The sequence below is a fragment of the Eubacterium aggregans genome, from assembly GCF_900107815.1.
GTDB lineage: Bacteria > Bacillota > Clostridia > Eubacteriales > Eubacteriaceae > Eubacterium_O > Eubacterium_O aggregans.
The window spans coordinates 1-114,300 of record NZ_FNRK01000003.1; the positions used below are offsets into that span (position 1 = coordinate 1).

Genomic DNA, 114,300 nt, shown 5'->3' on the forward strand with positions numbered 1-114,300 from the left:
AGAAAAAATAGTAATTTAAGCGGAAGTGGCTCAGTGGTAGAGCATCGCCTTGCCAAGGCGAGGGTCGCGAGTTCAAATCTCGTCTTCCGCTCCATATGGTGCTATAGCCAAGCGGTAAGGCAAAGGTCTGCAACACCTCTATCCCCAGTTCGATTCTGGGTAGCACCTCCATACATCCTGCGGGTGTAGCTCAATGGTAGAGCCCCAGCTTCCCAAGCTGGTTACGAGGGTTCGATTCCCTTCACCCGCTCCATCTTAATATGAAGCGGAAAACCGCATAAATAAAAGCTTTCAGTCGTTTGACTGGGAGCTTTTTTTATTAGTAAATCTTTATAATTATTGCTTATTAATCGCCTGTTTTGTCGTACTTTTGTCGTAAAATTGTCGTACAGATTAAGGGATTTTAGTAAAATCAATTCGGCATCTGGCATCTTCCACGGTGCTATGCACATAGATGGATTTGGTTAGCTGGATGTCGCCGTGTCCCATGACATCGGCAATGGTATCCAGGGGTGTACCAATCTGATATAAAATCGTCCCATAGGTGTGGCGTAACTCATGTAATGTGAGTCGGGGAATGTCTGGCAGGTCATCGCATAGATCCGATATAAATCTGGCGTAGGCCCTAGCGTTATAATTGTGCGGGTTTGCAGGCTTTTTATGGTCCTTACCTATAACATAACCTGTCTTTTTATTAAAAGTCGATAAAAAGGCACAAAATTCTGAATCTATAGGTATCTGACGCAGAGCATTAACGGTCTTACCCTTATTGATGATGGGATGCCCATCCTCAAAAGTGATAGAGCGATTAACGGTTAAGACCATGGTATTCATATCGATATCAGACCATTTGAGTCCACACAGCTCTCCCCGGCGCAAACCGGTTTTTAAAATGATATAAGGGCCAATGCCATCTGGGTGGGTTTTGGCATATTCCAGGACACGGCGATAATCCTCTTTGGTGTAGGCCTGTTTACCTTTTGGGGTGGCTGAAGTCTTGCGAATGTTGACCACCGGGCTTTTTTTAATGACATCATTCTGGATGGCGGCATCAAAGACTGCCTTTAAGATTTGATGCAGGCGGTTCACCTGCCATTTATTCCGCCATTTGTTGGTGTTAAAAAATTTCTGGATTTGAGCCTGGTTAATTGTGCGGATGGGCATCTGCCCAAATGTCTCATTTAATATCTTCAGGCTGGCGTAATAGCTATTTTTTAAAGTGAGGTCAGACACCACCCCAACTTTATAAGTTTCTACCCAGAAATCAGAATATTCTTCAAATGTGATATTGGACAGCTCTTCCTCTTCCAGGAGTATCTTCTTTTGGTACGCCCTAACTTTTTCGTCAATCTCCCGATTGGTAAAACCATAAAAACTTTTTCGGATGGGTTTACCAAATAGATCGGTGTCAACAACCACTTTCCGTTCAATTCGTTTTTTCTTTGCCATAAAATCGTACCTCCATTTAATTTTGGGCATAAAAATACCCGGGGTTATTGTAAAAACCCGGGCTGGATGGTACAATTATGCTTGTCTAAGGCGTATTGTGACCATCCTGGTCCCGGTATGTCAAGCCGTCTCAGTGTTGGTAGCACTGGGGCGGCGTTTTTTTTTTATTTTAGTTTAAAATATTATAACCAGATGCTATTAAGCTAGGAATTGTGATTGGACCACCCAATGCAGAATCATAGGTAATCAAACCATTATACGCTCCCCAGAATTGTACGGTGTCATTTTGTAGAACCCTGTTATTACTGGATACTCCTTTGCAACTTACGAAAAAAATCTCGTCATAGTTACCATCAACCGCTACTCTGTATTGGTAATCTGACCCACTTTCAATCACTTGTATAACCGTTCCACTGATGGTGATGCTTTGTGATTTATATTGATCGGGCGATCGTGCTAAATCTTCATAAGGTATATTTTGACAATCCTCCAGCTTAATGTTTTTTACAGTCGTCGTTCCTGTGCTAAAGCAACTGTACAACATAATTATCAAAAATATAACTCCGAAAAAAATTAAAACAATTTTTACACAACCTCCAAAATTAAAGCGATTTTTCGCTATGGTGCTACTTTGATATCTTTGTTGGGGAGTTTGTTTGACATTCCCCATATTCTGAATATCTTCGAAATCTCTGAGTCTATGGATATTACTATTTGTTTCTTTCACTGTGGGTGATGATTGTGGTTGTTGGGTGTGACTTCCTTTGAATAAAGCTGCAACGGTTTCTTTAAAATAAGGAATCATCTCTTCCCGTTCCGTATCAATCTCAATTTTTACTTTACCGTCTAGTTGTTGACTAATATTGATATTAAATCTGTCAAATTTATCATACGTGGATTCGATATATCCACGTAATCCGTAAGCGGTGATGTCCTCAAAACCGCATATTTTAAGGGCTTGTTCTGATTTGTCAATCCATTCGGTAACGCTCCCTGAGACAATAAACATCTTTTCCATTTGCTTAAAACCCCCTTCTCAATTCAACGACAACACCGAAAATTTTTATTTCCTCATCCCCGGGCCCGTAGGTTTTACTTTGCCATTCTGGATTTATCGCTTTAAGGGTAATCGTCCCATCGTCATTTTTAATGACTTTTTTTAGCGTTGCATCATATCCATTAACAAATACGACTGCGTCTTGTCTGTTATGGCAATCTGGTTGGATTCTAAGAATGACAGTATCACCTTCGATGTACATTGGGTACATCGAATCACCTTTGACTTTAAGAGCACGATATTGGTCACCACAATCTAACCAAGATGATGGTATGTCCACTTGTCCAACAACATCTTCCATGGCTTCTGTTGGAGTTCCAGCGGGGACGGATCCGAGAACATCTATTTCTGTATACTCACATTTTGTTCTTTTAAACGGAATAACGTTATCGTCCCATCCCATGATCACAGATGGATGTATATTTAAAATTTTACAAACCGATGCGATTTTATCACGTTTCATATTTTCTATATTGCCGGATTCCCACCTGGATATTGTGGCTTCACTAACTCCGACTTCTTCTGCTAATTCTTTCATCGTGAATCCGTGGGAAAGACGGGCGTCTTTTAAGATTTCTTTAACGTTCATGATGACCTCCGTTCATAAGTGCATTATACATCAATACTTGCATAAATGCAATATATAAAGCTAAAAAGTAAAAAAAATTGCATTGGCGTATTGACACTATAAAAAATGTGATGTATTATTTACTTACGGAAACGCAAGAAAGGAGGTGATAGAAAATGTTTGATGAAAAAGCTTTCAAAATTAGTGTAATCATGTCCGGGGTAACAATGAAACAAGTTGCCGAACATTTAGGAATCAACGAAGCCACTTTGTATCGTAAAATCAAGCGGGATGGGGATTTTTCAAGAAAGGAGATTAATGATTTAATTCCATTTTTAAAGATTGAGAACCCATTTCCAATTTTTTTTGCATGATACTTACGGAAACGCAAGAAAGGATACCTATCATGACCCAAATGGTAACCCTGGAACTCCCTGAATCCATCGCTGCCCAGCTTGCTGAGCTCAACGAGGCGATGGATCGGGATAAGTCCAGCAAGGATATCAGCCCCATGGAGGCGGCGTCAATCATGGGGGTTAATGTGGAGACGCTCAAGACTTCCGCTAGATACGGCGGATGCCCATTCGCTATTTACGGAAAGAAGGATTCAAAGTCCCAGCAGATTACTAAAATCCCAAAGTTACCCTTCTATTTGTTTATGGTTCAGGCTCGTCTGGGAGTTGAATTGATTGGAAGGTAATGATTCATGAAGAAGTATATCGTAGCCACGGCAGCTGCTCTGGTGGTGGCCCTGGCAGTCTATGTGAGCCGCAGCACCCCAGCAATTGGCGGGGAGTGGCTGATGGCAGTGATGGCACCCGGTGGGGTGTGGGTTTGGGAGGACATGCAAAATGAAAATATGTAACGTATTCGAGTGTCCCGATAATACCTGTGGATTAAATAATGCCTGTTGCTGTGAATGTGACCGTGCGGATGATTGTGCGAATCTGTGTGATTATCTCAATCTGAATGATGAATGTCAATGGGAGGAAGAAGACTAATGGAAAAACTGGTAATGCAGAAGCGGAAAAGATCGACGCCACCTTGTCGGCTGCTCAATGTGACCGACCAAACACATGCGATGGTGAAAGAGTTAGCCCATGATCTTAACACGCCGATCGTCGATGTCGTGGAAACACTGATTAATTTTGCTATCAGTCAAGTGGAAATCGTCGTTGAGTACGAAGATGATTGAGTTTTATCCCCACCAGGAGGATGTCCTGGAGCAAACAAAAGGACGCATGAAATGCGCCCATTATCTCAAGATGGGACTAGGCAAGACTTTTACAGGTGCCGAGCAGATGGTCAGGTTAGCCGCCGAATACAATCTGCTGGTGTGCCAAAAGTCGAAGGTGGGTGATTGGATCAATCACATCACGGCTTACTATCCACATCTTAATGTGACTGATTATACCAAAAAAGACGCCGAAATACAACCCGGGGTGATTGTCATCAATTATGAACTGGTGTGGCGGCGTCCTGAATTTAAAAAAATGAGCGGTTTTACTCTGATGCTGGATGAGTCATCCAAAATCATGCACGATACCGCCAAGGTAACCAAATTTATTAAAAAGCTGAAGTACGATGGATTGATTTTGTTATCGGGAACCCCCTGCGGTGGACGCTATGAGCTGTTTTTATCCCAAATCCATATGTTGGGGTGGCCCATATCCAAAAGCCTGTTTTACAAGCAATATTGCGTCACAGAGTCATTTAAAACAACGGATGGGATGTGGCACAAGCAAGTTGTTGGGTATAAAAACATTGATCGATTAAAGCGCAAGCTGGCCGATTATGGAGCCGTGTTTATGGAGACAGAAGATGCTCTTAAATTACCCGATGTCAATGACCAGGTGATTAAGATTAACCCTCCCGCTCAACACAAACAATTTATCAATGACCGCATCGTCATTGTGGATGGGGAGGAAATCGTAGGGGATACGCCCCTTAAAACAATGCTGGGGTGCCGCAAGATTTGTGCTTATCACAATGAGGATAAATTCGCTGCATTATCGGATTTGGTTGAGAGTGCCGATGACCGGGTGATTGTTTTTTACAATTTTACGGCTGAGTATATCAAAGCATACGATGCAGTTAAGCATTTAAATCGCCCAGTATCCGCAGTCAATGGCCAGGCAGTTAATCTAACGGCTTACGAAAACTGTGAGCGCAGTATCACCTTTGTGCAGTATCAAGCCGGGGCCATGGGATTAAATCTTCAAAAGGCCCGGAGGATTGTGTATTTAAGCCCACCTTTACAATGGGAGTTATTTGACCAATCTAAGGCCCGCATTCGCCGGATCGGGCAGAAAAAGACCTGTTTTTATTATTACCTCACCACCACAGATAGCGTGGAGGAAAAGATTTATAAAACTTTGAAGCAACGGAAAAATTTTGATGAAATATTATTTTTAAGGGAGTGTATTGTAAATGATTAAGATTTATTCAGATGACCCAGAAGGAAAATTGGAGATTGATTGTAAAGGAGACTTTGAAACGATCATCACTGAAATTATTCTTGCAGTAGATAAAATTGAGGACTTGCTTTCTGAATCCATCAATATGGATAAAAAAGCAATAACAACATGCCTTGTTTACGGCCTTGTATCGGCGAACGATGAAGAAAATGAGGTAGATGACGATGACTGTGAATAACGAATTACTTAACCCCAATGAGGTGGCCTTTAACGAGGCTGGAATTAAGGCTTTTGCGGATTTGGTCAAACTGACGGAATCCAAGAAGGTTATCGACAAGCAAATCGATGAAGTGAAGTCTAGCTTGGAAACACTCATGAAAGAGCATGGCATCAAATCCATTGATAATGAGTTTATCAAAATAACTAGCGTCCCATCTGTCACCAGTAAGACCGTGGATCTGAAGGCATTTAAAGCAGCTGAACCGGTGGACTACGAAGACCTCGTGATGGACTATCCAAAGGTGACCACCCGCAAGGGGTATGTGCGGTTTACAGTGAAATGAAAAGTTATATATCCACCTGTGAAATTACTACTTTAGTATCATTGGCGCATTTGCTGGAAAACATTGACGAGATACTAAAAAAGGATATCAGCAAGGAAGAAAAAACAGACCTGAAATACCTCAGAACATACACCAAACGCTATATACACCACGCTAAAGAGCGCATCGATAAGAAGAGCGATGACCGGCTAAAGGTGAAAGTCAAAAACTATGTGCCAAAGCTGGAACCCGTCAGAAAGTACGGTGACCCGGTCTTTAATCTAGCCCAGGATGATTTTTATGATCTGGTAGAGGAAGTAATGGCTATAAAATGCTGTGATTGCCCAGGGGTTCTGGGTTGCCGGACCAGAGAGGTGTTACATGATAATTTTATCCCGATTTTAACAGTGACGGATGAGTCAAACCCTTGTGAGTATATGTACAAATTTACAGATTTGAAGGAGATTGCAGATGACTGCAAGAAAATGTGAAAATATTGATTTAAAACTAGAATTAGCATCTGGCATCCTGAACTCAGTGATTGACAATCACGAAGTTTTGAAGGCTTATGATGCGGAATTGACCAGGGTTAAAAATGACCCGAACCCATCGAACACAAGAGTAAATGAGTTTGTGGCTATGAAAAACCTAAAGCTTGATAGGCTGCCCACCAAACAGCTCATGAAAAATAAAATCAGAATCCTGCGGCGGGAGCTGTTGGAACTGTCCTCACTGATTGATGGCGACTGAGAAGCAGTTTGAGCTCAAGGTGAGACGGTTTTTAGAGGGCCGTGGTTGCTGGGTACTGAAAACCTGGGGCGGTGGGATGCAGCGGTCCGGGATACCGGATTTACTGGTCTGTTGCGATGGATTGTTTTTAGGGATCGAGCTCAAAGCCGAAAGGGGGAAACCGACACCCCTCCAGCTTTGGAACATTGACAAAATTAAAGATGCCGGGGGCATTGGGATGGTGCTTTACCCTAATGGCTACGAGAGCTTTAAAAAATTAATTATGGAGATTTTGGATGATAACACGAAAAAAGAAAATTGAAATTGCAAGTCGTGATTTAAACAATCTGAAGAAGAAAGAACCGTTTTTATCAGAGTCGCTTGATTTGGCAATCGATGCCCTGGAGAAAGAAATTCCGGAATCTAAAGAGTTTGAAGGTTTTACCTATGTGTGTGGAAGGTGTGGAGAAGTCAACCTTCTATCTCTACCGAACGATAAGTGCTGCGTTTCCTGTGGCCAAAGGTTGGTGGAATAGATGCAGTTTAGTCATTCCAGGGTGGACCTGTTCACCCAATGTAAATATCGATATAAATTACGGTATATCGATAAGCTTAAAACGCTGCCGGATGATAACCCATCCAATGCGCTGTTTTTAGGGACGGCCCTCCACACAGGGCTGGAAAAAGGCGTTGATGCGGCGATTGCTGAGTATTATGGCAATTACCCCATCATCACCGATGCACACATTAATGAGGCCATTAAACTGGCTGAGATGATTCCACGGACCAAGGCATTATTGCCTCCAGGTGGAGTGTTTGAGCAATCTATTATGACCTCTGATTTTATCGGTTATATGGATTACCTGGTCCAGGTGGATGAGGTTAAGGTTCGGCGCCGGATGGTGCCGGTGTATGACCTGTACGACTTCAAATACTCCAACAGTGATGACCGGTACAAAGATTCCGGGCAGCTCACAGAGTACAAACACTTTTATGAGAGTCAAACGAGGCGAAAAATCCGAAATCTGTACTATGTCATGGTCCCCAAAGTCGGGATCAGGCAGGGAGATAAAGAGTCATTATACGCCTATCGCAGCCGCATCATTGCAAAATGTCACGATGTGGAGCCGCACTTACTCCCGGTGAATTATGAGCCGGAGAGAGTCGTTAAGTTTTACCAGGAGATTAAGCACATCCTGGAGTGCAAGGATTTTGATGTTAAGACCGGGGGCTATTTATGCAACTGGTGTGATTACAAACAATATTGTCAGGAGGACATAGATTACATGATTTTACCAAAGAATGAACGCAGAACACTGGACAAGGTATCTAAAAAAACCATTTGGATTTACGGGGCTCCCTTTAGCGGGAAGACCACCCTGGCCAATCAATTCCCGGACCCCTTAATGCTCAATACGGACGGCAACATCAAATTTGTGGATGCGCCTTACATCCCCATTAAAAACAGTGTTGAGGTTGACGGGAGAAGGACCATTACCACATTAGCATGGGAGGTGTTCCAGGATGCCATTACGGAGCTTGAGAAAAAGGACAATGACTTTAAAACCATCGTGGTTGACCTCTTAGAGGATACCTACGAGCATTGCCGGATTTGGTGTTACAACAAATTGGGCATTGAGCATGAGAGCGACAATAGCTTTAAAGCCTGGGACTACGTGCGGACTCAGTTTTTAAGTACCATGAAGCGCCTTATGAATCTGGATTACGAAAACATCGTGCTCATTAGCCATGAGGATACCAGCAAAGATATTACCAAAAAATCCGGGGACAAAATCACGGCAATCAAGCCAAACATCCAGGAAAAAACAGCCAATAAGGTCTCTGGGATGGTGGATATCGTTGCCCGGGTGGTCACAGATGGGAATGTACGGACACTTAATTTTAAATCCGATGAGGTTATCTTCGGTGGCGGACGCCTTAAGGCTGAGGACTGTGAGATCCCGCTGGACTATGAAGCTTTAATGGAGGTCTATGGGGAAGCCCTTAAAGGCGGTATTGCTAAAGAGCAGCCTAAAAAGCGTGGGAGACGGGCAAAGAAAGAAGAACCAATCAATGATGAACAAATCAATGAAGCACCAGAAGAACCAGTCACCCAAGAAGAAACAAAAGCGGAAGTAGTGGAAGAAGAAAAGCCTAAACGCAGACGGTCCAGAAAAACGAAAGATGAAATCCTGGTGGAAGAACCCCAACAAGAGGAACCGCAAGCAGAAGAAAAGGTAGAGGAAAAACCAAAGACCCGCCGGAGCCGGAAAACTAAACCGGTAGATGAGGTGAAGTATTGGCTTGATCCTGTATCAGGGTGTGTCACCAAAACTGTGGGTGATGAAGAGCCGGACGATGGATTTACCGATGAAATTTGTGAGGATGCATTTAATATCGCACTCGCTGAGGCTGAAAAAAACTGGACACCCGGTGGAGGTAACGATGAATTTATCCGTGAGAATAAGTATTGGATGGATCCCACCAGTGGATGCGTGTGTAAAACACCATTTGATAAAGCCCCGGATGACGAATACACCCAGGAAATTACAAAGGCTGTATTTGAGCGATTAATGACAGAACCCGTGGATGATGACGATGCCGAACCAATTGAAGAATCCCCTAAACGTACCAGAAGAACCCGTAAAGCAAGAGACTAATTGACGAGGAGATATAAAATGACTATTGATTTTAAAAAACTGAACCGTGAATATGACCTGAAAGGTCTGAATGAAGATGCCAAGGAAGCCCGCAAGAATGGGGGGAGTTTTGAAGAGCTCCCCCCGGGGGAATACGAGGTGGCCTTAAACTCCCTGGAACTCAAGCTCACCGGAGAAAAATCTAAAAACCCGGGGGCACCCATGGCAAGCTTTTGCTTTAAGGTAGTATCCGACACCAATAAAGGCCGCCTGATCTTCTGGAATCAGGTCCTCACCCAGGGCTTCCAGATTGACATTGTGCTGAAATTCCTGGAATCTCTTGAAACAGAAGCTCCCATCGATTGTGATGGCTCAGACTGGGAAGCCTTCAACGAAATGTTATTGGATGTGGCGGAATGTATGGACGGGGTGGAATTTTTACTGGAAATCAAGGAAAACAATAAAGGCTTCCGGAATTACGAAGTCATTGAAATTTATGAATAATGAAAGATTATGAGACATTTTTAAACCGTAAAAATGAAATCATGATGAGTGCCGGGATTGAGGGTGATTTAACTCTCAATCCCAAACTTTATGATTTTCAGCGGGATATCGTGCGGTGGGCATTGTTCAAGGGGCGGGCTGCCATCTTTGCGGATTGCGGACTGGGTAAAACCATCATGCAGTTGGAGTGGGCGCATCAAGTCCACCTGTACTGTGGCGGGGATGTGCTTATTTTAGCCCCTCTGAGCGTCACAGAGCAGACAAAACGAGAGGGTCAAGCGTTTGGTATAGCGGTCCAGGTTTGTGAGTCTCAGGCGGATGTGGTACCCGGTATCAATATCACCAATTATGAAAAATTGGCCAAATTTGACGCCACGCATTTTAAAGGCGTCGTCCTGGATGAATCGTCAATCCTTAAAAGCTTCACAGGCAAGGTCAGGACCGCTATCATCGATGCTTTTAGAGGCTGCCGGTATCGTTTGGCCTGTACGGCTACCCCGGCGCCTAATGATTACATGGAGCTAGGAAATCATGCCGAATTTTTGGATGTGATGAGCCGGAATGAGATGTTAGCCACATTCTTTGTCCACGATAGTGGAAATACCTCAAAATGGCGTTTGAAACGTCATGCGGAGGATATCTTTTGGCAGTGGATGGCGGGGTGGTCTGTGTTTATGGACAATCCAAAATCCCTGGGATACGAGGTTACTGGTTATGATTTGCCGCCACTAAATATCCATGAGATTATCGTGGATGGTGACATTGCCATTGATGAGGCATTAACCCTTACAGAGCGACGTAAGGCCCGCAAAGATACCCTGGATTTACGCTGTCAGGCGGCAGCCGATTTGATTAACGCAAGTGATGACCAATGGCTGGTTTGGTGTGACCTCAACGCTGAGAGTCAGGGGTTATATGACCGAATCGAGGACAGCTTCCAGGTTCGGGGGTCCGATAAGGCCCAGTACAAGATGGACATTATGAGTGAGTTTTCCGATGACCTGGTTAAATGCCTGATTACAAAGCCATCCATTGCAGGATTTGGGATGAATTGGCAGCAGTGCCACAAGATGGTATTTGTTGGATTGTCGGACAGCTACGAAAAATATTACCAGGCCATGCGGCGGTGTTGGCGGTTCGGACAGGATCAACCTGTGGATGTCTATATCATCATATCAGCCCGGGAAGGGGCGGTGAAATCCAATATCGAGCGCAAAGAGACCGATGCCAAGAAAATGCAAGAGGCCACGATCGAGTATACCAAAGAGATTACAAAAAATAATCTCAAGCAGACTGCCCGCATGGTCACGCCATATGAACCAGAAGTAATGATGAGTCTGCCAGATTGGGAGGAATTTTATGAGAGTGCTTAACCAAAAAGTCAATGAATGGTACAGCCTGTACAACGGGGACAGCATTAAAGTCCTGGAGGGAATCCCGGATGACAGCGTCCATTACAGTCTGTTTAGCCCACCCTTTGCCAGTTTATACACCTACAGCAACAGTAACCGGGATATGGGCAATAGTCGTGGAGACGATGAGTTTTACCATCATTTTGAGTATCTGATCCAAGAGCTTTATCGGGTGACGATGCCTGGGCGGTTATTATCATTCCACTGCATGGATTTGCCGGCGATGAAAAGCCGGGACGGCTATATCGGGGTGAAGGACTTCCCAGGGAAATTGATTCGCACCTTTGAGGATTTTGGATTTATTTATCACAGCCGGGTGACTGTGTGGAAGGATCCGCTGGTGGAAGCCACCCGGACCCATGCCCTGGGGCTGCTCCATAAGCAGATTGTCAAGGACAGCGCCATGTGCCGCCAAGGCCTACCGGATTATATTATCACGATGCGTAAACCCGGGGATAACCCGGAGATGATTAACCATCCCGATGGGTTTACCACATTTTATGGTGACCACGAGCCAGAGGGTGAAAAAACAGAACAGGAAAAACCAGACGACGAAGCCGTTGAGAAGCACGAAAAATATAACAATAATCCAGTGTATAGCCATCAAGTATGGCGGCGTTATGCCAGCCCGGTGTGGATGGATATCCGGCAGTCTAACACTCTTAACCGGACGGATGCCAGGGACGAGAAGGACGAGCGGCACATTTGCCCGTTGCAGTTGGATGTAATTGCCCGGTGTCTGGAATTGTGGACGAATCCGGGGGACATCGTGCTGGATCCATTTGCTGGCATTGGCAGCACTAATTATGTGGCGCTTAGGATGGACCGCCGAACGGTTGGTGTGGAACTCAAAGAGTCTTATTATGAGCAAGCGGTCATTAACTGTGAGCGGGCGTTGGGTGAGGATATTATTGAGGATGGGAGGAAATTATAATGGAATCGTATGAGTTTAGGCAAAAGCAATCTTTGCCATATCCGGCTAAGGTTCAGCACGCAGCACAAAGGGCCCAAGAGTTTTATGACACGGTTGAGAACTGCCACGTTTCAGTCGGCGGACTCGACAGCATCACTTTACTTCTTTTCCTCCGATCCATTGGGATTGATGTGCCGGCTATATCGGTGTCTCAGCTGGAGGACAAAAGCATTCAACAAATTCATGACGGGATTGGTGTCATTAAGCTAAAGCCTATCAAAAGCAAGGCAAAAGTAATCAGTGAGTTTGGATTTCCAGTCATCTCCAAACAGGTTGCTAGCAAAATCGCCCTACTCCAGAATCCGACAGAAAAAAATAAAACGGTTAGAAATGCCATCATTACCGGGGACTGTGGCAAGCAAGGTGGGTACCGTAAAGGTACCCGGATGCGGTTACCCCAAAAGTGGCTCAATCTCTTCGGTGGTCCAGAAAACGAGAAATATGATACAGATTATCAAACAGCTCCATTTTTAGTCAGTAATAAATGCTGCTATTACCTTAAAGAAAAACCTTGTAATGATTGGGCAAGAGAGCATAAGAGTAGCCCTTTTTTAGGCCTCATGGCATCTGAAGGAGGACAGCGTGAAATGGCGCTCGTCAAGCATGGGTGTAACTACTACGGTAAGACGGTCACCCGGTCGGCACCATTTGCTATTTTTAACCGACAAGATTTATTGCAGTTGGCGTTGGAGTTGGAGGTTCCGGTTCCAAGAATTTATGGTGAAATTGTCCGGGATTCTGACGGGACGCTGAGGACTACCAGAGCCCAGAGGACAGGGTGCTCAATGTGCGGGTTTGGCATCCACCTGGAAAAACGCCCCCATCGCTTTGATCGACTGCGGGAAGACAATCCAAAAGAGTGGCATTATTGGATGTATGACGTTGGATGGGGGGGGTCCTGGATTACATCGGTGTTGCGTGGGAAGATGAGGTTAAAGCATGATTTTTTATGACTTCGAAGTTTTTAAATATGACTGGATGGTAGTGCTCATTGATGTCATCAATGAGAAAACAACCTCCATCGTCAACGACAAAGATGCCCTGGAAGAGTTTTATAATGCGCACAAAGAGGATATCTTCATCGGATATAACAGCCGGAATTATGATCAATGGATTTTTAAAGGCATCCTCTGTGGATTCAATCCAAAGGAAATCAATGATTTTATCATCGTCAAAGGCCAGAAGGGAGGGCAATTCAGCCAGCTTTTTTACAAAATACCGCTCATTAATTTTGACATCATGCCGCCGTTTATGGGGCTTAAGCAGCTAGAGGGCTACATGGGCAGCGACATTCGGGAAACGTCCGTTCCCTTTGATATTGATCGCAAATTGACCCAAGGGGAAATTGAGGACACCATCAAATATTGCATCCATGACGTGGAGCAAACGGTGGAAGTGTTTTGTCGGATGCGGGAAGAGTTTGACAGCGTTATGGGGCTCATCAAAGCCTTTGAGCTCCCACTGACAGATGTTGGTAAAACCAAGGCCCAGTTATCGGCTAAAATCCTCAATTGCACCAAAAAAAAGCACGATGACGAGTGGGATTTGATTATCCCGGATACTCTCAGATTGGGGAAATATAAAAATGTCCTGGACTGGTATTTAAACCCAGTCAATCACAACTACTCCAAAGAGCTTAGTATTGACGTCGCCGGGGTCCCCCACAGTTTTAGATGGGGCGGACTCCATGGGGCGATACCTAAGTATAGTGGAGAGGGCGTCTATCTCAATGTGGACGTGGCCAGTTATTACCCGGCTCTTATGATTGAGTATGGATTCGGGAGCCGGAATATGGCCAATCCAGACAAATACCGGGAAATCCGGGATTTGAGAATCAAATATAAGCACGATAAGAATCCCATGCAGGCACCGCTTAAAATCGTCCTCAACAGCACATACGGGGCAATGAAGGACAAATATAACGCCCTGTATGACCCACGGCAAGCCAATAACGTCTGTGTCGGTGGGCAATTGTTACTTTTAGATCTAATCGAAAAATTAGAGGGGCATTGCGAGTTGATTCAGTCCAATACCGATGGTTTGATTATCAAAATCCCCGATACGGACGATGCCTTCAATACTATTGACGATATCTGTTTTGAGTGGGAGCAGCGGACCAGGATGCAATTGGAATTTGACACCTATGCGCGGATTTATCAAAAGGATGTCAATAATTACATCATCGTGGACGATGAGGGTAATTTTAAATCCAAAGGCGCCTACGTTAAAAAACCAAAGCCCCTGGACAATGATTTGCCAATCCTTAAAACAGCAGTGCTGGAGTATTTTATCCATGGTGTCCCGGTAGAGGATACCATCAATGGATGTAATGAGTTTATCCAATTCCAAAAAATCGTTAAGGTGTCCGGGAAGTATTCCCACGCTCTTTATAATCCAACGGTAACTACTAGAAAAATCCGGGATGAAAATGGGAAGTTGAAAACCATCAAGGTATTTGAGGGTGGCCACATCCAGACGAACCGAACCTTTAGGGTATTTGCATACAACCAAAAGACTGGGTCACTCTATAAGGTCAAGAACGCCAAGAAAAACCCGGAAAAATTTGCAGATACCCCAGAATGGGCCAGCATTTATAATCAGTCTGTGGAGGGTGTACCGGTGCCACTCTGGCTGGATAAACAGTGGTACATCGATAAGGCCATTGGGCGATTAAGAGATTTTGGAGTGAAATTATGATTGTACATTTGGAATATTGCAATCCGTTTAAAAGCAGGGGATCTATAACCATTGATTTAAAATCATTGTGCCTGAACGAAAAAACAAAAGTTGAATATGAGGATAATGATAAAAGGCACATTAAGAAGAAATACAGGGATTGCGATATTAAGAATATTTTTAAAATATTCAAGAAATTACTCACTGGTACAGAAATTGAAGATGTTCAAAAGTTTTTAAATGACAACAGCGAGCATTATGGCGAAATGTTTAAAAAAACTGTGGCTTGTAATAATGACGTTTGCCGGAATATCGAAAGGGTGAAAATTAATGAATGAATATTTATAGAGGGTATATCCAGACTAAAAATAAAGAAGCCATTGAGTCCATCAAAGGGCGGAAAAAATTTAATGCCCTGGAAGATGTGAAAGATGCCCCGGAATATGCTGGAATGCTGGCTCCGGGAATCGTATTGATTGACCTGGACGATGGAGAAGAATCAGACGTTTTAATGGACATCCTTAAGGATAAGGGTGTCCATACCCGTATTTATAAGACCACTCGAGGGAAGCATTTTATTTTTAAAAACGGCGGATTGAAAAAGAATGGAAATCATCTTAAGTCCGCCATCAATCTGACCATGGATGTTAAGCTGGGCGATAAAAACAGCTATGAGGTGATTAAGGTTGGCGGTAAGGACCGGGAAATCCTATTTGATTCCACCAATGATTCTGGGGAGTATGATGTGCTCCCCAGATGGTTGATACCTGTTAAGACTTCCATGGATTTTAACAATCTCAAAGACGGAGATGGCCGGAACGATGCTTTTTTTAAGTATATCCTGACGCTCCAAAGCGCTGGATTAGGCGTAGAGGAAATCCGGGAGACCATCCACATCATCAATGATTATGTGCTCTTTGATCCGCTGCCAGAGTCAGAGCTTAAGACCATCCTCCGGGATGAGGCCTTCAGCAAGCCGGATTTTGGCGCTGGAAGAAATCTCCACATTGAGGTGGTGGCAGAATACCTTAAAAATAATAACCACATTGTCCGCATCAATGGGCGGCTGCATATGTACGGGGACGGGATTTACACCTCCAATTATGCCGATATTGAGCATGAGATGATTGAGATCATCCCCGGGATCACCATGAGTAAGCGCCGGGAAATACTGGCCTATCTGGACGTGATGATCCGGGAGAATACACCATCGGCGGATGCCCGGTGGATTGCATTTAAAAACGGTCTATATAATATGGACACGGATCAATTTGTGGATTTTGAGCCGGGTATAATCATCACAAACCGTATTGAGTGCGATTATAATCCGGCTGCCAACAGTGACCTGGCTAATCACGTCCTGGATAAATTATCTTGTCAGGACCCCGACATCCGGGCACTGTTGGAAGAGTGCATCGGGTACTGTTTTTATCGCCGTAATGAGCTGCGCAAGGCTTTTATTTTGACAGGGGATAAGGCAAACGGTAAATCGACTTATCTGGATATGGTCAAAACATTACTGGGTGATGTTAACACCTCAGCCCTGGACCTCAAAGAGCTGGGAGACCGATTTAAAACGGCTGAGCTCTTTGGCAAGCTGGCCAACATCGGGGATGATATTGGAGATGAGTTCATCGCCAATGCAGCTATTTTTAAAAAGCTGGTATCTGGGGACCGGGTCAATGCTGAGCTCAAAGGTCAGAATCCATTTGAGTTTAATAATTATGCCAAGATGCTCTTTAGCGCCAACACTATTCCACGGATTAAGGACCAATCCGGGGCTGTCCTGGACCGGTTGATCATCGTGCCGTTTAATGCCACGTTTAGTAAGGATGATGCTGATTTTGACCCATACATCAAATATAAGCTGCGGGAACCGGCTGTACTGGAATACCTGGCTAAAATCGGTATTGAGGGACTAAAAAGAGTGATGGTCAATCAACGCTTTACGGTGTCGGATAAATCTAAGGCTGAGTTAAAAACCTATCACCTGGATAATAACCCCATCGAGTTGTGGTTCCAGGAGACGGATATCATGGACATTTTACATAACTCCAACAAGGCTGTGTATCGTGGATATAGTACGTTTTGCGCCGGTGCAAACCTTAAACCTTTGAGTGCGGTGGCGTTTTCAAGATTGGTTAATAAACATTTTGGTTTAAAAATCGTTGATAAAAAAATCGATGGGAAAAAGTGTCGGGTTTACATGATGGAGGGCGAGGAATGACCGTAAAAAAGAAAATAATCTGCATTATCATTGCCACATATATGGTGATTGTCGGGGCTTACGCCGTCTGCTTACATGAGATGATTAGTCGTTATGGGATTCCGGTGTTAGAGGGTCCAGCGGTGGAGACTCGGGATACTGTGTATGTCATCCCGTGGCCATGGCAACTGGATTGGGATGGCCACGGATTTGTTATGAGATTGGAGGTTAAGTAATGATAATTGTAGGTCGTCATATCGAAGGAATAGCGCTGAATGATTTAGAGTATTTGCTGGATGCAGATGGAAATGAATTAATGTTTGATTCAATTGAAGATGCAAAGGAGCATCTCGTTGAAATAGGAATGCCGGAGGAAGAAATGTATTATCTGAAATTTGTTGAGGTGGAGGCAGAAAATGAATAAGCCTAAATTTAGTATAAAAGATTACCCAGGAAAATATGCGATGCACTGCGACAAATGGGTCAAGTCGGATGTGTTTTGCAGATACATGGATTCAGTCGGGAGGGAGTGGCGCGACGGAACAAGATATATAGAGGATAATCCATATGATGATATTGGCAGTGAAATGGCTTATACACTTGATGTAGGGACGTATAGAGATTATGTGTCATTGGGAAATACATATGGTTATACAATCCTGGAATTCGATGATTTTGACTGGTCTAAATCTGTTCCTGAATCTACTCATGAGCCCAATCAACGTCAGTTTTCAACTGGAGCGGTTCGGGATGATGCCACGGGCAAGGGTCGATGTGATCTGCTACCACCCAATGCAATTTTAAAGCTGGCCAAGCATTTTGAAAAAGGCTCCACACACTACGGTGATCGGAACTGGGAGAAAGGCATCCCAACACATTCATTTTTAGATTCGGGTATGCGCCATTTGTTAAAATATTCTGCTGGATATACCGATGAGGACCATTTAACGGCTGCAATTTGGAATTTGATGTGTTTGCTTGAGACAGAGATTTTAAGGCCTGAGATGCAGGATTTGCCAGCAAGAATGGCCATCATGGGTGAGAATTATGATTAAGAAAATCGTCAATAAATTGCTTTTATTGTGGTTGGCCATCGTTTTGGCCATTATCGGCTTGGGTTCTGGTTTTGCTTTTGGAGTGTTTTTTCTGTTTGCATACCCATATAGCATCCCCGTTGCGGTAGCGGTGGTGATGTTGATTTTATATATTTTAAAACATTCGTCATTTAATTTAAATAAATAAAAAATCAATTTATTTAAATTATTTAAAAAGGTTCAACATGGGTTCAAGATGCGATTTTTATCTTGAACCGCCTCAAACGTCCTATTCATGCGGGTTTACGGGTTTAGTAGGTTCAAGATGATTTACTGTAAAAATCCATCTTGAACCGCCTCAAACCCGCATGGGAACGTCTTGTTGCTTGGGTTAACAATCAAAGGTTCAAGATGCTCTATATATTATTATATATTATTACTATATAGTGTTCTTCTTTTGAATCTAACTAGTATTAATTTTATATAAGAAAATCGTGTTTATCTTGAACCATGTTGAACTGATGCTATAAAACCGCATAAACAGGTACTTTGAAGAGGTTCAAGATGCAAAATTTATCTTGAACCATCTTGAACCATCTTGAACCCAAATGCTTTTTTATATAAAAAATTCATTTTATAGAATTTTAGGAGGTAATCTTGAATAAATCAAGAAAATTAAAAAAATCATGGCTCAATCAGTACCAGAAAATATTATACAAGATTAAAACTCTTGAAACCAATAAAAAAAATTGGGAGGACCAACGAGATCGCATTACCCCAATCCCGACGTATTTTAAATATTATACGGACGATGAGATAAAACGCATCCCGTGCTTCACCAAGGATGACCAGGTTAAAAATAATATGCCTCCCGTCATCGTTCATGGCAGTGCATCCAAATCCGCAGCAGATATTATTATCGAGATCTTGACCATTGAGGATGATATCCGGTCAGAAATCAGCCGATCGGTCAGAGCTCAACGATTAATCAATGATGCTATCGAGTCATTGACGGACACCGATGAGCGCAATGTCCTGTATGAGCATTATATTAACGGCGTCCCGTTAATCTTCATGGAAATGCCGTATTGCTACGCCAGTGTTAAGAGTCTGCATCAATCAGGGATTGACCACTTAAAAATCAAAAGGTCTTTTAAAATTAAAAACAATAGCCCCCATTAGCCCTGGGTCCGTGATATTATGGTAGCATGAAATAAAAAGATAAATGTGCTCAGTCATAAGGCACATTAACACACTGGTTTGGGCTCCAGTGTGAACGACGGTTTGGACTTTTTCCGTCACCTCCTAATTTATATGGTATCTCTTAAATCTTTTTAATTCATGTATTTCCTTTCTCCTTGAGGGCGCTCTTCATACCGGCGTCCTCTTTTTATTGCTGGATTTATTATTTGATTTACAAACCTGGAAGGAGGTCTTTGACCATGGGTGCAAAAGGTAAATATCATAAATGGATAACGGATGAAGGCCTCCTAACCATCGAAGGGTGGGCCAGGGATGGACTAACCGACGAACAGATTGCACATAATATTGGGATTACACCGGCAACGCTGTACAAGTGGAAAAACCAGTTCGTTGAGTTTTCAGAGGCCTTAAAAAACGGCAAAGAGGTAGTGGATAGGCAAGTGGAAAATGCCCTCTTAAAACGGGCATTAGGCTACGAATACGAAGAGATTAAAACTGAATTTAACCCAGATGGAAGTCGTAAAGTGATTAGGACCATCAAGCACGTGGTGGCAGATACAACGGCTCAGATATTTTGGCTTAAAAACCGTAAGCCCGCTGAATGGCGTGACGTTAAAAATGTCAATATGTCCGGGGAAGTCAATAATCCCTTTAAGGATTTGAGCACCGAAGAGCTTAAGAGGTTGGCCAATGGCAAATAAGATAACCAAAATGGATCAGATTGCCTTTTGGGCCAAATGTGAGCTTGCCCGGCGTGATTTATGGCAATATTGCCACCTGATGGATCCTAAGTTTTATGCCGATGACCGGCCACATCTCAAAGAGATATGCCGTGAGATCCAGGACTTCCCGCAATCGGATGTTAATGTGCTTGTGTTGGACGCACCCCCTAGGCACGGGAAAACCTACACCCTGGACTTCACCACGGAGTGGTTTTTTGGCTGTGATTCTCAAAACACACGGATCATGAAGGGATCTTATAACGAGATACTGTCTAAATCGTCCTCTAAAAAGGTGCGAGATGACATCATGGCCGTTAAGGCCCATCCTCTAATCCCTGTATTCAGCGATGTTTTCCCATACGTCACTATCAAGCGTGGTGACGGAGCAATGAATTTGTGGAGCTTGGAAGGAGCATATAACAGCTATCTGGCAACGTCCCCTGGGGGGACCGCTACTGGATTCGGCTGCACCCTCTTAATCATCGATGACCTCATCAAAAATAAAGAAGAGGCTTTTAATGAACTCAACAAAGACAAACAATGGGATTGGTTTAAAGGGACAATGTTATCCCGTATCGAGGGCGGCGTAATCAAAATAATCATCGTCATGACCCGGTGGGCGTCCGATGATCTGGTGGGCCGGGTGCTGGATGAATTTGGGCATTTGAAAATCAAGCACATTAATTACAAGGCCCTCCAGGATGACGGAACCATGCTGTGCCCAGGTATTTTAAGCCACGATGGATTTGAGCAGCTTAAAAACGCCATGGACGAGGATGTCTTATATGCCAACTATCAACAGGATCCACTAGACCTTAAAGGTCGCCTGTATCAGAGCTTTAAAACTTATGACCAGTTGCCAGTGGATGATGATGGAAATAGTTTGCTTGAGGGTATTTATAGCTACACGGATACCGCCGATGAAGGTGATGATTACCTATGTACCATCATTTATGGATTATATAATCATTGTGCGTATGTCCTGGATATTATTTATACCCAGGCTCCGATGACCGAAACTGAGCCCCTGGGGGCTGAAAAACTCAATGTCTATGATGTGAGTCTTGCCCGCATTGAGTCCAATAATGGTGGATCTGGATATGCAAGGTCCGTTAAGCGGCATTTGGAGGATGAGCACGACAATTATTATTGTGATGTGACCTGGTTCCATCAATCAAAAAATAAAAGAGCCCGGATACTGAGTAACAGTACCCGAGTAGAAAATAATGTCATTTATCCGGCGAACTGGGCGAACCTGTGGCCGGATTATTTTTTAGCCATGAATAAGTATAGCCGTGAGGGTGCCAATAAACACGATGATGCCCCGGACTGCACCACTGGGGTGGTGGAAACCATGGTCATGATGGGAGTACAGATATGAAATGGGTGGATAAATTGAAAAATAAAATACAAAGCTGGCTGCAAATTCAGCCGGCCTATGCCTCAACAATCATCATTAATGAGGATTTGGATTATAAGGGAAATGCCATTAAAAACCGCATCTGGTACCGTGGTGACAGTTATGAGCTGGATCAACTTTACAAACAGATTCCAGGGCGTAGAGATAGCTTTTGGGCAGCCGTACCATCCACAAACATGAACATCCGGAAAATCCATACCGGTCTTCCATCCATCATCGTGGACACGTTGGCTGATATCGTCCTGGATGATCTCAATGATTTTGGATTCATCAACGCTGCTGACGAGGATTTGTGGATGGACGTGGCGGACGAAAACAAATTCAACAAATTACTGGAGCGGGCACTTAAAGAAGTGCTCTACATCGGGGATGGGGCTTTCAAAATCAGTTTTGACCCTGAGATGTCGGAATTGCCAATCCTGGAGTTTTTCAGCGGGGAAAAAATCGACATCAAATACAAGCGTGGCCGCCTGGACAAAATCGTTTTTAAATCTGAGTGCGAAAGTGGCGGTAAAATGTACATCCTCCATGAGATTTATGGCCGGGGGTATGTGGATTACGTACTCAAAAACCAAAACGGTGATGAGATTCCACTGAACACCATTGATGACACGGGAGATTTAGCACGAGTCGAGTTTGCAGACCCCAATCAAATGTGGGCCGTACCTCTCATAATCTATGAATCCAGTAAATGGGAGGGCCGTGGTCAAAGTATCCTGGATAAAAAGACCGATGATTTTGACGCTCTTGATGAGGCATGGAGCCAATGGATGGATGCCCTTCGGGCTGGGAGGTCTAAAACCTACATCCCAGAGAATCTTATCCCTAGGGACAAAGAAAACGGGATGTTGATTCGCCCCAATGCCTTTGATAATCGGTTCATCGTGACGAAAGGATTATTTAATCCAGAGTCTGGGCAGTCTCCAAAGGCTGAGGTCATCCAGCCTGCCATCCCTCATGACAGTTATCTAAACACTTATATTACTGCTCTGGATCTGTGTATGCAGGGATTGATCAGCCCATCCACCCTGGGCATTGACGTAAAAAAGCTGGATAACGCTGAAGCCCAACGGGAAAAAGAAAAGGCCACTCTGTATAGCCGGGCCGCCATTGTTGGGTGTTTAGAGGATGCGTTACCCTCCCTCATTGAGACGGTCTTATCTGCATACCGTCAATGGTCAAATGTTGGGGGTGCGTCCGATGCAGTCCAGGTGGATGTGGATTTTGGAGAGTACGCAAATCCATCCTTTGAGGCCCAGGTTGAGACCGTGGCCAAGGCCCGAACCGGCGGAATTATGTCCATTGAGGCAGCCGTTGATGAGTTGTATGGAGATAGCAAGGATCCGCAGTGGAAAACTGAAGAGGTGGACCGTCTGAAGCAAGAGCAGGGCATCGCTGAAATGATGGAACCAGCCGTTGGAAATGAGATTGTGGAAGATGTACCGACCAATCCAGAACCAGTGGTGACCACAGATGCCGGATTATGATATCGCCAAGGCATTCCAGGAGATTGAAAAAGAGTTAATCTTATCAATGCGCCGGAATCTGTCAAAACATATTGATGATCAAGAGCTGGAAGGTTTTGATTGGACGATGTGGCAAGCCGAACAGCTGAATGAATTGACCCGGTTTAGGAAAAATAACAAAGCTCTATTTGGCAACTACTTTAGCACCATCAACACCAATATTGAGAGCACATTAAAAGCGGCCCAGCAAACGGGCAGACTTAAGCAGGAGCAAACTATCCTCAAAGCCTTACAAAAGGGTTATGTCGCACCAAAGCGGAACCCAAAAGGTATCCAGGGTAGTTTTTTTAAGCTCAATGACAATAAAATGAATGCTCTGGTGTCGGCTACCATGAAGGATATGACCCATGCTGAAACAGCGGTACTGAGAATGACCAATGATGTTTACCGTCGGACCATTTTTAAAGCCGCAACCTACGCCAATAGTGGAGCAGGGACCGTCAACCAGGCCATTGATATGGCCACTAAAGACTTCCTGGCCGCCGGTATCAATTGCATTGAGTATGCCAATGGCCGCCGTGTTAACATTGCATCCTACGCAGAAATGGCACTCAGGACATCCAACAAACGGGCTTATTTGGTTGGGGAGGGCGCCGCTCGGGATGCTTGGGGCGTCCATCTGGTCAGGGTATCACAATATGGAGCATGTTCCCCTACTTGCCTACCGTGGCAAGGGCGGATTTATATTGACGATGTTTATTCTGGTGGTAAGGCGGATGGCAATCACCCGTTATTATCTGAGGCCATCGCCGGTGGGCTATTCCATCCCAATTGCCGGCACACTATGAGCACCTGGTTTGATGGGATTAATATTGATGGCGCTGGTAAAGATACGGACACCGTCAATAAAAACTATGCCCTGGAGCAAAAACAACGCTATAACGAGCGTCAAATCCGCCGATATAAGCGATTGAGTGAGGGCAACCTTGATCCAGATAATGTGACATATTATAAAGGCAAGGTTGGGCAGTGGCAGATGAAACAGTCTGCTCTCATGGATGCTTACCCAGATATTTTACGCCGGGATTATGCCCGGGAAGGCACCCGTGGATTAACCTTGAAAACTAAAAATTATATCCCGAATCCAATCCTGGCACAAAAGCGGGCGTTGTCCTCAGCTCTCGCTGTGGCAAAACAAGCCTTGACTAATGCAGATACTAGGACGGTGTTATCTGGGGTTTGGAAAGATGACGTCATCGTCTCTGATTACCTGGTTAAAAAAGTGTCCATCCAGGCTAAAAAAGATTATTACATCAATCAAATCCAGTCTGGAACCTTGGATGCCGGAAAGAAACAAGAATTTACTGACAAATATAATAAATTGCTGGATTGGGAGCAAGAAGGCATTGATTATGAGGATGCAAAGCTCAAAGTCGATGACCTGGAGAGCCAATTATCTGCGTTATCCGGTCCGTCTAAATTTGTGGCAGGCAATCCGAACCCCGATGATCCCTACACCGATGAGCGTAAAAATAAGGCGCATTGGTTTAAGGATTGGGCTAAGGCGGACGCTGAGCTTAAGCCAGATGCCGATGCTGTTTATAAAGTTTCATCCCAGGGCGCCAAAGATGGACTTTATGATTATACCGCCGGATCTGGTGGTTTTAATCGCCCATTGGCTGGGTTTAGAAAGCCGTGGAATCAAAGCGGCAGCGGATGGGAACAAAAGTATTATGTTGGACCGGATAAGGTCTGGATTGACTTTGAGGGTAAAGGTCAAAAGATTCGAGACTTAACAGAGATGATTAATCAGTCTTCTTATGATTTTGATATCTGGCTGCAACGGGGGTGCGACAGCAACGCCTTTGATTTGTTTTTAGGTACTACTGACATGGCATCTATGACTGAGGTAGAGTTACAACAATTTGTTGGGCGGTCTAATACCTTTGATAACTTTTTAAGCTGTGCTACCAATAAAGGCTCTGGATTTAGCCATAAACCTGTCATCGTCAATGTGTATGCCCCAAAGGGAACAAAGATGATGTATGCCAGGCCGTGGAGCGCATTTACCAATGAGGATGAAATCATCATCCAACGTGGTGCAACCTACAAGATTAAAAAAATAGAAAAAAATGGCGGTAAAATCTACATGGATGTGGAAGTGAGGCCCGAAAAGGGATATAATACTTTCCAACAGGATCCCAACGAGTGGACGGGAAGTAAAAAGGATTACCACGACTGATAGGAGGTGGTTTGTTTGGCATACACAAAAGAGCCCCAGGTATTCGGGGGGAAGCATGTCAATGACAATATTGTCTGCATCGGGTGCCGGTACGCATATGGGGAGCCTCCATTTGAGGATACCCCGCAAAAGAGTAATTGTGAAATGTACCCTGATTACAGCGGGGAGACTAAGCCCAATGATGTTTACTTTGATGGGGCACCGTGCCCGTACCGGCTGGAAAAATGATTAAAAGACCCGTTAAGACACCGGAAAAGAAAAAAGATATTGGGACTTTTGAAAAAATTATAGATTATTTCATCGAAGTTTTAGAATTTGGATTTCCAGCGTATATTGCAGTAGTGGCCATTTACGCATCTGTTGTAACGTTGAGCCACATAGTGATCGAAAAGATGGACCTGGTATCATTTCAGGATTTTTTAACGCTAGTTGTAAATTTATTGGAAAGACCAATTTTGATTGCGGTTTCTGCATTCGTGGCGTACATGATTTTGAAATATATCAAAAAATTTATGATTGATTGAGCACTGCTTAGGCGGTGCTTTTTTAATGCCCAAACACGATACGGCGTTAAAAGGTGCGTGAACAGGGAGACACCCTTAAAACTGGACTAATCTATGGTGAGACACACCTAAAACTGGAGGACCAATATGGCAGATGGACAAGTTACCACACAGCAAACGACAGAGCCGGCCGCACAACCGGCACAGGCTCAACAAATCGACTATGGCAAATTGGAGGAAATCCTGAATAAAAAGGCAGAAGTGACCGAAAAAGGCGTGATGAAGTCATTTTTCAAGGAACAGGGGCTCAGTGAAGAAGAAGCGAAACAGGCGATGGCTGATTTTAAAAAGAATCAGGAGACTACCGCCCAGGAATCCGCAGCGCATCAAAGTCAGGTGGAAAATGAGCTCGAACAGCTAAAAGCACAAGTTACCCAGGCCAAAATCAATGAGTCTTGTTATACTCTGGCTTCTGAGCTCAATGTGGATATGAAGAACATCCCATATGTGGTCAAATTGGCCGATTTTAAGGACGTTGTCGATGAACAAGGTGCCGTTAAAGATGACGCACTTAAAGCGGCGATTAACAAAGTTTTAGAGGATATCCCTGCTCTTAAAAATAGCGCAGAAGGTGGAGCTGGGAGATTGAAGGTCGGGGGTGCTGGTGGCCAGAGCACAGCCGATCAAAACGATCAGTTGGCCGCAATTTTCGGAAATATTAAATAACGAGGTAAATGATAATGACTGTTTACAATTATGCAGACGCTTTTGAAAAAGAATTACAGCAGAAATATGCCAGGGAACTGGTATCCGTGGAATTGGCAAATTCCAATCCACAGATTAAATTTTTAAATGCCCAGACCATCAAGCTGCCGAAAATCACGGTGTCTGGGTACAAAGACCATAACCGCAATGTCATGGGCTTTAATGCCGGGACTGTTACCAATGATTGGGAGCCGAAAAAGCTTACCCATGATCGTGACATCGAAATCCCAATTGACCCAATGGACATTGATGAAACCAATCTGACATTGGAAATGGCAAATATCCAGAATGTGTTTGAAACTGAACAGGCCATCCCAGAAAAGGATTCTTACCGCTTTAGCAAGCTTTACGCAGAAGCCGGAACCTACGCTGCTAATGGTGCGGTCATTGATACTACCGCCGTCACCATTGCAAACTTTTTAGAATGGTTCGATACACAAATGGCCACCATGGATGATAAATCCGTCCCGACGGATGGGCGCATCCTGTACATGACATCCACCATGATGAAGATTGCCAAAGAATGCCAGGGAATCAGCCGGAACATCTCTGCTGGTGCAGCAGGTGTCATCAATCGTCAAGTGACTGGACTGGATAACGTATCCCTTAAAACCGTCCCCTCTGGGCGTTTTAAGACCGCCTATAACTTTACCGATGGATGTGTACCGGCAACGGCTGCTAAGCAGATTAACATGATTTTGGTACATCCCTCTTGCGTAATCTCCCGTGATAAATACGCCTATATGAAGCTGTTTACCCCGGGGTCTGATAGCCGTACTGCGGATAAGTATGTCTACCAGAACCGCTATTACACGGACACTTTCCTCATCCAGAATAAAGCTTGCGGGATTGCCATGAATGTGGAGGCGTCTGAATAATGATTGCCAGAAAAGATAACAAAGAGTATATCGTGGACGATGCCAGCAAGGGTTTTTATCAATCCTCTGGCTTTGACATCTACGACGATGCCGGCAATATTTTAGAGTATGGGGCGGGTAAAACTGTCCCATATGAAAAATATATGGCGGTTGTGAGTGAATTAGAGGCTCTTAAAAAGACGAAATCTAAATCTACGGCGGCAAAATAAAACACATGGAGGATGCCATGGAAAATTACTGTACTTATGAGCAATACCGAGCCATGGGTTATACCACCATCCCAGATGTCGATGCCCCAGGGCGGTTGATGCAGTCCAGCCGAAATATTGACAGCTTGACATTTAACCGCATCCCAGGGGGCGGGGGAATTGAAGCCCTAACCTCTTATCAGGAGGATGTGGTGCGACAATGCACCGCTCAGCTGGCCGATTATTACTATAACAATCAGTCCATCATTGAGAGTGCCCTATCTGCCTACTCCATTAACGGGGTGTCCGTCAATCTGACAGCATCCCCCATGATTGAGATTCGGGACGGTGTTGTCATCCCATCTTATATCATGTCATTTCTGGAGCAGTCTGGATTGTGCTGCTTAAACGTGGATCGGTGGTAATGCTATGGGATGGCCAAATTTAGTCCCTGATTGCCTCTGTAAAACGCCTATTACTGTGACGGTATACCAGGCAGACTTTGACGAGGACGGGGCACCAGTGCCGGACATCGTCATCGCTGGGATGTGTAATTACCAGGATACAGCCCACCGGGTTCTGACACCGGAAAAGCAGCTCATCACCATCACCGGGGTGGCCCTGTTTAACGGGGACCTTGCCCCTGGGCCCCCGGTGATCACCGATGGTGAGGCTGTCGTTTATGGTGTCGCCCATAAGATTTATAAGGGTATCAAGGCCAGGAACCCGGATGGTACCGTCAATTATACAAAATTGGAGTTGATGTGATATGGGCAAAATCGCCCATGTGTCGAGCAAGGTTAATATCAGCAAGGTCTTGATTGCCGGGCTTAAGCAGGCAGCCATCACCTGTTTGGAGCAGACCGGGGAGGCTTTGCATACCCAAATCATTGCCGATGAGGTGATGCCTTTTGACCAGGGAACCATGCAAAATGAGCAGACCTTTGTGGATACTTCGGCATCCAAATCCGGCACGGTAACATTGACCACCACCAGCCCCCAGGCCAGGAGGCTTTATTTTCACCCTGAGTACGATTATCAGCGGGTTAATAATGCCAATGCTGGGGGATTGTGGGCCGATGATTATATCGATGGCTCCAAAAAAGATTTTTGTAAGACGACATTTAAAAAGCTGTACAAGCTTAAAACGGGGGTCTAAATGCTGGGATTAGCAGATATCCGGGACTGGATTAAAACACTGGACACCGGAGCGGAAAACTATTATATCGGGCGTTTGGATGCCAAAAAAGATAAGTCAATTGGGGTATATTCGCTCAATAACACCAGTGCGGCGGCCATCGCCCTGGGCGGTGATGAGACAACAAAGACAGCTGTTAAAGGTGTCTCAATCCTAATCCACTGGAATAAAAATGCCAGGGAAACGGAAACGGCGGCCTTTGGGGTGTTTGAAAAGATGATGTTTAAAAGCAATTTTGATATTAAAGACACTCATGTTAATTATGTGCGGTTATTGAGCGCTGAACCCATTGACGTTGGAAACGGGGCTGATCTGGTCTATGAGCGGGTCATCCAGGCGGAATTTTATTACGAAAGGTAGGTAAAACCTATGATTACAAGCGGAGTTTATCCGGTTTTTGAGAACAAATTTAAAATTGGGACGGCGACAGACACCAAGGTCAGTATCGCAGATCTGGAAACCTTTAGCGTCTCCATGGACAACAACGTTGAGGAATGGACCCCTATGGATACCGAGGGATGGATTAGGCGATTGATGACCGGGAAGGCCTTTACTATTTCCCTGTCTGGCAAGCGCAATGTTGGGGATGCCGGCAATGACTTTGTGGCGGGGCTGAGCTGGAAAACGGGGCAGAACGTCACCGTACCCTTTGAGTGGGAATTTCCAAATGGTGATAAATTGGCATTCAGTGCCGTTATCAATGTGACCACACCGGGTGGCGGTGACTCCACCAATGTGGATGCCCTGGAATTTGACGCCATGAGCGATGGGAAGCCGACTTACACACCTAAGCCAACTGAATAATGGAGGTAAAATAAATGAGTAAACGAATCTATAACATCACAGATAAATTGATGACGGAACGTCCTGTTGTCATCATCGATAATGAAGAGTTTGAGATTGACGATAGCCTTGTGGCTACCAGTAAATCCCTGGAGGTTATGGCTGATTTTAAAATGCCGGATGGTATCTTCGAGGTGTTAAAGATCCATCTGGGGGAAGTGGTTGCTGATAAACTAAAATCTTATGGCAGAAGCTTAGAGTATTATCAGGTAGTGTTTTACGCTGTTGTCGCAGCGGCCCAGGGCGTGGAGTATGATGAAATCGCCAGCCGATTTCAAAAATCCGCAGAACAACACCCTGTATTATAGTCTGTTCGATGATTGGGGCCTCATTGAGGCCTCTTTTAATGCCCAGTATGGTATCCGGCTGAGAAAAGACGCTGAGGGGATGACCTGGAATGAGTTTGCCACTTTGCTGAGTGGCATTGCACCAGATACCCCACTGGGAAATATCGTATCAATTCGGGCCGAAAAGGACCCAAAGGTATTAAAACAATTTAATGCCCAGCAGCGGAAAATCCACCGGGACTGGGCGAAAAAACAGGCTGCTGATATCAACATGGATGATTATAAAAATATGATGAACCAGCTGCAAGACGCATTTAAAACCATGGCGGGAGGTGACCACGAATGGGGCAAAAATTAGGCTCAATCGATATTGACCTTATCCTAAACTCCAAACAATTTAATACGGCCCTCATGGGCGTTAATACCAAATGTAAAAGCGCCGCTAATGGTATCGTCAGTTCTTTAAGTGGTGTCGGTGGCAGTGCAACGGCCATGGGCTCAGAAGTGAGTGCCGGGGCAGGATTGGCGGGTACCGCCATGGCGGCTGGATGTGCGGCTATTGTGGCCGCCGCTGCCGCTGCTGTAACGGCTATTGTATCCATAAGTGCATCTGGCATCCAGCTTGCCAGTGACTTAAACGAGGTCCAAAACGTCGTAGAGGTCACTTACGGCGGTATGACCCAAAAGGTCAATGAGTTTGCCTATGCCGCCAAAGATGCCTATGGACTGTCAGAAACCATGGCGAAAAAGTACATGGGCACCTATGGGGCAATGTCAAAATCCTTTGGATACACGACTTCCCAGGCCGAGCAGATGAGTGAAGTCTTAACTGGACTCACCGGGGATGTGGCATCATTTTACAACATCTCCCAGGATGAGGCATACACGAAGCTAAAATCCGTCTTTACGGGTGAGACTGAAAGCCTTAAGGATTTAGGCGTGGTCATGACTCAAAATGCTCTGGACCAGTACGCTCTACAAAATGGATATGGTAAAACGACATCTAAAATGAGTGAGCAGGAAAAGGTGGCCTTGCGGCTGGCCTTTGTGACGGATAAGCTGTCTGCATCCCAGGGGGACTATGCCAGAACCTCCGATGGCTGGGCCAACCAGGTCCGCAAGCTATCTCTTGAATGGGATGAGTTTAAAGCCAATTTAGGCCAATTGCTCATTGTTGTGTTATTGCCATTATTAAAGACGCTGAACGCCATCCTCAGCACGATTAATGGCATGGTGCGCAAGGTCAAAGAATTGTGGGCAGCCATCACCGGGAAAGAGGTGTCTCAGGCGGTAGATGACGTATCGGACAGTGTCGGAAATATTGGTGACACCACCGAAGACGTTGGCGACACTGTGGACGATACGGTTAAGGATATAAAAAAGACCATCCTGGGCTTTGATGAGCTCAACGTCCTCCAGGACCAGTTGTCCGATTTGGACGATGATATTGGAGATACGGGTGGGGATATCACATTACCGTCCGTCACCCCCGGGGATGGAGATGGCAGTAGCTACGATGGTATTATTGCCGCGATTGGGAAGGCTGGGGATAAGGCTGACCAGTTTAAGGGTAAAATGGATGCCGCCCTCGACCCGCAACCAGTTTATGTTTATGAGGACTCTTTGGAGGCCATCGAAGCAAGATTAAAGGATTTGCTTGACCAAGTAGGCGTTGTTGGTGCCCGGCTTAAAGAGGCGTTTCAGATACCGCAATTATCACCTGTTCCGGTGCCGGGATTGGACCTGACCGAGTTTAACGAGAGTGTGGACCTTTACCAGGCACCCATTGCCGCTCCAGTGATTGAACAAGCTTTTGTCCCTGGGTTAGATTTAGTTACTGCCTTTGAGCCATCCTTAGCCCTTGCAAAATGGGATGTTGATAATTTTACCCTGGGAACCCAGACAGAATTTACTACCTGGGCAATTGTGGTGGCTGGTTTATCGGCTGTATTGGCAGGACAAATACAGGGGAATCTTGTTGGAGCATGGACCATTATCCAGGGCGCTCAGACGCTTGCAACAGCCACGATGATAGCTAATGCACAAAACTTTGGTCTCCAAACTCAAACTGCTTTTAACACCGCTATGGCTGTGGTGTCATCCAGCGTCCAAAATGGGATGGCATCGGCAAGAGATGCCTATAATTATGGGACAAGTTATATGATGACCCAGGCGGCCAGCTGGTCTGTTGCAATGATCACTAAAGCCCAGATGACCGGAAATGGGATCAAATCATATGTACAAAGCGGCGTGTCATCGGCCCAATCAGCTGTGAGTGGATTCGTATCATCGAGTGTGTCCTCTTTTGCATCATGGCAGAGTAGCATCACATCCAAAGCTCAAAGCGCCTGGATGGGTGTCGTATCGGCAATATCCGGAGCGATTAGCACAGTTCAAGGAATGATTAACAATGTGATCAGTGCAGCCCAGAACGCAATCGCAACGGTTAAAAATGCAGTGAGCACGTACTCAAGTTATTGGCAAAAAGGCGCTCAGACGATGGGAGGGACGGGACCAGCTATTGCAAAATCTGCGGCTATTGGTGCTGGGGTTGGCGGAATAGCTCTATCTGGGGCAGGATTAATATCCAGTATTGGTGGAGCATTAGGATCGTTGGGCTCTTTGATTCCGGCGTTTGCATCCGGCGGTTACGTCAAAGCCAACAGCCCGCAGCTGGCCATGATTGGGGACAACACCAGCCAGGGTGAAATCATCGCCCCGGAGGATAAGATGATGGCCGTCATGATGCAGGCCTTGAGTCAATTTGCAGGCCAAAATAACAATACCCAGGCATCTAATCAACCGGTACAGCTCATCGTCCAGCTTGGCGATTATACATTTATTAATACCATCGTGGACATGATTAACAATGAGTCCAGGCGGACCGGGCAGCCGCTTATCATCACAACTTAGGAGGGTGTAATGGCAAGAGATTTAATTTATAACGGAGTCACATTACCAGCCCCAACCGATTACACCTATGGTTATTATGATGAGTCAAGCCCGGATTCTGGGCGAACCCTGGACGGGACGATGTTTAAAAAAATAGTGGCGCAAAAAAATAAAATTGAATGTGCCTGGAAAATGGTGCCCGATAGTCAGGCGGCAATCATCCTATCGACGATTAAGCCAAACACCTACGGGACGCTCAGATATCCTAGTCCATTAACGGGTGGGGATGCGACATCCACGGTATACAGCGGCGATGTGAGTGCTAAAAAAATGGCAGTCATCAATAATGTTGTGTATTGGGAGGTTAAGCTTAACATGATTGAGCAGTAAGGGGGTCAAATGTACACTAAAGATTTAGTCGCCATCTTGACCACCACGGATGGAAAAACCTATACCTTGGATAAAACAAAGCTACTCTCCAGGACATTCACCGAAAACTCTAGCAGTGCCAGTGATATCGCCCTGGGGTATTGTGCGGCGAAAAGCTACACCTTCGCCCTCAACAATTTGAATGGCCAGTGGGATGATGTGATATTGACGGACGCCACCATGGTTTTAAGCGTGGTGGATGCTGCCGATGAAACAGGTGGCTATAAAATCGGGAAATTTTATGTTGAGACGGCCAAAAAAGAAAATGGCGCCATCAATATCACAAGCACCGATGCCATGACCAAATTTGATACCAAATTTATGGGTGCTACTTATCCCTGCACCATCGGCCATCTGGTCCAGGTCATTGCTGATCAGCTGGCCATTGACCTCATCACACCGACCTTCACGAATTCGGAATTTACTATCAAAAAAGGCGACCGCCTGAAAGGCGCATCCTGCCGAAATATTTTGGCCTTGTGCTGTGAATTGGCCGGCTGTTTTGCGCAGATTACCGCAGACGAAGAATTGCAACTCCGATGGTATGATTTTAGCACTATGGCCACAGAGTATGTATATAGTGATTTTAGTAAATTTGTGGCCGATGAGACACCTACCCAGATTACGGGGGTGCGGTATTACCTTGAGGATAAAAAGCTCACAGCGGGTAATGATGGGAATGCAATTACCATCACCGCCAATGATGCGCTCTTCGATGATGCGGACGAATCCGATATCCAGGGCGTGTTGGACAATATTTACAATGAGAAAATCAAGCAGCTTGGGTACCTGCCCTGCAATTTTACTACCTCAGATTTCCGTGGGCTAAAAATAGGGGATGCCGTCCGTGTGACCACAGAAAAGGGCCAGCGGTACGTGAGCATCGTCACCCAAAACAAAATTATTGGGATGATGCAAAATCAGGTTTTAAGTGTTGGAAAATCAATTATAGCCGATAAAGGCTACACCCAGGCGGTTAAAGGTGTTAATGACACTGACATCGGCGACAAAATCGGCTACGTCCTGGGCTACAACCTGGCCGCCTACACCTACACAGACAGTGCCCAAACCCTGTGCGCCGTGGCCGTAGAGGGTGACAACGACACCCGGGTGGACACGCAGCTCTTACTCACCTATGAGTTTACGCCGACCGAACCGGAGGCGCTCACCGTTACCGGAGACGTGGCCGGAGCGGTCAGCGGCACCTTCGAGGGTGTGATTGACACCACCGACACTACCGCCGTATCCGGCACCCAGACCGGCGATTTAACTGGGACCCTGACAGGCGCTGCCGTAGCCGCCCAGGATGCCCCGCTCATCACAATCGACTACCGCATGGATGCTACGGTCCAGTGTCGGATGTACCAGCGGCCTCACCCGGGGGCAAATACTTTTAGTGCCGCATTTATACCAATAACGCAAAAAGGTGGGACGGTCTCCCACGATGTACAGGTCACCGTCGCCGGTGGCCAGATCGCCGTGGACAAGCGGGGAGCATCAATCAGCCTGCTGGTCAAAAATGGCACGGTCATCGATACGCCGCCATGGCCGGAGATTAATATTACTCAGACGTTTAATCCGATTGTGGTTAATGCCTCTGACGATGCGGCTATTAAAATTGTGGATATGTTTGAGAGCATCACCGCAGGGCCGCAGGTGCCAACAGGTGGCATATTCACAGAGATTTACACGCCGATATCGGTGGTATCTCAAGACAGTTATATCTATGTTGGCAGTGATGATAATCTACTGTCACCCTACTGGCAGACCGAGAATCTTACAAGCTACAATGGGCTTGCCGTGACAAGTTTATTGGATTGTACATTGTTATTTAACGGCACCTATCAATCCAGTGCCATGGGCAATATTATGTTTGCACCACAATTTGAGGCCGTCGATGGTGGCCGCCCAGCGGCTTGGGACACCTTATCCATGATGGAGTCCGGCAAAATCTATCAGATGGATATTGAGGTCATATCTGGGACGCTGATGGTGCCAGAAGGTGCCAGTACGGATAGTTTTAACATTGCGTTGGGCTATGCCAGTGCCGGCAATCCGGCGTTTTTAACCGCAAAATTATTGCAGGGGGAAGTGACTGCGACCGGCACTGCCACAAGTCCGATATCCAATTTGAGGTTATGTCTCAGACAAAATGTAAGTATCACGGCGGACAATTACAAAATTAAAGTTAAAATTACGGAGGTGATTTAATGGCGCTAAAGGGAAAAACGACGATTCAATTATTCGATGCGACGACCGGGGAAGAAGTGCTGAATGTAGAAGATGAAAATATGGTGACGGATGCGGTGTCCAGTTTGTGCAATAACGCAAGTAAATATTTTGTGCAAAATGTATTCGGCGCAGAATATGAGTTTGATTTTGTTGCTCTAACTGGAAAATTAATTGACAGTATGTTTTCGGGTCTGATGCTATTTGACGAAAATATACCGGAGAACAAGAATACTTTTTTTGCCCCGCCCAATGCAACGCTGGTCGGAAAAGCAAAAAAGCTGACCAATACCGCTGACCGATTTACCGGGGTATTAAACGAAACAGAAACGGTGACGCTGGATAATGGTAAAAAATATGTATGGGATTTTGCCACAAATAAAGCAAACGAACAGATTAAAAGTGTCTGTTTAACCAGTGCTGCTGGTGGGTATTGTGGGACTTATTGTGAGCCGAAAACGGATTTTTCCGAAGCCATTGGTAGTATGTATCCGATTCAAGCGCCAAGAGTTACAAATAGTGGTAATAGTAAAGTTGGTGATTATTACTACCGTTACTATAAACTTATTGGATCGTTCAAAGATACGTCAAATTCATTTCCTGCATCAGACTATGCAACGCAATATAGTGAACTTTGTAATCTAAAAAATAAAAATGCTTATTTAATTGGAGTAAACTCTGACGGAAATTTCGTATACGCAATGACCACAGTAGGATCAAATTCAGTTGCAATAAGTGTTTATGATTATAAAAAAGAAAAATCAAGAACGTTTGGATTAAATGCGAATTCATATTCTGGGAAATATTCTGAGGATTTATTAAATTCTGTCACTTTGACATCTGATGTTGCTACTTTTTCGTCACCGTTGTATTGGAAAACTATTGAACAAAATACTTATTCTATCTATATTGATAGCAATAAAAAATTAAATGTGATTGTAGTAAATCTAGATACATTGACCATCACAAAGCAAGTCTGTGATACTGTGCAAGATGCGGTTTTAGGAGCTAATTTGCAAATAAATGGAACTGATGGTCAATATATTTACACGGTTAATACGGACTCGTCTAAGAACTCCGATGGGAAGTATAAAGGGATATCTTTATATAAAATTAATATTGATGATTTTAGTGACTATGAATTGATTCAGATTACAGAACCTTTTGAAAAAGCGGGAAGTGGCGCAACGTCTGGTGAGATGTATATTCCTTTTTATGCAAAATCAATAAACTATTTAAAAAGCGTACACCAAAATGCTTCTCAATTATTGATTGGTGTTAATGCTAATATGTATTATTATAGCGGAAGAAGTGCCACTACTAACGGTATTTTTTATATTGCATTAAATATAAAAGATGGAACTTGTGAATACTTTGGGGAGTATTCAAGGGTGTCAAATTATTCAGGAGGAATGATTTACAATATCTTAACTTTTGGTCCATTAAATCCAATCCAGGCCCCGGATTGTCCAATCTGCCTTGGGCATAAAAGTGATACAAACATTTACTACACCTTACCCATGATGTTTTTATCCACCATCAACAATCTGTCGCAACCCGTCGTCAAAAATGAAACACAAACCATGAAAGTCACATATGAAATCACGGAGGTATAAATAATATGGATGATCAGAAATTTTTAGATTTTGCAGAAGACACCGTCGTTAATTATTACAACACTGTCTTAGGAGAACCCATTACCAAAGACAAAGTTTTTATCGTGTGGAGTTGTAAAACGCTCCAAAATAATAAAGCCATTTTGGCAACCCACGCTGAGGATAAGCTGCTTTTTGAGCTGACCTTCAATGGCGATAAACAGGAAGCATATCTGGACACCTACGACAAAATTAATAATTGCGTTGTTGTACCGAGGGAGGTTTAAATCATGGAATACAAATTAATCTTAGGCATTATGGGCACCGTTGGCGGTGTCATCGCAACGTATATTGGAGGCTGGGACACGGCATTGCAAGCATTAATCATCTTTATGGCTATTGACTATATCACCGGCCTCATCGTGGCAGGCGTTTTTAAAACATCAACCAAGACCGATTCCGGGGCCCTTGAATCCAGAGCAGGATTTAAGGGTCTTTTGCGTAAAGGCGGCATCCTGTTGGTTGTCGTGGTGGCCTGTCAGGTGGATGTATTGATTGGCACTAATCTGGCCCGGGATGCCGTGGTGATTGCATTTTGTATCAATGAGGCCTTGAGTATCATCGAAAATATGGGGCTCATGGGAGTGCCCATCCCGGATGTGCTCACCAAGGCCATCGATGTGCTAAAAAATCAGAATGGCGATACCGTGGAAGCCATTGTCACCAAGCAGAAAGCAGTGGCCGAAGATGAAGAGGCGGTGAAAGCGTCCGCCGGGAAGGATAAAGAATAAATGAAAGCAATGTTAAGCCAGCCCATGGGCGGCAAGTCGGATGTAGAAATCGTTGAAACCCGAGAACGGGCCATCGCAGTGTTGGAATCCAAAGGCTATGAGGTCGTCAATACGCTCTTTACGGATGAATGGTATAGCTCTAAATCAATGGCTGAGCGTGGCGTTGTGCAGGTGCCGCTCTGCTTTTTAGCAAAGAGCCTGGAAAATATGAGCCTTTGCGATGCCGTGTACTATTGCAAGGGCTGGGAGTATGCCCGAGGGTGCAAAATTGAGCATGATGCGGCTGTGGCCTATGGCCTTAAAATTATTTATGAGGAGGAAAACTAAATGAGTTTGAATGGTATTGATATTAGTGCATGGCAACGTGGGATTGATTTGGATGCAGTCCCAGCGGATTTTGTGATTATCAAGGCGACTGAGGGACTAGACTATGTTAGTGGTGATTGTGACAGAGCTTATCAGCAAGCCAAATCCGGCGGAAAGAAAGTGGGCGTGTACCACTTTGCCGATGGCAACAGCTCAGGGACCGCTGAAGCGAATTATTTTGTGGATAATGTTGCCGGATATGTCGGGGAAGCTATCCTTATCCTTGACTGGGAAACCAACGCCGTAAATTGTGGCCCAGGATACGCCAAAGAATTTCTGGATCACGTACAGGCCCGAACGGGCATTAAGCCCATGATCTATATGAGTGGCAGCGTCGTCAACGAATGGGACTGGTCTGGAGTTGTCGCCGGGGATTATGGCCTCTGGGTGGCTTATTACAGTTTGGATAGCTGTAATGGCTATGTGCCGGATGCCGCAATGTACCCAATTAGCGATTGGGCGGGTGCAGCGATGCTCCAATATACTTCGGGCGGGTATTTGCCCGGCTGGGGTGATCGATTGGACTTAAACGTATTTTACGGCGATAGTAACGCCTGGGATGCCTACGCCGGCGGTGGCACAGGCGTAATAGTTCAACCCCAGCCGGAACCGGCACCAGAAGCAACGGAGAATGCTCAAAATACCAGCATCTATGTCGTACAAGAAGGAGATACCCTTTCCGGTATTGCGGATCAGTATGACACCACCTACCAGCATTTGGCTGCCATTAACGGCATTGTCAATCCAGATGTGATTTACCCAGGTCAGGTGATTGTGATTGATGGCGTAGCATCTGGCAGCGGCCAGACCTATACGATCCAGAGCGGTGATACTTTGGGTGGTATTGCAGGGATGTTCGGCACGAGCGTTGGCCATCTGGCTGAGCTCAATGGGATTGAGAACCCGGATGTCATTTATGCTGGGGATACGATTCGGATTAATTAATTAATAAACAGGTTCCACTTTTCCCCTAGCTTCGGCTGGGGGATTTTTTTATTTCGTTAATTGACAATACATCGATATCGTGGTATTGTGTAACTATAAAATAGTTGCAAAAGGAAAAGACTATTGAGTAAAATAGAACAATTGAAAAAGAGAATCCAAACTATACCGAAGGATTTTACATATCGCGAAGCAAAGAAACTTATGGAGAGTATGGGGTTTGAGGAATGCAGCAAAGGAAAAACATCTGGATCACGCGTTAAGTTTTACCGTAGTTCAGATGAATCAGTTGCTTTGCTTCACAAGCCGCACCCCGGGGATGAGATGAAACAGTATGCAGTAAAACAGTTGGTTAAGTATTTAGAAGAAATAGGTGAATTAAAATGAGTGATGTTATCAAATACAAAGGATATATGGCTCATGTTCAAGTTAGTATTGAAGATCGTGTGATGTATGGAAAAATTGAAGGAATTAATGATTTAATTACATTTGAAGCTGAGTCGTTGGATGAAATTAAAAATGAGTTTGAATCTGCCGTTGATGACTATCTAGAGTTTTGCCAAGATGTTGGGAAGAGCCCAGAAAAAACGTATAATGGTACTTTTAATGTTCGAATAAAGCCTGAACTACATAGGTCGCTAGCTAGGTTGGCTTGTGAAAAGAGAAGTTCTTTAAATAAAGTGGTAGAGGTAGCTATTGAAAATTATCTTTCGCCCGACCGAAAAGAAAGATGTTGTGAAAAAAATGGCATAGCTTGTGATGCATACGTTGTTAATAGACCATTTGAATTTGAATCTTTTAACATTGCTTCTATGAATGAGAGCGGAGTAAATCTAAGGAGAATAAAATGAGCTTTTTTAACGAGCACTTTAAGGAAAATTATCGATTTGCATTAAAAAATATAAATTATCAGAAGAATGATATTGATACTAAAGAAAAGATTGAACTCTTATGTAATGATGATGTTGATATTGAGATTAGTAATGATTACGTAAATATTACTCTTACTAGGACTCTTGTAGCAGATCCTGTCAAACTATTTGAAATTATGGTCGCTTTTGAAGTTATATTATTTTTCATTGATGGGGACCAGAATAATCTCGATCAAAGTGAGATTGAGGAAAGATTAATAAATGAAGAATCAGATTTATTAGATGATATCGCAGGAAGAATTTCTTTGCTAATTGCTCAAATTACTTCAAGCTACGGAAACCCTCCAATTGTTACACCACCAGTTATAATGATTAAAAAGGATGATGCACAAGAATAATCTGATAAGATCGAAGGATATAAAATTTAATTTTATGTCGTAAAGTTGTCGTAATAATTATAGCACCCTTTTAAATAGGAAGATTATTCAAGCTTCCCAAGCTGGTTACGAGGGTTCGATTCCCTTCACCCGCTCCATCTTGATATGAAGCGGAAAACAGCATAAATAAAAGCTTTCAGTCATTTGACTGGGAGCTTTTTTAGAGTGCGTAGCTTACAAGTCAAAGAAATTCAATTGTTCAGAAAGGTAGGGAGACTTATAGGTGCGGATAATATCTGACATATTGAAAAGAAGGTTTTGCTGCACGCACAGGCTTTTAAAATTGAACCACAGCCCCTTGGCTTCAGGACAATGACATTCATAGGCATTGCCAAAAGCTTTGGCGTAACGTTCAGGCAGGTGGGCATGGGGGAAGGCCTGTCGTAAAGCATTAAAATACCATTCCCGTTGATTTTCCCGGAGGGTGACACCAAAAGCGGGATAAATAAAATGGGCACCAGCCGACGCACAGCTTTCAATTAATTGCGCAATCGCCTGGGCATCATCCTCGATAAAGGGTAATACCGGCATCAGTAAAACTCCGCAAAAAACACCGGCCTTAGCCAGGGACTCAATGGCCTTTAACCGCTGGGTGGGTGAGGGAGCCCGAGGCTCAACCTTGGCAGCCAAGGTATCGGAAACTGTGGTAAGGGTAATTTTGCAAAGGACCGGGGAGTGGTGTGCTATGGACTGCAGCACAGGAATATCCCGGGTGATTAAATCGCTTTTGGTGGCAATGGCAACCCCAAAATGATAGCGATTGAGGAGCTCCAGGGCAGCCTGAGTCAACTTGAATTTCTGCTCTTGAGGATTATAGGGATCACTCATAGCACCTGTTGCTACGACGCCTTTTTTTTGTTTGGAGCGCAGCTCAGACTGGATAAGGCTGGTGCTATTTGCCTTGGCACAGACGGTATCGAAATCCGTAATTCCATAGCAGGAAGAACGGCTATCACAATAAATACACCCATGGGAGCAGCCGCGGTAAATATTCATAGTATAATCGGAACCAAACCAGGCATCGCTGCGGGTTCGTGTGATGATGTGTTTGACATTTAACATTTCCATAGAACTATTATAGTGTAAAAAATGACGGTTTTCATTAAAAAGTTGATGTATTTGAAATTGGGGGTTTCTTTTCACCAGAACATCTGTTACAATTAGCCCATAACTCAATAAGTAAAGATAGAGGCGCGTGCTTTAAAAGTAGCCATCGGGATCAGGGCAAGCTGATGTGATGGGTGGTGAAAGGGAAGGACGCCGAAGGGCATGGTATTTGTCGATCATGTTCCTGGGCTCATTGTTAAGAGCAATGGGACTGTCATCGGAAGATGGAGTGCTATCAATCTCAATAAAGGCGTTTTTGACGCTGTGACTTTGAATAGCTGGTATCTTTACTAGCTTTTTTTAATATATTGACGCAGGAGGTCGCTATGAAAAAGTATAATGTCGCTGTTGTTGGTGCAACAGGAATGGTTGGTCAGAAAATGTTGGAAGTGTTAGAGGAATTAAAATTCCCTGTGGAAAACCTCTATCCCATGGCTTCTGCACGTTCAGCCGGGAAAAAAATTACTTTTGCGGGGAAGGAATACGAAGTTGAGGAATTAACTCCGGAAGCCTTTGATAAGGATATTGATGTGGCATTATTCTCAGCCGGCGGCGGAACCAGTGAAAAATTTGCCCCGGAGGCGGCTAAGCGTGGTGTTATCGTCATTGATAACAGCTCTGCCTGGCGGATGGACCCAGAAGTTCCTTTAGTGGTGCCAGAAGTCAACCCTGAGGATTTAAAATGGCATAAAAATATCATTGCCAATCCCAATTGCTCCACCATTCAGGCCATGGTGCCCTTGAAGCCCCTCAATGAAAAATATGGGATTGCGCGGATTGTCTACTCCACCTACCAGGCTGTTTCAGGGGCTGGGGTCAAGGGGTATAAGGACTTAGAGAATGGCATCCAGGGGGCAGAACCCCAGAAATTCCCCCATCCCATTGCCTTTAACTGCCTTCCCCATATTGACGATTTCCTTCCCAATGGCTATACCAAGGAGGAAATGAAGATGGTTAATGAAACCCACAAAATTCTTCATGATGATTCCATTGCCATTACCGCAACGACCGTTCGGGTGCCGGTGTACAACAGCCACTCTGAAAGCATTAACTGTGAGCTTCGAAAACCCTTCGAGGTTGAAGATATCCAGAAAATGTGGGAAGAAACGCCAGGCTGTATCGTTCAGGATAATCCGGCAGAAAATATTTATCCCATGGCCGTTACCGCTACAGGGACCAATGAGGTCTATGTTGGGCGGATTCGCCGGGACTTCAGCATCGAAAATGGTTTGAATTTCTGGTGTGTGGCCGATAATATCCGTAAGGGCGCAGCTGCCAATGCGGTACAGATCGCTTTTGCTCTGATTGATCAGGGCTTGATTTAATAGTAGTATACAAAGGAGAATAATCATGTCACGTCTATTTACGGGTAGCTGTGTTGCCTTAGTCACCCCTTTTCGAGATGGAGCCGTGGATTGGGATCGCTTCCGGGAGCTCATCGATTGGCATATCGACCAGGGAACCGATGCCCTGCTCATTGCTGGCACCACGGGTGAAACCTCGACCTTAACGGATCAGGAGCATTTAGACCTGCTTAAGGTGGCTGGTGAGCAAATTGCCGGCCGGGTACCCTATATTGCTGGAACCGGCAGTAATGATACGGCCTATTCCATCATGCTCACCGAGCATGCTAAGAAGAACCATGCGGATGCTGCGTTGGTCATTAATCCTTATTATAATAAGTCCACCCAAAAAGGAATTTATGTCCACATCAAGGCTATTGCTGAAACCGTGGATTTACCCGTTATCGTCTACAATGTGCCCAGTCGGACCGGTGCCAATATCACCGTGGACACCTTTAAAAAACTCAGCCAGGTGGATAATGTGGTCGGGGTGAAAGAAGCCAGCGGGAATATCAGCCAAATATCGGAAATCATCGAAACCTGTGGGCCGGATTTTACGGTATACAGTGGCAACGATGATCAGGTTCTGCCGATTTTATCCTTGGGTGGAAAGGGTGTGATTTCAGTCACTGCGAATATCGTACCAAAGGCCATGCACGATTTAGTGATGGCATACCTCGATGGGGATGTTGAAAAAGCCCGTCAGCTGCAGTTCCACACCAATATTCTCAATCGAGCCATGTTCTATGAAACCAATCCCATTCCGGTAAAAACAGCCATGGGTATTTTAGGCAGAGATACGGGTGAAATGCGGTTACCCTTAGTGGAAATGGATGAAGACAATAAGGAACGGTTGATCCTGGCCCTGAAGGAATACGGAGGACTGCTCTGATGATCCGGATTATGTTATCAGGAGCCAGTGGCGCCATGGGCCATGTCCTAGCCCAGATTATTGAAAACGATCCGAAATGTACCGTTGTTTGTGGCTATGATCGGGATGCCGTCGATGCAGATTTTCCGGTTTTCACGGATTTAGAGGACTGTAACGTTGCAGCGGATGTCATCATAGATTTTTCCCACTTTTCGGCCTTCCCTAAAATTTTTGGCTATGCCCTAAAAACCAAGACTCCCATCGTCCTGGCAACGACGGGCCTTTCGGAAGAAGACATGACACACATTAAAGAAGGGGCAACCACGCTGCCCGTCTTTAAAACCGCCAATATGTCCCTGGGCATTAACGTCCTCGCCCGGGCATTAAAGGAACTAGCCGGCACCCTGGAGTCTGGCTTCGATATTGAAATCATTGAAAAGCATCATAATAAAAAGGTCGATGCCCCTAGTGGGACGGCCCTGCTGCTGGCCGATGCAGTGAATGCCGGGCTTCAGGAAAAAAAGGAATATACCTATGGCCGTCAGGGGCTTGACTGCAAACGACAGCCCGGTGAAATGGGAATCCATGCTATTCGTGGTGGGACCATCCCCGGGGAGCATACGGTGATCTTTGCCGGAAATGATGAAATCATTGAATTGAAGCACACGGCCTTATCCAAAAAAGTGTTTGCCAATGGTGCAGTGGAGGCCGCTAAATTTTTAGCGGGCCAAGGCCCAGGACTTTATTCCATGGATGATGTCCTGGCTTAGTTAAAGCAATGGAGGAAATATGACCAACGAAGCATTAAAAGAACAATTTGATTTAAAAAATCCTTACGAAATTGCGAAGTATATTAAAGCTGTGGAAAAAACCACACCGGTAAAGGCTTTTATCAAGGGCTATTTGCGCCGGAAGGATTTAGAAGGGATGAACTATTTTGGTGATCCCTCGGCGTGCATCATTTTAGGTGAAGCTGCAGAAATCGGCACATTGATTGAAGAAAAGGCAGCGTCGATTTCCTTCTGTAAAGTCGAGTATGATCGCCGGAATTCGGCCATCCCCCTGTTGGATTTAACAGCGGTCGATGCCCGAATTGAGCCCGGTGCTTTTATTCGGGAGGGTGTCCATATCGGAAAGAACGCCGTCGTCATGATGGGAGCGGTCATTAACATTGGAGCAGAAATTGGAGATGGCTCCATGATCGATATGAATGCAGTTCTGGGGGCTCGAGCTAAGGTTGGTAAGAACTGTCACATTGGAGCAGGTGCCGTGTTGGCAGGGGTTTTGGAGCCTCCCTCCAAGGAGCCGGTGTCGGTGGGTGACGGTGTCGTCATTGGTGCCAATGCCGTTATTTTAGAAGGCGTTCAGATTGGTGAAAACGCCGTGGTTGCAGCAGGGGCTGTGGTGACTCAGGATGTGCCGGCCGGAGTGGTTGTGGCAGGGAGCCCGGCTAAGGTCGTGAAAGAAAAAGATGAAAAAACAGAGGGCAAAACAGAGCTTCTGGATGATTTAAGGGGATAATAAAAGGTATGGGTACGATTGTTCAAAAATACGGCGGAACGTCTATGGGGTCCATTGAGCGGATTCAAAACGTCGCCCGTCGTGTCATTGCAAAAAAAGAAAAGGGCAACCGGATGGTCGTGGTTGTCTCCGCCATGGGAAAGAAAACCGATGAGCTGGTGAAGATGGCCTACGAAATCAATGAGCATCCACCAAAGCGTGAGTTGGATATGCTCTTGGCCACAGGGGAGCAGGTGTCCATTTCCATGCTGTCCATGGCCTTGGACGAAATGGGATACGATGCCATTTCCTTTACGGGCCCCCAGATTGGGGTGCGGACCATGGGTCATCATGGAAAATCCCGGATTATGGACATCGATCGGACGAAGATTGATGAGGCCTTAGATGAAGGAAAGATTGTCATTGTCGCAGGATTCCAGGGAGTGAATGAAAATGATGATATTACCACCCTGGGCCGGGGAGGCTCGGACACCAGCGCAGTGGCCCTATCCTGCGTATTAGAGTGCCCATGTGAAATTTACACCGATGTTGATGGTATATACGGTGTCGATCCTCGCATTGTCCCCAATGCGAAAAAGCTGGATTTTGTCAGCTTTGATGAAATGTTGGAAATGGCCAGTTTAGGTGCGGGGGTCATGCATACCCGAGCCATTGAGCTTGGCAGCAAGTACGATGCCAATATTTATGTGGCCTCCAGCATCAATGAAGTTCCAGGAACCCTGATCCATCGGGGCAAGGGTGAATTTACAAAAGAAATTACTGGGATGGCCATCGATCACGATGAGTTAATGGTTTCCCTCAAAAATGTTCCCTTTGATATGAATGTTACGGCCCAGTTCTTTTCAACCCTAGCCAAAGAGAGCATCAATATCGATATGATCAGCCAGGCCTCACCGGTTTCTGGGGCCATTAATATCTCCTTCTCCGCACCGGCGGAAGATCTGCCAGAGCTGACTCTCATTCTGGATGCTTTTAAAGAAACCTATCCCCAGGTGGAGATTGAGGTGGATCAGGATGTGACGAAGTTATCCGTCGTTGGCATTGGCATGCGCAGTGAGTGTGGTGTGGCTGCTAAGTTTTTTAAGGTTTTATCGGATTTGGATTTCCCCATTTTGATGATTACCACCTCAGAAATCCGTATATCTTGTATGATTCCCGTCTCTGCTGAAAAACGTGCGGTCCAGGCAACAGCGGAAGCGTTCGATTTATAGGAGGGCGATATGAATACAATAATGGAAAGCCACAGCGTGGACGGTTTGTCCATCGATTGCGAAAATCTGATGATTTCCCTTAAACGGGTTCCCTTTAATAATTTTATTATGACCCGTCTCCTTAAAGAATTGGCGGAGGCAGATGTCAATGTCGACGTTATTTCCAGGACTGCCCCAGTGAACAATGCTTTCGATGTATCCCTCATTGTTTTGGAAAAGGAGCTCCACAAGGTAAGGGATATCGCCAATACCTTGGGTGAGGAATACCCGGAGATTCAGATTAGTATTAATCAGGATATCACAAGACTGTCCCTTCACGGTATCGGTATGCGGACACAATCTGGTGTAGCGGCTAAATTCCTCCAGGTTTTTGCAGATAATGATGTCCGTGTTTTAATGATTACAACCTCAGAAATCAGCATTGCCTGTGTGGTAAAAAATGAGGACGCCCGGAAAGCAGCCAATGCCGTACGCACTGTTTTTGAACTTTAAACAATAAAAAAATACATCCCTTTTGCATACCAATGTAAAAGGGATGTATTTTTTATGGGGAACCGATATTTTATATTTACCTTTTCTTTCATTAATGATAGAATAGCAAAAGATATGACAAAAAGGAAAAAATGATGGAAGAAAAAAAAGATATACAGAATGAATTAAGTCACAAAGAGAATGAAGAACTGACGGCTATTGATGCTGTGATGTCAGAGGAAGAAGAAAAGGGACCAGAGTCTGAGGATTATGGTGCAACCCTCAATTTGGATTATGAAGATCACGAGGAGGATAAGGAACCTTCCGGGGAAGAAACCGTCCCACAAGAGTCACCGATTCCCCAGGCAGTGGCCAAGGGATCAAAGAAAAAACTGTGGATTATTCTGGGCGCCGTAGTCGCCGTTCTCCTTGTGGCTTATGGTGGTGGTGTTTATTTTTATAGCAGTCACTTTTTTGCCAATACCAATATGAATGGCTTGGACGCATCCAATAAAACGACCACAGAGGTAGAGGCGATGATTAAGGGGAATGTCTCTGATTATACCCTCACCCTCCAGGAACGGGGAGGGAAGACCGAAACCATTACGGCGACGGCAATCAGTTTGAAATATAGTGATGCTAGTCATATTGAGGAACAGCTGGCAGCCCAAAATGCCTGGGCCTGGCCAATGGCCTTTTTTAAAGGACCTGATGCCAATATGCAGGAAGCCTATACCTACGATAAAGCGAAGCTTAGTAGTGTTATTGATCAGCTCAAAGGGATTTCGAGCACGGATATTGTTGCGGCAGCCAACGCCCAACCTGTTTATGAAAATGGGACGATTACCATTAAACAGGAAGTAGCGGGCAATCAATTAGACCGGACTAAATTTACGGAAGCGGTGCAAAAGGCCATAGCCAGTGGTAGAACAACCTTGGATTTAGAGTCTGCTGGATGTTATACCGCCCCCAAATATACGACGGAATCTGCTGAGGTTCAAAAGGCGAAAACAACCATGGAAAAATACCTGAAATCTGTGGTGACCTATACCTTCGGGAATCAAAATGAAGTATTAGATAGTGCAACCATCGGGTCATGGCTATCGGTTGATGATAGCATGAATGTCGCCATTGACCAAGAAAAGGCAAAAGCTTATCTGGCGACTTTAGGCGAAAAATACGATACCATTGGTGGCTCCCATGGCTTTACCACAAGCGGTGGCTCCCGTATCACCGTCAGCGGTGGAAGCTATGGTTGGTGCATAGATGAAGCGGCAGAATTAGAAGCATTAATTCCGATTATCCAGGCCGGGCAGCCGGTAACACGGGAGCCCGTGTACTCCTCAACAGCCTTATCCCGGGATACGAACAATGATATTGGGAATACTTATGTGGAAATTAGCTTAGGCGGTCAGACGATGTGGCTCTATGTCGATGGTCAGCTTGTTGTGAGCACGCCGGTGGTTACCGGTTCGGTTGCGGCTGGGTATGGCACGCCTTCAGGGGTGTACGCCATCGTTTATAAAGCCACAGATACGGTGCTTAAGGGGGATGGATACGCTTCTCCCGTTAACTTCTGGATGCCCTTTGATACCAGCCGAGGTAATGGAATCCATGATGCAGATGGCTGGCGGAGCAGCTACGGTGGGGACATTTACTTGAGTGGGGGTTCCCATGGCTGTGTGAACACGCCCTATAGTGCAACGGCAACTATTTTTAATAATGTATCGGAAGGAACGCCCGTGGTTGTTTATTAAAATAGGATAAGAATAAAAGGCAATCGGATGAGGTATCACACTCAATCGGATTGCCTTTTTATATTTATCGATGCTTTTCCATTTGCTTGGAAATCTCTGGATCGATATCCGTATCCAGGGCATACTCCATTCGGCTCAGAACTCCATCCCAGGGAACCAGCTTGGCCTTCATAATAAAGCTTTTATCGAGATGGGGATTAAAATTACGCCAGGAAATGAATTTTTCAGGATTCAGTTGATGGTTATTACAATGTGGACAAGGGCTTTTACGTCCACGCATAATTTCATAGCATTTTTTTCCAGTATAATCGATATTCCCAATTCCCGTCAGTTTCCGTCCAGCCCGATTGAGGTAAATCAAATCGTAATTGGTGATATTGCTGATATAAACCAACTCGTCCAGCTCATCCATGAGCCATTCTTTATTCATCCAATTGGCTGATGAAGATGATTCAGAACTCATCTCCACGCCATAAATTGCGTATTTATTCTTCCCAGTGCGCTTTGCATTATATTGGGCCGTATCCGCATTTTGGTAAAGATCTGAAAACAAAGTGCCATGCTCAGGAAAGAAAGCAATTCCTAAAGAGCATGATGGCTGGTACTCCCGATAGTGAGGCGTAACGCCATACAGAGGCATCTGAAGAGTCTTGCACACTTCCAGGGCCCGTTTATGGGCAAAATCCTCGGATGGCAAATCAGGAAGGAAAATGGCAAATTCATCACCACCCATCCGGGCAATAAGGTCATTGTATCGGAAGCATGAACGAAGCCGCTGTGAAATAACCCGTAATACCTCATCACCAAAGGCATGGCCATAAGAGTCATTGGCTGATTTAAAATCGTCCAGATCGATCATTAAAAGGGCCGCTTGGCTATGCCTTTGTGTATTTGGATGGTCGCAGAGATAAGCCGTCACCCGTTCTTCAAAAAAAGCACGGTTGTAAAGCTGGGTTAAAGCATCCAGCTGAGCCTGGGATTTTGCACGCATTTCAGCTGAAATATTCTTGCTAATGCCAATCGCTTTAATGGGGTTTCCACTGTGGTCCAGAATAACCCGGTATTTAATACGTTCCCACTCATAGTTGCCATCCTGATGACGCAGACGTACGGTTGCCTCACTTTTTCGATTGCCAGAAATTATTTTTTGATGTAATTGTCGGTAGGTTTCAGCAGAATCGGGATGGACAAAGCCAGATTCAATTTGTCCTTCAGGAACATTGCGCATGATTTCGGGGCCCCCGAATTGGCGGATAGAAAAGCGCGACTGCTTAATGGTATGGGTATGAATATCATAATTCCAAATGGTATCATTAGTTTGTGCAAAGGCGATTTTTAGCTGTTTTTCACTTAGTCTTAATTTAGCTTCTAAATCCTTTTGGGCGGTAATATCGATTTCGAAGCCACTGATAATGGGGGAAGGATTAGAATAATCGATACCACAGCTATAATTAAACCAATGAACCAGGCCATCTGTGCATTGAATTCGGGCCTCAAAGGTAACGGTGAGATCTTTTCTTTGGATGGCCTTAGAAATTTCTGATCGCAGCTGCTTGAAATCCTGGGGATGTAAGTGGGTAGTCAGGTTTAAAAAATCAGAATCCTCAGGATTAAAGTGGTGGAGATGGGAAAAGGTACCATTGGCATAAAGGACTGTAAAGACATCATCGTAACAGATACGAAAAACACCCTCCGGGGCCCCATTGACGATGGACTTAAGGATGTGTTCGGCGGCATCAATTTCATTTGGATCTGTAATAATTTCACAATACCCCCATGGCTCATGATGACAATCGTACAAATAGGTCGATTGAACCTTCCGGGTTTTTCCCTTCAAATTGAATAAACAGGTGGTGTGGCCCTTTTGAAGCTGACGATAGGCGCAAAGCATGGTATCGCAGTTTTCACCATAGAGTTTTTTACAGGAATGACCAATGTAATCACCCGGTGGAATTTTAGAAAGAAGGGTTTGGTTAACAAATAAAACGCGCTGATCTAAGTCTGCAATGAAAAGAGAAAAGGGGAGTGTGTCTAAAATTTCACGGAGAAATGGTGATTGGAAATCGTTGTAACCTGCTTTCCTGATCAACTGTGACCATTTCTTTTCCATTTTAAACGCCTCCATCCTATTAATATAGTATCTCTATTCTAATAGTTTGTTGCCTTAAAATCAATGGGAAATTAATAAAACTATAAATTATCATCCAATACGCGGGTTACAGTTGACGCTTCTTTAGGATAAAGGTAAAATATGAGCAATGTCTTGTGAGAAGAAAGCGAGGAAAGTCTTGAGTAGAGCATTTAATCAAAGGATCACCCAACTAACCTCTGAGATGGTTCAGAGCTATCATGGGGATGAAGCCTATATTTCCTATTCATCGGCAGAATTACCCAGCCGAAAAGAAATCATCACGATCATCAATGAGCTGCGGGAATTATTTTACCCTCGACATTTTGGTGAACGACAATTGTATAATTGTACAATTCAGTACTATATCGGTGATTTAATGATGTGTATCGAGGAGCGCTTGAATCGCCAAATATATTTAGCGCTGATTCGTCAGGAAAATGGGCCTTACGATAAAAAGAAGATGGAGGAGCAGGCTTCGGACATTAGCTGCCGTTTTATGGAGCGTCTGCCCCAGGTCAGAGAGTATATTACCATGGATGTCCAGGCGGCTTACGATGGCGACCCTGCAGCCGCAGATTTAGATCAAATCGTTATCTCCTATCCCGGGGTTTTTGCGATGATGGTTTATCGGGTGGCCCACGAGCTTGTCCTTCTAGGGGTTCCACTGATGCCACGGGTGATGACCGAGTATGCCCATAGCCGGACTGGGATTGATATTAATCCTGGAGCCGACATTGGCAAGCACTTTTTTATGGACCATGGGACGGGAATTGTCATTGGAGAAACAACAAAAATTGGAGACAATGTCAAGCTTTATCAAGGGGTTACCCTGGGAGCCCTCTCTACCCGAGGGGGGCAGAGCCTCCGGGGGAATAAGCGTCACCCCACCATTGAGGATAATGTAACCATTTATTCCAATGCGTCCATCTTGGGTGGCGAAACCGTCATCGGCCATGATTCCATTATTGGCGGGAATGCCTTTATCACAAGAAGCATTCCACCCTGTTCAAAAATTAGTGTCAAGAATCCAGACTTACAGTGTGAAGGGGGACAAATGGTGGAGATTACAGAGGATTTTGAATGGGCCAAGGGATGATTGCTTAGAGGAAGATAAAAGGAGGAAGAATCGATGGCGCTAACACGACAAGAAGCCATAGAATTATTAGAGGAATATAATGAAAGTGATGCGCTCATTAAGCACGCCCTGGCAGTAGAGGGTGTTATGCGCCACTACGCGAGAAAATATGGAGAAGATGAGGAATTATGGGGAATTGTTGGGCTGCTCCACGATTTGGATTACGAAAAATATCCAGAAGAGCATTGCATTAAGGTCCAGGAGATTCTAAAGGCCCGTGGCGTTGATCCCCAAATCATTCGGGCCATTGCAAGCCATGGTTATGGCCTGTGCTGTGATATCGAACCCAAAAGCCAAATGGAGAAAATTCTCTATACTGTGGATGAATTGACGGGATTGGTCAATGCCACGGCCATTATGCGACCATCTAAGAGCGTCATGGATTTGGGGGTAAAATCTGTTAAAAAGAAATTTAAAAACAAAGGTTTTGCCGCCGGAGTGAACCGCGATGTGGTGCTAAAGGGCTGTGAAAATTTGGGGTTAGACCTGGAAGGTATTATTGAAGAGGTTATTCTAGGGATGCGGTCCGTGGCCAAAGAAATTGGATTAGAGGGGGAACCCATCGGGGAATAAGGTCGGTAAGACTGCAAAAAATTCCCTTGAGGACGGGGGATATCTGCATTACAATAGAATAAGAAAAGGATTGTAGGAGGAGAGTATTATGTGTTTATTAAAGGAAACCCTGGAAAAAATAACAGCGGTTAATGAAGAGGCCCGAAAGGCCTCCCGTGATCGTATCGATGTACTCCTGAAGCCCGTAGGGAGCTTAGGGGTACTTGAAGATATTGCCGAGCAAATTTCAGCCATTACTGGAGAAGTCATTCCAGATGTGTCTAAAAAATGTGTTCTGACCTATGCTGGGGACCATGGGATCTGTGATGAAGGGGTTTCGGCAGCGCCCCAGGTATTTACGGATATTATGACACCTATGATAGCCGAGTACCGAACCGGTGTGGGGGTATTGGCCAGAGCGGCTGGGGCCGATGTCTTTGTCTATGACGTGGGGATGAAGAATCCCCTGCCCCAAGGCTGTCAAGCCGTGGATAAAAATGTCAAGCGTTGTACGGATAATATGCGTAAGGGTCCGGCCATGAGCCGTGACGAAGCAGTGGCCGCTTTGGAGGTAGGCATTGAAACCGCAGGTGACGCCATTGAAAAGGGCTATAAAGTCATCGGAACCGGAGAAATGGGCATTGGCAATACGACCCCAAGCACTGCGATTTTTGCTGTTTTAGGCGGTGTGGATCCCCAGGAAATCACTGGTGTCGGCGCCAATCTGGCAGAGGACATGATGGACAATAAGGTCCAGGCCATTCGGGATGCCATCACCCTCAACCAGCCGGATAAAACCGACGCCCTGGATATTCTATCCAAGGTTGGCGGTTTGGAAATTGCCGCCATGGCCGGTGCCATGTTAGCCGGTGCTGCTGCCCATGTCCCAGTGGTGGTTGATGGATACATATCTACGGCGGCTGCGGCCATTGCCATTACCCTGAAACCCGAAGTCAAGGATTATCTGATCTGCTCCCATGCATCGGACGAAAAGGGTGCAAATTATGGATCAGAGCTGTTGGGATTCTCACCCTTTCTCCTGATGAATATGCGCCTTGGAGAAGGCAGTGGGGCAGCGTTAGCTTTTCCCCTCATTGATGCCGCCATCGCCATGAACCGGGAAATGGCCACCTATGATGACGTGGATATGGCGGTTGTTTAAATCAGCCGGACCATTTCCTTAAAAAATACTTGACAGCGATAAAGCATTCAGACTATAATGTATACAATATTAAAAAGCTGTGAATGAGGAAAGTATCTCTTGTGAAAGTTTAAAGAGAGCCGTGATGGTGAGATACGGTGGTGGAAGCAAGAAAGAAGTTCCCTCAGGAGCTGTCCCATGAACGCCAGCAGGTTAGTAGTTTGGACCGGAAACTTTCACCGTTAATGGAAAGAAAGCATGAACCAATGCGTTGGGAGTGCTTTGATTAAAGTGGATCTTTTACAGATCAATGAAGGTGGTACCGCGGCCAGCCCGTCCTTTAGGATAGGCTGGCTTTTCGTTTTTTTGACACAGGGAAATTCGGATGAGGATGCCCTAAAATCTGTTGAATAATCAGGAGGATCGTAATGTATTGGAACAAAACCTATGAGTGTATGCCAAGGGAGCAACTGGAAGAGCTACAACTGGACCGTCTGAAAAAGATGGTTAACCGGATCTTTCATCAGGTTCCCTTTTATCGGGAAAAATTCCAGGAAATGGGAATTGACCCTGGAGTCGTCCAGAGTCTGGATGATTTAAAACGGCTGCCTTTCACAAAAAAAACAGATCTGCGGGATAATTATCCCTATGGACTTTTTGCCGAACCCTTATCTAAAATCGTCCGTATTCACGCGTCTTCTGGGACGACTGGTAAGCCCACCGTTGTAGGCTATACCCGTAACGACCTCGCCATGTGGTCAGAGTGTGCAGCCCGTTCATTGGTGTGTGCCGGTGCGGACGCTAATTCTGTAGTACAGAATTCCTATGGATATGGTCTCTTTACTGGAGGACTTGGTATTCACGGTGGGGCAGAACGTTTAGGTGCTTCTATTATTCCAATGTCTGGGGGAAACACCCAAAAACAGCTGATGCTGATGCGGGATTTTGGAACGACCCATCTAACCTGTACCCCATCCTATGCCAGTTTCCTGGGAGAAGCCCTGGCCGATGCTGGTGTGGATACGGCTAAAATGCCCTTACGGGCTGGTATTTTCGGTGCAGAGCCCTGGTCTGAAAATATGCGCCGTGATATCGAAAAGAAATTAAATATCAAGGCCCATGACATTTACGGGCTGTCTGAAATTTGTGGTCCGGGGGTAGCCATCGAATGTCAGGAGCAGGAGGGCCTGCATATGTGGGAGGATAATTTCATCCCTGAAATCATCGATCCCCATACCTTAGAGGCGCTGCCCGATGGGGAAACCGGTGAGCTGGTTATCACGACCATCACTAAAGAGGGAATTCCTCTACTGCGGTATCGGACTCGGGATATCACCCATATCATCGCAGAACCCTGTGCCTGTGGCCGTACCCATCGCCGAATTGCAAGAATTACCGGACGAAGTGATGACATGCTCATTATCCGTGGGGTTAATGTTTTCCCAAGTCAGATCGAAAGTGCTATGCTGGATATTGGAGAAATTGAACCCCATTATCAGTTGATTGTCCGTCGGGAAGGAACCCTTGATACCCTGGAAATCAAGGTTGAACTGAGCGAGTCCCTCTCCCTGAATACCATCAGTGAGTTAGAGGGCATTGAACGCCGGCTAAAGGAACGTATCCATTCCATCATTGGTATCAGTGCAAAGATTATGCTGGTGGAACCCAAGAGCCTGCCTCGAAGTGAAGGTAAGGCCCAACGTGTGGTTGATTTAAGGAATATCTAGGAGGAGAACGATGATTAGACAAGTATCAGTATTTATTCAGAATCAGGAAGGAAAATTGGGAAAGGTTTTGGATATTTTAGCAGAAAATGATATTAATATCCGATCCCTGACCATTGCAGAAACGGCTGACTACGGAATTCTGCGCCTTATTTTACAGGATACAGATAAGGCTCTGGAAGGGCTTAAAGCAGCTGGGATTATGGCCAATGTCTCCATGGTAATGGCGGCAGAAGTACCGGATAAGCCCGGTGGACTCAGTCGTTTGGTGGATACTCTGACAAAGGAAAAGATTAATCTGGCTTATGCCTATTCCTTTTTACCCCAGAATACATCTAATGCCATTATTATCTTTAAAGTGGATGATGGGGATGTGGATCGGGCGAGGACAGTGCTCTCGGCTAGTGAGAACGTCGTGTTGCTGGATAAGGATGAGCTGCTGCAAAAATAAGAAGCAGTGGAAGATAAAAAAAGCCTTCGCGTGAGCGGGGGCTTTTTTAGAAGGTCCATCTTCATACTTCTGTTAGCTTACGCACAAAAAGAAGACCACGCAGATTGCGTGGTCTCTACCCTTGAGACACGGGTTTTCGTATGGGAAATAAACGAGAAGTTATACGGACATTTGGTTGAGCGCTTTTGCCAAAGAGCTTTTCTTACGGGATGCAGCATTTTTATGGATGACTTTTTTGGTAACAGCCATATCCAGTTTCTTTGCTGCCAGGCGATAGGATTCCTCTGCCTGAGCTTTGTCTCCACCTGCAACTGCTGCATCAAAATTTTTGACGGCGGTTTTTAGGTTGGTGCGTACTGCTTTGTTCCGTAAGCGAGCCTTTTCATTGGTTTTCGCTCTTTTCATCGCTGATTTAATATTAGCCATGATGACCTCCTCATTTATTTATAACATTAAAAGTATAACATAGGAAGGATACAGGTGCAAGTTGAATTTGAAAAGATTTCAATGAGGAATTTAAAAACCTTTCCTTGTGTTAATCTTAAGTTTATGTTAAAATTTATAGCGTTGCGTGTCAAAACGTAGCACCACTCTGGAGAGTCTCTTAAATGAGCGCCGAAGGTGTAATCCCCATTTTAGATGGGGCCTTATCTCTCAGGCAAACGGACAGAGCAATTTATTTTGCGTTTGTTGGGCTCTCTTCTATTTTAAGAAGGAGGAACAAAATGTTTCAAATTATCAACAATTTTCTATTGTGGTTCGACGACCTGGTCTGGGGCGTCCCACTCATTGTATTAATTCTTGCCGTCGGCATCTACCTAACCATCCGGTTAAAGGTATTACAGATTCGACATCTCCCCAAAGCATTAAAATTCATGGTAAAAAATGAGGATGAAGGCAGTGGTGAAGTCAGCAGCTTCGGCGCCCTGTGTACTGCCCTTTCCGCAACCATTGGGACGGGCAACATCGTCGGTGTGGCTACTGCCATCGTGGCGGGTGGACCTGGGGCCTTATTCTGGATGTGGTTGGCCGCCTTTTTCGGCATGGCCACCAAGTATGCAGAAGGGGTGTTAGCCATTAAATATCGTACCATCGATGACAACGGACATGTCTTGGGGGGGCCTTTCTACTACATTGAACGGGGTATGGGTCCAAAATGGCGTTGGATGGGAAAAATCTTTGCTTTCTTTGGTGCCGGCGTTGGGCTTTTGGGAATCGGAACCTTCACCCAGGTCAATGGGATTGCTTCGGCGGTGAATGGATTTTTTGATCCCAATAATGCATGGACTGTGAATCTTTTAGGCACCGATTATTCATGGACAGTTGTGATCACCGGGATTATCCTCACCTTGTGTGTGGGGTTGGTGGTCATTGGTGGAATTAAACGGATCGCCCGGGTCTCGGAAGTGATCGTTCCTTTTATGGCGGTGGCTTATATCCTCTGTTGTCTGGTTATCCTTATTGTTAATTTTTCACGGATTCCTGCCGCTTTCGCAGAAATCATTCAAAGCGCCTTTGGCTTGCGGGCAGTCACTGGTGGTGCCATGGGAGCCATTATTGTTGCCATGCAAAAAGGAATTGCCCGGGGGATTTTCTCCAATGAGGCTGGCTTGGGGAGCGCACCCATTGCCGCGGCCGCAGCACAGACAAAGACCACGGTACGTCAGGGTCTGGTCTCCATGACTGGGACCTTTATCGACACCATCATCATTTGTACCATGACCGGCTTGGCCATTGTACTCACAGAATCCTGGAATATTGGTTTAGAGGGCGTGGCCGTTACGACCAATGCCTTTCAGCAGGGCTTACCCTTTAATCCCTCCATCAGTGCGTTTTTACTGATGCTGTGTCTGGTGTTCTTTGCTTTTACGACGATTCTCGGGTGGAATTATTATGGCGAACGATGTCTAGAATACTTATCCAATGGGCGGAAAAGTGCCGTTCAGGTTTATCGGTGGCTGTATATTTTGGCCATTTTTATCGGGCCATTTATGACCGTACAGGCCGTTTGGACCATTGCTGATATTTTTAACGCCCTTATGGCCCTGCCAAACCTCATTGCCCTCATGGCCCTTAGTGGTGTGGTGGTTTCCGAGACAAAGAAATATTTTGAAGATCCGGCCAGTGCACTTATCCATTCCAAGGATATGGTATACGCTGAAGAAGAATTATAAATTGAGGTTAAAAAAACCGCTGCCCATTATTGGGCAGCGGTTTTTGCTTTTTATGCTTCAGTCTTAGCGACTTTTGATTTTTCCTGGATCTCCATCCCCAAAATCTTGGAAACGGATTTGTAGACGAAGAAGGTGATGACGGCATTGGCTCCAGCCTTAATGAGGTTGAAGGGAAGAATGACGGGTAGAATCATGGCCAGGACGGCCTCTCTGGGGGTTCCCATAAAGATGGGGGTCATCACGATGTTCCAGAGGACCATGGTGATGGTCATGGTAAGGGCACCCGCTACCAGGGCAATAACCGCACCTTTACGGGTACGATTCTTTTTATAAATATTCCCCGCAACCAGTACAAAGCTCCCAGTGGCGAAGAAGTGCATCAGGATACCGATGATACCGCTGGCAGAGCTAACGGTAACGCCCTGGAGCACACAGGCCACTGCGGTAATGATCAGTCCACCGACAGGACCGAACATAAAAGTCCCGATAAGAATGGGGATATCTGCCGGATCATATTCTAAAAATGGGGCGGCCGGGAAAATTGGAAAATGGATCAGATAGACTAAAAGCACCGACATTGCCGCTAATACGGCCATCTGAACCAAAAAACGTGTTTTATGACTACTTTTCATAAGGAACCTCCTTGTGTCTGTTTGATTTTTCAGGTATTCTTCAGATGAAGTATTATTCGTTCCGCTTCGCTTCACTCATTCACGGCTGCGCCGTGTAAACCTCCATCCACCAAGCACCTAATAAAAGCAAGCTTTTATTAGGCCCTTAGCGGCTGTAGCTTTATACTTCTGTTAGCTTACGCGTAAAAAAATCCCTAGGGCATGGGGGGCTCCAGGGATAATACCTCTTGATGATTCTGGTTTCTTTCATCCGGACTATACCGTTGGTTTCGGATTCACACCGAATCGACCCATGGGGTTCGTAGACTTATCGTAAATACGCATCACTACCAGTGGGGAATTACACCCCGCCCTGAAACAGACTTATTTATTTGTCTATATTGTAAGGCTGATTGAACCAATTGTCAATAGTTAAATTTAAATCAGCTTTTTGCGGAGATAGGCATTGTAGCTGTCGATGATATCAGAACGCCGGGCGTGGCCAATTTCGGCACGATAGCCACGGGTCAGCATGAAAGTACAGCCCTCATAACCGATGACCATGGCCAAATTGACCAGGTAACTTTTATGGGTTCGTACAAAAGAATAGGGCGACAGTTGCTCTTCAAGTTGTCCGATTTTCATATTGACAGGATAACTGCCTTCCGTTGTGTGAATAAAAACCTTGCGCAGCTTGGATTCCACATAGATAATTGTAGAAACCGACAGGAGAATATGTTTTCCCTTGCTGATGACTTCGATATCCTGATGATCGGCTTTATAAGTATCCAGGGCTCGCTTGGTAACCGCATCGATTTTTTCAATATCCAGGGGTTTTAACAGATAATGGAGAATGCTGTAGTCCAGTGCTGAGAAAACATAGCTTTCATAAGAGGATACGAAGATGACGATGCAGGAAGAACCCGCCTGCCGCAATTTTTTGACAACGGACAGCCCGGTATGGCCCGGCATCTCAATATCAATGTAGAGAATATCGATATCCTCTTGGTTTTGGGTATACCAAACCAAGAGGTCATTACCTGAGGAAAAATCTAATAAATGATGGTTGGGGTAAAGGGTATCAAGCAACGGAAGAATCCGGGATTTCAGCGTTGCGATAATGTGCGCATCATCATCACAAATAACAATATTCATAGCGCTCTCCTTTAATTTTGCTTTGGATATCTATTCTACCATAAAATCACACAATAGATGCGGTGCTTTATCAATCCAGACTAAAGTTTTAGGAGTATAATAGTAAAAAACAACAAAGAAGGCGGGGTGATCCTATGAAGTTGGTGCTGGTACGTCATGGGCAAAGTATTTGGAATAAGGAAAATCTCTTTACTGGATGGACAGATGTGGATTTGACCGAGGAGGGATGGCAGGAGGCAACCCAAGCGGGGGAGTTGCTGAGAAATGAAGGATTTGATTTTGATGGCTGTTATACCTCCTATCTAAAACGAGCGGTCCATACCCTAGATGCCATCCTGACAGAGCTTGATCGGGTATGGCTTCCGGTAGAAAAGGCCTGGGAGCTTAACGAACGTCATTACGGAGCACTTCAGGGTCTTAATAAAGCAGAAACAGCCCAAATTTATGGGGAAGATCAGGTTAAAATTTGGCGCCGTTCCTACGATGTAAAGCCGCCACTTTTAGACATTGACGATGTACGCTGCCCTCGGATACAGGAGCAATATCGGAATGTGCAAAGTATTGATCTACCCCTTGGGGAGAGCCTGGAGGACACTATTGCCCGGGTCGTGCCCTATTATTGTGATGTGATTCTTCCCCAAATGCAGGAAGGAAAGCGAATCATTATTGTAGCCCACGGCAATTCTTTGCGGGCGCTGGTTAAATACTTAGATAAAATGAGTCCGGAAGAAATTGTCGAGGTGAATATTCCCACAGGCATTCCCTTGATTTATGATCTGAGTGCGGATGGAGATGTTTTGAAGAAGGGCTATCTGGGAGATCCCAAGGCACTAAAAGCAAAGCTGGAGCAGATTGCTGCCCAGGGGAAGGTTGCACCCCCAAAATAAAGGTTGATTTCAAAAGATTCAGATAAATTTTCTAAAAGATTGACAAAGGGTGCTATCTATGAGAAAATAAGAAAACATGTGGAGCGCAAATTCGAGAGCCTTCGCTGGTTATGACGGTTTCGGTCCGAGGAAAGACAGTTAAATAGAAATGAAGAAGAACACTGTCGAGTGTTCTTTTTTAATGCGTCGGCAGTACCGATTCTCGCCTTGATAAAAGTCCCCTTCTGGGGTATAATGTTTTCAACACGGAGGACGTTAAATGGAAGCTAAGTATAAACGAGTAGTGATAAAATTAAGCGGAGAAGCTTTAGCGGGAGAAAAAGGATTTGGCATCGATCCCCCAACGGTCAAACGGATTTGCTCTTCCATCAAAGAGGTTTTTGAGCAGGATGTGGAAATCGCCATTGTTGTCGGCGGGGGCAACTTCTGGCGAGGACGTTTAGGCGAGGGAATGGATAAAGCATCAGCTGATTACATGGGGATGCTGTGTACCGTCATCAATGCCCTGGCACTCCAGGATTTCCTGGAACAAATGGGCGTTCCGGTCCGGGTGCAGACCGCTATTGAAATGAAGGAAGTGGCAGAACCGTATATTAAGCGGAAGGCTATGCGCCATTTAGAAAAGCGTCGAGTGGTTATTTTCGCCGCTGGGACAGGGAATCCCTTCTTTACCACTGACACTACAGCGAGCCTGCGGGCGGCAGAAATCGATGCGGATATCATCCTTTTGGCAAAGAATGTAGATGCCGTGTACGATTCGGACCCGGTGGTCAATCCGGATGCCAAGAAGTATGACCGATTGGACTATATTACGGTCATCAACGAGGGACTTAAGGTAATGGACACCACGGCCATTACGCTATGTATGGATAATTCAATTCCGATTTTGGTGTTTGGACTGGATGACCCGGACAATATTATGCGGGCCGTACGGGGTGAAACCATCGGAACGATCATAGAAGATAAATAGAGGAGGCGTAGTTATGTTAAACGAAATTCAAGCAAAATCCCAGGACAAGATGGATAAGGCCATCAACAACCTTAATGAGAGCCTTGCAGGGCTTCGGGCTGGTCGGGCTAATGCCCATATTTTGGATAAGGTGACCGTCGATTATTATGGAACCCCTACCGCTGTCAACCAAATGGCAAATATCAGTATTCCAGAACCTCGGATGATTGTCATCCAGCCCTATGATGCTTCCATCATGGCCGCCATTGAAAAAGCCATCATCGCATCGGACTTGGGATTCAATCCATCCAACGATGGAAAGGTCATTCGTCTGCTTGTGCCGCAGCTGACAGAAGAACGTCGAAAAGAACTGGTCAAACTCACTAAAAAATATGGTGAGGAATGCAAAGTAGCCATGCGTAATATCAGACGGAAGGCCGTACAGGAATTGAAGGATGCAGAAAAAGCCGGTGATATCAGTGAGGATGAACTGCATCAGGGCGAAAAGGAAATCCAAAAGCTGACAGATGATGAAATCAAGCATATTGATGCCATCTTAAAGGATAAGGAACAGGAAATCCTGGCTGTATAGCCGCATGAGTATATACCGGATCGCGTGAGAGTGGGGCAACCCACTCTCATATGCTTTTATTGGAAAGAAGGAGGATGGTCGTGGCAAAACAGTCAAAGAAAGACTATCTGTATGAATTGTTGGAGCCAGTGGTAGTCGGTCTTGATTACCGATGCGTCGATGTGGAATTCGAAAAGGTCGGAAAGGATTTTATCCTAACCGTATACATCGATACCCCAGGTGGCGTTGGACTGGATGATTGTGAAAAGGTCAGCCGGGTTGTCAGCGATTATTTAGATGAGGTGGACCCCATCGAGCAAAGCTATTTGCTGGAGGTTTCTTCACCGGGGCTGGACCGCCCCTTTAAACGGCTTGGTGATTATGAAGCCGCCATTGGAACAGCCGTCGATGTTCGACTTTTCGCCCCTGTGGAGGGAAGTCGGGAATGGACCGGGATTCTAAAATCGGTGAGCGAATCAGCGATTCAGATCGAAACATCAGAGGAGACGGTACTGGAAATTGGGTATAAGGCCATTTCTAAAGCTAGCCCTCATATCGAATTTTAGGAAGGCGAAGGTATGAACGCAGAATTTATCATGGCATTGGATGCCCTTCAGGAAGAGAAGAATATCGACAAACAGGAGCTCATTGAGGCCATTGAACAATCCATTGAATCGGCCTATAAAAAGAATTACGGGACAGCCCAGGATGTGGATGTCATCCTCAACCAGGACACCGGTGAGATCAAGGTCTTTGCCAATTGGAACGTTGTCGATAATATTGATAATGAAGATACAGAAATGCTGTTGGAGGATGCCCAGGAATACGATCCAGATGCCCAGATTGGGACAATCTGCCGGGTGGAGGTTGCGCCAAAGGATTTTGGCCGTATTGCCGCACAAAACGCCAAACAGCTCATCTTCCAGAAGATTAAAGAAGCAGAAAGAAACATCATTTATAATGAATTCTTAGAAAAGCAGGATGAGGTGGTCTCAGGTATCGTCACCCGGGTGGATCATAACCTGGCCTATGTGGATGTCGGAATCGGGGAAGCCGTTTTGATGCCATCAGAGCAGGTTCCTGGGGAGATTTATCGCCAGAACCAGCGCTTAAAAGTCTATATGCTTATGGTCAAAAAAACCACCAAGGGTCCCCAGGTCAACGTATCCCGGACCCATCCGGGGCTGGTCAAACGCCTCTTTGAAGATGAAGTGCCAGAAATTTACGATGGGGTTGTCGATATCGTTGGCATCGCCCGGGAAGCAGGCTCCAGAACAAAAATCGCCATGAAGGCCAATGATAGTGCCGTGGACCCAGTGGGTGCCTGCGTAGGCCATAAGGGCGTTCGGGTACAGAATATCATTACCGAACTGGGTGGCGAAAAAATCGATGTCATCAAATACAGTGATAATATTCAGGAATACATTGCCAATGCCCTCAGCCCGGCAAAGGTGGTTGAAATCCTGCCCAAGCAATCAGAAAAAATGGCTCTGGCCATTGTGGATGATTTTCAATTTTCTCTGGCCATCGGAAAAGAAGGTCAGAATGTTCGATTAGCAGCTAAACTAACAGGCTGGAAGATTGACATCAAAAGCGCCTCGGATTTTGAAAAGATGTTGGAGGTTGATCCGGATCTGCGCAGCAAGTATCTGATTGAAGAGGACAGGGATGCTTTTATGGAAGATCTAAAGGGCAGCCTTGACGATGTTTTGGAAATCACCATCGAAGATGATACTGCCGGCGATTTTGAAGTGACCGAAGAAACCTTAGCGCTGGGTGAAGATACCCTGGATATTTTTTAAACCATCCAGCAGGAGCAATTATGAAAAAAATACCAATGCGGATGTGTGTCATCTGCCGGGAGAAAAAAAACAAGTCTGAATTGATTCGAATCGTCAATAATGCGGAGGACGGCGTTTGTGTGGATGCTTCGGGGAAAATGAATGGTCGGGGTGCTTATGTTTGCACGGATGCGGCCTGTATTGAAAGTCCCAAAGCCAGGAAAGCACTGTGTGCCGCTCTAAAAACCGAGATTAGTGATGATGTCTTCGAATCAATCCGGCATAAAATACAAAAAGGCCCCGTGCGTTAGCAGCAGGAGGCCGTCGGTTATAGGTGCCGTGAAACCTAAATTATGCATATATAGGAGGGATTTTATGGCGAAATTAAGAGTATATCAGTTAGCGAATGAGTATGAAATTCCCAGCAAAGAATTTGTCGATATTTTAAATAAGCACAGTATCCCTGTGAAGAACCATATGAGCGCGTTGACCGACCAACAGGTTGAAGCGTTTAAAAAGAGTTATGACGCGGAACAAAAAGCCCCGAAGGAAATACCAAAAGTTCAGGCCGAGGCGAAAAAGCCAAAGACAGAACCTAAAAAAGAGGCGGCTAAGGATCAGGGGAAAGAAAGGCAGAATACACTGAAGAATAAAGAGCAACAGAAAAAGCCGGAAGGCCAGAAAAACAAACCCGTTCAGGATAAAGGCAGAAACGTTAGCGCTAAAGCCACTCCGGCATCAACGGAGAAGACGTCTGAAAAGCGGGGAAGCCAGAACAATCAGACAAAGCCGAATAATCAAAGCAAGACGGGTAAAAAGAACAACAGCCAGCCACAAAATAACGATGGCAAGAAGAAAAAGAACCAGAACCAAAACCAGGGCCGCAATGGTCATGGGGCAGCTGGTGGCAGCACCGCGCCAAAGGTAAGGGATCATAGCAAGCGTGGGAAAACCTCCCGCAGTATCTATAAAAAGATAAAGGCAGAAACCAAATCAGAACGGCAGAAAAACCAGGTCTATGAGATCCCGGAAATGCTGACCGTTGGAGAATTGGCGGAAATCCTGGATATCGGGGCCACAGAAATCATCAAGATCCTCATGATGGCCGGCACCATGGCCACGATTAATCAGCAGATTGATTTTGATACAGCCAATCTGGTTGCCGATGAGCTGGGCTTTAGTGTGGAAAAGGTTGCCATGGAAGATGTGGTCACCAAAATATTGGAAGAATACGACGAAATGGATACCGGGGATGAAATCAAGCGTCCGCCAGTCGTCACCGTCATGGGTCACGTCGACCATGGGAAAACCTCCTTGCTGGACCGTATCCGTAAGGCCAACGTTACAGCGGGAGAAGCCGGTGGGATTACCCAGCACATTGGGGCTTACACCGTTAATATCAAGGGCGAATCCATTACCTTTATCGATACCCCAGGGCATGAGGCCTTTACCGCCATGCGTTCCCGTGGGGCTCAGATGACCGACATCGCCATTTTGGTGGTTGCCGCCGATGATGGGGTGATGCCCCAGACCGTAGAGGCCATTAACCATGCCAAGGCAGCAGATGTCCCTATTATCGTCGCCATCAATAAAATTGATAAAGATGGCGCCAATCCAGAACGGGTCAAGCAGGAACTTACCGAACATGCCCTCGTGGTTGAGGAATGGGGGGGCGATGTCATCGCAGTCCCGGTTTCCGCCAAAAAGGGCCTGGGGATCGAAGAACTCCTGGAAAACGTTCTGTTAGTCGCAGAGGTGGGTGAGCTCACCGCTGACCCCAAACGTGCTGCCCGGGGCTGTGTCATCGAAGCCCGGGTGAAAAAGGGCAAGGGCTCCACAGCCAGTATGCTCGTCCAGCAGGGAACCCTCCATGTGGGAGATTCCATTATCTCCGGGATGACCTACGGGAAGGTCCGGACCATGATTGACGATAAAGGCAAGCGCATTAAAAAAGCCGGTCCCTCCCAGCCGGTTGAAATTTCAGGCTTATCCGATGTCCCGGTGGCCGGGGATGATTTCATCGTCCTGCCCAATGACAAGGAAGCCCGTCAGTTAGCTGAAAAACGTCAGCAGATGGAAAAGGATGCCCGCCAGGCCAAGGCGAAGATTTCCCTGAACGACTTGTTCACCCGGATTCAGGAAGGTCAGATCCAGGATGTTAACATCATCATCAAAGCCGATGTCCAGGGGTCCGTGGAAGCCATTTCCCAGTCCCTTGTCAAGCTGAACACCGATGAAGTGCGCATCAATGTCATCCACGGCGCTGTGGGTGCTGTGAATGAAACCGATGTTATGCTGGCTTCAACCTCCAACGCAATCATTATCGGCTTTAACGTCCGTCCGGACAAAAATGCCCTGGCAGCTGCCGAAAGTGAAGAAGTGGATATCCGCCTCTACCGCGTAATCTACGACGCCATTGAAGATGTGAAGAAGGCCATGGAAGGGATGCTGGCTCCAGATTTCGTTGAAAAGGTCACTGGAAACGCAGAAGTCCGGGAAGTCTTTAAAATCCCAGGCGGTACCATGGTTGCTGGATCCTATGTTACCGATGGAAAAATCGGTCGGAATGAGGAAGCTCGGGTTATCCGGGACGGTATCGTGGTATTTGAAGGTCAGCTGGCCTCCCTCCGTCGTTTTAAGGACGATGTCAAGGAAGTGGCCACTGGCTATGAATGCGGGATCGGTGTCGAGAAATACAATGATGTCAAAGTCGGCGATGTGATCGAAACCTTCGTGATGGAGGCCGTATCCCGGGAATTATAAAAAAGAAGGAGGAACCAAAATGGCTTCTCATCGTATTGAAAAAATCAATGGTCAGATTCAGCGGGAGCTGAGTCTGATCATTCAGCAAAAAATGAAGGATAAGCGTCTGAATCCAACGGGGCTGAGCATTACCCGGGTCAAGGCGACCCCAGATCTAAAGGTGGCGACGGTCTATGTCAGTATTCTGGGCTCGGATCAGGAAAAGGAAGATGCCCTGGCGTCACTGGAAAGCGCCAAGGGCTTCCTGCGGAGTAACTTGGGGAAGGTCTTGAAGACCCACTCCACCCCAGCATTGATTTTTAAATTGGACGATTCAGTGGAGTATAGCCTGCACATTGAGGCACTATTATCCGAGATTAAGAAAGATAAGGAAGATAAAGCGGATGAATAAGGTTCCCCAGAGCATTCTGGATACCATCACAGAAAAAGAAAACAAAAGCTTTTTGGTTCTGGCCCATCGGAAGCCCGATGGGGATGCCATCGGTAGCGTGATTACCCTTGGCCTGCTTTTAAAGGCCATGGGTAAGACCGTCGATTATTATATCGATACGCCCGTGGAGGATAAGCTGGATTTTTTTCCAGAAATTGCCTGCTTCAACCAGAAATTAAAGCCCTATTACGATGTCGTCTGCTTTTTAGACTGCTCCACCATGGATTATGCTTATCGCCCGGAGGGTGGGATTACGGCAAAAGTGGTGATGGTTATTGACCATCACCGTTCCAACGATCACTTTGGACAGGTAAATTTTGTAGAAGAGACAGCGGCAACTGGGGAGCTGGTGTTCCGTGTGGCTAAAGCCCTGGATATCCCCCTGGATTATCAGATGGTTGAAGCGGTTTATACCAGCATCTCAACGGATACCGGCAGCTTTCAGTTTTCCAATGTCACCACCGATACCCATCAGATTTTAAGTGAGCTCTATCGGCATCGGGACAATTTTGCCCCCCTGGCAAAACGGCTCCACAGCATGAAATCTTACAATCAGATGAAGCTCTTTGGCCGGGCCATCGACTCCCTTGAGCTGTTACACCAGGGTAAGATTGCCTGGGTGGCCCTTAACCAGAGGGATATCGATGGTTATGGCGGAGAAATCAATATTACCGATGATATTGCCAATATTGGGGTCAATGTTGCCGGGGTGATTTTATCGGTGACGGTTAAAGAGCGTGAAAATGGACTGTATCGGGTTTCCCTGCGGTCTAAAACACCCTACGCCATCGATGTTTCCACCTTTGCCAAGGCCCACGATGGTGGCGGTCATTTTCGGGCGGCGGGCTTAAGCTATACCGGCGATTTAGCTGTACTGCAGGAAGAAATCATCGCGTTTTTTAATGAGCAGGAGGTCGACTAATGTCGGTACCAGTGGGCTTTCTCAATATCTACAAAGAGAAGGGAATGACTTCCCACGATGTGGTGGCACGGGTTCGGCGGATTGTCGGGCTTAAGAAGGTTGGACATGCCGGAACCCTGGACCCTGAAGCCGAGGGGGTGCTCCTCGTTGGTCTTGGGCGGGCAACCAAGTATATCAGCTATTTGGAGCAAATGGATAAAACCTACCTGGCCCAGGTAATCTTTGGAAAATCCACGGATACCTATGATATCACAGGGGAAATCCAGGAGGAAAGGCTCTCTGGCTTGACTCAGGAGGCCGTGGAAGGGGTACTATCGGATTTCCGGGGAGATCTCATGCAAGCGCCCCCCATTTACTCAGCCCTCAAAAAGAATGGCCGAAAGCTTTATGACTATGCCAGACGCGGAGAGGCTGTTGAGATAGAGGCTAGACCCATTACCATTTCCCACCTGGAGGTTATGAGCTGGGGAGGCCTTCCTGGGGAAATCCAAATCAAGGTCATCTGCTCCAAGGGGACATATATCCGTTCACTGTGTCATGATATTGGTCGTGCTCTGGAAACCCCTGCCTGTATGGGCAGTTTATTGCGACAGGAAATTGGACGTTTTAAAGCGGTGGAGGCTATTCACCTTGATGAATTGGAATCCACTGTAGAAAAGGACAACTTGTCCCAGGCGCTCATCCCTCCGGATGCGGTTCTCAGCCATTTTCAAACCCTTCGGGCGACGCCCCGGGGAGAGCATTTCATCCGCAATGGCAATGCACTTTTCCAATGGAACGCCGAGGATGATTTCGGTCAACTAACCCAGGGAGAAATCCTGCGGATTTACGATCGTCAGGGATTTGTTGGACTCGGACAGTTTAAGGAAGATGAAGAAGGGCCGCGGGTCGTCCCTTTAAAGTTATTATAGAAGGAAGTCGTGGAATTGGAAAATAAAGGTATGGTATTGGCATTGGGCTTTTTCGATGGCGTTCATCGGGGGCATATGCGCCTGATTGAAAAAACCTTGGAAATCGCCCGGGATAAGAATTTGGATTCTGGTGTAATGACATTTAAAGAGCATCCCTTAGCTCGGATTTTTCCAACCTACGCGCCTTGGCTCATTACCACCAATGATGAAAAGGTCGCTCTGATTAAAGCAGCAGGAATTCAAAATGTCTACCTGGATGATTTTTCCGATGAATTGATGCAGCTTTCTCCCGAGGCATTCATCCGTGAGTATCTGCTGGTCAAGTATCCCGTAAAGCATATCGTGGTGGGATTTAATTATACCTTTGCCTTTCAGGGTGCCGGTACGACGGCGGACCTGATGGAGCTTGGAAAACGTTATGGATTTGGTGTTTCTGTGGTCCCTCCTTTTATCATTGAGGAAACGGCGGTCAGCAGCACCGTCATCCGGGAATTAATCAGTGTGGGAGAGGTGGCAGCTGTCCCTAAATTTCTGGGGCGGCATTACAGCATTTCCGGCATAGTGGTTGAGGGGAAAAAGCTGGGGCGGACCTTCAATATTCCAACCGCCAATCTAAAAATGGCGGAAAAACGTATTTTGCCCAGTAGTGGTGTTTATTTTACCCAGGTACAGGTACGGGGAAAGATTTACGATGGTCTCACCAATCTGGGCTTTAATCCCACCTTTGAAAAGCATCCCTACAGCATCGAAACCTATATTTATGATTTTGCAGGGGATATCTACGGAGAGCCACTGGCCCTGGAATTCATTGAAAAGCAGCGGGATGAAATAAAATTTGCAAAGATCGAGGATTTGATCGCCCAAATTAAAGGCGACATTATCCGCATTGACGAAAAGTACCGAAAGGGTAAGCGTTCTTAAGAAAATAGGGAGGGGCCGGCATGCGCTATAATGAAGAAATCATTCAGAATGTCATTGAAGCCAATGATATCGTGGATATCATTTCCCAATATGTTACCCTCAAGCGTTCAGGACGATCCCACATGGGGTGCTGTCCCTTCCATAATGAAAAGACACCCTCCTTTTCGGTGTCCCAGGAGAAGCAGCTTTACCATTGCTTTGGCTGTGGCGTCGGAGGCAATGTTATCGGATTTGTGATGGCCATTGAAAACATGGGCTTCCCAGAGGCCCTGGAGTACTTGGCGGATCGGGCGGGGATTACCTTACCCCGTATTGAAAATCCAGAAAAGGACCGGGAATATGAGAAAAAGGAACGGCTGTACGAGCTTCACCGGCAGCTGGCCAATCATTATTACCGGGTTTTGAAGAAGAATGGTGAAGCCCAGCGCTACCTGGCTGGCCGGGGAATGAGTGCTGCCACCATTAAGGGGTTTGGTATTGGTTTGTCTTTAGATGAGTGGCAGGATGCCTGTCAGTATTTACAGGGACAAGGCTTTACAGAGGACGAATTGCTGGAATCCGGACTGGTGCTTCGGGGAAAAAACGGCAGGCTATACGACCGTTTTAGAAACCGAATTATGATTCCTATTTTAAATATTCGGGGGAAGATCATTGGCTTTGGTGGCCGTCAGTTCGGCCAGAAAAGCGATGGCCCCAAATACCTCAATTCACCAGAGACCCTGGTTTTTTCCAAGGGATATGAGCTATACAATCTTAACCAGGCCAAAAAGAAGATCGTAAACGAGCAAATGATTATTGTTGAGGGGTATATGGATGTCATCGCCCTGTGCCAGTATGGCATAGAGAATGCGGTGGCAGCCCTGGGTACCGCCTTTACCCCCTATCATGCGAAAACCCTTTCCCGCTACGTGAAGGAAGTAGTTCTTTGCTTTGATGGTGACCGGGCCGGAGAGGGTGCCACGGAAAAAGCCATCGCGATTTTAAAGAAGAGCACCTTGAATATCCGTGTCCTCCGCCTTGGAGCGGAAGAGGATCCGGACTCCTTCATCCGGGAAAAGGGAGTAGAGGCGTTTAGAGGACGCATCCGGGAGGCTGATACTGTACTGGATTTTGAGCTGCGACAATGTGCCAGGAACCACGACACCACCAATTCCGATGGGAAGGTTAAGTATTTAAATGAAGCCATTACGCTTTTGAGAACCTTAAGCAATTCCGTGGAAATCGAGCTGTATGCCAAAAAAGTGGCCCGAACAGCAGGTGTTTCCGCAGGCTTAGTCATGCGAGAGGCTACCCGGGTACAGAAAAATGGACAGGCCCCGGCCATCCGGCTGCCCTCCCAGGCAGCGGCATCCCGAATACCCAAGGCCTACGGAGATGCTCAGGTTTATATCTTAAAATACTTATTTCAGCATCAGGATGGGTTGGTTTACAGCCGTCTGGCCCCAGAGGATTTTACACCGGGCTTTTATCAAAAGCTTTATGGTATACTAAAAGAGTTGGCAGAAGGCGGCGGAGGGCATCTCTCCCTGCCGGTCGTATTGGAACGATTCGAAACCGAAGAGGAACGACGGGCTTTTTCGGAACTATCCTTTGAAAACGGCACGGACGATGGTGAGCTGCTTATTGAAAGCATGAACACCATCCATTACTACCATTGCCGCTTAGATATACAAAGGCTGAAGGACGAAATCGCTATGTTAGATGAGCGAAGTCCCGAGGGCATCCAGCTGGTTACCCAGCTTATGGCGTTAAAGAAAGAATTATCGAAGATTCAGGAGGTAAGAAATGGCGGATGATAAAAAAAGCTTAACCGAAGAGGCCTTTTTAGACGAATTAGGGGATGAGTCTTTAAATGCAGAATTAATGGAAATGCCAGAAGTACAGGCATTACTGAAAAAGGGAAAGGAAAAGGGCTCCCTCAACAGCATCGATATCGACGATGCCCTAAGCAGCAAGGATCTGGACCCAGAAGAAATTGATGCAATCTATATCCTGTTACAAAAGAATGGCATCAACCTGACCTTTAAAGATGAACCCCTCGGAGATGGACTGGATATTGATATTAACGTCGAGGAGCTGGAAGAAATTGAAGTGGACGAAAAGCCCATTGTGGAAGTCGACATTTCAGATTCCGTCAGCGTAAACGACCCGGTCCGGCTGTATCTCAAGGAGATCGGAAAGGTTCCACTGCTGAGTGCAGAGGAGGAAATGGATCTGGCCCAAAGGATGGAGCAGGGGGATGATTTTGCGAAAAAGAAGCTGGCAGAAGCCAACCTCCGTCTGGTGGTCAGTATTGCCAAACGCTATGTTGGCCGGGGGATGTCCTTCCTTGATTTGATCCAGGAGGGAAATCTGGGGCTCATTAAGGCCGTGGAAAAATTTGACTACACCAAGGGTTTCAAGTTCAGTACCTATGCCACCTGGTGGATTCGTCAGGCCATTACCCGGGCCATTGCAGACCAGGCCCGGACCATCCGTATTCCGGTGCATATGGTAGAAACCATCAATAAACTCATCCGGGTCTCCCGTCAGCTCCTCCAGGAACTGGGTCGGGAACCCACCCCCGCAGAAATCGGCAAGGAAATGGGCTTTTCAGAAGAAAAGGTTCGGGAAATCCAAAAAATTGCCCAGGACCCCGTTTCCCTGGAAACCCCCATCGGGGAAGAAGAGGATAGCCATTTAGGGGACTTTATCCCCGATAATGAAGCCCCAGCCCCGGCAGAAGCCGCTTCCTTTGCCTTACTGAAGGAACAGCTGATTGAAGTCCTGAGCACCCTGACCGAACGGGAAGAGAAGGTCCTGCGTCTGCGTTTTGGCTTAGATGACGGACGGGCCCGGACCCTGGAGGAAGTGGGGAAGGAATTCAACGTCACCAGAGAACGGATTCGGCAGATTGAAGCCAAGGCCCTGAGAAAGCTTCGCCATCCCAGCCGCAGCAAAAAGCTAAAGGATTATTTAACCTAAGATGCTTTCACCACGATTACAAATGCTCTATCACTGCACCCCAAAAGGTACGGTGGTGGCAGATATAGGGACCGACCATGGCTATCTGGTGACGGCACTAGTTCAAAATGGCAAATGCCCCCGGGCCATCGCCTCAGATATCCATCCAAAGCCTTTATCCAAGGCCCAGCAGCGCATAGCGCTCCTGGGCCTTGATGGGCATGTGGACACCCGTTTAGGGCCGGGCCTTTCGGTACTGTCTCCAGGAGAATGTCAGACGGTCATTGTCGCAGGGATGGGGGGCTATATGATCCGAGATATGTTAGCCGCCGATGAAAAAATAGCCCGATCGGTGGACACCTTCATCCTCCAGCCCATGAATAATGTGCCGAAGCTGCGTCGGTATTTATGGGAAAACAATTATGCCATCCAGGATGAGGTCTTGGTTCTGGAGGAGGATCGGATTTATGAAATCATTGTCGCTTGTCAGGGTCAGATGGCCCCATTAAAGGGCATCGACGATGTGCTGGGCTACGCCCTGGCGCGCCACACCGAAACATTGGTTTTTAAACGCTTCCTGCAAGAGAAAATCACCGCCGTCAGACGGACCTTATCCGAGCTTTCGGGGAAGGAAACCCCTGGGGTAGTGGTACGGCAGCAGGAGTGTGAGGCATTGCTTCAGGCACTTTTGGAGGTAGAAAATGGGATTAAAGGCAAGTAAGGTTTTTGGCTGTATTGAGGCTTTAGCCCCAAAGCGGCTGGCAGAATCCTGGGATAACGTTGGGCTGCAAATTGGTTCCTACAGCCAGACGGTCGAGCGCATTCTATTAACCCTGGATGTCACCCCGGCAGTGGTTCAGGAGGCCGTGGATTGTGGAGTTGATTTAATTATTTCCCATCATCCCTTTATTTTTAACGGCCTTAAACATATCTGCTTTGATGAACATAGCGGTGCCCTGGTGGAAAAGCTCATTAAAAATGATATTGGGGTGTACACCGCCCATACCAATATTGATATTGCGGAATTTGGCTTAAATGACTATATTGCCAATACCTTGGGCATTGAAAACCGCCGCCCCCTGGACCCGGCCACCCAGGAAATGTACTATAAATTAGTGGTCTACGTTCCCGTGGAAAAGACGGCGGACATTCTGAATGTTCTCGGTGAGAATGGTGCGGGTTTTATTGGGAACTACAGCCATTGCACCTTCCGAGCCACGGGGAAGGGGACCTTTAAGCCCCTGGAAAATACCCACCCTTACATAGGGGAAGAAGGCCAGGTGGAAACCGTGGTGGAGGACCGCATTGAGACCATTATTGACGGACGAATGGTCAAAACAATGATCGGGAAGCTAAAGAAGGCCCATCCTTACGAGGAAATGGCCTACGATCTCTACCCCCTCGATGGGAATACCATGGTGGAAAAGGACGGACTGGGCAAAGTGGGGGAACTGGACGTTCCCATGACCGCAGATGCCTTTTTAAACCATGTGAAGACGGCCCTGAGCCTAGGGTCCCTGCGAACGGCAGGAACCCCACCGGATACCATCCGCCGGGTAGCCCTGTGTACCGGCAGTGGATCGGAATTCATCGGTCTGGCTAAGCTTAAAAAAGCGGATGTTTATATTACCGGGGACCTCAAATACCATGATGCCCAACGGGCAGCAGAGAATAATTTGTGGGTCATCGATGCCGGCCATTTTGGAACGGAGAAGCTTGTGGTGGGGCTGCTGAAGCACACCATTGAAGCCGCTTTTCCCGAGGGACAGGTCCAGTGCATCAAATCCCGGCAGAATCAGGATTTCTTTAAATACTATTAAGGAGATGAGAAAATGAATGTGTTAGTATGTGGCGGTGCCGGATATATTGGTTCCCATATGGTGCGGGCCCTTCTCAATAAAGGATACGGTGTGGTGGTCTATGATAATCTATCCACCGGGCATCGGGGAGCGGTGCATCCCGACGCCGTCTTTGAGGAGGGGGATGTACGGAATTACGCCAGCCTGGAGCGGGTGTTCCTGCGCCATCAGATTGACTGCGTCATGCATTTTTGTGCCAATTCCCTGGTGGGGGAAAGCATGGAAAAACCCCTGGAATATTATGACAATAACGTCGGCGGCACCCTGTGCCTTCTCCGGGCTATGATTAATAATGATGTCAAGCACTTTATCTTCTCCTCCACGGCAGCCACCTATGGGGAGCCGGAGGTATTACCCATTGAAGAAACAGCCACTACCTGCCCAACCAATACCTACGGAGCGACCAAGCTGGCTGTGGAAAAAATGCTGCCCTGGATGGCCAATGCCTATGGCCTTCAGTATAAGGTCTTTCGTTATTTTAATGCCTCCGGGGCCCACCCCGATGGCACCATTGGAGAGGACCACACGCCAGAGACCCATCTCATTCCCCTAATCCTTAAAACGGCCCAGGGCATCCGGGATAAAATTTTCGTCTTTGGAGATGATTATCCCACTCCGGATGGCAGCTGTGTCCGGGATTATATCCACGTCATGGATATTGCCTCTGCCCATATCCTGGGAATGGAACATCTCTTTGAAACAGGCATCAGCGAGACCTATAATCTAGGGGATGGAAAGGGATTTTCTGTTTTTGAGGTCATCGAAAAGGTGAAGGATATCATCGGGGAAGATTTTGCCGTTGAGGTGGCAGACCGACGGTCCGGAGACCCGGCCAGACTCATTGCCAGCTCAGAGAAGGTCCGGAAAGTCCTGGGCTGGACACCGGATCACTCGACCCTGGAAAATATCATTGCCACAGCCTGGTGCTGGCACAAAAACCACCCAGCGGGATATTAATCCTCTGGTGTCAAACAAGTATTTGCCCATAAAAAACATGGATATCCATGGGATTTTCGGGTATAATTAAAAAATATTAAGTAATAATAGCGTAATCGCATGAGTTGGAGGGAATCACATTGAAGAAGCTTTTAACAGGTAATGAAGCTGTGGCACGGGGTGCCTGGGAAGCCGGTGTTAAGTTTGCATCGGCCTATCCCGGAACACCGAGTACAGAAATTTTAGAAAATATTGGGCCCTATAAAGAAATAACAGCAGAGTGGGCACCCAATGAAAAAACAGCAGTAGAAGCGGTCGCCGGGGCATCCATCGCCGGTATTCGTACCCTCGCTGCCATGAAACACGTGGGGATGAATGTCGCGGCAGACCCCATGTTCACCTTTGCTTATTTAGGAGTGAATGGGGGATCGGTCATCATAACGGCAGACGAGCCCGGAATGCATTCCTCTCAGAATGAGCAGGATAACCGGCATTACGCCCGTCATGCCAAAATGCCCATGTACGAGCCATCCAATAGCCAGGAAGCCAAGGATATGCTTAAGGATGCCTACGACATCAGCGAAAAATATGACTGCCCTGTCATTTTTCGGATGACCACCCGGGTTTGTCACTCCAAGAGCATCGTCACCTGTGAGGATCGTCAGGAGGTGGCGGACAAGCCCTATGTGAAGGACGTTATGAAATATTGTCCCCTTCCGGCCCACGCCAAGGTCATGCAGGTTAAGCTGGCTAAAAACTTCGAGGGTCTGGCAGAATATTCAGACAATTGTCAATGGAATACCGTGGAGTATCACGATTCCAAAATCGGGGTTATTGGCTCCGGTGTGGCTTTTCGTTACGCCAAGGAAGTCTTTGGGGACACCGCTTCTTACCTGAAAATTGGCTTTTCTTATCCACTGCCGAAAAAAATGATTGCTGACTTTGCCAGCAAGGTGGATACCCTCTATATCTTTGAAGAGAATGATCCCATTATGGAAACGGAAATCAAGGCCATGGGCATTGACTGCATTGGGAAGGACGTTCTCCCCAACCTGGGTGAGCTGACCCCAGACCGTATCCGGGTGGCATTGTCCGGCCAAAAGCCCGAGATGATCGAACCCAACGGCGATGTGGTCGTCGGCCGTCCCCCGGCATTTTGTGCCGGCTGTCCCCACCGTGGACTCTTCTACGAGTTAGGGCGTAAGAAAAACACCATGATCTTCAGCGATATCGGATGTTACTCCCTGGGTCTGGGAGCACCCTATAACGCCACGGATGCTATGATCTGCATGGGTGCTGGTATCAGCGGTGGTCACGGTGTAGCCAAGGCCATGAAAATTAAGGGGGAAGATACCCAGGTCATCTCCGTCATGGGGGACTCCACCTTCTTCCACTCTGGCATCACCAGCTTAATGGATGCCACCTACAATAAGAGCGATTTAACGGTCGTTATTCTGGATAACCGGATCACAGGGATGACCGGGCATCAGGAAAACCCCGGCAGCGGTTTTGACTTAAAGGGTGAACCCGCACCGATTATCGATATTGAGGCTGTGGTCCGGGCGGTAGGGGTCACTCAGGTCCGTTCCATCGATCCCAATAATCTGGAAGAAACTGCAGAAGCCCTGGATTGGGGCATGAATCAGGACGGGGTATCGGTGATCATCACCCGTTGGCCCTGTGCATTGAAGAAATTCTCCCAGGCTGATCAGGACGAATTCACCGGGGCTTTTACCAAGACCTGTGTGGTGGATGAGGATACCTGTATTGGCTGTCGAGCCTGCTTAAAATCAGGCTGTCCGGCCCTGCTTTTCCATAAGGAAGAACGAAAGTGTGAAATCGACCAGTCCATGTGTCTGGGCTGTGAAGTCTGTATGCAGATTTGTCCAGTGGAAGCCATTTCGGTAAAGGGGGAATAATCATGGAAACAAAAAATATCTTATTGGTGGGTGTTGGTGGACAAGGTACCATCACTGCCGCAAAATTACTCACCCTTGGCCTGATGGAAGAGGGCTATGATGTGAAAATGAGCGAAATCCACGGCATGAGCCAGCGTGGGGGCTCCGTTAGTTCCCAGGTCCGTTATGGGGATGATGTCCAATCCCCGGTCATTGAAAAAGGTTCGGCGGATATTATCGTGGCCTTTGAAAAAATGGAAGCCATGCGCTATATTGACTATCTTAAAAAAGACGGGGTCCTTATCGTCAATGATACTGAAATTTGGCCCATGCCGGTGATCATCGGGAAGGCAGACTATCACGGACATATCTTAGAGGAGTTAAACAAGCTGGCCACCGTTAAAACCATGAACGCCTCGGCAATGGCCGCGGAAATGGGCAATGATCGGGTGACCAATGTCATTCTTCTCGGAGCCATCATTAAATCCATGGGTCTGGACAATATCAATTGGGACACGATTATTGAAAATAATGTGAAGCCCAAGTTTGTGGAATTGAATAAAAAAGCCATTGTAGAGGGGATGGCTTTCGTAAAATAGGTATGGCAAAGACAGAGCATTTCAAGTTCTTCCAGCACCGTGAATGTGAGTATTTTCCGTGCCACCGCGGGGTGCCGGAAGAGGCGTTTAACTGTTTATTCTGTTATTGTCCCCTTTATGCGCTGGGTGATCAATGCGGCGGTCATTTTACCTACACCAAAAGTGGGATAAAGAACTGTACGGATTGTACCGTACCCCATCAGGCAAAGAACTATGACGACATGGTTAAAAAGGTAAGAATCCTAATCGAACAGGTTAAGGAATCGAAAGAACCAGGAGGTAATGTGTTATGATCGTACTGTATGGTGTACTATTAGTGGTTGCATCGTATTTTATCGGGAATCTGGATTTTGCTTATATCGTCGTGAAAGCAGTGCGCCATGAGGATGTGCGGAATTATGGCAGCGGCAACGCAGGCACCACCAACGTCCTGCGGACCATGGGGCTGAAATACGCCATTCCCGTTTTTTTGCTGGATGCCCTGAAGGGCACGGTGTGTATCCTTGCCGCCCGGTTCCTGGTGGGGACCTTTGGGTTGAGCGACTACTTTATCGCCGCGGCCGGAATCGCCGTTATCGCTGGGCATAACTGGCCAGTGTGCTTAGGCTTTCGTGGTGGGAAGGGGACTGCTACCTCCATTGGCGTGTTCCTGGCCCTGGACCCCTTAGTGGCGGTCCTGGCCATCGTTGTAGGGCTGATCTTCTTGGCTATTTTTAAGATGGTATCCTTAACGTCTATCACGGGGATGGTGGCCCTGCCCATCGTAACCCTCATTATCCGGGGCTTTGCCTTTACGCCAGAGTTGCTGCTGGCTCTCTTCCTCTGTGTTTCCACCGTATTTCAGCACCGATCCAATATCAAGCGGATCATGGCAGGGACAGAGAGCAAAATCGGCCAGAAGGTGGATATGAATAAAAAGTAGTTTAAGTTTAGGAGGTCTTCACTTTGATGGAGACCTCTTTCTTTATTTTTTGAAGATTGTGGGAAGTGAGTAGGGTAATATATTATGATTTGGTGATATTTATGTAAACAATGAGAGTATCGGGTCAAATTGAGTCAGAATCGGGTCAATCGCGTTGACTCGATTGACCCGATTTGTTATAATATGACCAGAAAATTGAAATCAAAGGAGATGGTGTGATGCTTTTTCGGGAAAGTGAGACCATAGAACTTAAAGAGGTTGTTGTAGACGATATAAAAAAGGAAATCATTGCTTTCGCTAACTGTGATGGCGGTAAATTGTATGTTGGAGTTCAGAATAATGGCACGGTAGTTGGACTGAATGATCCTGATAACACCTCCTTGCAAATTAGCAATATGGTTAGAGACGCAATTAAACCGGATCTGACCATGTTCCTGCACTATAAAACAATAGAGGAAGATGAGAAAAGGATTGTTGTTGTAGATATTCAACGTGGAACAGATCGCCCTTACTATATTGCAAAGAAAGGAATGCGTCCAGAGGGCGTGTATGTTAGGCAGGGGTATTCCTCCGTTCCTGCCACTGACACAGCAATTCGGCGTATGATCAAGGAAACGGATGGAGACCGTTTTGAGGCTATGCGATGTTTAAATCAGGAACTTACATTTGGGGCCACCAAAAAAGAATTTGGACTTCGAAGAGTAGACTTTGGTTTACAGCAAATGCATACTTTGAAGTTGATTGATCACGATGGTCTTTATAGTAACTTGGCTCTGCTTTTATCCGATCAATGCATCCACACCATCAAGGTTGCTGTTTTTCAGGGAATGGATCAGACAATTTTTAAGGATCGCCGGGAGTTTACTGGATCGCTGATTCAGCAGATGAACGAAGTGTATGATTTTATCGACTTCCGCAATCAGACCCGTGCGACCATAGAAAAACTGCTACGAATCGATGTCAGGGACTACCCAGAAATTGCTGTCAGAGAAGCGTTGCTAAATCTTCTGGTCCATCGCGACTATTCCTTTAGTGCCAGTGCACTGATTAGTATCTATATTGACCGGATAGAGTTTGTGTCTATCGGTGGATTAATGCCGGGAATTGATTTGGAAGATGTTATGGTAGGCCTTTCTGTTTGTAGAAATCAAGATCTTGCAAATGTGTTCTACCGACTCCATTTGATTGAGGCTTACGGTACCGGAATGGGTAAGATTATGAGAGCATACGAAGGCATGGAAGAAAAACCTATCATTGAAACTACTAAGAATGCCTTTAAAATCATACTACCTAACATTAACGCAAAGTATGAAATAAAAAGTGTCTCGATACCCCCAAAAGAAGCAATAACAAATCCTGATTCAGGGAATAAACAAAAGTTAAGCGATGAAGAAGAAAGAATATTGGAATATACCCGAGCTCACGGTGCTATAACAAGAAATGATGTAATCAGACTAATGGAAGTGAGTACATCTACCGCTTCTAGACTAATCAGAAAACTGGTAAAAAGCAACCGACTAAAGCAGAATGGAAAAGCAAGAAATACCCACTACACGATTAAAAAATAGTTAAAAGACTATGTGAAACAGCCGATTGGAAAAACCAATTGAGGGGTGTTACCATCAGTGTTATACTTAGCTATATACATTGGACAGACGAAACAAAAATTCAGAACAATGAAAGGTGGTAGCCGGTGCAGACATTTTTAAATCGTTATTTTTTTCCACCCCATGTAACACCACAGAATCGGGTGTTTTCACCAGAGCATTTTATTTTATCCGGGCTGATCATCCTGGCCATTATCTTTATCATTCGGCTCCAGACAAAACGCAATGATTCGGCATTCAGCCAACGGCTTCTGTACGGCCTGGGGGCAACCATGCTGTGCCTTGAAATCTTCCGGGTGAGCTGGCTGACCACCTTCTACGGATGGGATTTACGCAACCTGCGCTTTGACTGGTGCAATCAAGTTTGTATGGTGCTGCCTTGGATCATCCTCTTTAAATGGAAGAAGGCCTATCCCTTTATCGATGTGCTCTCCATCATCGGCGGGTCCATGGTCCTTCTATATCCCCTCTGGGTATTTTACGACTATGCGGGGATCCATATCATGGCGGTACAGAGCATGCTTTCCCATGGGCTCATGGTCCTGATTCCACTCACCATCCCCTTCACCTTGGAGAATGATGTGGAGATTAGCAAGAGCTGGAAGCCCTTGGCTGGCCTCAGTGTGATGCTGACAGTGGCCTTTGCCATGTCCAGAAAGCTGGATGTCAATTATTTACTCATGAAAGGGGCTAATGGCATTCCCATCCTCCAGCGCATTCCGGCACCCTGGCATTGGATGGTTATTTTACCCATTTTTATCGGCGGCATTCTACTGGTCTGGCGTCTTCTTCAGTGGTATAATGGGGTTATTGCCAAGAAAGTGGGGGTACGAAATGAGAATATTGGCTATCTACAGCAGTAAAAATGGAACATCCCAATTTTGTGTGGAAAAAATCAAAGAAGAATTGGGAGAAGCATTAATCCTTTGTGATTTAAACAAGGACCCAGTGGATTTGTCAGGATATGACGGCTATCTTATTGGGGGAAGCATCCGAATGGGACAATATCCCCGGAAGCTTAAGAAGCTTTTGAAAAAGCAGAAGGACCAAATCCGAACAAAGCCGGTGATTTTCTTTGTGAATTGCGGTTTTCCAGAAAATATGCGGGATTATATCAAGGGTAATATTCCCGTTGAATTAGCTGAACATGCATCGGAGTGCTATTGCTTTGGGGGCCGGCTGGATTTAGCCAGCCTGACGGGCACGGACCGGATGGTAGCCACGGCGGTAACCCGCCAGTCAAATGGAAGTGGCCGGCCGGCGGTGGCCCTGAAAATGGACCAAATCGAAGCCTGTACCCAGAGGTTGAAGGCCTGGGCTGAGGGCGAATAATGGCAGAATCCCAGCGGCTTTTCCATACCCTGGCGCCCTTTTGCCCTGGGGACGCCAAAGTATTGATCCTGGGGACCTTTCCCTCGCCAAAATCCAGGGAAATGGGCTTTTATTATGGCCATCCCCAAAATCGTTTTTGGCGGGTGTTGGCGGCATTGTTCGACACACCCGTCCCCCAGGGCGTGCCAGAGCGGAAGGATTTCCTAACCCAGTACCACATTGCCCTATGGGATGTCCTGGATTCCTGTACAATCACAGGGGCCAGCGATGCGTCCATACGAGAGCCGGTGGCTAACGACTTGCCCAAGCTCCTTAAGCAGGCACCCATCAAGAGGATTTATACTACGGGGCGGAAGGCAGAAGCGCTGCTTAAGCGCCTCTGGGGGAATCGCTTACCCGTCCCGGTGGTGGCCTTACCCTCCACCAGTCCTGCCAATTGCAGGATGGACCTCGATACCTTGGTCCAGGCATACCGTCCCATTACAGAAGATATTTTGACATAAAAGGAGACAGAACCCAATGATTATCGACAGCCATGCCCACGTTTTTCCAGACCGAATGTGCCGCGCCACCATTGAAAAGTTGGCCGTTGCCAACCCAGAGCACACCTTGCCCTATTATAATGATGGCAGCGTGACAGGGGCTAAAGCCAAAATGGCAGAATGGGGCATTGATTTGGGAATCATCCTGCCCATTGCCACCAATGCCCGGCAGCAGGGGAATGTCAATGCCTTTGCCCTGTCAGTGCAGGAGGCAGAGGAAGCCTTTATCACCCTGGGCACCGTTTATCCCGATGCACCGGACTGTTTGTCGGTGCTGGATGCGGTGGTGGCTGGGGGCGCCCACGGCCTAAAGCTCCACCCCGATTATCAGGGGTTCTTTATCGACGAAGAGAAGATGCATCCCATTTATGCACGCTGTCAGGCTCTGGGGGTACCCATTCTTTTCCACACCGGTTACGACCCCATTTCTCCTGGCTGTATCCATGCCACACCAGAGGGAATCATCCGGGTGGCCAAGCAGTTTCCGGCGTTAACCATGGTGGCGGCCCATACCGGCGGCCTGGCCTTCGGTGAGGTCCCCCTGGATTGCTACAAGGGGATTGATAATCTTTATTTCGATACCGCCATTGCAAGCATCACTTTTACGCCAGAGGCCTATCGCAGGATCATTGACTGCTATGGCCCCCATCGTTTTCTTTTCGGTACGGATAATCCCTGGGGGGATGGGGCGAAGGATTTGGCGTTTTTTAACCAGGTCAGTCTTTCAGCGGAAGAGGAAGCATTGATCTTTGAAGGGAATGCCCGGAGTATTTTCCATATTTAAAAACTCAATGAAAAGGGGAAGATCTTATGAACAAATTGAAAAACTATACGCCAGTGGCTTGGATTGCCATTGCAATTTTGGTATTCATTGGCGGGCTGCTCCTGCTTTTTAATGTGTCACTGGCTTGGCAGATTATTGAAGTGGCGTCAGCCGCCCTGGTGTGTCTGGTGGGGGTTGTCTACTTTTTATCCGGTATGATCGGAACAGCCCAGGATCGCTTAAAGACGGTGTTGCTCGGTGGGGTTCTGGTGGTTGGGGGGATCATCATGTTCGTCGCCCCCTATTTAGTCAAGGATATTTTCAATTTGGTGGCTGGTATCCTGGGGATGATTATTGGGGTATTGGTACTGCTGAATGCCTTCAAGCTCAGATCTGACGGGGCCTGGTGGTTATCCACCCTTTTGGGGGGCCTAATCTACCTGTGTCTGGGCTTTGTCATGACCCAGGCGGATAATCAAGGCCGGCTTTTCGGGATCATCTTTGGGATCTATTTAATCTGCTTCTCCTTCAACATCTTTGCCGATGCTTTTGTGGCCTTAATGCGCAATAATGACGGTGCCAAGAAGGCGAAAAAGCGGATGCGCATCGCACTGCCGGCTATCTTTGCGGCATTTCTGCCCATGAAGATGTTAAAGCAGGTGAATGACCTGGTTCAGGAAGAGCCCGGGGAGCTGCTCATGCTGTCAGAAGAACGGCAGCATGAGAACATTGTCCCGGATATGGAAATTTACATCCACACCCGGGAAGGGCTGATTCCTGGAATGGGCCATGTGGACATCGCCCTGGGAGACACTGTTTATTCCTACGGGAATTACGATGATTCCACTTGGAAAATGGGGGGATTTTTTGCCGATGGGGTCTTAATGGAAATGAGCCGCCAGGACCACATCGACCAGGCCCTGGATGTGGAAAAGAAAATCCTTATGGTCTATGGTCTGAGCCTGGAACCAGAACAGCTAGCCGGGGTAAAGGGACAGATTGAAAAAATCTATGGGGATACCATTCCCTGGAAGCCCCTGGCCCAGCAGTGTGAAGAGGGTGAAATCCCCGGTCAGCCCGAAGACTTCAAGGATGTCTCCAGCGACCTGTACAACGCCACCAAGGCAAAGTTTTACAAATTTAAAAAAGGCAATGCCTTTAAGACCTACTACGCCGTGGGGACCAACTGTGTCGCCCTGGCGGATACCATCGTCGGAAAGAGCGGTATCGATATTTTGAGGATTAACGGGATTATTACCCCCGGGGCCTATTTGGATTATTTGGATGCTTTGTACGAACGGGGGGACACCATCGTGGTCACCAAGACCTTATATTGTATGGATGAAGACAAGCATGTCTCTGTCCAGGAAAATTGGAAGCGGAAGACAACAGAATGAAGCAATCTCAAAAAAACATGGGGATAGGGGTCGGTCTGACCCTTATCCTCCTTCTTGTTCTAGGCGGGTGTGCCTCTCAAAAGGTCACCACCCGAAGTGACTTTGCCCTGGACACCGTCATCACCATGACGCTCTATGGCAGTGAGGACAGCGGCCTGATGGACGGGCCCTTTCAAAGCATTCGGGAATGGGATAAAAAGCTCAATGCCTACAGCACCGACAGTGAAATTGGGGCCATCAACGGGGCCGCTGGTATTAAGCCCGTATCCGTCAGCCCGGAGACTTACGACCTGATTAAAACAGGCTTGACCTACTCCACCCTGACGGATGGTGCTTTCGATATCACCATCGGTCCCCTGGTGGATTTATGGGGCATTGGAGAGCCGGAAACCAAGGAGCCCCCCTCCGCCGAGGCCATTGCCCAGGCCTTAGCCCTGGTGGATTATAAAAAGGTGGTGTTAGACCCTGCCACCCACTCTGTCTACCTGACCGAGCCGGGCATGAAGCTGAACCTCGGAGCCATTGCCAAGGGCTTTATTGGGGAAGGGGCCAGGGCAGCCCTTCAATCCGAGGGCGTGGAGCATGCCATCCTGAATCTGGGGGGGAATGTGGTTCTCATTGGGGGGAAAACCAACGGCCAGGACTTTGTCGTCGGCGTGGAAGATCCAGAGGATAAAGGGAGCCCCCCCCTGGGGAGCATCCGCACCAGGGATATGGCCGTGGTCACCTCCGGGGATTACGAGCGGTATTTTACCGACGCCGCCGGTGTGCGGTACCATCATATCTTAAGTGCCAAAACCGGTCATCCCGCAGATAGCGGCCTCCATCAGGTCACCGTGGTGTGTGCGGATTCCACCCAGGCCGACGCCCTGACCACCTCTCTATTCCTCATGGGCGAGGATTTTGCCAAGGATTATATTGAAAAAACCGATGGGGTCGAGGGTATTTTAGTCACCACGGACAACACCATTTGGGTATCCAGCGGTCTTGTGGATTCCTTTGTTTTTGATGAGGGGAATAAGGGCGATCAATATCATCTGGAGAAAAAATAATAAATGCGTTTTAAAAGCAATGGAAATTTTGAAGGGGAAATGTGATATAATATTAAGAAAGAAAATTCGTCAAGTAGTCAACTTGATGAAACACCGATTACATATTTTATGAGTCATTGGAGGTAGATTATGAGTGACTTAGTACAAACCATCGGAAATCGCCTGCAGCGGCGTCGAAAGGCCTTGGGCTATAGTCAAGAGGTAGCGGCAAAAAAAGCGGGAGTACATCCAACCTATATCGGACAGGTTGAACGGGGAGAAAAAAACGCAACGATCACGAGTCTGAGCAAGATTTGTCAGGCTTTAGGATTCCCCATGGAACAGCTTTTTGAAAATTTGGATCCCTGGAATGAAGAAAAAAGTGTGGCGAACCAGTGCTACTCCCTGGTGGCGGAACAGCCTGAGGATGAGCAGGTGGCGTTACTTCAAATTTTAAAAACAACCGTGAATTATAAAAAAAATTAAGGGCCAGATTCTTTTGAACCTGACCCCTTTTTTGACCCCTTAACGAATAAAACCTTCCATCAAACGTTCCATTTGAAGACGCTTATAGTCCATGGAAGAATGAACATAACGGTTGAGAGTAAAACTCGTGCTGCTGTGGCCCAAAAGCTCACTGAGAGATTTAATATCCACACCACTTTCAATACAGCGGGTGGCAAAGGTATGCCGGAGGGAATGGAAATTGGCATGCGCGATTCCGCCATCAGACAAATATCGGGCAAAGCGCGCCTGCATGATTCGTGGCTCCATGGGCTTCACACTGCCTGACAAAAAGTAATGCTGGGGCAGGTCGGTACATTGGCGTAGCTCTTGAATGAGTATTTTGGGAATGGGGATATCCCGGAGGGAGTGATGGGTTTTCGGTGTGCTGATAATAACTCGTGTACCGCCACCATTCTGTTGGATGCGTTGAAGGGTTTCTCTAATTCTGATAATGCCATGGGTTAAATCAATGGCAGACCACTTGAGGGCGCACAACTCGCCGATACGAATGCCTGTGTACAGGCAAAGACGAATACCCAAGGCTGCATTATCTTGACAATCATTTTTCTTAAGGCATTTCTCTAAGGTTTTCTGCTCCAATTGGCTTAAGACCCGCATCTCCCGCTTCGGATTGTTCGAGAGGATATACGCATCGCAGGGTTCTTTGAGATACCCCTCCTTGTATCCATATCCCATAACACATCGAATCAGACTGGCAATATCCCGAATGGATTTGGGGGATAATCCCCCTTGCCATCCAAACGCCCATTAATACTTTTCTTAAGTAAAAATGCATTGATCCCCTGGGTGGTCATCATGGAAATCGGGCAATTCCCCCAATGGGGAAGGATATGGTTATCCATCAGCTCACAATAACGCATATAGGTTGACGGTTTAACCACCATCTGTTGGAAAGCCAGCCACTCCTGCTCAACCATTAAAAAAGAAGCCTTTCTTTCTCTCCGAATGGTTTCATGCCTGTCATTCGTTCGAGAATCAAGAGACTCCTGTTTTTTCCGTTTCACTTCCTTATAACTTTTTCCATAAACTGAATAGACCTGTGGTTTTCCTTTGTCATCATACCCAAAGGTATAACGGGCTTCCCAACGTCCATCCTTACGTTTTCGAATATTTTCACCATGTTTCATTAAAACCTCCAAGTTGACCCTCCAAATGACCCCTTAAACATTCAGTTGCTCCTTTATTTATCATGCTTTTACTTTTCGATATCAATATTCTTTCAATGAAAACCATTGAAGCTCTGAATAATTAGTGATTATCCATTGAAGAGTCGATTTTTATCTGATATAATTATAAACGAAATAAGAAAGAGTCCAAAATATGCAAAGAAAGCATAATAAAAAAATTTATCAAGTTGACTACTTGACGAAATCAGGAAAATGAAATGACAATTAAAAGTTTTACAGGAAAAGCACTTATACAACTTGAAAACATTCAGACCACTGAGCAAGTATTTTTATCTAAGATGTGGTCTTATTAATGTACATCAAATCAGGAAAATAAGAGCAGAAAGGCTTCAAACGAAAGACATATGGAAAACGAAAAAATTTCAACAATCTATGACAACCAAAAAGGCCTGCGCATCGGCCTCCTCATTATCGCGGATGCCATCGTCCTTTTTCTATCTTACTTCTTCGCCTACTATCTGGTATACAGCTTTCATATCCCCTTTGGTGAGATTCAGGCACTTGGGTGGACGTTGGCACTAGCCATTGTTCTTAAACTAGCTATCTTTTGGTTCACTCGAATGTACCAAACCCTTTGGCGCTACGCCAGTATTGAAGAGCTATGGCAAATTGTGGGCAGTGTGGCCAGTGCCAACTTTATCACCGTTGTCTTCTTTTATATTGTCAGTATGCGTATCCCCACTACCGTGCTGGTCCTCACCTTTATTTTTGACCTCATTTTAATTGGAGGGATTCGAATTCTCTACCGCAGCCTACGCCAAATGAAAAATGGGATCCGGGGGGAGAAACATCGGGTCCTCATCGTCGGTGCCGGAGAAGCCGGTATCAAGATGCTCAGAGAAATCAACAATAGTCGAAAGAACCTCTGCGTCACCGCCTTCATCGACGACGACCCCAACAAAAAGGGCCGCATGTTAAACGGCGTCAAAGTCATCGGCGGCCGGGATAAAATCCAAGAAGCCATTCAGGACCCCGCAGACTACGAAGAAATCATCATCGCCATGCCCACCGCCCCCAAAAGAGAACGCATCGAAATCGCAGAAATCTGCCACGCCACCGGCGTCCCCGTCAAAATCCTCCCCACCATTGAAGAAATCCTCGAATTCGACATCTCCCAGCAAAAGCTGCGGGACCTCCAAATCGAAGACCTCCTGGACCGGGACGAAGTCCACCTGGATAAAACCGCCATCAGTCAAACCATTAGCGGTAAGACCGTATTAATTACCGGAGGCGCGGGTTCCATTGGTTCCGAGCTTGCCAGACAGATTATTCGCTTCCACCCCAAAGAGCTGATTATTATCGATATCAACGAAAATGCCCTGTACTACCTGGAACTCGAGCTCACCCGCTACATCAATGAAACCCTCGTCCCCCAGGGCTACCCCGTCAAGCTCATCACCCGCATCGCCAGCATCAGAGAGCGGGAAATCATGGACGAACACTTTAGACTCCTGAAGCCCCAGATCGTCTTCCATGCCGCCGCCCACAAGCACGTCCCCTTAATGGAACGCACCCCACGGGAAGCCGTGCGCAATAACGTCTTCGGTACCCGCAACGTCCTGGAAGCCTGCGTCAATAACGGTGTCGACCGCTTCGTCCAAATCTCCACCGACAAAGCCGTCAACCCCACCAACGTCATGGGTGCCACCAAACGCATCTGTGAACAGCTCACTCAGATCTACAATGGCAAACACAAAACCGACTGCGTTGCCGTCCGCTTCGGCAACGTCTTAGGCTCCAACGGCTCCGTCATCCCCATCTTCAAAGAACAGATCGCAGCCGGCGGCCCCGTCACCGTTACCCATAAGGATATTACCCGGTTCTTTATGACCATTCCCGAGGCTACTCAGCTGGTCCTTCAAGCCGCATCTATGGCAAGGGGAGGAGAAATCTTTGTCCTCGATATGGGTGAACCCGTCAAAATCACCGACCTCGCCGAAAAAATGATCGCCCTGGCCGGCTACGAACCCTACACCGAAATCCCCATCCGCTTCGTCGGACTAAGACCCGGAGAGAAGCTCTACGAAGAGCTCAGCTGCGATATGGACGCCTTTGACCGGACGACTTTCGAGAGCATCTCGGTGGAGAAGCCGGTGGCGTATGATGTGCCGAAGGTCGAAGAAGCTCTGAAAAACCTAAAAGCACTCGCTGATGGGAATGACGATAAGGTAGTGGTTGAAGGAATACAAGTTTTAGTGCCGGAGTTTACACCAGACATAGAGAAAGAAGATTGAGACCTAATGGAAAAGAACATAAGAAACATCCCCTTTAGTCCTCCCGATATACGGGAGGAAGATATTAATGAAGTCATTGCTGCCCTTAAGTCAGGTTGGATTACGACCGGACCAAGAACAAAGGCCTTTGAAAAAGAATTATCAAAGTTTTATCATACTAAACGAACCGCCTGCTTAAGCTCCGCAACGACAGCATTAGAGTTAACACTAAGACTCTGCGGCATTGGACCTGGGGATGAAGTCATCGTCCCAGCCTATACATATACGGCATCTGCAAGTCCTGTACTTCATGTTGGGGCTAAGTTGATCCTTATTGATGCTGATCCTGACAGCTTCTTAATCAGCCCTAAGAAGGTTGCTGAAGCTATTACAGAAAAGACCAAAGCGATTATTCCGGTTGATCTAGGTGGAGTCATGTGTGACTATGACGCCCTCTTTGAAGTCGTGAAAGAACGGAAAAACCTTTTTTCCTCATCAGATAATCCCATCCAACAAGCATTTGGAAGAGTATTAGTCATTGCTGATGGTGCGCACTCCTTAGGTGCAACCTATAAAGGAAGAATGAGCGGCGAAGTAGCTGATTTTACAACCTTCTCCTTCCACGCAGTTAAAAACCTAACCACAGCAGAAGGTGGTGCAGTGACCTGGAAACCCATACCGGGGATGAAGGATGATGAACTCTACAATGACTTTATGCTGGGATCGCTTCACGGTCAATCGAAAGACGCTCTTGCTAAAACTCAGAAAGGCTCCTGGGAATACGACATCGTTTATCCGGCTTACAAATGTAATATGACGGATATCCAAGCTGCCCTCGGATTAATACAGCTTAAACGGTATGAACAAAGCATAGCCAGGCGGAAAGCAATTATAAAAAAATATAATGAAGCATTCAAGGATTTACCCGTTACAACACTATGCCATGAAACTGAGAATAGTTCATCCAGTGGACACCTCTATCTGATGCGAGTTCGCGGGCTTGATGAAGAGAAGCGGAACCAACTCATTATTAATCTGGCTGGAGAAGGTATTAGCACAAATGTGCATTATAAACCGTTGCCTATGCATACGGGGTATCAAAAGTTAGGGTTTGATATTAAAGATTATCCGAATGCTTATGCTCAGTATAAAAACGAAATTACGTTACCTTTGCATACTTGTTTAGCAGATGAAGAAATTGAATATGTCTGTCAAAGCTTTAGGTCGGCATTTAAAAGGTAATAATATGCTCTTAAAAAGATGGGAAGATTTACCGGGACAGATGCGTAATGACGCAGTAAAACCATATTATAAATACCTAGAGAAAAGAAAAGGGAGTTTAATCATTAAGCGTATCTTTGATGTTGGAATGTCATGTGTACTTCTGATTGTATTATCTCCGATTCTAGGTTTAGTGGCAATTTTAATCAAAAGAGACAGTAAAGGAAACGTGTTTTTTAAACAAAAACGGATTACTCAATATGGTAGGCCTTTTATGATTTTTAAGTTTAGAACTATGGTAGAAAATGCTGAAGCATTGGGAAGTCAGGTTACTATTCAAAATGATTCTCGAGTTACAAAAGTTGGACAGGTTTTAAGAAAATATCGTTTAGACGAACTACCTCAACTCATCAATATCTTAAAAGGAGAAATGAGTTTTGTTGGAACACGCCCGGAAGTGGAAAAATATGTTAATGCTTATACGGATGAAATGATGGCGACATTACTTTTGCCAGCCGGTGTGACTTCTGAAGCGAGTATAAATTTTAAAGATGAAGATCAATTGTTGAGTGATAGTGCAAATATAGACACCGATTATATTAGCGAGATATTGCCGATAAAAATGACATACAATTTAGCAAACATTAAAGATTATTCGCTTTTTAAGGATATGGTAGTGATGGTAAAAACGGGATTCAAGGTTTTGAGGTGAAATAGTATGGTGAATGGATTAGTTTCAATTATTATGCCATCTTGGAATACTGGAGCGTTTATTGCAGAATCCATACAATCCGTAATAAATCAGACATATAGGCAATGGGAACTCATTATAGTAGATGACTGTTCAACAGATAATACAGATGAGGTTGTGTCTACTTTTAATGACGATAGAATCAAGTATTTGAAAAACGAAAAGAATAGTGGTGCTGCATTAACGCGGAATAAAGCAATCCGTGAAGCAAAAGGTGAGTGGATTGCTTTTTTAGATAGTGATGATTTGTGGCAACCAGAAAAATTAGAGAAGCAACTTGGCTTTATGAATAAAAATGGATATGTGTTTTCATATCATGAATATGAAAAAATTGATGAAGACTCTAATCCGTTGAATGCTTATGTGTCCGGACCAGATGTTGTTGATAAACGAAAAATGTACAATTATGGATACCCAGGGTGTCTTACATTTATGTATAGTATGAAATATTTTGGACTAATTCAAATTAAAGACATCAAAAAAAATAACGATTATGCAATTCTTTTGAAGCTTTGCAAACATGCAGACTGTTATCTTTTAAAAGAGAATCTTGCGAAATATCGAATTCGTAAAAAATCAATTTCACACGATAAAATAATGAAAAAGCTTAAAAGTCACTATGATTTGTTCCATTTGTGTGATGAAAAGGAAGTACCTGTTGCATTCTGGTATGCCTCTTGGAATATGGTTTATGGTACTTTAAAAAAAAAGCGATATGAGAAGAATAAATAAGAAAGAACAGATGGGATAATATGAAAGTACTGGTAATGGGATCAAGTAAATTCCCAGTTCCCGCCGTTAAAGGCGGAGCTGTACCAAATTTAATTGAAGAATTAATTCAACAACAAGAGATTGAAAATAAAATTGATTTATATTGTTGTAGTTTATGGGATAAAGAGGCTGAAACTGAATCACAGAAATATATACATACAAAATTCTTTTGGGCAAGGATACCCCAGTATATTCATTGTATAGATCAGGCTGTCATAGCAATATTAAAAAAAATTTTTAGAATGGAAAGACTTCTTTCAATTGGTTTTCTGTTCCAAATCATATGGTTTTCGTTTTATACGGCTAAATTATTAAAGAAAGAGAATTTTGATAAAGTAGTTTTCGAAAACTCTGTACCTTTGCTCTTTGCGTTAAAGTTAAATGGGAATAAAAGAAAATATCAGGATAAGTATTATATACATATGCATAGTATTCCTAGAAGATACTATGGAAATGCAAGAGTATTTTCTGAATGTAAAAGACTTATTTCAATTAGCGAATATGTAGCGAATGAAATAGTAGCAGATAGAAGAGTCATCATTAGACCTGAGCAAGTTAAAGTGATGTACAATTGTATTGATATTGGATTAATGAAACCAGGGACAAAAGATGAAAATTATAAGCTAAGAGAAAAATATAGTCTTGCACAAGATGAGAAGGTAATTCTATTTGTAGGAAGATTATGCAAAGAAAAAGGGATAGAAGAAGTAATAAAATCTGTTATTGAAATAGAAAATCAACAAATAAAATTGATTATTGTTGGTACGAATTTTTATAATTCAGGGATAGTTAGTCCATATGAAGAATATTTACAGAAATTAGCACAGCCAATTAAAAAACAAATAATTTTTACCGGGTATGTAGATTATTCAAAAATGCCGTATTTGTATAATATTGCAGATGTCGTTGTATTACCTTCAATGTGGGAAGAGCCTGCTGGTATGACCATTATTGAGGCTATGGCTTGTTGTAAGCCTGTCATAACGACTTTATCGGGAGGGATTCCAGAATATACCGGGGAAAATAATTGTATTGTTTTGGAGAAAGACAATACTCTGATTTTAAAGATAAAAAGCAGTATTATAAATGTATTAAATGACCCATTCTATGCGAACGAACTTGCTAATAGAGGTCATGATAGGGCAAGAAGATATAACAAAGCTTTTTATTATGAACAATTTTTGAAAATTTTAGTAGAAAGTTAACGAATATGGCAAAATATAAAATTGGAATTGTCGGATATTTTGCAAAAGGGAAAAGCAGGGCTGGTGGACAGGAAGCTAAAACCTGTTCGATTGATAGAGCACTAAAGGAAAAATATGGCAAAAAAAATGTGTTGAATATTGATACTACCGATTGGAAAGACAAACCATTTCAATTGCTATGGGGATTGATTAGATTAGCAATTCAATGTGATAACATTATTATGTTACCGGCTCAGAATAGTATTAGAATTTTTATTCCCATTTTACAGGATCTAAATTTTTTACTTCAACACAAATTATTTTACTCGGTTGTCGGAGGTTGGCTTCCGGAATATCTTACTAAAGAAAAAAAACTTGCGAATCGTGCGAAAAAGTTGAATTGTATTTTTGTTGAAACAAAGTCTATGAAAAAATCACTAAATGAAATGGGGTTTTCAAATATTGATATAGTCCCAAATTTTAAGTATTTAACACCTGTTGATGAGAAAGATTTAAATCAAGCTGCATATCCACCCTACAATATTTGCACTTTTTCAAGAGTTATGAAAGAGAAAGGAATTGAAGATATAATTTGTGCGGTTACAAATATTAATTCTAGGTATAAAAAAGTAGTATTTCAACTGGATATTTACGGAAAAATAGATGATGGCTATTTACTTGACTTTAGAAAAATCCAAGAATCATTTCCTGAATTTATTTCCTATAAAGGGATGGTTGAGCCAGAAGAAAGTGTTACTGTATTAAAAAACTACTTTGCATTAGCTTTCCCAACTAGATACTATACAGAAGGAATTCCTGGTACGCTAGTTGATGCATATATGTCGGGAGTTCCTGTAATCTCTGCTTTATGGGGAAACTCTGAAGATGTTTTTATTGATAATATAACAGGATGGGGATATAAGTTTGAAGATATAGGGGATTTAGAGAGGGTGCTAGAAAAGATTATTGAAAATCCAGAAAATTTTGTAAAAATGAAAAAAAGTTCACTCGAATGTGCAAAAAAATACTTACCGGAAGATGCAATTAAAATTATATGTTCCTATTTTGAAAAATAATCAAAGGAGAATTATTGGAATGGGGATAAGTATATATAATATTAAAAAATGGTCCAAAATGCTAACTGGGAATAGTATTATGCATGTCAATCAAAATATGGGACAGAGCTTTATTCCAGGGAAAATTGAAGGCTATTTTAATAATTTGACTGAAAAAGTTTTAAAAGATCAAAATACTTTACGTAGACAAGAAGTACCAATTACAACAGATGAAGTGGCAGGAAAAGTACATTTTCCAATTGCAATTTTTCAATATGGACTTGGTGCATATGATTTGTTTTTACAAACAAAAGAAGAGTGCTATTTAGTTCAATTTTGGAATTGCGTTAATTGGGCAATTGCTAATCAGAAAAATAATGGAAGCTGGAATAATTTTGGTTTTGTTTGTCCAGATGCACCATACAGTTCGATGTGTCAAGGCGAAGGCGTTTCTCTTTTAGCGAGAGCCTACATTGTAGAAAAAAATGAATTTATTTTGAAAGCAGCAAAAAAAGCAATTGATTTCATGCTTTTGCCTGTTGAAAAAGGTGGTACTGCAAAATATATAGAAGATGATTTGATTCTATTAGAATATACAAATAAAGCATGTGTTTTGAATGGATGGATTTTCTCTATTTTTGGATTGTATGATTATGTATTAATGACAGGTGAAAAAAAATACAAAGAATTGTTGGATAAATCAATACAAACGCTTGAAAGCCATATTGAAGAATTTGATGGTGGATATTGGTCTATGTATGATTCAGAAGGGATTATTTCGAGTCCTTTTTATCATAATCTTCACATTGCACAATTAGAAGCGTTAGAATTGGTTTTTAAAAACAGTACTTTTGAGAGATACAAAAATAAATTTGTAGAGTATAAGAATAACAACTGGAATTATCGAAAAGCATTCATCAAAAAAGTAGTTCAAAAACTTATGGAGAAATAAGACTATGAAGAGGTTATTGTGCATTGTAGGATCAATGAATGCAGGTGGAGCAGAAACTTTTCTGATGAAAATATATAGACAATTAGATAAATCACAATATCAGATGGACTTTGCAGTAGCAGTAAAAGAAAAAGGATACTATGATGATGAAATCAGGTCTCTAGGAGGGAAAATTTTTCATATAACACCTAAAAGTGAAGGTGCATATAAAAATTTTGAGAGCATAAAAAAAATTGTCAAGAAGAATCAATATAGATTTGTTTTAAGAACATCACAACATTCGTTATCTGCACTAGAATTACTGGCAGCTAAACTAGGTGGTGCAACAGTAAGAGTTTTTAGGTCTAGTAATTCTAATACGACAAACGGGTCAAAAACGCAAATGATTTTGCATAAAGTTTGTATGTTTATGCCAAAAGTTTTTGCTAATGTAAGAATTGCACCATCATCTGAAGCTGCAGAGTTTATGTTTGGCAAAAAATCTATAATAAAACGAAAGGCTAAAATCCTTCAAAATGGAATAGATTTAAATTATTTCAAATACGATGTAGTTGGTCGAAAGACAATCCGCAATGAATTTCACATTGAAAACCAATTTGTTGTTGGTCATATTGGACGTTTTAATCAACAAAAGAATCATCAATTCTTACTAGATGTTTTCAAAGAGATTAAATCGCAGAGAAGTGATGCTATCTTGCTTCTGGTTGGTAAAGGTGAATTAGAAGAAGAAATCAAGCAAAAAATAGTGAAGCTCCAAATTGAGGATAGCGTCATATTTACTGGTGTGCGTTCAGATATACCACAAATATTGTCAGCTATGGATGTGTTTGTTTTTCCATCACTCTATGAAGGAATGCCGAATACAATAATCGAAGCTCAAGCAACAGGATTGCCATGTGTGATTTCAAATACAATTACTAAGGAAGCGGACATTACAGGATTGGTGGAATTTTTTCCATTAGATCAATCGCCAAGAGAATGGAGTAAAGTGGCAATTGCTGTTTCTGAGAATCCGCGAATGGATATGCATGAACAAATAAAAGCAAAAGGGTATGATATCGAACGTGTCGTCAGAATCTTTATAGAACTGATATTTCAGGTGGCTAATGGATAAAAGTGAAGTAATATTAATTAATGACAATGTATTTGATAACGAAAATAATTCTATATTTGATAAATTAATTTGGATATCTACAGTTATCTTAATTAGTTCATTTGTAATATTGGATACCAATCAATGGATTAGTATGATTCTATTGGGGACAACCGGATTAATCTTCGCTCTTATTTTGATCAAACAAAACGGAGTGTTCATTCTCAAAATCGAGTCATACCAAAAATATGTATTTGCTTTTGCACTTTTTTGTATATTGTCTTCAATATGGGCGTGGAATGGCAGTTTGGCACTTAGTAAAGGTATTACAATAATTGAAATACTCATTTGTATGAGTGTATTGTACATATATTATAGGCCGCTTAATAGTGTATGGCCACTAATTAATGCTGTTAAATGGGCGGGGTATATTACGACCACATATGCATTTGCTTTTTATGGATTGTCAACAATCATGTCTGTTCTCTCATCAGGGGTACGATTAGATAGTGATTTTGCTAATATTAACGGCATTGCGATGTTCTCAGTGATGGCAGTACTCATTACTATTTTTCAAGTGCTATATAATCGTTTTTCATTTTCATTAATATTAGTAATCCCAAGTATAATACTTGTTGCAGCATCCGGTTCAAGAAAAGCATTAGTAATGACAATTATCGGTATTTTATTAATCGCTTTACAAAGATATTCATCAAAATACTTTTGGAAACAAATATTAAAGTGGATTGTGATTTGTACATTAATAGTATTTGTGGTATTTCTTTTTTCAAAGTTATCAATATTTTCTGGTATTAATGAGCGTATGGAGGGACTTTTTGCGTTAATAACAGGCAGAGGAATTGTTGATAGTTCTGCAATGAAGCGAAATGAGTATATAAATATTGGGTTTCAACAGTTTTTAAAGACACCGTTACTAGGAATTGGGATAGGGAATAGCGGATTACTACTATTGAAAGAAGTTGGATATGCGACATATATTCATAATAATTATGCTGAACTATTAGCAACAGGCGGGATAATCGGTACCTTATTCTTTTATGTAATATATGGGTATAATCTTAAGTATTTATGGAAATATAGAATGCAAAATGATCCAATGAGAGTGATTTGTTTAGTATTGATTATTGTATTATTGGTACTAGAATGGGGAATGGTTAGTTACTACTCAAAATTAACATACTTGTATTTTATGATCTTCTTTATTGAAGTTGAAAAACTAAAGGAGCAAGGAAATGCAATGGAAAAAAATGCTTAAAGCCGGAGCAAAGTATATTAGTAATAGCGATTATCGGTTTTTAATAAATGCGGGTTTTGGAAAATGTGATTCGATGAATGATGAAGATTATCTCAAAAAGAAATATAGCATAATAATGGGAAAAGAATTGAATTTGGACAATCCTCAAACATTTAATGAAAAACTCCAGTGGCTTAAACTGTACGACCGAAAACCGGAATACACCATGATGGTAGACAAAATTGAAGTACGAAAGTACATTGCTGAAACCATTGGTGAGGAATACTTAATCCCTTGTCTTGAAACTTGGGATCGGGCAAAAGATATCAACTTTGACGATTTACCCAACCAATTTGTTCTAAAATGCAATCATAACTCAGGAACAGGAATGTGTATCTGTAAAGATAAAACAAAAATTGATTTTAAGAAGGTACAAAACGGGTTAGATAAGGGGTTAAGAGAAAATTTTTACTTACATGCCCGAGAGTGGCCATATAAAAATGTAAAGCGACGAATCATTGCAGAGCAATTTATGGGGAATAATCTTATAGACTATAAGTTTTATTGTTTTAACGGAGAGCCAAAGTTTTTGTATGTGGCATTAGCAAATATTACGGATGGCAAAAAGGATGATTTGTTGTCTTTTTATACTTTAGATTGGAAGCCGGCTCCTTTTTATCGTAAAGATCATAAACCATTTCCATATAAAATCAATAAGCCGGATAGTTTAGATGAAATGCTTAATATTGCAAGAATATTGTCAGAAGACATTCCGTTTGTTCGTGTTGATTTATATGAAGTTGAGGGTAAAATATTTTTTTCAGAATTAACTTTTTCTCCGGGTGGAGGATTTGGTCAATTTTATCCCCAAATATGGGAGGAAAAGATTGGCGGTTGGTTGGAATTGCCAGGAAGGAAAGAATAATGAATTTGCTAATCGCAGGAGATACCGTCCCTGTTGGTGACAATATATCTTTATTTAAAAAAGGTGATATAGAAACGCTATTAGGTGAAGCATTATATGAAAAATGGATTGAAGCTGATTATCGTGTTTTTAATTTAGAAACGCCACTATACGATGGGAATACGCCGATATCTAAATGCGGTCCAAATCTAAAGGCACCTACAGATACAATTCAGGGTTTAGCTAAGTTGAAACCAACGTTGGTTTCATTGTCTAATAATCATATTCTTGATCATGGTAGTGAAGGGGTGTACTCAACGCTAGATCAATTTAAAAAACATGAAATTCAAGTTATTGGTGTTGGAGATAATCTGAAAGAAGCTCATAAACCTGAGATTATCAATATTAATGGGCAGAAAATAGGTTTTTATTCTTGTGCGGAGCATGAATTTACCATTGCTACAGAAACAAGTCCAGGTGCAAATCCTTTTGACCCATTAGAGAGTTTAGATCATATTAGGGATTTGAGTCAACAGGTTAATTATACAATTATACTATTGCATGGAGGAAAAGAACATTACCGATATCCGAGTCCATATCTACAAAAAGTTTGCCGAAAAATGGTGGAAAAGGGCGCCGATTTGGTAGTGTGTCAGCATAGTCATTGTATCGGATGCGAAGAAAATTATAAAAATTCTAAAATTGTTTATGGTCAAGGAAACTTTATTTTTGATTATTCTGATAGTGATTTCTGGCAAACGTGTTTGTTGATTAATCTGGATTTAGATTCCTTTGAGATTTCCTATATTCCGATTGAAAAGCAGTATGAAGTAATTCCAGAAAGTACGGATATTGCGATAATGAACGATTTCTTGAAACGCAGTCAGGAAATATAAAAGGCTTTATAGAAAAAGAATATAGCGCATTTTCCCGAGAAAGCATTTGGTAATTATGCTTGTGTATTTAGTGAAATGGGAAATGGTTGGGACGCTTTGATCGACACTTTTTCATAATTTCTTTGTAAAAAGACGAATGAGGCAAATGAGGGTAAATGTGTTGAGAAATTATATTGAATGTGAAGCATATCAAGAGCTATTTCTTTATTCAATGCCAAATTATATAAAAAAGGAGAGTGAATGAATGAATCCTTTTTTTTCAGTTATTGTTCCTGTATATAATTCTAGTGAGTATTTATGCGAATGTCTAGACTCCACTCTGCGACAATCCTTCGGTGATTTTGAATTAATTGTTATTAATGATGGATCAACAGATAATTCATACCAGATTATCAAGGAATATGAGAATATTGACAGACGTATTCGGAGCTATGAACATTGCAACTCGGGCCAATTATTTACACGCATGAAGGGTGTTGAGAAATCAAATGGAAAGTATTGTATCTTTGTTGATTCAGATGACACAATAGATAAAGATATGCTTTATGAGCTTCACACCTATCTCAAAGAAGAGAAATATGATGTCCTATTCTATGATTGGAAAAAAACAAATATGAACAATTCTTCTGTTTTGTTCGAAACAGCTACAGTATTTACAATTTTATCAAAAGAAACAGTTGAAAAAAAAGTTATTACATCATCGGCCATTAATTCAATGTGTCTTAAAGTAGTCAGAACTACAATAGCAAAAAAGAATAATGAATATGATAAATACAAAGCAATTCGTTATGCAGAAGATTTTGTTCAAACATTAGACTTAATTGATAAATCAGATTCTTTTGCATATTTAAATAAGACACTATATTTTTATCGTATTCATTGTGATAGTATAACGCATCAAAAACTATACTCTGAATTTTCGTTATATCCGAGAGTTTTAGAATTTGGATATATGCAAAAATGGGGCATTAATACGAAAAGTGATATAGCTTGTGCAAATTCTTTTTTAATTAATTGTGCGTTTGATAATTTGATTTCTTTTTTACCAGAGTCAGAGGATGAGAAAAAGTTGTATCTTAAAGGCGTTAATGTAATACAAAAAGAATTAGATGAATATGGAATACTAACAAATTATAATCCTAAAAAAGTTAATTTCTTTAAAATATGTATTGTAAAATGGGTATATCAATATCATTGGCGAATCGAAAGGGTTTTACTGCTTTTATATAAAATCATTCGTAGGTTTAAAAGTATTACAGGTAGGTAGGAGTAGTATATTGAATCTATTAGAATGAGTTAGATATTTGCTGAATAAGCAGTGAGCGTGGACATATTCCAAGAATCGGGTTGGATGGGCTTTAAATGGGACGTAGTGGTCGAAACATACAATATAATTTGATGATGGAGTAAAAATGATTAGCATAATAATCCCAATATATAACGTGGAAGCATATCTTCCACGTTGCATTAAATCAGTTATTAACCAAACCTATAGAGATTTAGAGATCCTTTTAATTGATGATGGTTCACCAGACAAATGCCCACAAATCTGTGATATCTACGCCCAAAAAGACGACCGTATCAGAGTTATCCATAAAGTGAACGGCGGCTTATCTGATGCAAGAAATTGTGGAATTAATCATGCAACTGGTGAGTATCTTTTTTTCCTAGACAGTGATGATTGGTTGCACCCAAACACTATAGAAGATTTGTATCAGTTATTAATTAAACAAAACGCAGATATTTCGGTTGGTAACTTCTTAAGAACAGATTCTGAAGAAATTAAGATGCAACAAGAGAATGGTGACGTCTTTACATATAATAATGTTGAAGCGATAGGACAATTATTTAATGAGCATTATGTTGAAATGGTGGTTGCTTGGGGGAAAATTTACCGCAAGAATTTGTTCGATTCAATTCGATTTCCTGTAGGTAAGCTTCATGAGGATGAATTTACAACTTACAAATTATTATACGAAGCAAAGAAAGTTGTTTTAACGGAAAGAGCATATTTGTATTATTGGCAAAGAGCAGATAGTATCATGGGACAAAAGAATATACATAACCTTGTAATGGTTATAGAGGCCTATGAAGAACGTGCCCTTTTTTTCGAAAATAAAAAATTGTATGACTATCAATATAAAACTGAACGCACCTTGTTTTGGCAATATATGGAATTGCTTGAACGTGAGCATTTTAATTTGTTGGAACATCAAAATGATATTAGACAAAAATTTCTTCAATTAAAAAAGAGATTGGATAACTGTAAATTTTCATTAAAATTTACTCTTTTTTATAGAATGTATTATTTTAATCCTCGGATTACAAGTCTAATGCTGAAAATTCACAAAGTATTTTGATGAAAGAGTAGATATGACTAGATGTACTATATCATTAATCTTAGCATATACATTGTTAAAGCTGGTACAAGATAGTTTATTTGGGGTGAGTATAATTAAGCTTGATGCTATCGAAAGTGAGGATATTTTATGGTGCAGGAGAATAGAAAAAGACAATTGAGTTTGAATATGATAACGAATATTATTGCATTTATTTTAAATCTATTCCTGAATTTCTTTATTTCTCCGTATATTATTAATCAACTTGGAAGTGAAGCATATGGGTATGTTAAACTAGCTAATGATTTTGTTAATTATGCAACTTTAATTACAATTGCACTTAATTCCATGGCTAGCCGTTTTATAACAATTGCACTGTATGAAGGTAAAAAAGAGAGAGCAAATCAGTATTATTCGTCTATTGCAATTTCAAACATTGTTCTTTCGACAATATTAATCATTCCTTCTTTTCTATGTGTGTATTTCCTTGAAGATTTAATCGAAATACCAATTTCACTTCAATTTGATGTCAAAATCACTTTTGGCGTTGTTTTCTTGAATTTTCTTATTAATTTAGTATTTACAACTCCTGGTCTTTGCTTCTTTATGAAAAATCGATTGGATATTAGTTATAGAAAAAATATCGATTCAATTATACTTCGTTTTGTGACAATTATTATTTTGTTTTTATTCTTGAAGCCTCGAATTGTATATATGGCATTAGGAACAACTATTTCAACATTATATATTGTAGTAGTTAATATACACTATAAGAAGGTCTTGCTTCCAGAAATGGAGTTTAAGGTTCAATATTTTGATTTTTCAACTTTAAAAGAAGTTCTATCTTCTGGGGTTTGGAATAGTTTAACAAAACTAAGTCAAATTTTCTCATCTGGTCTAGATTTGTTGATTACAAATCTTTATATTGATGCAGCTGCGATGGGATTATTATCCGTAGCTAAGACAATACCAAATGTTATTGTAAGTTTCTTAGGTTCTTTGGCAGGGGTTTTCTGTCCGGATTTTACGATTCTATATGCACAAGGAAAAAAAGAAGAATTAATAGAGTCCATAGAAGGTGCTATGAAAATAATGAGTATTATTTCGGCAATCCCTAATGCCATTCTTTTATCATTAGGGGTTGAGTTCTACAAACTATGGGTACCCGGAGAACCTGCTCAAGTATTACAAATCTTATCTGTACTAACAGTTGTGAATTCTTGTGTTACGGGACCTCTACAGCCAATTTACCAGATTTTCACCGTTACAAATAAGGTTAAACAAAGTTCAATCGTAATGATTCTATATGGTTTTTCAAGTATTCTCGTTACGCTTCTTTTAGTAAGGACAACAAATTTAGGCGTTTTTGCAGTAGCTGGAGTGAGCTTGATCGGGTCTCTTATAGTTGCTTTGTTTTATCATTTGCCATTTGGTGCACATTATTTAAACCTTCCATGGTGGTCTTTTTTTCCTGAAATAGGGAAAAGTGTACTCTCATTTTTTGTTACTGTAGGCATTGGCTATTTCCTCAAGCTTTTTTTATCAGTAGACTCTTGGATTGGATGGTTTGTTGCAGCAATCATCATTTTAGTTCTGGGATTAACGATTAATTTCTATTTGATACTAAGTAAAAAGGAAAGAAATAGTTGCAAAAATATGATAATTAGTAAAGTAAGAAGGAAATAGGATGAAAAAAATACTAATCATGAACGACTTACTGCAAGGCGGTGGTGTTGAAAAGGTATTGTTTGATTTAGTGAATAATATTCCAACAGATGATTACGATATTACAATATTAACGATGAATGAAGATATGCATTTTTACGACATATACAGCAGAAAAATTAAGTATATTTCGATGTTTAAGAATATAAATAGAGATATTGGGTTTCTAAAAAAGCAATTGTACCGAGTGTATCGTAAAATCAGATTAAACCAAATCAAACAAAAGATTATTAAAGAAAGATACGATATTGCTGTTGCAATCAAGGAAGGCCCATGCATGAAATTTATTTCGACATTGCCAGTAAATAGAAAAATAGCGTGGGTACATACAGATTATGAGGTTTTTCATTGGACAAAAGGGGTGTTTGGATCGAACGAAAATGAAAAAACATGTATGGAAAGATTTGATGCTGTAATCTGTGTTTCAAAAGCAGCTAAAAATAGTGTAATAAGCACAATTGGAGATCCTGAGAATTTAGTTGTATGCTATAATCCCCTCGATTGTGAGTTAATGAAAGAAATGTCTAAAAATAGTCATAAAGGCATAGACACTAGAGCGAATAAGAAGCCCTTGATAGTTACAGTGGGGAGACTAGTTAAGCAGAAAGGATATGATCGGCTGCTCCAAGCTTGTCAAGTCATAAAAGACCAATATGATTTTGAAATTTGGATTATTGGGGATGGTGATTTAAAAGATGAGTTTGTTGATTATATAGATGAAAATGAATTATCACCAATTATTAAATTGTTGGGTAAAAAAGAAAACCCTTATCCCTACATTAAGGCTGCAGATTATTTTATATGTACATCAGAGGGGGAAAGCTTTGGTTTAGCAGTACAAGAGGCTGTTATATTGGGTACTCCAGTGATATCTGTTGATTGTCCAGCCATATGTGAGTTACTACGCTCTCAGGATGGATTGATTTTTGAGAACTCTATAGAGGGGATCACAGACGGTTTAAAATACATGTGCACACACAATCCCCAGAAGGAATTTCAAATGATGGAGTATACCAATGAAGAATTCATGAATCAACGAATTGAGAAAATTATGAATGTTCTGGGAGGAGGCCAGCAATGAAAATTGGAATTATGACATTTCACATGGCGCATAACTATGGCGCAATGCTACAAGCATATGCATTACCTTTAAAATTAAAAAGCATGGGATATGATGCCGAAATTATTGATTATCGTTTGAAATATATTGATCAATGGGGGAGAGTTGATAGTTTAAGAGATTTAGTTTCTGTGAATGGTGTTATTGGAGGGGGACTAAGATATTTAAAACGTTGCTTTACTGGTGAATATAGTCCATCTAAAAAGAAGAATAAATTCAATTCATTTATGAAAAATAATATTATTCATTCAGAGAACTGCTACCGTAAAGAGGAAGAGCTTAGTGAAGTAAATTATGATGTGATTATTTTTGGAAGTGATCAAATATGGAATGAAAGATTAACAAACAATCAAGAAGAGTTGGATTTTGTATATTTGGGAAAGAATGTTTCAGAAGGTACGAAGTTAATTGCGTATGCGGCAAGCAATGGGCGGGAGTATTTTCCTGAAAGGTACAAATTAGATGTTGAAAAGTATTTAACAAGGTTTTCAGCAATTGGGGTCCGAGAGAAAGGGTTAGCACAATATATTGATAAAGAATACCAATTAGATGTAAAGAGTGTTTTTGATCCTACATTATTGATAAGCAAACAGGAATGGATTAATAGCCTTAATATTAATATCAAAAAAGGAGAACCGTATCTTTTAGTTTATACATTTGAAACTGGGGATTCGGTTTATCAGTTTGCAAGAAAGATTGCAAATTATTTTAACCTAAAACTTATCGCGATTACCTATGAAAAGAGTATCAGCTTTCCTGATTATCAGTTGCTATCAGAATGCGGACCAAAAGATTTTGTTGAGCTAATTGCAAATGCCAACTACGTATGTACTTCATCATTTCACGGTTTGGCTTTCGCGATAAATTTTGAGAAAGAATTTTTTTGTATACCACACCCGGATTTTCATGAACGTACAGATTCACTTTTAGATCAACTTGATTTATTGAATCGAAATATTACAAAAGATAAGATGTATTGCGATATTGATATGCATCCAATTGATTGGCCTTGTGTTACAAAAAAAATAGAAACACTTCGGGCAGAATCACTTGATTTTTTGAGGGACGCATTGAATGAATAGAATAAGTATAAAAGAGAAGAAAGATTGCTGTGGGTGTACCGCTTGTTACAGTAAATGCCCCCAGAATGCTATTTCTATGTGTTTGGATGAAGAAGGGTTTAGTTATCCTGAAATTGATACTTTTCGATGCATTGATTGCGGAGTATGTATAAATGTGTGTGTATTTAATAAAAGGGGTGGAAAGAATTATCCCATAAAGGTTTTTGCTGGAAAAAATAAAAATGATAGCATCCGAATGACAAGTAGTAGCGGTGGTACATTTTCTGCATTGGCACAATATGTTGATGGACAAGAAGGAATTGTATATGGCGTAGCCTTTAACAAAGAAAAACAAGCAATTCATCAAAGTGCCACAAATAAAAATGAATGGGAGCTTTTTAAAGGCTCAAAATATATACAAAGCAATTTATATGAAAATAACATTTTTCAGTCTGTGAAAAATGAATTAGAAAATGAGAAAAGTGTTTTGTTCACTGGAACACCATGTCAAATAAGTGGTTTAAGATCTTACTTGGGAAATAAGGATTTCCCAGGATTAATTCTTTGTGATATCGTATGCCATGGTGTTCCAAGTCCAATGATTTGGAGCGATTTCTTAGAATATATTGAAAAAAATGAGAAAAAAAGAATAGATGTAGTCGAGTTTCGGGATAAAAGCGTTAGCTGGCATAATTCGACGATGTCATTTTATAATAACAAAGAGAAATTTCTGAGTTATCCTCAAGCACGGGGTATTTTTGGGGGGGCCTTTTTCAACCATTTTATCTTAAGGCCATCGTGTCATCAATGTCCATATGCAAGTTTTAGTCGAGATTCAGACATTACAATTGCGGATTATTGGGGAGTAGAAAGAGTTATGCCAGAATTTGATGATGATAAAGGAGTTTCTTTGATTCTAATTAATTCGGAAAAGGGGGTCAGTTTGCTCCCAACTTTAAAAGAAAAAATGGAGTTGAAAGAAAGTACAGTACAAGATTGTCAACAACCTAATTTAATTAAAGCCTCAGAACCAAATCGCTATAGAAACATCTTTTGGCTTACATACAAGAAAAAAGGATTAATTAAAGCTTGCAAAAGAGTAGGATTGATACCACAATCATTTTTTGAACGTATTTTTAGTAAAATAGTTAGGTTATTGTCAGAATGATATGTTCCTTATTTACTCGTTTAGAAGTATAATGATGGGGATCAATATATTTGATAATTAAAAAGGAATGAAGACTGGCTCACAAAAATCCAAAGGATTTTATGGACCTCACTATATGAATAAGTGTAGTTAGAAATTTTGGGTAACTTGCGAAATACATGAAATTACTGGTGCAGTATTCCCTGAGATTAGCGTTTCAGTATTTATCACAAGGGTTCTATTGTATTAGTGAACGAATTGACCGAAAAGAAATCATTGATCATCACTAAAGTAACTAGCTAGTTTAGGGAACATGGGAAATACCTGAGAAGTTAAAGTTTAACGGATGTTTTATTGGGCAAGGGTAGTCACTAATTGGATATTTCTTTCAATGCTAGTAAAAATAAAGTCGTGTAGGCTAAGTTATAATCATTGGTGAAGTAGCATATATAAGCGTAGATGATAAAAGAACAAAGGAGTAGCATGAATCAAATGGAAAATAATACAAAAACTGTTATCATCACCGGCGCCGCCGGCTTCATCGGCAGCAACCTGGTCTTAGAACTCTTAAAGACCGCATCGCCGGTTCAAATCGTGGGGATTGACAATCTCAATGATTACTACGATGTACGGATTAAAAAGTGGCGGCTTGAGGCCATTGCAGCCTGTGCCGCGGAGTACCAAGACTCCAGCTGGACCTTCGTGAAGGGGTCCATTGCGAATCGGGCCCTGGTGGATGATCTCTTCGACACCCATCACCCGGATATCGTCGTCAATCTGGCTGCCCAGGCCGGGGTGCGGTATTCCATTACCAACCCGGATGTGTATATTGAGAGCAACCTCATTGGTTTCTATAATATCCTGGAGGCCTGTCGGCATTCCTACGATGGTGGGGCCAAGGGCGTGGAGCATCTGGTGTACGCCTCGTCTTCGTCGGTTTATGGTGCCAATAAGAAGGTGCCCTATTCCACGGAGGACAAGGTGGATAATCCCATCTCTTTGTATGCGGCGACGAAGAAGTCCAATGAGCTCATGGCCCATGCCTATAGCAAGCTTTACAATATCCCCTCCACAGGGCTGCGGTTCTTCACCGTCTATGGCCCGGCGGGGCGTCCGGACATGGCCTACTTCGGGTTCACCAATAAGCTCCTTGCCGGGGAGACCATCGAGATCTTCAATTATGGGAATTGCAAGCGGGATTTCACCTTTGTGGATGATATCGTGGAAGGGGTGAAGCGGGTGATGCAGTCCCCGCCGGCCAAGGAAACCGGGGAGGATGGATTGCCCATCCCGCCCTATGCCGTCTACAATATCGGGAATAATCAACCCGTGAATCTTCTGGATTTCGTGGATATCCTTCAACAGGAGCTCATCCGGGCAGAGGTATTGCCAGCGGATTATGATTTTGAGGGGCACAAGAAGCTCGTGGCCATGCAGCCCGGAGATGTCCCCATCACCTATGCGGATACCAGTGCCCTGGAGCGGGATTTTGGGTTTAAACCCAGTACGTCTCTGCGGGAGGGGCTGCGGGCCTTTGCTCAGTGGTACAAAGAGTTTTATAAAATTTAAAAATGGACCAGGAAATCGTGGTGTGGATTTCCTGGTCCATTAGTTTTAGTCCCGCTGGAATAAATCCCGGGTGTAGACCTTGTCCTGGACATCGTCCAGCATGGTGTCGTAGCGGTTGGCGATGATACTGTGGCTCTGGGTCTTGAAGGCTGCGAGGTCGTTGACGATCTTGCTGCCGAAGAAGGTGGAGCCATCGGGGAGGGTGGGTTCGTAGATGATGACGGTGGCGCCCTTGGCCTTGATGCGTTTCATGACGCCCTGGATGCTGCTCTGGCGGAAGTTGTCGGAGTTTGACTTCATGGTGAGGCGGTAGACGCCGACGACGACTTCTTTTTCCATGGTGGTGGACCATTCGCTATTGTCACTGTAGGCACCGGCGATTTCCAGGACGCGATTGGCGATGAAGTCCTTGCGGGTGCGGTTGCTCTCGACGATGGCGCTCATCATGTTTTGGGGGACGTCGTCGTAGTTGGCCAGGAGCTGCTTGGTGTCCTTGGGGAGGCAGTAGCCGCCGTAGCCGAAGGAGGGGTTGTTGTAGTGGCTGCCGATGCGGGGGTCCAGGCAGACGCCGTCGATGATGTTCTGGGTGTTCAGGTCCTTCATTTCGGCGTAGGTGTCCAGCTCGTTAAAGTAGGATACCCGAAGGGCGAGGTAGGTGTTGGCGAAGAGCTTGACGGCCTCGGCTTCGGTAAAGCCCATGAAGAGGGTGTCAATCTCTTCCTTGATGGCACCACCCTGGAGGAGGGCGGCGAAGGTGTGAGCGGCTTCGTCCAGGTGTGCATTCTTCGGATCGGTGGAGACGATGATGCGGCTGGGGTAGAGATTATCGTACAGGGCCTTGGATTCCCGGAGGAATTCGGGGCTGAAGAGGATGTTCTCACTGTGGTACTTCTCCCGGATGGCCTGGGTGTAGCCCACGGGGATGGTGGATTTAATGACCATGATGGCCTGGGGATTGACCTTGAGCACCAGTTCGATGACGGCTTCCACGGCGGAGGTGTCGAAGTAGTTCTTATGGCTGTCGTAGTTGGTGGGGGCGGCGATGACAACGAAATCGGCATCCTTGTAGGCGGCTTCGCCGTCCAGGGTAGCGGTGAGGTCGAGGTCCTTTTCTGCTAGGTATTTTTCGATATACTCGTCCTGTATGGGCGATTTTTTTTGATTGATGAGTCCAACCTTTTCGGGGACGATGTCCACGGCGGTGACGTGGTTGTGCTGGGACAAAAGTATGGCGATGGAGAGGCCCACGTAGCCGGTGCCGGCCACGGCGATCTTGTGAGGTGTGGGGGCTGAGGCGGGGGCGTTGGCTTTCACGCTGATAAAGAGGCTGGCGGGATCAAAATCCAGGGCTTCGCCCAGGCGTTCGAGTTGGGGGATGGAGGGCATGAAGTCCTGTTGTTCAATCCGGGAGATGAGCGCCCGGTTGATCCCTGTGGCGTCTGCCAGGTCCTTTTGGGTGAGTCCCTGTGCCTTGCGGGTCTGGGTGAGGGTGGTCGCAAGTAATGCTTCTGAGAATTCTTTCATTGGTTCTTTTCCTCCTAAATGTTAATTAAAATAACAATGTGATGCGTTGATACGGGTGTTATTATAACGTTTTTGGCAAATATTTGCAATGGGGTTTGGAGTGGATTTGGGAACTTGTGGGAGAATGGGAAAATATGTTAATTTGAGTAACATAATAGGGACTGGGGAGAGTATGTATATTCCGGCCACAGAGTCCCACTTGCACGGCCAGTCTCACGGAGGATGTGATCCATTCCGCCAGGGGTGCACAAATCGACCGGGCAATGCAGGGCATCCTCGGCTTGTCGATTTGGGCGTTATTCCGGACATTGCTTTTTGCCGCGAGAACATACACTTTATTTTGGTCTATAATAGCGAAAAACAAAAGACAATGGCACAATCTGAAAGCAGGGAAAGAATCAGCGCATCCCTTTATCAACGGGCTCAGTCTGAAATGTGTTTATTTAAAGTAAATTCTCTTGAGGGATTTATTTTGAAAAAAGCATATACTTATGCGAAAACATACTTTGAGAAAAATTGTGATGAAATATTGGGTTGCGAAGGTTGTGCACTATCATAGCAGTATTTTGGGTTGTACTGGAGTCGTAGCGGTGGGCAATGATGCTACCGCTTCTTTTTTTGAATTCTTCCAAATTGATGACATGCTATCCTTAAGCTTTAGATGATACCATATTTCTTCAAACACAAGACGAAAGGCGAGAATAGGAATGATGGAAAGAACACAGCACATGGAATATGCGCAAAAGGGGTTGGACACGCCAGAGGTTGAGCGGCTAAAGGCAGAGGGGAAGACGAATGTCCAGCCGGAATCGAAGACAAAATCAGTGTCTCAGATTATTCGGGATAATACCTGCACCCTTTTTAACCTATTGAACGTGATTCTGGCGATAATGGTCATTAGTGTGGGGTCTTACAAAAATGCCCTTTTCATCAATATAATTGTAATGAATACCGTGATCGGTATTGTCCAGGAAATTCGTGCCAAAAGAACGGTCGATAAAATCTCCCTGTTATCGGAGCCTAAGGCCCATGTAATCCGGTGTGGTCATCTTGACACCATTGCGTTGGAGGAAATCGTCCTGGGTGATTTGGTGGAGCTTAAGGCAGGGAACCAGATTCCGGCGGATGCTATTCTGGTGAGCGGTGAAATGGAAGTGGATGAGTCATTGCTGACGGGTGAGGCGGATGCCATTATGAAGAAATCCGGGGATACCGTGCTTTCTGGCAGCTTTGTGGTGTCGGGTACGGCCCGGGTCCAGGTAATTCGGGTGGGGAAGGATAACTATGCCACCAAATTGGCGGAGGATGTCCGAACCCTGCGCAAGCCCAATTCCGATATTATGCGGGCATTGAAGCGGATTACTCAATTTGTGGGGATTATCATTGTTCCGGTGGGAATTGCTTTGCTCTTTCTGTCCTTACAGGTCCAGGGCCTGGACATTCAACAGTCGGTGACGACGACGGTGGCGGCGCTGGTGGGGATGATTCCCGAGGGATTGGTGCTTCTGACCAGTATTGCGTTGGCGGTGGGGGTTATCCGATTGAGTCGGTACCGCACCCTGGTCCAGGAGCTGTATTGCATTGAGACCCTTGCCCGGGTGGATGTACTCTGCCTGGATAAAACCGGGACCATTACTGAAGGTTCTATGGAATTAAAGACCATGGATGTTTTGGGGGACAGTCAGGAGACCTCCCGGGCCTTAAAGGCTCTCATCGCCAATTTATCAGATGATAATCCGACCTTTGTGGCCCTTCAAAAGAGCTTGAAGGGGAAGGCTCCGGATTGGAAAGCGACCCAGATCGTCCCCTTTTCCTCCGCTCGAAAATACAGTGGGGTATCCTTTGAAGACCACGGTTCCTATGTTATGGGGGCGCCGGAATTTGTTCTAAAAGAACGATATGCCGAGGTGAAAGAGCGGGTGGAAGCCCAGGCGGCACTCGGCTATCGGGTGTTGGTGCTCTGTCATTCTGATTTGGCCTTTAATGGGGATGCTGGTCTGCCGGAGGGGCTGACGGTGATGGCCCTATTAGTGATTGGGGATAAAATCCGGCCGGAAGCCCGGGAGACCCTGGAGTATTTTGCCGATCAGGGTGTGGAAATTAAGGTGATTTCCGGGGATAATCCAGTGACGGTGTCAGAGGTAGCCCATCGTGCTGGACTTAACGGATACGCGCATTTTGTGGATGCATCGACGCTTTCGGATGAGGCGGCGGTGGCCAAGGCCGCCACGGAATATACGGTATTTGGACGGGTAAGCCCGGAGCAAAAGAAGGTTTTAGTGGATGCCTTGAAGGCAGAGGGACACACGGTTGCCATGACTGGGGATGGAGTGAACGATGTTTTGGCCCTTCGGGATGCGGATTGCAGCATTGCCATGGCCAGTGGCAGCGATGCGACGAAGCAGGTTGCCCAGCTGGTGCTTTTAGATTCTAATTTTGCCAGCCTGACCCAGGTATTGGCTGAGGGGCGGCGTGTCATTAATAATATTACCCGGGCATCCTCTTTATTTCTGGTGAAAACGGGTTTTTCACTGATTTTGGCTCTGTTGGTTATTTTATCCAATGATTTATACCCCTTTGTCCCCATTCAGCTGACCTTGATTAGTACGGTGACCATCGGGATTCCATCCTTTTTTCTGGCTCTAGAGCCCAACCACGCCATTGTTTCCGGGGGATTTTTGCAAAATGTGCTGCGAAAGGCGCTGCCGGGGGCATTGACGGATGCCTTGACCATTGGGGTGGTGGTTTGGATTGGGGGACTCATGCATTTCTCCAGTGCCCAGATTTCATCCATTGCGACGATTTTATGTGGGACCGTTGGGCTTGTCATTTTATACGCCGTATGCCAGCCTCTGGACAAAAAACGGATTGTTCTTTTTCTGGGAATGGTGTTCCTATTTGTTTTAGCACTGTGTTTCTTCCCATGGTTTTTCTCCATTATGCCGGTGCCGGAGATGTCGTTGCCAATGCTCCTTGTTTTAGTACCACTGATGCTTCTGACTTATCCCGTTATGCTTTTAATGCGTCTGTTTGTGGGATGGCTGGACCAATGGTATGGAAAAAATAAAAAAAATCGGAAAATATTCCAAAGAAACGATAAAAGCGCTTGACGGGGAAGGGAATATTTGTTATTATTATCGAGTCGCTAAGAGCGGCTGTCGAGGTGTAGCGCAGTTTGGTAGCGCACCTGGTTTGGGACCAGGGGGCCGAAGGTTCGAATCCTTTCACCTCGACCATTTTTTAATTTAGGGGGGGCCTTTAGCTCAGTTGGTTAGAGCGGCCGGCTCATAACCGGTAGGTCCTGGGTTCAAGTCCCTGAAGGCCCACCATTTTGCTTTTGCCCAGATAGCTCAGTCGGTAGAGCAGGGGACTGAAAATCCCCGTGTCGGTGGTTCGATTCCGCCTCTGGGCACCATTTTCAGATAAAATATTGAGAGAAAAAGCCAGACTGATAAGTGATCAGTCTGGCTTTTGGGGTTTTTTGAAAAATTAGGGAGTAACCTGCTTGCACAACGCCTCCACCGTCTCACCCAACACCGGATGCCGTACCCAGGGAGCAATTTGGGCCAGGGGAATCAGCACGAAATCCCGGCGGTGCATTTCAATATGAGGAATATGGAGGGTCGGGGTATCCAGGACTAAATCGTCGTAAAGGAGGATATCCAGGTCCAGTGTGCGGGGGCCCCAGCGGATTATCCGCTCACGATGGGCGTTGGCCTCTATGCCCTGGAGGACATCCAGGAGCTCCTCGGGGGGGAGGAGAGTGTGCAGGGCCAGGGCACCATTTAAAAAGTCATCCTGATTGAGGACGCCGTAGGGTGGGGTCACCAGGTAATCCGAGATGGCCGTGACGCTGGAATCCTCCCGGGAATTCAGGGTCTTTACGGCGGTGTCCAGATGATCTTTTTTATCACCCATATTGGAGCCCAGGGCGATGTAGGCGGTATGCCAACCCCGGCTGATTTCCACGGATGCGGTCTCTAAGGGGAGGCCGATGGGGGCCCAGGGCTTT

125 protein-coding genes, 6 tRNA genes, 3 riboswitches and 1 other annotated feature (1 of these 135 only partly in view) are annotated in these 114,300 nt (G+C 44.5%); of the genes, 119 read left to right on the forward strand and 12 right to left on the reverse strand.

Features of this window, described 5'->3' with window-relative positions; all coding sequences use genetic code 11:
* Positions 1–19: 19 nt before the first annotated feature.
* The 3 genes from BLW33_RS02190 (at position 20) to BLW33_RS02200 (ending at position 253) form a co-directional block, all read left to right on the forward strand.
* Positions 20–94 (forward strand) — tRNA-Gly (locus BLW33_RS02190).
* A 3-nt stretch (positions 95–97) separates the two neighbouring features.
* Positions 98–171 (forward strand) — tRNA-Cys (locus BLW33_RS02195).
* An 8-nt stretch (positions 172–179) separates the two neighbouring features.
* Positions 180–253, forward strand: a tRNA-Gly gene (locus BLW33_RS02200).
* A gap of 140 nt (positions 254–393) precedes the next feature.
* Here BLW33_RS02200 and BLW33_RS02205 read toward each other — a convergent pair.
* The 3 genes from BLW33_RS02205 to BLW33_RS02215 form a co-directional block, all read right to left on the reverse strand.
* The gene (locus BLW33_RS02205) at positions 394–1,449 is read right to left on the reverse strand and encodes a tyrosine-type recombinase/integrase (RefSeq protein WP_176966586.1); all 1,056 of its coding nucleotides are present in this window, start codon (positions 1,447–1,449) and stop codon (positions 394–396) included.
* 169 nt (positions 1,450–1,618) lie between these two features.
* On the reverse strand, positions 1,619–2,467 hold the full coding sequence (locus tag BLW33_RS02210) for a hypothetical protein (RefSeq protein WP_090304630.1): 849 nt from the start codon (positions 2,465–2,467) through the stop codon (positions 1,619–1,621).
* 4 nt (positions 2,468–2,471) lie between these two features.
* Positions 2,472–3,095 carry a LexA family protein gene (locus tag BLW33_RS02215; protein ID WP_090304632.1) on the reverse strand — a complete coding sequence of 208 codons (624 nt, stop codon included), beginning with the start codon at positions 3,093–3,095 and terminating at the stop codon, positions 2,472–2,474.
* Between the two features lie 155 nt (positions 3,096–3,250).
* Between BLW33_RS02215 and BLW33_RS02220 the strand changes: the two genes are divergently transcribed.
* From BLW33_RS02220 to BLW33_RS02465, 52 genes are all read left to right on the forward strand, one after another.
* The gene (locus tag BLW33_RS02220) at positions 3,251–3,448 is read left to right on the forward strand and encodes a helix-turn-helix domain-containing protein (protein WP_090304633.1); all 198 of its coding nucleotides are present in this window, start codon (positions 3,251–3,253) and stop codon (positions 3,446–3,448) included.
* Between the two features lie 32 nt (positions 3,449–3,480).
* A complete protein-coding gene (locus BLW33_RS02225) occupies positions 3,481–3,774 on the forward strand; it encodes a hypothetical protein (protein WP_090304635.1) in 294 nt (97 codons plus the stop codon).
* A 6-nt stretch (positions 3,775–3,780) separates the two neighbouring features.
* Complete coding sequence (locus BLW33_RS14055; protein ID WP_176966587.1) at positions 3,781–3,939, forward strand: hypothetical protein; 159 nt, start codon at positions 3,781–3,783, stop codon at positions 3,937–3,939.
* On the forward strand, positions 3,926–4,075 hold the full coding sequence (locus tag BLW33_RS14060; protein ID WP_176966588.1) for a hypothetical protein: 150 nt from the start codon (positions 3,926–3,928) through the stop codon (positions 4,073–4,075). The genes BLW33_RS14055 and BLW33_RS14060 overlap by 14 nt, the downstream gene beginning before the upstream one ends.
* Positions 4,075–4,269, forward strand: a complete 195-nt coding sequence (locus BLW33_RS02230) for a hypothetical protein (RefSeq protein ID WP_090304636.1) — start codon at positions 4,075–4,077, stop codon at positions 4,267–4,269. Before BLW33_RS14060 ends, BLW33_RS02230 begins: the two co-directional genes overlap by 1 nt.
* Positions 4,250–5,512 (forward strand): SNF2-related protein, encoded by a 1,263-nt coding sequence (locus BLW33_RS02235; RefSeq protein WP_242911569.1) that lies wholly within the window; start codon positions 4,250–4,252, stop codon positions 5,510–5,512. Before BLW33_RS02230 ends, BLW33_RS02235 begins: the two co-directional genes overlap by 20 nt.
* On the forward strand, positions 5,505–5,729 hold the full coding sequence (locus BLW33_RS02240) for a hypothetical protein (protein ID WP_090304639.1): 225 nt from the start codon (positions 5,505–5,507) through the stop codon (positions 5,727–5,729). The genes BLW33_RS02235 and BLW33_RS02240 overlap by 8 nt, the downstream gene beginning before the upstream one ends.
* On the forward strand, positions 5,722–6,054 hold the full coding sequence (locus BLW33_RS02245; protein WP_207647791.1) for a hypothetical protein: 333 nt from the start codon (positions 5,722–5,724) through the stop codon (positions 6,052–6,054). Before BLW33_RS02240 ends, BLW33_RS02245 begins: the two co-directional genes overlap by 8 nt.
* 41 nt (positions 6,055–6,095) lie before the next feature.
* Positions 6,096–6,524, forward strand: coding sequence for a DUF5651 domain-containing protein (locus BLW33_RS02250; protein ID WP_207647792.1), 429 nt, complete (start codon positions 6,096–6,098; stop codon positions 6,522–6,524).
* A complete protein-coding gene (locus tag BLW33_RS02255; protein ID WP_090304642.1) occupies positions 6,505–6,783 on the forward strand; it encodes a hypothetical protein in 279 nt (92 codons plus the stop codon). Before BLW33_RS02250 ends, BLW33_RS02255 begins: the two co-directional genes overlap by 20 nt.
* Positions 6,773–7,084, forward strand: a complete 312-nt coding sequence (locus BLW33_RS02260; RefSeq protein ID WP_090304644.1) for a VRR-NUC domain-containing protein — start codon at positions 6,773–6,775, stop codon at positions 7,082–7,084. Before BLW33_RS02255 ends, BLW33_RS02260 begins: the two co-directional genes overlap by 11 nt.
* Entirely contained in the window at positions 7,059–7,298 is a 240-nt protein-coding gene (locus BLW33_RS02265; protein WP_090304646.1) for a hypothetical protein, read from the forward strand. Before BLW33_RS02260 ends, BLW33_RS02265 begins: the two co-directional genes overlap by 26 nt.
* A complete protein-coding gene (locus BLW33_RS02270) occupies positions 7,299–9,422 on the forward strand; it encodes an AAA family ATPase (RefSeq protein ID WP_090304647.1) in 2,124 nt (707 codons plus the stop codon).
* A gap of 18 nt (positions 9,423–9,440) precedes the next feature.
* On the forward strand, positions 9,441–9,905 hold the full coding sequence (locus BLW33_RS02275; RefSeq protein ID WP_090304649.1) for a DUF669 domain-containing protein: 465 nt from the start codon (positions 9,441–9,443) through the stop codon (positions 9,903–9,905).
* Positions 9,905–11,278, forward strand: coding sequence for a helicase-related protein (locus tag BLW33_RS02280; protein WP_090304651.1), 1,374 nt, complete (start codon positions 9,905–9,907; stop codon positions 11,276–11,278). Before BLW33_RS02275 ends, BLW33_RS02280 begins: the two co-directional genes overlap by 1 nt.
* A complete protein-coding gene (locus BLW33_RS02285; protein ID WP_090304653.1) occupies positions 11,265–12,251 on the forward strand; it encodes a DNA-methyltransferase in 987 nt (328 codons plus the stop codon). The genes BLW33_RS02280 and BLW33_RS02285 overlap by 14 nt, the downstream gene beginning before the upstream one ends.
* Positions 12,251–13,243, forward strand: coding sequence for a hypothetical protein (locus BLW33_RS02290; RefSeq protein ID WP_242911570.1), 993 nt, complete (start codon positions 12,251–12,253; stop codon positions 13,241–13,243). Before BLW33_RS02285 ends, BLW33_RS02290 begins: the two co-directional genes overlap by 1 nt.
* On the forward strand, positions 13,230–14,987 hold the full coding sequence (locus BLW33_RS02295) for a hypothetical protein (protein ID WP_176966589.1): 1,758 nt from the start codon (positions 13,230–13,232) through the stop codon (positions 14,985–14,987). Before BLW33_RS02290 ends, BLW33_RS02295 begins: the two co-directional genes overlap by 14 nt.
* Entirely contained in the window at positions 14,984–15,304 is a 321-nt protein-coding gene (locus tag BLW33_RS02300) for a hypothetical protein (RefSeq protein WP_090304655.1), read from the forward strand. The genes BLW33_RS02295 and BLW33_RS02300 overlap by 4 nt, the downstream gene beginning before the upstream one ends.
* Positions 15,301–17,193 (forward strand): phage/plasmid primase, P4 family, encoded by a 1,893-nt coding sequence (locus BLW33_RS02305; protein ID WP_090304657.1) that lies wholly within the window; start codon positions 15,301–15,303, stop codon positions 17,191–17,193. Before BLW33_RS02300 ends, BLW33_RS02305 begins: the two co-directional genes overlap by 4 nt.
* On the forward strand, positions 17,190–17,408 hold the full coding sequence (locus tag BLW33_RS02310; RefSeq protein ID WP_090304658.1) for a hypothetical protein: 219 nt from the start codon (positions 17,190–17,192) through the stop codon (positions 17,406–17,408). Before BLW33_RS02305 ends, BLW33_RS02310 begins: the two co-directional genes overlap by 4 nt.
* Positions 17,408–17,596 (forward strand): hypothetical protein, encoded by a 189-nt coding sequence (locus tag BLW33_RS02315; RefSeq protein WP_090304660.1) that lies wholly within the window; start codon positions 17,408–17,410, stop codon positions 17,594–17,596. The genes BLW33_RS02310 and BLW33_RS02315 overlap by 1 nt, the downstream gene beginning before the upstream one ends.
* Entirely contained in the window at positions 17,589–18,227 is a 639-nt protein-coding gene (locus BLW33_RS14275) for a dATP/dGTP diphosphohydrolase domain-containing protein (RefSeq protein WP_242911571.1), read from the forward strand. Before BLW33_RS02315 ends, BLW33_RS14275 begins: the two co-directional genes overlap by 8 nt.
* A complete protein-coding gene (locus tag BLW33_RS02325) occupies positions 18,220–18,414 on the forward strand; it encodes a hypothetical protein (protein WP_090304661.1) in 195 nt (64 codons plus the stop codon). The genes BLW33_RS14275 and BLW33_RS02325 overlap by 8 nt, the downstream gene beginning before the upstream one ends.
* A gap of 449 nt (positions 18,415–18,863) precedes the next feature.
* Positions 18,864–19,388 (forward strand): DUF1492 domain-containing protein, encoded by a 525-nt coding sequence (locus tag BLW33_RS02330; protein WP_090304663.1) that lies wholly within the window; start codon positions 18,864–18,866, stop codon positions 19,386–19,388.
* A gap of 260 nt (positions 19,389–19,648) precedes the next feature.
* Positions 19,649–20,110, forward strand: coding sequence for a transposase (locus tag BLW33_RS02335; protein ID WP_090304665.1), 462 nt, complete (start codon positions 19,649–19,651; stop codon positions 20,108–20,110).
* Complete coding sequence (gene terL, locus BLW33_RS02340; RefSeq protein ID WP_341456141.1) at positions 20,100–21,512, forward strand: phage terminase large subunit; 1,413 nt, start codon at positions 20,100–20,102, stop codon at positions 21,510–21,512. Before BLW33_RS02335 ends, terL begins: the two co-directional genes overlap by 11 nt.
* Before the next feature lie 5 nt (positions 21,513–21,517).
* The gene (locus tag BLW33_RS02345) at positions 21,518–23,038 is read left to right on the forward strand and encodes a phage portal protein (protein WP_242911580.1); all 1,521 of its coding nucleotides are present in this window, start codon (positions 21,518–21,520) and stop codon (positions 23,036–23,038) included.
* On the forward strand, positions 23,025–25,259 hold the full coding sequence (locus BLW33_RS02350) for a phage minor capsid protein (protein ID WP_090304668.1): 2,235 nt from the start codon (positions 23,025–23,027) through the stop codon (positions 25,257–25,259). The genes BLW33_RS02345 and BLW33_RS02350 overlap by 14 nt, the downstream gene beginning before the upstream one ends.
* Before the next feature lie 15 nt (positions 25,260–25,274).
* On the forward strand, positions 25,275–25,487 hold the full coding sequence (locus BLW33_RS02355; RefSeq protein WP_090304670.1) for a hypothetical protein: 213 nt from the start codon (positions 25,275–25,277) through the stop codon (positions 25,485–25,487).
* On the forward strand, positions 25,484–25,783 hold the full coding sequence (locus BLW33_RS02360; protein ID WP_090304671.1) for a hypothetical protein: 300 nt from the start codon (positions 25,484–25,486) through the stop codon (positions 25,781–25,783). Before BLW33_RS02355 ends, BLW33_RS02360 begins: the two co-directional genes overlap by 4 nt.
* 126 nt (positions 25,784–25,909) lie before the next feature.
* Entirely contained in the window at positions 25,910–26,488 is a 579-nt protein-coding gene (locus BLW33_RS02365) for a hypothetical protein (protein ID WP_090304686.1), read from the forward strand.
* Between the two features lie 14 nt (positions 26,489–26,502).
* Positions 26,503–27,405 (forward strand): capsid protein, encoded by a 903-nt coding sequence (locus BLW33_RS02370; RefSeq protein WP_090304688.1) that lies wholly within the window; start codon positions 26,503–26,505, stop codon positions 27,403–27,405.
* Positions 27,405–27,614: a hypothetical protein gene (locus BLW33_RS02375; protein WP_090304690.1), complete on the forward strand. Its 210-nt coding sequence runs from the start codon at positions 27,405–27,407 to the stop codon at positions 27,612–27,614. Before BLW33_RS02370 ends, BLW33_RS02375 begins: the two co-directional genes overlap by 1 nt.
* 17 nt (positions 27,615–27,631) lie before the next feature.
* Complete coding sequence (locus BLW33_RS02380) at positions 27,632–28,018, forward strand: head-tail connector protein (RefSeq protein WP_090304692.1); 387 nt, start codon at positions 27,632–27,634, stop codon at positions 28,016–28,018.
* A gap of 4 nt (positions 28,019–28,022) precedes the next feature.
* Complete coding sequence (locus tag BLW33_RS02385; RefSeq protein ID WP_090304693.1) at positions 28,023–28,361, forward strand: hypothetical protein; 339 nt, start codon at positions 28,023–28,025, stop codon at positions 28,359–28,361.
* A gap of 1 nt (position 28,362) precedes the next feature.
* Complete coding sequence (locus BLW33_RS02390) at positions 28,363–28,752, forward strand: hypothetical protein (protein ID WP_242911572.1); 390 nt, start codon at positions 28,363–28,365, stop codon at positions 28,750–28,752.
* Positions 28,753–29,151, forward strand: coding sequence for a minor capsid protein (locus BLW33_RS02395; RefSeq protein WP_090304695.1), 399 nt, complete (start codon positions 28,753–28,755; stop codon positions 29,149–29,151).
* A gap of 9 nt (positions 29,152–29,160) precedes the next feature.
* Entirely contained in the window at positions 29,161–29,595 is a 435-nt protein-coding gene (locus tag BLW33_RS02400) for a phage tail tube protein (RefSeq protein WP_090304697.1), read from the forward strand.
* A gap of 14 nt (positions 29,596–29,609) precedes the next feature.
* Positions 29,610–29,942, forward strand: coding sequence for a hypothetical protein (locus BLW33_RS02405; RefSeq protein ID WP_090304699.1), 333 nt, complete (start codon positions 29,610–29,612; stop codon positions 29,940–29,942).
* Positions 29,887–30,279: a Gp15 family bacteriophage protein gene (locus BLW33_RS02410; protein ID WP_090304701.1), complete on the forward strand. Its 393-nt coding sequence runs from the start codon at positions 29,887–29,889 to the stop codon at positions 30,277–30,279. The genes BLW33_RS02405 and BLW33_RS02410 overlap by 56 nt, the downstream gene beginning before the upstream one ends.
* A complete protein-coding gene (locus tag BLW33_RS02415) occupies positions 30,264–32,834 on the forward strand; it encodes a hypothetical protein (RefSeq protein ID WP_090304703.1) in 2,571 nt (856 codons plus the stop codon). The genes BLW33_RS02410 and BLW33_RS02415 overlap by 16 nt, the downstream gene beginning before the upstream one ends.
* Before the next feature lie 9 nt (positions 32,835–32,843).
* Positions 32,844–33,203, forward strand: coding sequence for a hypothetical protein (locus tag BLW33_RS02420; RefSeq protein ID WP_090304705.1), 360 nt, complete (start codon positions 32,844–32,846; stop codon positions 33,201–33,203).
* Between the two features lie 9 nt (positions 33,204–33,212).
* Entirely contained in the window at positions 33,213–35,453 is a 2,241-nt protein-coding gene (locus BLW33_RS02425) for a hypothetical protein (RefSeq protein ID WP_090304707.1), read from the forward strand.
* Positions 35,453–37,087 carry a hypothetical protein gene (locus tag BLW33_RS02430; RefSeq protein WP_090304709.1) on the forward strand — a complete coding sequence of 545 codons (1,635 nt, stop codon included), beginning with the start codon at positions 35,453–35,455 and terminating at the stop codon, positions 37,085–37,087. The genes BLW33_RS02425 and BLW33_RS02430 overlap by 1 nt, the downstream gene beginning before the upstream one ends.
* Positions 37,088–37,092: 5 nt before the next feature.
* Positions 37,093–37,353, forward strand: a complete 261-nt coding sequence (locus tag BLW33_RS02435; RefSeq protein ID WP_090304711.1) for a DUF6275 family protein — start codon at positions 37,093–37,095, stop codon at positions 37,351–37,353.
* 3 nt (positions 37,354–37,356) lie between these two features.
* The gene (locus BLW33_RS02440; protein WP_090304713.1) at positions 37,357–37,857 is read left to right on the forward strand and encodes a phage holin family protein; all 501 of its coding nucleotides are present in this window, start codon (positions 37,357–37,359) and stop codon (positions 37,855–37,857) included.
* Positions 37,858–38,184: a DUF4406 domain-containing protein gene (locus BLW33_RS02445; RefSeq protein ID WP_090304715.1), complete on the forward strand. Its 327-nt coding sequence runs from the start codon at positions 37,858–37,860 to the stop codon at positions 38,182–38,184.
* On the forward strand, positions 38,185–39,168 hold the full coding sequence (locus BLW33_RS02450) for a GH25 family lysozyme (RefSeq protein ID WP_090304717.1): 984 nt from the start codon (positions 38,185–38,187) through the stop codon (positions 39,166–39,168).
* A 123-nt stretch (positions 39,169–39,291) separates the two neighbouring features.
* Positions 39,292–39,552 carry a type II toxin-antitoxin system HicA family toxin gene (locus BLW33_RS02455; RefSeq protein ID WP_090304718.1) on the forward strand — a complete coding sequence of 87 codons (261 nt, stop codon included), beginning with the start codon at positions 39,292–39,294 and terminating at the stop codon, positions 39,550–39,552.
* Positions 39,549–40,016: a type II toxin-antitoxin system HicB family antitoxin gene (locus tag BLW33_RS02460; protein ID WP_090304720.1), complete on the forward strand. Its 468-nt coding sequence runs from the start codon at positions 39,549–39,551 to the stop codon at positions 40,014–40,016. The genes BLW33_RS02455 and BLW33_RS02460 overlap by 4 nt, the downstream gene beginning before the upstream one ends.
* Positions 40,013–40,435, forward strand: coding sequence for a hypothetical protein (locus tag BLW33_RS02465; protein ID WP_090304722.1), 423 nt, complete (start codon positions 40,013–40,015; stop codon positions 40,433–40,435). Before BLW33_RS02460 ends, BLW33_RS02465 begins: the two co-directional genes overlap by 4 nt.
* 213 nt (positions 40,436–40,648) lie before the next feature.
* Here the strand turns inward: BLW33_RS02465 and BLW33_RS02470 are convergent, their stop codons facing one another.
* Positions 40,649–41,542, reverse strand: coding sequence for an SPL family radical SAM protein (locus BLW33_RS02470; protein ID WP_090304724.1), 894 nt, complete (start codon positions 41,540–41,542; stop codon positions 40,649–40,651).
* 110 nt (positions 41,543–41,652) lie between these two features.
* A riboswitch (Lysine riboswitch) is annotated at positions 41,653–41,824 on the forward strand.
* A gap of 83 nt (positions 41,825–41,907) precedes the next feature.
* Here BLW33_RS02470 and BLW33_RS02475 point away from each other — a divergent pair.
* The 7 genes from BLW33_RS02475 to BLW33_RS02505 all read left to right on the forward strand — a co-directional run bounded on the left by BLW33_RS02475 (position 41,908) and on the right by BLW33_RS02505 (position 48,755).
* Positions 41,908–42,906 (forward strand): aspartate-semialdehyde dehydrogenase, encoded by a 999-nt coding sequence (locus BLW33_RS02475; protein WP_090304726.1) that lies wholly within the window; start codon positions 41,908–41,910, stop codon positions 42,904–42,906.
* 25 nt (positions 42,907–42,931) lie between these two features.
* Positions 42,932–43,816 carry a 4-hydroxy-tetrahydrodipicolinate synthase gene (dapA, locus tag BLW33_RS02480; protein WP_090304728.1) on the forward strand — a complete coding sequence of 295 codons (885 nt, stop codon included), beginning with the start codon at positions 42,932–42,934 and terminating at the stop codon, positions 43,814–43,816.
* Positions 43,816–44,565, forward strand: coding sequence for a 4-hydroxy-tetrahydrodipicolinate reductase (gene dapB, locus BLW33_RS02485; protein ID WP_090304730.1), 750 nt, complete (start codon positions 43,816–43,818; stop codon positions 44,563–44,565). The genes dapA and dapB overlap by 1 nt, the downstream gene beginning before the upstream one ends.
* 19 nt (positions 44,566–44,584) lie before the next feature.
* The gene (gene dapD / locus BLW33_RS02490; protein ID WP_090304732.1) at positions 44,585–45,316 is read left to right on the forward strand and encodes a 2,3,4,5-tetrahydropyridine-2,6-dicarboxylate N-acetyltransferase; all 732 of its coding nucleotides are present in this window, start codon (positions 44,585–44,587) and stop codon (positions 45,314–45,316) included.
* A gap of 8 nt (positions 45,317–45,324) precedes the next feature.
* Positions 45,325–46,527 (forward strand): aspartate kinase, encoded by a 1,203-nt coding sequence (locus tag BLW33_RS02495; RefSeq protein ID WP_090304734.1) that lies wholly within the window; start codon positions 45,325–45,327, stop codon positions 46,525–46,527.
* Positions 46,528–46,536: 9 nt separating this feature from the next.
* A complete protein-coding gene (locus tag BLW33_RS02500; protein ID WP_090245504.1) occupies positions 46,537–47,019 on the forward strand; it encodes an ACT domain-containing protein in 483 nt (160 codons plus the stop codon).
* 131 nt (positions 47,020–47,150) lie between these two features.
* A complete protein-coding gene (locus tag BLW33_RS02505) occupies positions 47,151–48,755 on the forward strand; it encodes a L,D-transpeptidase family protein (protein ID WP_090304736.1) in 1,605 nt (534 codons plus the stop codon).
* Positions 48,756–48,819: 64 nt separating this feature from the next.
* Here BLW33_RS02505 and BLW33_RS02510 read toward each other — a convergent pair whose 3' ends face one another.
* Entirely contained in the window at positions 48,820–50,865 is a 2,046-nt protein-coding gene (locus BLW33_RS02510) for a sensor domain-containing protein (protein ID WP_176966591.1), read from the reverse strand.
* A 178-nt stretch (positions 50,866–51,043) separates the two neighbouring features.
* Between BLW33_RS02510 and epsC the strand changes: the two genes are divergently transcribed.
* From epsC to BLW33_RS02535, 5 genes are all read left to right on the forward strand, one after another.
* The gene (gene epsC / locus BLW33_RS02515; RefSeq protein WP_090304740.1) at positions 51,044–51,982 is read left to right on the forward strand and encodes a serine O-acetyltransferase EpsC; all 939 of its coding nucleotides are present in this window, start codon (positions 51,044–51,046) and stop codon (positions 51,980–51,982) included.
* Between the two features lie 33 nt (positions 51,983–52,015).
* Complete coding sequence (locus BLW33_RS02520; protein ID WP_090304742.1) at positions 52,016–52,594, forward strand: HDIG domain-containing metalloprotein; 579 nt, start codon at positions 52,016–52,018, stop codon at positions 52,592–52,594.
* 88 nt (positions 52,595–52,682) lie between these two features.
* A complete protein-coding gene (cobT, locus tag BLW33_RS02525) occupies positions 52,683–53,735 on the forward strand; it encodes a nicotinate-nucleotide--dimethylbenzimidazole phosphoribosyltransferase (protein ID WP_090304744.1) in 1,053 nt (350 codons plus the stop codon).
* A 70-nt stretch (positions 53,736–53,805) separates the two neighbouring features.
* Positions 53,806–54,058, forward strand: a binding site (T-box leader).
* Positions 54,059–54,142: 84 nt separating this feature from the next.
* Complete coding sequence (locus tag BLW33_RS02530) at positions 54,143–55,441, forward strand: phenylacetate--CoA ligase family protein (protein ID WP_090304745.1); 1,299 nt, start codon at positions 54,143–54,145, stop codon at positions 55,439–55,441.
* 10 nt (positions 55,442–55,451) lie between these two features.
* Positions 55,452–55,889: an ACT domain-containing protein gene (locus tag BLW33_RS02535; protein WP_090304747.1), complete on the forward strand. Its 438-nt coding sequence runs from the start codon at positions 55,452–55,454 to the stop codon at positions 55,887–55,889.
* Positions 55,890–56,048: 159 nt separating this feature from the next.
* On the opposite strand, the gene rpsT is transcribed toward BLW33_RS02535, so the two are convergent.
* Positions 56,049–56,315, reverse strand: coding sequence for a 30S ribosomal protein S20 (gene rpsT, locus BLW33_RS02540; protein WP_090245519.1), 267 nt, complete (start codon positions 56,313–56,315; stop codon positions 56,049–56,051).
* 156 nt (positions 56,316–56,471) lie between these two features.
* A riboswitch (glycine riboswitch) is annotated at positions 56,472–56,569 on the forward strand.
* Between the two features lie 45 nt (positions 56,570–56,614).
* On the opposite strand from rpsT, the gene BLW33_RS02545 reads away from it, so the two are divergent.
* On the forward strand, positions 56,615–58,063 hold the full coding sequence (locus tag BLW33_RS02545; protein WP_090304749.1) for an alanine/glycine:cation symporter family protein: 1,449 nt from the start codon (positions 56,615–56,617) through the stop codon (positions 58,061–58,063).
* A 50-nt stretch (positions 58,064–58,113) separates the two neighbouring features.
* Here the strand turns inward: BLW33_RS02545 and BLW33_RS02550 are convergent, their stop codons facing one another.
* Both BLW33_RS02550 and BLW33_RS02555 read right to left on the reverse strand, forming a co-directional pair.
* Positions 58,114–58,695, reverse strand: coding sequence for an ECF transporter S component (locus BLW33_RS02550; protein ID WP_090304751.1), 582 nt, complete (start codon positions 58,693–58,695; stop codon positions 58,114–58,116).
* 234 nt (positions 58,696–58,929) lie between these two features.
* Positions 58,930–59,059: riboswitch (FMN riboswitch) on the reverse strand.
* Between the two features lie 53 nt (positions 59,060–59,112).
* Complete coding sequence (locus tag BLW33_RS02555) at positions 59,113–59,829, reverse strand: LytR/AlgR family response regulator transcription factor (protein WP_090304753.1); 717 nt, start codon at positions 59,827–59,829, stop codon at positions 59,113–59,115.
* A 134-nt stretch (positions 59,830–59,963) separates the two neighbouring features.
* On the opposite strand from BLW33_RS02555, the gene gpmA reads away from it, so the two are divergent.
* From gpmA to BLW33_RS02695, 28 genes are all read left to right on the forward strand, one after another.
* Positions 59,964–60,716, forward strand: a complete 753-nt coding sequence (gene gpmA / locus BLW33_RS02560; RefSeq protein ID WP_090304755.1) for a 2,3-diphosphoglycerate-dependent phosphoglycerate mutase — start codon at positions 59,964–59,966, stop codon at positions 60,714–60,716.
* 259 nt (positions 60,717–60,975) lie between these two features.
* Positions 60,976–61,686 (forward strand): UMP kinase, encoded by a 711-nt coding sequence (gene pyrH / locus BLW33_RS02565; RefSeq protein WP_090304757.1) that lies wholly within the window; start codon positions 60,976–60,978, stop codon positions 61,684–61,686.
* Between the two features lie 13 nt (positions 61,687–61,699).
* Entirely contained in the window at positions 61,700–62,257 is a 558-nt protein-coding gene (gene frr / locus BLW33_RS02570; protein ID WP_090304759.1) for a ribosome recycling factor, read from the forward strand.
* 74 nt (positions 62,258–62,331) lie between these two features.
* Entirely contained in the window at positions 62,332–62,802 is a 471-nt protein-coding gene (locus BLW33_RS02575; protein WP_090304761.1) for a ribosome maturation factor RimP, read from the forward strand.
* A gap of 12 nt (positions 62,803–62,814) precedes the next feature.
* Positions 62,815–64,038 (forward strand): transcription termination factor NusA, encoded by a 1,224-nt coding sequence (gene nusA, locus BLW33_RS02580; RefSeq protein ID WP_090304763.1) that lies wholly within the window; start codon positions 62,815–62,817, stop codon positions 64,036–64,038.
* Between the two features lie 20 nt (positions 64,039–64,058).
* Entirely contained in the window at positions 64,059–64,328 is a 270-nt protein-coding gene (rnpM, locus tag BLW33_RS02585) for an RNase P modulator RnpM (protein WP_090304765.1), read from the forward strand.
* 64 nt (positions 64,329–64,392) lie between these two features.
* Positions 64,393–66,780 (forward strand): translation initiation factor IF-2, encoded by a 2,388-nt coding sequence (gene infB / locus BLW33_RS02590; protein WP_090304767.1) that lies wholly within the window; start codon positions 64,393–64,395, stop codon positions 66,778–66,780.
* A 19-nt stretch (positions 66,781–66,799) separates the two neighbouring features.
* A complete protein-coding gene (gene rbfA / locus BLW33_RS02595; RefSeq protein ID WP_090245542.1) occupies positions 66,800–67,171 on the forward strand; it encodes a 30S ribosome-binding factor RbfA in 372 nt (123 codons plus the stop codon).
* Positions 67,164–68,132 (forward strand): DHH family phosphoesterase, encoded by a 969-nt coding sequence (locus tag BLW33_RS02600; RefSeq protein ID WP_090304769.1) that lies wholly within the window; start codon positions 67,164–67,166, stop codon positions 68,130–68,132. The genes rbfA and BLW33_RS02600 overlap by 8 nt, the downstream gene beginning before the upstream one ends.
* Entirely contained in the window at positions 68,132–69,043 is a 912-nt protein-coding gene (gene truB / locus BLW33_RS02605) for a tRNA pseudouridine(55) synthase TruB (RefSeq protein ID WP_090304771.1), read from the forward strand. The genes BLW33_RS02600 and truB overlap by 1 nt, the downstream gene beginning before the upstream one ends.
* 9 nt (positions 69,044–69,052) lie before the next feature.
* Entirely contained in the window at positions 69,053–69,964 is a 912-nt protein-coding gene (locus tag BLW33_RS02610) for a bifunctional riboflavin kinase/FAD synthetase (protein ID WP_410173274.1), read from the forward strand.
* Between the two features lie 20 nt (positions 69,965–69,984).
* Positions 69,985–71,760, forward strand: coding sequence for a DNA primase (gene dnaG, locus BLW33_RS02615; protein WP_090304773.1), 1,776 nt, complete (start codon positions 69,985–69,987; stop codon positions 71,758–71,760).
* Entirely contained in the window at positions 71,750–72,928 is a 1,179-nt protein-coding gene (rpoD, locus tag BLW33_RS02620; protein ID WP_090304775.1) for an RNA polymerase sigma factor RpoD, read from the forward strand. The genes dnaG and rpoD overlap by 11 nt, the downstream gene beginning before the upstream one ends.
* Before the next feature lies 1 nt (position 72,929).
* A complete protein-coding gene (locus tag BLW33_RS02625) occupies positions 72,930–73,628 on the forward strand; it encodes a tRNA (adenine(22)-N(1))-methyltransferase (RefSeq protein ID WP_090304777.1) in 699 nt (232 codons plus the stop codon).
* Positions 73,609–74,727 carry a Nif3-like dinuclear metal center hexameric protein gene (locus tag BLW33_RS02630; protein WP_090304779.1) on the forward strand — a complete coding sequence of 373 codons (1,119 nt, stop codon included), beginning with the start codon at positions 73,609–73,611 and terminating at the stop codon, positions 74,725–74,727. The genes BLW33_RS02625 and BLW33_RS02630 overlap by 20 nt, the downstream gene beginning before the upstream one ends.
* 12 nt (positions 74,728–74,739) lie before the next feature.
* Entirely contained in the window at positions 74,740–75,723 is a 984-nt protein-coding gene (galE, locus tag BLW33_RS02635) for a UDP-glucose 4-epimerase GalE (protein ID WP_090304781.1), read from the forward strand.
* 119 nt (positions 75,724–75,842) lie between these two features.
* Positions 75,843–77,621, forward strand: coding sequence for an indolepyruvate ferredoxin oxidoreductase subunit alpha (gene iorA, locus BLW33_RS02640; RefSeq protein WP_090304783.1), 1,779 nt, complete (start codon positions 75,843–75,845; stop codon positions 77,619–77,621).
* A 2-nt stretch (positions 77,622–77,623) separates the two neighbouring features.
* Positions 77,624–78,199 (forward strand): indolepyruvate oxidoreductase subunit beta, encoded by a 576-nt coding sequence (locus tag BLW33_RS02645; RefSeq protein ID WP_090304785.1) that lies wholly within the window; start codon positions 77,624–77,626, stop codon positions 78,197–78,199.
* A 2-nt stretch (positions 78,200–78,201) separates the two neighbouring features.
* The gene (locus tag BLW33_RS02650) at positions 78,202–78,492 is read left to right on the forward strand and encodes a cysteine-rich small domain-containing protein (protein ID WP_090304787.1); all 291 of its coding nucleotides are present in this window, start codon (positions 78,202–78,204) and stop codon (positions 78,490–78,492) included.
* Positions 78,489–79,121 carry a glycerol-3-phosphate 1-O-acyltransferase PlsY gene (gene plsY, locus BLW33_RS02655; RefSeq protein WP_176966593.1) on the forward strand — a complete coding sequence of 211 codons (633 nt, stop codon included), beginning with the start codon at positions 78,489–78,491 and terminating at the stop codon, positions 79,119–79,121. Before BLW33_RS02650 ends, plsY begins: the two co-directional genes overlap by 4 nt.
* A gap of 218 nt (positions 79,122–79,339) precedes the next feature.
* A complete protein-coding gene (locus BLW33_RS02660) occupies positions 79,340–80,689 on the forward strand; it encodes an RNA-binding domain-containing protein (RefSeq protein ID WP_090304789.1) in 1,350 nt (449 codons plus the stop codon).
* Between the two features lie 125 nt (positions 80,690–80,814).
* A complete protein-coding gene (locus BLW33_RS02665) occupies positions 80,815–81,591 on the forward strand; it encodes a TMEM164 family acyltransferase (RefSeq protein ID WP_090304790.1) in 777 nt (258 codons plus the stop codon).
* Positions 81,563–82,060, forward strand: coding sequence for a flavodoxin domain-containing protein (locus BLW33_RS02670; protein WP_176966594.1), 498 nt, complete (start codon positions 81,563–81,565; stop codon positions 82,058–82,060). The genes BLW33_RS02665 and BLW33_RS02670 overlap by 29 nt, the downstream gene beginning before the upstream one ends.
* The gene (locus BLW33_RS02675; protein WP_090304792.1) at positions 82,060–82,563 is read left to right on the forward strand and encodes a DNA-deoxyinosine glycosylase; all 504 of its coding nucleotides are present in this window, start codon (positions 82,060–82,062) and stop codon (positions 82,561–82,563) included. The genes BLW33_RS02670 and BLW33_RS02675 overlap by 1 nt, the downstream gene beginning before the upstream one ends.
* A gap of 16 nt (positions 82,564–82,579) precedes the next feature.
* Positions 82,580–83,386: an amidohydrolase family protein gene (locus BLW33_RS02680; RefSeq protein WP_090304795.1), complete on the forward strand. Its 807-nt coding sequence runs from the start codon at positions 82,580–82,582 to the stop codon at positions 83,384–83,386.
* A 26-nt stretch (positions 83,387–83,412) separates the two neighbouring features.
* On the forward strand, positions 83,413–84,762 hold the full coding sequence (locus BLW33_RS02685) for an HdeD family acid-resistance protein (RefSeq protein WP_176966595.1): 1,350 nt from the start codon (positions 83,413–83,415) through the stop codon (positions 84,760–84,762).
* Positions 84,759–85,814 carry an FAD:protein FMN transferase gene (locus tag BLW33_RS02690; RefSeq protein WP_242911574.1) on the forward strand — a complete coding sequence of 352 codons (1,056 nt, stop codon included), beginning with the start codon at positions 84,759–84,761 and terminating at the stop codon, positions 85,812–85,814. Before BLW33_RS02685 ends, BLW33_RS02690 begins: the two co-directional genes overlap by 4 nt.
* A 129-nt stretch (positions 85,815–85,943) precedes the next feature.
* Positions 85,944–86,279, forward strand: coding sequence for a helix-turn-helix domain-containing protein (locus BLW33_RS02695; protein WP_090304797.1), 336 nt, complete (start codon positions 85,944–85,946; stop codon positions 86,277–86,279).
* Positions 86,280–86,318: 39 nt separating this feature from the next.
* On the opposite strand, the gene BLW33_RS02700 is transcribed toward BLW33_RS02695, so the two are convergent.
* Together BLW33_RS02700 and BLW33_RS02705 are read right to left on the reverse strand one after the other, a co-directional pair.
* On the reverse strand, positions 86,319–86,996 hold the full coding sequence (locus BLW33_RS02700; protein WP_090304798.1) for a site-specific integrase: 678 nt from the start codon (positions 86,994–86,996) through the stop codon (positions 86,319–86,321).
* An 11-nt stretch (positions 86,997–87,007) separates the two neighbouring features.
* On the reverse strand, positions 87,008–87,448 hold the full coding sequence (locus BLW33_RS02705) for a tyrosine-type recombinase/integrase (protein WP_090304800.1): 441 nt from the start codon (positions 87,446–87,448) through the stop codon (positions 87,008–87,010).
* Between the two features lie 404 nt (positions 87,449–87,852).
* Here BLW33_RS02705 and BLW33_RS02710 point away from each other — a divergent pair, with 404 nt between their 5' ends.
* The 18 genes from BLW33_RS02710 (at position 87,853) to BLW33_RS02795 (ending at position 108,764) form a co-directional block, all read left to right on the forward strand.
* On the forward strand, positions 87,853–89,742 hold the full coding sequence (locus BLW33_RS02710; protein ID WP_090304802.1) for a polysaccharide biosynthesis protein: 1,890 nt from the start codon (positions 87,853–87,855) through the stop codon (positions 89,740–89,742).
* A gap of 6 nt (positions 89,743–89,748) precedes the next feature.
* Positions 89,749–90,963: a DegT/DnrJ/EryC1/StrS family aminotransferase gene (locus BLW33_RS02715; protein ID WP_090304804.1), complete on the forward strand. Its 1,215-nt coding sequence runs from the start codon at positions 89,749–89,751 to the stop codon at positions 90,961–90,963.
* Entirely contained in the window at positions 90,926–91,654 is a 729-nt protein-coding gene (locus tag BLW33_RS02720; RefSeq protein WP_242911575.1) for a sugar transferase, read from the forward strand. The genes BLW33_RS02715 and BLW33_RS02720 overlap by 38 nt, the downstream gene beginning before the upstream one ends.
* A gap of 6 nt (positions 91,655–91,660) precedes the next feature.
* A complete protein-coding gene (locus BLW33_RS02725; protein ID WP_090304808.1) occupies positions 91,661–92,425 on the forward strand; it encodes a glycosyltransferase family 2 protein in 765 nt (254 codons plus the stop codon).
* A gap of 20 nt (positions 92,426–92,445) precedes the next feature.
* Positions 92,446–93,669 (forward strand): glycosyltransferase family 4 protein, encoded by a 1,224-nt coding sequence (locus BLW33_RS02730; RefSeq protein WP_090304809.1) that lies wholly within the window; start codon positions 92,446–92,448, stop codon positions 93,667–93,669.
* Positions 93,670–93,674: 5 nt separating this feature from the next.
* Entirely contained in the window at positions 93,675–94,724 is a 1,050-nt protein-coding gene (locus BLW33_RS02735) for a glycosyltransferase (RefSeq protein WP_090304811.1), read from the forward strand.
* Positions 94,687–95,655 carry a D-glucuronyl C5-epimerase family protein gene (locus BLW33_RS02740; RefSeq protein WP_090304813.1) on the forward strand — a complete coding sequence of 323 codons (969 nt, stop codon included), beginning with the start codon at positions 94,687–94,689 and terminating at the stop codon, positions 95,653–95,655. The genes BLW33_RS02735 and BLW33_RS02740 overlap by 38 nt, the downstream gene beginning before the upstream one ends.
* A gap of 4 nt (positions 95,656–95,659) precedes the next feature.
* A complete protein-coding gene (locus tag BLW33_RS02745) occupies positions 95,660–96,769 on the forward strand; it encodes a glycosyltransferase family 1 protein (protein WP_090304814.1) in 1,110 nt (369 codons plus the stop codon).
* Positions 96,762–98,024 carry an O-antigen ligase family protein gene (locus tag BLW33_RS02750; protein ID WP_090304816.1) on the forward strand — a complete coding sequence of 421 codons (1,263 nt, stop codon included), beginning with the start codon at positions 96,762–96,764 and terminating at the stop codon, positions 98,022–98,024. The genes BLW33_RS02745 and BLW33_RS02750 overlap by 8 nt, the downstream gene beginning before the upstream one ends.
* On the forward strand, positions 98,002–98,928 hold the full coding sequence (locus tag BLW33_RS02755) for an ATP-grasp fold amidoligase family protein (protein ID WP_090304818.1): 927 nt from the start codon (positions 98,002–98,004) through the stop codon (positions 98,926–98,928). The genes BLW33_RS02750 and BLW33_RS02755 overlap by 23 nt, the downstream gene beginning before the upstream one ends.
* A complete protein-coding gene (locus BLW33_RS02760) occupies positions 98,928–99,803 on the forward strand; it encodes a CapA family protein (RefSeq protein WP_242911576.1) in 876 nt (291 codons plus the stop codon). The genes BLW33_RS02755 and BLW33_RS02760 overlap by 1 nt, the downstream gene beginning before the upstream one ends.
* A 244-nt stretch (positions 99,804–100,047) precedes the next feature.
* Positions 100,048–101,070 (forward strand): glycosyltransferase family 2 protein, encoded by a 1,023-nt coding sequence (locus tag BLW33_RS02765; RefSeq protein WP_090304820.1) that lies wholly within the window; start codon positions 100,048–100,050, stop codon positions 101,068–101,070.
* A gap of 145 nt (positions 101,071–101,215) precedes the next feature.
* Positions 101,216–102,163 (forward strand): glycosyltransferase family 2 protein, encoded by a 948-nt coding sequence (locus BLW33_RS02770; RefSeq protein ID WP_090304822.1) that lies wholly within the window; start codon positions 101,216–101,218, stop codon positions 102,161–102,163.
* Positions 102,164–102,292: 129 nt separating this feature from the next.
* Complete coding sequence (locus BLW33_RS02775; RefSeq protein ID WP_090304824.1) at positions 102,293–103,828, forward strand: lipopolysaccharide biosynthesis protein; 1,536 nt, start codon at positions 102,293–102,295, stop codon at positions 103,826–103,828.
* A gap of 1 nt (position 103,829) precedes the next feature.
* Positions 103,830–104,948, forward strand: coding sequence for a glycosyltransferase (locus BLW33_RS02780; RefSeq protein ID WP_090304826.1), 1,119 nt, complete (start codon positions 103,830–103,832; stop codon positions 104,946–104,948).
* Positions 104,945–106,069: a polysaccharide pyruvyl transferase family protein gene (locus BLW33_RS02785; RefSeq protein WP_090304828.1), complete on the forward strand. Its 1,125-nt coding sequence runs from the start codon at positions 104,945–104,947 to the stop codon at positions 106,067–106,069. The genes BLW33_RS02780 and BLW33_RS02785 overlap by 4 nt, the downstream gene beginning before the upstream one ends.
* Entirely contained in the window at positions 106,062–107,216 is a 1,155-nt protein-coding gene (locus BLW33_RS02790) for a Coenzyme F420 hydrogenase/dehydrogenase, beta subunit C-terminal domain (protein WP_090304830.1), read from the forward strand. Before BLW33_RS02785 ends, BLW33_RS02790 begins: the two co-directional genes overlap by 8 nt.
* Positions 107,217–107,687: 471 nt before the next feature.
* Positions 107,688–108,764 (forward strand): NAD-dependent epimerase/dehydratase family protein, encoded by a 1,077-nt coding sequence (locus BLW33_RS02795; RefSeq protein WP_423230229.1) that lies wholly within the window; start codon positions 107,688–107,690, stop codon positions 108,762–108,764.
* Between the two features lie 45 nt (positions 108,765–108,809).
* Here BLW33_RS02795 and BLW33_RS02800 read toward each other — a convergent pair whose 3' ends face one another.
* Entirely contained in the window at positions 108,810–110,288 is a 1,479-nt protein-coding gene (locus BLW33_RS02800; RefSeq protein WP_090304835.1) for a nucleotide sugar dehydrogenase, read from the reverse strand.
* Between the two features lie 124 nt (positions 110,289–110,412).
* On the opposite strand from BLW33_RS02800, the gene BLW33_RS02805 reads away from it, so the two are divergent.
* The 5 genes from BLW33_RS02805 to BLW33_RS02825 all read left to right on the forward strand — a co-directional run bounded on the left by BLW33_RS02805 (position 110,413) and on the right by BLW33_RS02825 (position 113,703).
* Complete coding sequence (locus tag BLW33_RS02805) at positions 110,413–110,847, forward strand: hypothetical protein (RefSeq protein ID WP_090304837.1); 435 nt, start codon at positions 110,413–110,415, stop codon at positions 110,845–110,847.
* 148 nt (positions 110,848–110,995) lie between these two features.
* Positions 110,996–113,398 (forward strand): cation-translocating P-type ATPase, encoded by a 2,403-nt coding sequence (locus BLW33_RS02810; protein WP_242911577.1) that lies wholly within the window; start codon positions 110,996–110,998, stop codon positions 113,396–113,398.
* Positions 113,399–113,447: 49 nt separating this feature from the next.
* Positions 113,448–113,524: transfer RNA gene (locus BLW33_RS02815), tRNA-Pro, on the forward strand.
* Positions 113,525–113,540: 16 nt separating this feature from the next.
* Positions 113,541–113,617: transfer RNA gene (locus BLW33_RS02820), tRNA-Ile, on the forward strand.
* A gap of 10 nt (positions 113,618–113,627) precedes the next feature.
* Positions 113,628–113,703: transfer RNA gene (locus tag BLW33_RS02825), tRNA-Phe, on the forward strand.
* Between the two features lie 74 nt (positions 113,704–113,777).
* Here the strand turns inward: BLW33_RS02825 and folK are convergent.
* Positions 113,778–114,300 carry the 3' portion of a 2-amino-4-hydroxy-6-hydroxymethyldihydropteridine diphosphokinase gene (folK, locus tag BLW33_RS02830; RefSeq protein WP_090304839.1) on the reverse strand. It continues 293 nt past the right edge of the window, so 523 of the gene's 816 nt are visible here — the last part of the coding sequence; the start codon falls outside the window, past its right edge; it ends in the stop codon at positions 113,778–113,780.

Bases quoted from the DNA above. Each gene is read 5' to 3' on its own strand.
- BLW33_RS02205 (WP_176966586.1), bottom strand. From the start codon at position 1,449: ATGGCAAAGAAAAAACGAATTGAACGGAAAGTGGTTGTTGACACCGAT.
- BLW33_RS02210 (WP_090304630.1), bottom strand. From the start codon at position 2,467: ATGGAAAAGATGTTTATTGTCTCAGGGAGCGTTACCGAATGGATTGAC.
- BLW33_RS02215 (WP_090304632.1), bottom strand. From the start codon at position 3,095: ATGAACGTTAAAGAAATCTTAAAAGACGCCCGTCTTTCCCACGGATTC.
- BLW33_RS02220 (WP_090304633.1), top strand. From the start codon at position 3,251: ATGTTTGATGAAAAAGCTTTCAAAATTAGTGTAATCATGTCCGGGGTA.
- BLW33_RS02225 (WP_090304635.1), top strand. From the start codon at position 3,481: ATGACCCAAATGGTAACCCTGGAACTCCCTGAATCCATCGCTGCCCAG.
- BLW33_RS14055 (WP_176966587.1), top strand. From the start codon at position 3,781: ATGAAGAAGTATATCGTAGCCACGGCAGCTGCTCTGGTGGTGGCCCTG.
- BLW33_RS14060 (WP_176966588.1), top strand. From the start codon at position 3,926: ATGAAAATATGTAACGTATTCGAGTGTCCCGATAATACCTGTGGATTA.
- BLW33_RS02230 (WP_090304636.1), top strand. From the start codon at position 4,075: ATGGAAAAACTGGTAATGCAGAAGCGGAAAAGATCGACGCCACCTTGT.
- BLW33_RS02240 (WP_090304639.1), top strand. From the start codon at position 5,505: ATGATTAAGATTTATTCAGATGACCCAGAAGGAAAATTGGAGATTGAT.
- BLW33_RS02255 (WP_090304642.1), top strand. From the start codon at position 6,505: ATGACTGCAAGAAAATGTGAAAATATTGATTTAAAACTAGAATTAGCA.
- BLW33_RS02260 (WP_090304644.1), top strand. From the start codon at position 6,773: ATGGCGACTGAGAAGCAGTTTGAGCTCAAGGTGAGACGGTTTTTAGAG.
- BLW33_RS02265 (WP_090304646.1), top strand. From the start codon at position 7,059: ATGATAACACGAAAAAAGAAAATTGAAATTGCAAGTCGTGATTTAAAC.
- BLW33_RS02270 (WP_090304647.1), top strand. From the start codon at position 7,299: ATGCAGTTTAGTCATTCCAGGGTGGACCTGTTCACCCAATGTAAATAT.
- BLW33_RS02275 (WP_090304649.1), top strand. From the start codon at position 9,441: ATGACTATTGATTTTAAAAAACTGAACCGTGAATATGACCTGAAAGGT.
- BLW33_RS02280 (WP_090304651.1), top strand. From the start codon at position 9,905: ATGAAAGATTATGAGACATTTTTAAACCGTAAAAATGAAATCATGATG.
- BLW33_RS02285 (WP_090304653.1), top strand. From the start codon at position 11,265: ATGAGAGTGCTTAACCAAAAAGTCAATGAATGGTACAGCCTGTACAAC.
- BLW33_RS02290 (WP_242911570.1), top strand. From the start codon at position 12,251: ATGGAATCGTATGAGTTTAGGCAAAAGCAATCTTTGCCATATCCGGCT.
- BLW33_RS02295 (WP_176966589.1), top strand. From the start codon at position 13,230: ATGATTTTTTATGACTTCGAAGTTTTTAAATATGACTGGATGGTAGTG.
- BLW33_RS02300 (WP_090304655.1), top strand. From the start codon at position 14,984: ATGATTGTACATTTGGAATATTGCAATCCGTTTAAAAGCAGGGGATCT.
- BLW33_RS02305 (WP_090304657.1), top strand. From the start codon at position 15,301: ATGAATATTTATAGAGGGTATATCCAGACTAAAAATAAAGAAGCCATT.
- BLW33_RS02310 (WP_090304658.1), top strand. From the start codon at position 17,190: ATGACCGTAAAAAAGAAAATAATCTGCATTATCATTGCCACATATATG.
- BLW33_RS02315 (WP_090304660.1), top strand. From the start codon at position 17,408: ATGATAATTGTAGGTCGTCATATCGAAGGAATAGCGCTGAATGATTTA.
- BLW33_RS14275 (WP_242911571.1), top strand. From the start codon at position 17,589: ATGAATAAGCCTAAATTTAGTATAAAAGATTACCCAGGAAAATATGCG.
- BLW33_RS02325 (WP_090304661.1), top strand. From the start codon at position 18,220: ATGATTAAGAAAATCGTCAATAAATTGCTTTTATTGTGGTTGGCCATC.
- BLW33_RS02335 (WP_090304665.1), top strand. From the start codon at position 19,649: ATGGGTGCAAAAGGTAAATATCATAAATGGATAACGGATGAAGGCCTC.
- terL (WP_341456141.1), top strand. From the start codon at position 20,100: ATGGCAAATAAGATAACCAAAATGGATCAGATTGCCTTTTGGGCCAAA.
- BLW33_RS02350 (WP_090304668.1), top strand. From the start codon at position 23,025: ATGCCGGATTATGATATCGCCAAGGCATTCCAGGAGATTGAAAAAGAG.
- BLW33_RS02360 (WP_090304671.1), top strand. From the start codon at position 25,484: ATGATTAAAAGACCCGTTAAGACACCGGAAAAGAAAAAAGATATTGGG.
- BLW33_RS02365 (WP_090304686.1), top strand. From the start codon at position 25,910: ATGGCAGATGGACAAGTTACCACACAGCAAACGACAGAGCCGGCCGCA.
- BLW33_RS02370 (WP_090304688.1), top strand. From the start codon at position 26,503: ATGACTGTTTACAATTATGCAGACGCTTTTGAAAAAGAATTACAGCAG.
- BLW33_RS02375 (WP_090304690.1), top strand. From the start codon at position 27,405: ATGATTGCCAGAAAAGATAACAAAGAGTATATCGTGGACGATGCCAGC.
- BLW33_RS02380 (WP_090304692.1), top strand. From the start codon at position 27,632: ATGGAAAATTACTGTACTTATGAGCAATACCGAGCCATGGGTTATACC.
- BLW33_RS02385 (WP_090304693.1), top strand. From the start codon at position 28,023: ATGGGATGGCCAAATTTAGTCCCTGATTGCCTCTGTAAAACGCCTATT.
- BLW33_RS02390 (WP_242911572.1), top strand. From the start codon at position 28,363: ATGGGCAAAATCGCCCATGTGTCGAGCAAGGTTAATATCAGCAAGGTC.
- BLW33_RS02395 (WP_090304695.1), top strand. From the start codon at position 28,753: ATGCTGGGATTAGCAGATATCCGGGACTGGATTAAAACACTGGACACC.
- BLW33_RS02400 (WP_090304697.1), top strand. From the start codon at position 29,161: ATGATTACAAGCGGAGTTTATCCGGTTTTTGAGAACAAATTTAAAATT.
- BLW33_RS02405 (WP_090304699.1), top strand. From the start codon at position 29,610: ATGAGTAAACGAATCTATAACATCACAGATAAATTGATGACGGAACGT.
- BLW33_RS02410 (WP_090304701.1), top strand. From the start codon at position 29,887: ATGATGAAATCGCCAGCCGATTTCAAAAATCCGCAGAACAACACCCTG.
- BLW33_RS02415 (WP_090304703.1), top strand. From the start codon at position 30,264: ATGGGGCAAAAATTAGGCTCAATCGATATTGACCTTATCCTAAACTCC.
- BLW33_RS02420 (WP_090304705.1), top strand. From the start codon at position 32,844: ATGGCAAGAGATTTAATTTATAACGGAGTCACATTACCAGCCCCAACC.
- BLW33_RS02425 (WP_090304707.1), top strand. From the start codon at position 33,213: ATGTACACTAAAGATTTAGTCGCCATCTTGACCACCACGGATGGAAAA.
- BLW33_RS02430 (WP_090304709.1), top strand. From the start codon at position 35,453: ATGGCGCTAAAGGGAAAAACGACGATTCAATTATTCGATGCGACGACC.
- BLW33_RS02435 (WP_090304711.1), top strand. From the start codon at position 37,093: ATGGATGATCAGAAATTTTTAGATTTTGCAGAAGACACCGTCGTTAAT.
- BLW33_RS02440 (WP_090304713.1), top strand. From the start codon at position 37,357: ATGGAATACAAATTAATCTTAGGCATTATGGGCACCGTTGGCGGTGTC.
- BLW33_RS02445 (WP_090304715.1), top strand. From the start codon at position 37,858: ATGAAAGCAATGTTAAGCCAGCCCATGGGCGGCAAGTCGGATGTAGAA.
- BLW33_RS02450 (WP_090304717.1), top strand. From the start codon at position 38,185: ATGAGTTTGAATGGTATTGATATTAGTGCATGGCAACGTGGGATTGAT.
- BLW33_RS02460 (WP_090304720.1), top strand. From the start codon at position 39,549: ATGAGTGATGTTATCAAATACAAAGGATATATGGCTCATGTTCAAGTT.
- BLW33_RS02465 (WP_090304722.1), top strand. From the start codon at position 40,013: ATGAGCTTTTTTAACGAGCACTTTAAGGAAAATTATCGATTTGCATTA.
- BLW33_RS02470 (WP_090304724.1), bottom strand. From the start codon at position 41,542: ATGGAAATGTTAAATGTCAAACACATCATCACACGAACCCGCAGCGAT.
- BLW33_RS02475 (WP_090304726.1), top strand. From the start codon at position 41,908: ATGAAAAAGTATAATGTCGCTGTTGTTGGTGCAACAGGAATGGTTGGT.
- dapA (WP_090304728.1), top strand. From the start codon at position 42,932: ATGTCACGTCTATTTACGGGTAGCTGTGTTGCCTTAGTCACCCCTTTT.
- dapB (WP_090304730.1), top strand. From the start codon at position 43,816: ATGATCCGGATTATGTTATCAGGAGCCAGTGGCGCCATGGGCCATGTC.
- dapD (WP_090304732.1), top strand. From the start codon at position 44,585: ATGACCAACGAAGCATTAAAAGAACAATTTGATTTAAAAAATCCTTAC.
- BLW33_RS02495 (WP_090304734.1), top strand. From the start codon at position 45,325: ATGGGTACGATTGTTCAAAAATACGGCGGAACGTCTATGGGGTCCATT.
- BLW33_RS02500 (WP_090245504.1), top strand. From the start codon at position 46,537: ATGAATACAATAATGGAAAGCCACAGCGTGGACGGTTTGTCCATCGAT.
- BLW33_RS02505 (WP_090304736.1), top strand. From the start codon at position 47,151: ATGATGGAAGAAAAAAAAGATATACAGAATGAATTAAGTCACAAAGAG.
- BLW33_RS02510 (WP_176966591.1), bottom strand. From the start codon at position 50,865: ATGGAAAAGAAATGGTCACAGTTGATCAGGAAAGCAGGTTACAACGAT.
- BLW33_RS02520 (WP_090304742.1), top strand. From the start codon at position 52,016: ATGGCGCTAACACGACAAGAAGCCATAGAATTATTAGAGGAATATAAT.
- cobT (WP_090304744.1), top strand. From the start codon at position 52,683: ATGTGTTTATTAAAGGAAACCCTGGAAAAAATAACAGCGGTTAATGAA.
- BLW33_RS02530 (WP_090304745.1), top strand. From the start codon at position 54,143: ATGTATTGGAACAAAACCTATGAGTGTATGCCAAGGGAGCAACTGGAA.
- BLW33_RS02535 (WP_090304747.1), top strand. From the start codon at position 55,452: ATGATTAGACAAGTATCAGTATTTATTCAGAATCAGGAAGGAAAATTG.
- rpsT (WP_090245519.1), bottom strand. From the start codon at position 56,315: ATGGCTAATATTAAATCAGCGATGAAAAGAGCGAAAACCAATGAAAAG.
- BLW33_RS02545 (WP_090304749.1), top strand. From the start codon at position 56,615: ATGTTTCAAATTATCAACAATTTTCTATTGTGGTTCGACGACCTGGTC.
- BLW33_RS02550 (WP_090304751.1), bottom strand. From the start codon at position 58,695: ATGAAAAGTAGTCATAAAACACGTTTTTTGGTTCAGATGGCCGTATTA.
- BLW33_RS02555 (WP_090304753.1), bottom strand. From the start codon at position 59,829: ATGAATATTGTTATTTGTGATGATGATGCGCACATTATCGCAACGCTG.
- gpmA (WP_090304755.1), top strand. From the start codon at position 59,964: ATGAAGTTGGTGCTGGTACGTCATGGGCAAAGTATTTGGAATAAGGAA.
- pyrH (WP_090304757.1), top strand. From the start codon at position 60,976: ATGGAAGCTAAGTATAAACGAGTAGTGATAAAATTAAGCGGAGAAGCT.
- frr (WP_090304759.1), top strand. From the start codon at position 61,700: ATGTTAAACGAAATTCAAGCAAAATCCCAGGACAAGATGGATAAGGCC.
- BLW33_RS02575 (WP_090304761.1), top strand. From the start codon at position 62,332: ATGGTCGTGGCAAAACAGTCAAAGAAAGACTATCTGTATGAATTGTTG.
- nusA (WP_090304763.1), top strand. From the start codon at position 62,815: ATGAACGCAGAATTTATCATGGCATTGGATGCCCTTCAGGAAGAGAAG.
- rnpM (WP_090304765.1), top strand. From the start codon at position 64,059: ATGAAAAAAATACCAATGCGGATGTGTGTCATCTGCCGGGAGAAAAAA.
- infB (WP_090304767.1), top strand. From the start codon at position 64,393: ATGGCGAAATTAAGAGTATATCAGTTAGCGAATGAGTATGAAATTCCC.
- rbfA (WP_090245542.1), top strand. From the start codon at position 66,800: ATGGCTTCTCATCGTATTGAAAAAATCAATGGTCAGATTCAGCGGGAG.
- BLW33_RS02600 (WP_090304769.1), top strand. From the start codon at position 67,164: ATGAATAAGGTTCCCCAGAGCATTCTGGATACCATCACAGAAAAAGAA.
- truB (WP_090304771.1), top strand. From the start codon at position 68,132: ATGTCGGTACCAGTGGGCTTTCTCAATATCTACAAAGAGAAGGGAATG.
- dnaG (WP_090304773.1), top strand. From the start codon at position 69,985: ATGCGCTATAATGAAGAAATCATTCAGAATGTCATTGAAGCCAATGAT.
- rpoD (WP_090304775.1), top strand. From the start codon at position 71,750: ATGGCGGATGATAAAAAAAGCTTAACCGAAGAGGCCTTTTTAGACGAA.
- BLW33_RS02625 (WP_090304777.1), top strand. From the start codon at position 72,930: ATGCTTTCACCACGATTACAAATGCTCTATCACTGCACCCCAAAAGGT.
- BLW33_RS02630 (WP_090304779.1), top strand. From the start codon at position 73,609: ATGGGATTAAAGGCAAGTAAGGTTTTTGGCTGTATTGAGGCTTTAGCC.
- galE (WP_090304781.1), top strand. From the start codon at position 74,740: ATGAATGTGTTAGTATGTGGCGGTGCCGGATATATTGGTTCCCATATG.
- BLW33_RS02645 (WP_090304785.1), top strand. From the start codon at position 77,624: ATGGAAACAAAAAATATCTTATTGGTGGGTGTTGGTGGACAAGGTACC.
- BLW33_RS02650 (WP_090304787.1), top strand. From the start codon at position 78,202: ATGGCAAAGACAGAGCATTTCAAGTTCTTCCAGCACCGTGAATGTGAG.
- plsY (WP_176966593.1), top strand. From the start codon at position 78,489: ATGATCGTACTGTATGGTGTACTATTAGTGGTTGCATCGTATTTTATC.
- BLW33_RS02660 (WP_090304789.1), top strand. From the start codon at position 79,340: ATGCTTTTTCGGGAAAGTGAGACCATAGAACTTAAAGAGGTTGTTGTA.
- BLW33_RS02670 (WP_176966594.1), top strand. From the start codon at position 81,563: ATGAGAATATTGGCTATCTACAGCAGTAAAAATGGAACATCCCAATTT.
- BLW33_RS02675 (WP_090304792.1), top strand. From the start codon at position 82,060: ATGGCAGAATCCCAGCGGCTTTTCCATACCCTGGCGCCCTTTTGCCCT.
- BLW33_RS02680 (WP_090304795.1), top strand. From the start codon at position 82,580: ATGATTATCGACAGCCATGCCCACGTTTTTCCAGACCGAATGTGCCGC.
- BLW33_RS02685 (WP_176966595.1), top strand. From the start codon at position 83,413: ATGAACAAATTGAAAAACTATACGCCAGTGGCTTGGATTGCCATTGCA.
- BLW33_RS02690 (WP_242911574.1), top strand. From the start codon at position 84,759: ATGAAGCAATCTCAAAAAAACATGGGGATAGGGGTCGGTCTGACCCTT.
- BLW33_RS02695 (WP_090304797.1), top strand. From the start codon at position 85,944: ATGAGTGACTTAGTACAAACCATCGGAAATCGCCTGCAGCGGCGTCGA.
- BLW33_RS02700 (WP_090304798.1), bottom strand. From the start codon at position 86,996: ATGGGATATGGATACAAGGAGGGGTATCTCAAAGAACCCTGCGATGCG.
- BLW33_RS02705 (WP_090304800.1), bottom strand. From the start codon at position 87,448: ATGAAACATGGTGAAAATATTCGAAAACGTAAGGATGGACGTTGGGAA.
- BLW33_RS02710 (WP_090304802.1), top strand. From the start codon at position 87,853: ATGGAAAACGAAAAAATTTCAACAATCTATGACAACCAAAAAGGCCTG.
- BLW33_RS02715 (WP_090304804.1), top strand. From the start codon at position 89,749: ATGGAAAAGAACATAAGAAACATCCCCTTTAGTCCTCCCGATATACGG.
- BLW33_RS02720 (WP_242911575.1), top strand. From the start codon at position 90,926: ATGTCTGTCAAAGCTTTAGGTCGGCATTTAAAAGGTAATAATATGCTC.
- BLW33_RS02725 (WP_090304808.1), top strand. From the start codon at position 91,661: ATGGTGAATGGATTAGTTTCAATTATTATGCCATCTTGGAATACTGGA.
- BLW33_RS02730 (WP_090304809.1), top strand. From the start codon at position 92,446: ATGAAAGTACTGGTAATGGGATCAAGTAAATTCCCAGTTCCCGCCGTT.
- BLW33_RS02735 (WP_090304811.1), top strand. From the start codon at position 93,675: ATGGCAAAATATAAAATTGGAATTGTCGGATATTTTGCAAAAGGGAAA.
- BLW33_RS02740 (WP_090304813.1), top strand. From the start codon at position 94,687: ATGCAATTAAAATTATATGTTCCTATTTTGAAAAATAATCAAAGGAGA.
- BLW33_RS02745 (WP_090304814.1), top strand. From the start codon at position 95,660: ATGAAGAGGTTATTGTGCATTGTAGGATCAATGAATGCAGGTGGAGCA.
- BLW33_RS02750 (WP_090304816.1), top strand. From the start codon at position 96,762: ATGGATAAAAGTGAAGTAATATTAATTAATGACAATGTATTTGATAAC.
- BLW33_RS02755 (WP_090304818.1), top strand. From the start codon at position 98,002: ATGCAATGGAAAAAAATGCTTAAAGCCGGAGCAAAGTATATTAGTAAT.
- BLW33_RS02760 (WP_242911576.1), top strand. From the start codon at position 98,928: ATGAATTTGCTAATCGCAGGAGATACCGTCCCTGTTGGTGACAATATA.
- BLW33_RS02765 (WP_090304820.1), top strand. From the start codon at position 100,048: ATGAATCCTTTTTTTTCAGTTATTGTTCCTGTATATAATTCTAGTGAG.
- BLW33_RS02770 (WP_090304822.1), top strand. From the start codon at position 101,216: ATGATTAGCATAATAATCCCAATATATAACGTGGAAGCATATCTTCCA.
- BLW33_RS02775 (WP_090304824.1), top strand. From the start codon at position 102,293: ATGGTGCAGGAGAATAGAAAAAGACAATTGAGTTTGAATATGATAACG.
- BLW33_RS02780 (WP_090304826.1), top strand. From the start codon at position 103,830: ATGAAAAAAATACTAATCATGAACGACTTACTGCAAGGCGGTGGTGTT.
- BLW33_RS02785 (WP_090304828.1), top strand. From the start codon at position 104,945: ATGAAAATTGGAATTATGACATTTCACATGGCGCATAACTATGGCGCA.
- BLW33_RS02790 (WP_090304830.1), top strand. From the start codon at position 106,062: ATGAATAGAATAAGTATAAAAGAGAAGAAAGATTGCTGTGGGTGTACC.
- BLW33_RS02795 (WP_423230229.1), top strand. From the start codon at position 107,688: ATGGAAAATAATACAAAAACTGTTATCATCACCGGCGCCGCCGGCTTC.
- BLW33_RS02800 (WP_090304835.1), bottom strand. From the start codon at position 110,288: ATGAAAGAATTCTCAGAAGCATTACTTGCGACCACCCTCACCCAGACC.
- BLW33_RS02805 (WP_090304837.1), top strand. From the start codon at position 110,413: ATGGGAAAATATGTTAATTTGAGTAACATAATAGGGACTGGGGAGAGT.
- BLW33_RS02810 (WP_242911577.1), top strand. From the start codon at position 110,996: ATGATGGAAAGAACACAGCACATGGAATATGCGCAAAAGGGGTTGGAC.